Below are 113,417 nucleotides of genomic sequence, written 5' to 3'. Positions count from 1 at the left end.
ACACACCGGGCAGCCTCTTGCTGCTGGACCGTCCACTCTTTAAATATGGCGCGTTAGCGATGGGTGTAGGTGAACTCCTGGGCGACAAGATGAAGTCAGCGCCAGACCGCACCGTATTTTTGGGCATGTCAGCACGGGTGGCCAGTGCAGGGATTGCAGGCGCCGCGTTGGCACCCAGCGGAGAAGAAAAAACCGGGGCAGCGATTGCTATCTCTACCGCTGTGCCACTTGCATATGTCACGCTTGCTGCACGCAAAAAGGCCGTGGCACGGATGGGGCAGACCAGGAGCGGTTTGATTGAAGATACGCTCATTGTCGCTATCGGGGCTGCAGTAGTCTTCTTCGCAACACGGCCAAATCGTCATTAAACGCGCGCAGACTTCAAAGGAGGATCCTGTGATACTTCTAACCCCAGCCGTGTAAGCGGCCGGAGTATAGATTTACCCCCTCTCAGAATACTCTTTTAGCATGGCAAGGACCGCCCGATGTGCCGCATCGTCTGCAATATTTTCAGGCAGAGCATCAGCGCGCAGAGTGATATAAGCATCAACAGCCATTTTGAGGGCCATGCTGACGGAGTCACGATCGTGCGTTGCCATCGTGGAAGTCAGCAAGCCATCAGGATCAATGCCATGACACTCAATGCGGCGGACCCCACGTTGTGGAAGATTTGCTCGACGATACAGCATGGGCCCCAGCACTTGCTCGCGGAAAAATGACAGCATGCCAATCGCTTCAAAGAGTTCGCCTCTTCCCAGTTTCACCACTGCATAATGAAGCCAGATCCAGGCTCGGGACTCAAACCATTCCGGCGTCATGTCAGGCCAGTGAGCACCAAATTTCGCCAGTTGTCGCTCCAGAGCACTGTTATCACGGGTAAACAACACTGCTGGCTCCTCGACGCGTTGAGTGAGCATGTCCAGTGTGACAAATTTCAGATCGACATGAAGGAGTTCAGGGCCATACAGGCATATAAGCAGGCGAGGCTCTCCGACATGTTCCCCGGTAAAAGCATGCAGCAGATGGCCCAGTGTTTCGGCGAACTCCCTACGCTGCGCCATGATTTCGTCATAGTAGAGAGGGTCGACGACAACGACAAAATCGAGATCGGAGTATTTATCAAATCCGCCATGAATAATCGAGCCACCAGCAAGAAGGGAGTGAATCCGCGAATCAGACTGGAATTTAAGCTTGAGTTGCTCTGCAAAACTTCTGTGTAAATCGGGTAATGTACTAAGCATACTTATTCCTGTTCACAAAAATACACAGAATTTCAGAATATCGAGTAGCTAATATTCAGGCAAGGGTAGTGGCGAAATACAGGCCTGCGAGGTGTAGGATACACACTTTAACGCTCTTTCTGTCAAAGCGGCCAGCGGGGTAATTTGCGTGAAGGATAAGAGTAATACGTTCGTATTCATCTCCTATGCATGGGGTGGCAGCGTAGAGAAAAAAGAGTGGATACGCGATCGCATCGTCAGCAGCCTTAGCTGGGAATATAGCCTGTTCTGGGACCGCGACAGTATTGCCTTTGGGGACTCGATAGACGGTTCTATACAGAGCGCGCTGGCCAACCGTCCTCTGAAAGTATTTTGCCTGTGTGATGAAGACTACACGGCCTCGGCGAAAATAGTGGGTTCCGGTCTGTACCGGGAATTGCAGATGCTCTCCACACTCTGCGCAGAACCTGATGTCAAAATAATACCTGTTATCCTTGAGCGGAGCTGTATTGCGGATCTTCCGGCACCGCTGACAGGCAGAGCCTGGCTGGATCTCAGTGAGATTCATGGCCGGGGATTATTTCTCGGCAACGCCATGCGGTATCTGGCGGGGGACGTTACGCAATCAGAGTTGCTCGCATGGATAAACGAAACGCTGCGCCAAGACGATTTGTATAAATCAGCCCGGCACTATTTTCACCGCACGCCGCTGCGTTTTACTGGCAACGCCTTTACTCACCAGGTCAGCATTAATGATTCTCAGCCGCTACGAGCCCCGCAATGGATGTGGGAAAGCACAGAGTGGGGTTATATGCTTGACGATGAGCATGAAACATACTGCCCGAAAAAAGGGCGCTGGCACTGGGATCACTTCTCGCCGGGTCGTTCCATGCAGGCACTGGGGATAGCAATGATGGCGCAGTTTTTTCCCGATAATGCCCGGGAAGGTGTCCGATGGGCGATAGAAGAAGCGGGTAAAATCCTTGCGCTGGATTTTATCTCTATGATCCGTCAGGACGAGCCCTTTATCCTCGACGTCGATGAAATTATTAGCTACCTGATACGTAAAGATACCGGTCGTCACGCGCTGGAACATCTGCTTAAGGAACAGGCATAAACGTCCCCTGTGTCCTGATAAAGTGCGTTACCGTTCGTTTGCTTTATCGCAGTAAAACGAACCTTACATAGCAGTACCATGAGCGGCGATAACAATACGTTTAAGCAATCATTAGACACGTGAAATTCATTACTCGTACCTCTGCTTATTGACTGTGTTTAATTTAGGGAGCAACGAATGGATTTAAAACTACAAGATAAAGTGGCCGTGGTCACCGGCGCCCGCACCGGCATCGGCTATAGCATTTGTGAAGAGCTGGCGATGAACGGCGTGCATTTAGTGATGGTGTCCCGACAGGAAGCGGATCTGAAACAGGCCGCCAGAACCCTCGCTGATAAGTATGGTGTTTCAACGCTGCCGGTTGCCGGGGACGTCACGGATATCGCCCTGCCTGCACGGGTCGTCAGGGAGGCGGAGAAGGTTTTTCACGGTATCGATTTACTGGTGAATAATGCCGGCAGAGCGCATGCGGGCACGTTGTTAACCACCTCGGAAGAGGACTGGCAGTCAATGACCGAAACGAAACTGTCCGCCATGCGCCGCTTCTGCAAGGCCGTGATCCCCGGTATGCAGCAGCGAAACTGGGGCCGCATCGTCAATATTTCTTCCATCGGCGGTATCTACCCTAACCCGCAACTGACCGTTTCTCACGCCCTGAGCGCGGCGATCAACAACCTGACCCGCAGTCTGGCCCTGAGCGTGGCGCCGGAGGGGATCCTGGTCAATGCTATTGGCGTGGGCGCTGTCGCAACCGATAACTGGGCGCAAAATATGCTGCCTAATGTGCGTAATCGTCGCCCGGAGCTGGCGGACAAAACGGACGAAGATGTGATGGCTTTGCTGGGGAAAGAGAAAACGCCGGTGGGGCGCTTCGGTCTGCCAGAGGATATTGCTGCCATTGCGGCTTTCCTGCTTTCCGACCGAAATCAGTTTGTTACCGGCCAGACCATTGAGGCATCTGGCGGAGCAGACAGGTTTATGTAATTTTCGGCCCGCTTATACCAGAGCGGGCCCATCCGGCGCACCATTCAGGAGGATCATGGAGACCCGTAAACTCACCCAGCAGTATGGCCCTCTGGTTGCGGGTAAACGCTATCGCGTGGCGCAAACCTTCACCGACTATGATGGTATCGAACGGCGCGAAGGCGAGGTGTGGACATTCCTCGGCTCAAGCTTTCTCCCTTACGAAAGCGGCCTGTCCCTGTTTTTCACCATTGGCGGCAAAACAGAACAGGTGCGTCTCCAGGCCATTGAGGAGGAGCAGCTTTATATCACCAACAACTTACCGGCCTGGTTTGTTGAGCATAAAAGCCGCTGGCGTCTGTGGTGAGCAGCCAGGGCACGCAAAGCGTGGCGGTTAGCCCGATGTAACCCGCGTTTTCTCAGCCCTGAGCCTGGCGCTGACCTGTTTTGCCGTGCGAACAAAATGCTTCACCAGTATGTTATTACACGGGTTATGCCAGCCGACATTAAGTATCGCGTCGGGCGTATCGGTTCCCACCACTGGCCGGTACACGACGCCGTGGTTATTGTTTTTGGCGACGGACAATGGCAGTAACGCCAGCCCCATCCCTGCCCCCACCAGGCTTAGCATCGCGTGCAGCTGATTCACCTCCTGCACAACCCGCGGTGAGGTGCCGTGGCGGGAAAATATCTCCAGCCAGTTGCTGAATATGTATTTCGCCTTCTCCCTGGAGGTGAAGAGGAATTTTTCCGTGATAAGCGCCCGGATATGCACCGCCTCCTGCCCCGCCAGGTCGTGCTCCGCATGCATCGCCACCACATAAGGCTCGCGGAGCAGGGTCGCGCTTGCCATCCACTCTGTCTCATACAGCGGTCGCAACAGACCGATATCAATCTCATGGTTTTGCAGGGCGGCAAACTGTTCCGCAGAGGTCATCTCATGCAGCACCATTTCAACGTCGGGGTAGTCCTTGCGAAACTGCATAATCACCGGTGATAACAGGCTAAAAGGCGCCGCATCGACATAGGCAATGGCAATTTTCCCCAGCAGCCCTTTTGCCGCGCGCCGTGCGGTGTCCGTCGCCGTGGTGATATCGGTAATCACTTTCTGCGCGTCCGGCAAAAAGACGTGCCCGCACTGGGACAAACGGACCGTGCGTTTGGTCCGTTCAAAGAGTTCCACCTCCAGCTCTTTTTCAAGGCGGGCGATTTGCTGACTTAATGCCGACTGCGTTACCCCCAGCCTTTTCGCTGCCCGATTGAATTGCAGCTCTTCTGCCAGAACGACAAAGGCCACCAGACTCTTTTGGTCCATAAATGTGATCCACCTGCTATTACGGCGCGATTAATAAGCAAAGTTAATTTGTAGCACATTTTTAATTACATATCTTTTACAAGAGCGACATCTCACCCGCTCCGCTACAGCGCCGGGTGACCCATTTTTATCCGTAAGCAGGCAGGTGAAACATGACACACGGCAAACAGGATGCACCAGGGGATTTCCCGCGTCGTCCCAACGTATTGTTTATCTCGGTGGATCAATGGCCCGGGCATCTGTTCGGCTTTGCGGGAAACCGCACCATTGAGACGCCCACGATTGACACTCTGGCAAGAGCCGGGGTGCATTTTCCGAACGCCTGGTCCGAGTGCCCGGTCTGCATTCCGGCGCGCCGCACCATCATGACCGGCGCGACGTCCCGCTCGCACGGCGATCGGATTTTTCAGCCTTCGCTCCCCATGCCAGACATGCCGACGCTTGCCGGCACCTTCACCCGGGCGGGTTACCAGACCTCGGCGACCGGCAAACTGCACGTTTATCCGACGCGGGATCGCATCGGCTTTGAAGAGACATTCATTGCCGAAGAGGGAAGAAGCCATCTCGGCGGCGTGGATGACTATGAAATTTTTCTTGCGGAAAATGGGCATGCCGGACAGCAATTTATGCACGGCATGAGCAACAACGAATACAGCTGGCGTACCTGGCATCTTGATGAACGGATGCATGTGACTAACTGGGTCACTCAGACGGCGGCGAAGAATATCCGTCGCCGCGATCCCACCCGCCCGGCATTCTGGTACGTCTCTTATACCCACCCGCATCCGCCCGTGGTTCCCCTTGCCGCCTACCTGGAGCGCTACCGGCTCAGGAGCATGGATAAGCCAAAGCAGAGCGCATGGTCGCAGGCGGCGGATTTGCCCTACGCCCTTGCCATTAATCAGCAGCTAAAACCCGCCCTTCCCCCGGAGCAATATGATGATATGCGCCGCGCCTTCTACGCCCAGTGCACGCATATCGACCACCAGATCCGCCTGTTGATCGGCTCTCTGCGCGAAGAAGGCATTCTGAATGACACCATCATTGTCTTCACCAGCGATCATGGCGATATGCTTGGCGACCACGGCATGTACGCCAAACGTTACTTTTACCAGGGCTCCGCGCAGATCCCGATGATTGTGGTGGATCGCGCCCGCTCCAGCCGCGTCAGCCCCGGCAGCGTGGATCAACGGCTCACCGGCCTGCAGGACATCATGCCCACCCTGCTCACGCTGTGCGATATCCCCGTACCGGAGAGCTGCGACGGCATCTCAATGGTGGGTGACCAGCGGCGTGAAACGCTGTATGGCGAATGTCTCGAAGGGGCGCTGGCCTCCCGTATGCTAACGGACGGGCGTTATAAGCTCATCTGGTATCCGGCAGGTAACCATTTCCAGCTCTTTGATTTACAGCAGGATCCTGATGAACAGCATAACCTGTACGCCAACGAGGCTTTACAGGATGTTGTCGCCCGTCTGAAAAAGCACCTTCTGAATGCGCTCTACGGCAGCGACATGGCGTGGGTCAAAGACGGAACGTTTGTTGGCTGCGAGCCTCCTGAATTCGTTGTCCCGGTTGACCGGGGGCTTTCAGGGCAGCGCGGCATTCACTTCCCACCGCTGGCTACGGCATCCGATCCAGGCCAGGTCGTGGGTTTCGGCTAAGAGAAAAAAGGCAGAACATCATGTCACAGAATATCTCTGTTACCTCTACAAACGCGTCCGGGGCTTCGGCAGAAAATAATGATGCATTGACGCAAAAAACATTCAGTAAAATTGCCCTGCGCTTACTGCCCTTCCTGGTGCTGTGTTATTTCGCCGCCTTTCTGGACAGGGTAAACGTCGGCTTTGCGGCGCTAACGATGCGTGAAGATATTGGTCTGTCGGCCACCGCTTTCGGTATGGGCAGCGGTATTTTCTTTATCAGCTACTTCATTTTTGAAGTGCCCAGCAACCTGATGCTGGCGCGCGTCGGCGCCAGGCGCTGGATTGCCCGCATCATGATCACCTGGGGGCTGCTATCCGCCTGCACGGCGTTTGTCTGGGATGCGAACTCTTTCCTCGTGCTGCGTTTCCTTTTAGGCGCCGCCGAGGCCGGGTTTTATCCGGGCATCCTTTACTATTTAACGCAGTGGTTCCCCAATAAACGACGCGGGCAGATTGTCGGCTTTTTACTGCTGTCAAATCCGCTGGCGACCATTATTGGCGGGCCGGTATCCGGGCTGATTCTGGCCGGCGGCGCGCATAACGGTCTGGAAGGATGGCAGTGGCTGTTTATCATCGAAGCCATTCCGGCCGTAATCCTCGGCATCATCGTGTTAATGCGCCTGCCGGAAAAAGTCGAGGACGTAAAATGGCTGACGCAGCAGGAAAAACAGGCCGCGCGCAGCGCGCTGAATAACGATCTGAACGAGCGGCAGAATAAGACCACAATTCAGGTTTCGCGTATCTTTTTCCATCCGCTGGTGCTGAGCCTGGCGTTGATTTTTCTCGGTATCTCAATGACCAACGCCACGGTCAACTTCTGGCTGCCGCAGCTGATTAAAAACGCGGGCTTTTCGTTTGTCGCAACCGGTTTTCTCTCGGTTATTCCCTACGTTGCGGCGGTCATCGCGCTGCTGTGGTGGGGCAAACGTTCGGATCGCAAAAATGAACGTGTATTCCATATTGTCGCGCCGCTGGCGCTGGCCATCGTCGGTGTCGCGCTAACGGCGTTCAGTAAAGGCGCGCTGCTCAACGTCATCGGTTTAACCATGGCATCCGCCGGTCTGTTTGCGGTGCTCCCCGTCTTCTGGACGCTGCCACCGCTGTTTATGGTTGGCCCGGCGGCGGCAGGGGGTATTGCGGTTATCAACTCAATAGGCAACCTTGGGGGCTTTTTTGGCCCAACGGCGATGGGCTACGTGAAGGATTTAACCGGCGATTTTGGCAGCGGGCTGGTGGTGAATATCGTGATGCTTTCCGTAAGCCTGATTACCATTATTCTTTTCGCCGCGAAAACCGGCCTGAAGAATAAGCGTCATACCCCGTGACCACGCAATAAAAAGCCGCCCGTCAGGGCGGCCAAAAGCGTTATCGGACCAGGTGGAGGAAATGGAGGTGTTTCTCATACTGATCGAGAATGTCGTTAATGAGCTGCTCCTGATTCCAGCCCATCACGTCATAGTTCTGCCCGCCCTCTTTCAGATAGATTTCAGCGCGATAGTATTTATGCTGCTCTGCCTGCTGTTCGTCATTATCCAGCGCCGAAAGCGCAAAGGTGGGCGAGTTATAACCCCGCAGCCTCACTTCATAAATAAAGTTAAGCTCATTACCCAAATCCACTTCGAAGCGAATACGGTCATCGTCCTCATCGCTGATGTGGCTGAGCGTCCCCTGTTTGTTCAGCTCCTCCTGAACCAGCACCATCGCGGGCTGGATCACCTCATCCATAAAACGTTTCACCAGCGAACGCTTCGGCAGGTAAGCGATGTTGCGCAATCTGCGCTGCCAGGGGATGGGGTTACGGGCGGCAGTTGGCGCAATGGTCGCCATACTCTGGCTCTGCCGTTTGGTGAGATCGCGGCGCAGCGCCTTAAGCAACCCGTAGATAGACACCAGCAGGATCGCGGAGAAAGGCAGCGCGCTGGCGATGGTCACCGTTTGCAGAGCGCTGAGTCCGCCGGCAATCAGCAGCGCGATGGCCACCACGCCCATCATCGCGGCCCAGAAAATGCGCTGCCATACAGGCGTGGCGCTTGACCCGCCGGACGCCAGGGTATCGACAACCATCGCCCCCGAGTCCGCAGAGGTGACGAAGAAGACAATAACCATCGCCATGGCGATAAACGACAGCACGCTGGAGAACGGGAAATGCTCAAGGAAGTTAAACAGGGCCAGCGCCACATCCTGCTGGACGGTAGCAGCCAGATCGGTCGCCCCCTCGGTCATGATGAGATTGATAGCGCTGTTGCCAAACACGGTCATCCACATCAGCGTGAAGCCTGCGGGCACAAACAGCACACCCGTCACGAACTCTCTGATGGTTCTGCCGCGCGAAACGCGGGCGATAAACATGCCGACAAACGGCGACCACGACAGCCACCAGCCCCAGTACAGCAGGGTCCAGCCCCCCAGCCAGTTGCTGGATTTGGGTTCATAGGCATACAGATTGAACGTCTTACTCACCAGTTCAGACAGGTAGCCCCCGGTGTTTTCGACGAAAGATTTAAGCAGCAGTACGGTAGGGCCTAACAGCAGCACCAGCGTCAGCAGCAACACCGCCAGCCCAAGGTTTAACTCCGAGAGAATACGGATGCCTTTATCCAGCCCGGAGACCACAGAAATGGTGGCAAGCCCGGTGATAACAACGATCAGGATAACCTGAACGGTTTCATTGATGGGCACGCCAAAGAGATGGTTTAGCCCGGCGTTCACCTGCAACACGCCGTAGCCTAACGACGTGGCCACCCCAAATACGGTGCCGATAACGGCGAAAATGTCTACCGCGTGGCCAATCGGGCCATAGATCCGATCGCCAATAATGGGATACAGCGCCGAACGAAGCGTCAAAGGCAGGCCGTGACGATAGCTAAAGAAGGCGAGGATCAGCGCGACAATCGCATAGATAGCCCATGCATGAAGACCCCAGTGGAAAAAGGTCAGCCGCATCGCCTCTTTAGCGGCGGTGACGGTTTCCGGGGTTCCCACCGGCGGAGAGAGGTAGTGCATCACCGGCTCGGCCACGCCGAAGAACATCAGCCCTATCCCCATTCCCGCAGAGAAGAGCATGGCGAACCAGGAGTGATAGCTGAAATCAGGCTGGGAATGATCCGGCCCGAGCTTGATATCGCCGTAACGCGACAGGCCAAGAAAGGTTACGCTGAGAAGAATCAGCGCGACAGCCAGAATGTAAAACCAGCTGGCATTAGTAAATATCTGTTGCTGGAGGAGTTTGAAATTTCGGTCAGCAATTTCAGGGAAAATGGCGGCAAACATCACCAGAAGGAAAATTAACAAAGCAGACGTAAAAAATACCGCTTTGTTAATGTGGCTTTCTGGCTTTTTTGGAACGGATTCACTCATATTAGATTTCCATTTTTTTAAATATAAATAGCGCCTTAAATAAAGGATAAATCTCGCTAATCGTAGCAAAATTTCGTTACAAATGCAGTAAGCCCGGCGGGTTAGGGCTCTGCCCTTTTGTCAGCCATTGTTGACGCTGGCGTACAGATAATAAAAAGGCGTTGGGGCAATACGCTGAACAGGCAGATGAGAAGGGTCTTAAGCAGGGAATTATCCCGGCGCTACCCGATCTTTTACGTCGGTTGTCGGAGAGCGCCGGAGGAAATAGAGACTCAGACTTTGAGCATTTTTACCGTGGCATCAATGTCAATTTCATCTTCCGAGAAGATTAAAGTCGTGCCGTGAAAGGTGGTGATCGCCAGCTTTTTCACTGCGATGGTCTCCCCCGCTTTAGCGCTGGATTTGGGTTTGATGCTGTTCATCAATAACCCGACAGAGAGCACGGCGTTCTCTTTATCAATGCGGCTGTCGGCAGGCACTTCTTCGCTGTAAACCAGATAAGATTTGATCGAGGAGAGCTTAATACGCTCACCGGCAATATAGATGTATTTGCTTTCCGGCGCGACTTTAACCGCATAAGCCGACAGGCCCTTACTGTTGGTGCCCGGTTCGAAAGTGACCGCCGCATCTTTTTTTATCAGTTCAGGATTGGCAACTTTAATCACATGAAAATAGCGGTTATCGCCATTTTCATCTTTGATAAATCCAAAGCCTTTATCTTTAAACCATGTTGTGATTGTTCCGTTCATCGCCGTTACCGCCTGATTGTTTATCTACTCATTTTGCAGCGCGCAGTGTAATGCACAACGCCTGCTCAGACTATGCTTTTGCGTCAATCTGAGCAGGGTTTTCGCAGGCTGTTACCACATTAAATCATCGGGCACTTTAAAATCAGCGTACGGATCGTCTTCATCCTGCTCTTCCTGACTGAGCGCACTGTTCAGCACAATGCTGCTGGCGTCTCGCTGGGCGATTTTATCGGCGACGCTGGCAGGAATAATGGCGTAGTCGTTCTCGCCATTATTCACCAGACGCGCAATGGCGAGACGGCCATTAATAAGCTGGGTCTGGGTTGGCTTATCCACCATGATTTTCTTAATCAGGTTATCATCGGTGAAGTTAAAACCAATATCGCCCCGAGCGATGACGATCCTGTTCATTTCAATAAGCTGCTTGACCTGCGCTTTATACTCTTTGGAGAGCACGGCCTGTTTTTGCTGTTCGCTTAACTGCTTATCACGTTCAAGCTGGGCCTTTTTATTCTCTTCAACCGCTTCTCTGGCCTCACGCGCCTGAACCCGCGATTTCTTCGCGGTGCGCTGCACTTTGGCCATTTTCTTGCTGGTCACTAACCCGGCTTTGAGCATCTGCTCCTGTAAAGTGAGTTTTGTCATCTTTATTTCGAAACCTTTTGAATATTTGGCGGGATTATACCTGTAATTTTTCAGGCCATACCAGCCCCAAAGCAACCCCGCCCGCGCAGGCCGGGCTTAACCCGGCCCTTCGCTTCCCGCCGCCAGCAGCGGCACAATGACATCGCTGACAGGCATGGGTATTCCCCGCGCGCGGCCATAGCGCTGTATGACGCCGTTACGGATGTCCCACTCCAGCGGCCGGTCAGCCTGGCGATCGGCAAGGTTACTCGTTGCCCCACTGATTGAGGAACTCCGCGATATCATCAATGCGTTTTTCATTGATGCCCGCCTCTCTGGCCATCTCGCTTTGCGCCTCTTCGCTGATCTCTTCGTTGTTAGAGAGGCGATTAATCAGCAGCTGAAAATAGCGCGCCAGCGCACCGCGCTCTGACTCCTGCACCGGTTCGGCGCACTCGGTCGCGTACTCGTCCACGATGTCATAAAATTTAAGCGGTATGTCGTTATTCATCATTGTTCCCGGCAGTTAGGGTGAGTGTCAGTAAAGAATAATAACACTCCTGCCCGCACATGTGCTGCTCCCGCCGGAAAACCCGCAGGCAGCCCCGCCGTTTACGCCGCAGGGCTGCTTTGCTACGCGTCGCGCCAGCCCATCGCCGGGGCGACATGCTTGAGGATGGACTCGATAACGTGCACGTTATACTCCACCCCCAGCTGATTGGGCACCGTCAGCAGAAGCGTATCGGCTTCGGCAATCGCCTCATCCTGTTTTAGCTGCTCGACCAGCTTATCCGGTTCGGCGGCATAGCTGCGCCCGAAGATAGCGCGGGTTTTCTCATCCAGAAAACCGACCTTATCGCTGTCGTCGCGTCCCGCGCCGAAATACATCCGGTCGCGGTCGTCCATCAGAGCAAAAATACTGCGGCTGACGGAGACGCGCGGCGTGCGCGTATGGCCAGCTTCTGCCCAGGCGTCACGGTACGCGCGGATCTGCTTTGCCTGCTGAATATGGAACGGCTCGCCGGTTTCATCGTCTTTCAGGGTCGAACTTTGCAAATTCATGCCGAGCTTCGCCGCCCAGACCGCCGTCGCATTTGAACCGGCCCCCCACCAGATACGCTCCCGCAGCCCTTCTGAATAAGGCTCCGGGCGCAGTAAGCCTGGCGGATTAGGGAACATCGGCTGCGGATTCGGCTTCGCGAAACCTTCGCCGCGCAGCACATCCAGCAGCACTTCGGTATGGCGGCGCGCCATATCTGATTCGTTTTCCCCTTCGGAAGGGGCATAGCCAAAATAGCGCCAGCCGTCGATAACCTGTTCCGGGGAACCACGGCTGATGCCCAGCTGCAAACGCCCGCCGGCGATCAAATCCGCCGCGCCGGCATCCTCAGCCATGTAGAGCGGGTTTTCGTAGCGCATATCGATGACGCCGGTGCCGATTTCAATGCCGTGGGTTTTCGCCCCGATAGCCGCCAGCAGCGGAAACGGCGAGCTGAGCTGGCGGGCAAAATGGTGTACCCGAAAATAAGCGCCATCCGCCCCCAGTTCCTCGGCGGCCACGGCAAGGTCGATGGATTGCAGCAGCGCATCAGCGGCAGAACGGGTGGCGGATTGCGGCGACGGCGTCCAGTGACCAAATGACAAAAAGCCGATCTTTTTCATAGTGCGTGTCCTTATGGGAGCAGAATGTCAGCAGGCGCAACGCGTCGGAAAAACGCGGCGGCCCTTTTATCCGCTCTACTCTACGCAACACCGTCAGATAAGAAATGCCATTTATTTAACCTGGAGGTTCAAATTAATTGATAAAACACTATGCTTTTTCGGCCTGACGCGGCAACGCCGCATCCTGAAATGTCCCCGATGCGCTTTGCTTATCGGGGCTACCTGTATGTAGCCCGGGTAAGGCGTAGCCGCACCCGGGACAAAAGCACTTAATCTGGCAGGACGATCTGGCTGCCAGCCAGCGTCCCCATTCTGCTGTACATCGCGCAGGCGGCGTCCACCAGCTGCATCGCCAGCGCCGCGCCACTACCCTCCCCCAGCCGCATGCCCATATTGAGATAGGGCTCAAGCTCAAGATGCTGGAGGGCAATCCGCGCCCCTTTTTCCGCGGACAGGTGCGACGGGATCAGATAGGGCTTCACCGCTGGCGCTATCCGGCACGCCGCAAGCGCCGAGGCGTAGGAGAGAAAACCATCCAGCACCACCGGCAGCCCGCATGACGCCGCCCCGAGCATCACCCCCGTCATGCCCAGCAGATCGAAACCGCCCACTTTCGCCAGCACATCAAGCCCGTCGCGCGCATCCGGCCGGTTACGCTCGATGGCGCGCTGCACCACCTGCGCCTTATGGCCCAGCTGCGATTCGGGCAGGTTCGCGCCGATCCCCACGACCGACGCGGGCGCTTCCCCCGTCAGCACGCTGACGATCGCCGCCGCGGGCGTGGTGTTAGCCATGCCCAGTTCGCCGACGCCAAACAGCTGCACGCCCTCTGCCGCCAGTTCGCGGGTATAGCGAATAACCTCCAGCAGCAGCTCGTGCGCCTGTTCCGCGCTCATCGCCGGGCCAGCGGCGATATTGCCGCAGCCGCGCGCCACCTTCATATTGACCACGCCAGGAATCGGGTCGCTATCGATACCGACATCCACAACGTGCACTTTAGCCCCGGCCTGTGCCGCCAGCACGCAGACGCCGGTGGTGCCGCGCGTCATGTTCGCGGCCTGAATGGCGGTCACCGCCTGGGGTGAAATCGCCACCCCTTCATGCCAGACGCCATGATCGGCGCACATCACCACCAGCGCTTTTTTGGCCGCCTGCGGCCTGCCTGCCAGGCCCGGCATCCCGGCAAGCTGCACCGCCAGCGCCTCCAGACGGCCAAGGCTGCCTGGCGGCTTGAGTAAACCGTCGATATGCTGTTGCGCCTGCGCCATGGCGCGCGGGTCCGGCGCGGGAATCGATGCCAGTAATGTTGTTAGTGTTTGCATACGTTTTCACTCGTTTTGACGCGCCGCTCAGAGCAGCGCCAGAAGGAATACCAGTTCACCCAGTTCAATGGCGGCGCCAAGGGTGTCGCCCGTCTGCCCGCCCAGCGTGCGTTTAAGCGACAGGCCAAGCAGGTAAACCACCAGCCCGGTTATCACCAGCGCCGCAATGCCTTTCCCCCCCTCAAGGAGTACCGCAACCAGAAGCGTCAGACCAAGGGTGACAAGCGTCTGGGGCAAGGTCACCTTGCCGATAAACAGATTGCCCAGCCCCTCCTCCCGAGCGTAGCGGTGGCGATACATCATCAGCACCGCGCAGCCCCGTCCGGCGGCACAGGCCGCAGCCAGCGCGGCGGGCATTGAAAAACCGCGCAGCCCAAGCTCGCTGATAACCAGAATCTTCGCCACCAGCACGAACACCAGCGCCACCCCGCCGTGGGTCCCCAGACGGCTGTCGCGCATGATCTCCAGCATCCGCTCACGGGTGCGCGCCGAAAACACCCCGTCGCAGGTGTCCGCCAGCCCGTCGAGATGAAAGCCACCGGTCAGTAACGCCAGCGCCAGCACGGTAAATAATGCCGCCAGCGGCGCGCCGCACCAGGGTTCTACCACCAGCCACACTACGCTTGCGAGCGCGCCAAGGGTCAGCCCCACCAGCGGGAAATTGACGATACAGCGCACGTAATCCCGGGTTTCCAGCCCCTCGGTCCAGCGCGCTGGCACCGGTAACCGGGTAATAAAAGCGAAGGTTGCCCACAGCAGCTTGATCATTTGATTTTGACTCCAATCCCCGACACCACCAGCCAGACCTCATCTGCCGCCTGCGCCAGCCGCTGGTTCACCCGCCCGGCGATATCACGGAAATGGCGCGCCAGCCGGTTTTCCGGCACGATGCCCATCCCCACTTCGTTGGTCACCAGCACCACCGGCGAGGGGCAGCTTGCACAGGCGGCAAGCAGCCGCCCTGTTTCCTTCTGCACCTGATCTTCCAGCGCCGCGTAATCCCAGCTATCCGGGTCGCCCTCGCCGCCGTGGGCAAACAGCAGATTGGTGACCATGGTGGTAATGCACTCCAGCAAAATGGCCTCATCCGGCGAATTGTGCGGGGTGATGATCTCCGCCAGGTCCTGCCAGCGCTCTTCGGTCCGCCAGTGGGCCGGGCGGCCATCACGATGGTGCTGAATGCGCGCCGCCATCTCTTCATCAAAAATTTGCGAGGTGGCGATATAGAGAACGCCCCCGGCGTTTGCGACCAGCGACTCCGAGTGGCGGCTCTTACCGCTGCGCGCGCCGCCGGTAACCAGCGTTAACATGGCTGCTCCTGATGCTGTTGCATAATCTGGTAGATTTTGTCGATGTCGATATTCTCGCGCATCGCCGCCGCCAGCAGATCGAACTGCTGCGCTTTGTAGCGGGCATAGTCGATGGCGATATCCAGCGCCGCCAGTCCCTTGCGCTGGCGCAGGCCGTTAATCAGGGCGCGGGTAAAGGCGTCGCTGTCAAAAAGGCCGTGAAGATAGGTGCCAAACGCCAGCCCGTCCCCGCTGACCGCGCCGTCAGCCACCCGCGCGCCGTCTTTATTGAGCCACAGCATCGGGCGGCAGCCGTCGTGCCGCGTCGTTTCGCCCATGTGGATTTCATACCCCGCGAGGTCGCAGCTCGCGCAGCCGGAAAGCAGGCCCGGCAGCGCGTTTTCCACCGTTGCGCCGACAAGCGTCGTGGTTTTGTTGTGGGCAAACCGGGTGACGGTGGGCAGCAGCCCCAGGCCTGGCAGCGTCCCCAGACCGGACTCCACCTCGTCAATGATGGTTTCCCCCAGCATCTGGTAGCCGCCGCAGACGCCAAGCACCGCGACGCCCCGGCGATGGGCCTGCAATATCGCCTGCGCCAGCCCGCTCTCCTGCAACCAGCGCAGATCGCCAAGGGTATTTTTACTGCCCGGCAGGATAATCAGATCGCTTTCCCGCAGGTCGTCCGGGCAGCGGACATAGTGCACCCGCACATCCGGCTGGGCGGCCAGCGCGTTAAAATCGGTGAAGTTAGAGATGTGCGGCAGCTGCACGACGGCAATATCCACCGCCCGCTCACCGGTGCGCAGGTATTTGCCGCGTTGCAGCGCCACGCCGTCTTCGTCTTCTAAATCCACTTCCAGCCAGGGCATAACCCCCAGCACCGGCACCCCCGTGAGGGCTTCAATCTGTTTAATGCCGGGGGTCAGCAGCGCCACGTCGCCGCGAAACTTATTGATGATGACCCCTTTTACCCGCCAGCGTTCGTGCTCCTGCAACAGCGCCAGCGTGCCGTATATCGAAGCGAAGACGCCGCCCCGGTCGATGTCCGCCACCAGCACAACCGGGCAACCGGCCATCTCCGCCATGCCCATATTGACGATATCCCGGTCGCGCAGGTTGATCTCCGCCGGGCTGCCCGCCCCTTCCAGCACCAGCGCGTCATACTCCTGCGCCAGGCTCTGGTAGACCGAAGTGATTTGCTGACGCAGGCGCGGCTTATAGTCGTGATAGCTTACCGCGTCCATATCGGTCGCCACTTTGCCCATCAGCACCACCTGGGCCTTGCGGTCGCTGGTGGGTTTTAACAGTACCGGGTTCATCCGCACGTCCGGCACGATACCGGCCGCTTCCGCCTGGAAAATCTGCGCCCGCCCCATCTCCTGGCCGTCAGGGGTGATACCGGAGTTGAGCGCCATATTCTGCGATTTAAACGGCGCGGTTTTCAGCCCGTCCTGATGAAGAATACGGCACAGCCCCGCCACCAGGACACTTTTGCCCACGTCGGATGCCGTTCCCTGCAACATAATCGCCAGCGTCATGACGCCTCCTTAACCTGTTGCGCCCGCATACGGGCGTAGAATTCCGCTTCGCTTTTGCACAGCGGCATACCCAGCTCCGTGTGCAGTTTTACCAGCCACGGCTGCGTCAGCCCGGCCTCTTCAATTTGCGCTTTGCGGGTAAAAACGTCCCCCGGCGTGCCCTGCGCCAGCAGTTCGCCGCGCCGCAGAACGTACACGGCATCGCAAATTTCATAAATCAGGTCAATATCGTGGCTTGAAATCACCACATGGTTTCCCTGCGCTGCAATGCGGCCAATGATGGCCGCCATCTGGGCGCGCCCGGCAGGATCAAGCCCGGCGGTGGGCTCATCCAGCAGCAGATAACGGGCCTGCAGCACCAGCGCCCCGGCGATAGCGACCCGTTTTTTCTGCCCGTGGCTCAGGCTCTGGATCGGCTGATGACGAAAGGCCTGGGCATCGACCAGCGTTAACGCGTCGTCGACGCGACGGGCGATTTCCGCCTCCGGCACGCCGATATTGCGCAGGGCGAAGGCGATGTCGCTGTCGATATCGGTGTAAAAAATTTGCTGGTCCGGGTCCTGGAACACCGTTGTCACCTGCTGGCGCAGGGCAAGCAGGCCGCGCTTGCTGTAATCGAGCGGTTTACCCTGCCACATTACCGCCCCCTGCTGCGGGCGAAGAATGCCGCTCAGGTTCATAAACAGCGTTGATTTGCCGCAGCCGTTCGCCCCCACCAGCCCCGTCACCGGATAGCGGGAAAAATCGAGCGTCAGCCCTTTTAAGGTGGGAGCGTCCTGGTAGCTAAACCACAGCCCTTCGGTTGCCAGCATGGCGGTCCTTACAGGTGAAAATCACCCTGATACAATTTAATTTCCAGCGTGGTCGCCATCTCTTTATAACGTAACAACACACGGGTAAACAGCAGCCCGACCAGCATCGCCAGCGAGCGATAGCTCAGCGGCAACGTGCGGTAGCCAAAACGCAACGTCTGCGCCCGGTGGATCGCCATCGCCTCTTCGAGCAGAATAAAAATAAAGCGCCACGTCAGCAGAATTTGCTCGGTCAACAGCCGCGGCACCCGCCCCTTGCGCAGCAGGATAATCAGCTGGGGAAACGGCAGATTAAGCACCAGCCAGAAGGTGGCCGCCAGCGCCGCCAGGCTGCGCCAGACGGTATCGTTGGCCATACTTAACCCCTGCGCGGTTACGCCCAGCCAGTAGCCGCCCAGCGGAATACCGGCCAGCAGCAGCTGCGGCTCGCGGGTAACGCTAAACACGATCGTCACCACCCCCACCAGCAGGAAAGCCAGCGGAATAGCCATCCAGCGCAGCCAGCGCCAGAAGGACATACGCAGCAGCCAGCAGGTAAAGAGGGCAAGCACCACCAGCAAAGCTCCCTGCCCGAGCGGCGGCAGGGAGAATGCCAGCGCCATCATCGCCAGCCAGAAAAGGAATTTACGCTCCGGGGCGACGTTGTACCAGCGGCTCTGGTAACTGAGCCGATCAAGTCCGATCGCCTGCACGCTGCCTGCCCTTCATATAGCCAAGAATGTAGAAAATCACCGCTGCCCCGATCGACCCCTGCAGGGTAAAGAGCAGGCTTTCAATTTCACCGCTGGCCGGTTCATAAAGCGGCTGGAACCAGGGCTCATAATGCGGCGCCACTACCTGAATCTGGCTTTCCGCTTCGCCATCGGAGCCGCCGTACTCTCCGCCGTGGTTGACAAAAAACGGCAGCACCACCAGCGCCACCACCATGGCCAGTAATATCAGTGTCTTTTTCATCTTAATGTCCTTGCGCGGTAATCAGCTGACGTTTGGTAAGCTGGTCGTAAATCATCACCGTAAGCAGCCCTTCGGCAATGGCGATGGGGATCTGCGTCAGGCAGAAGATACCCATAAATTTCACCACTGAACCCGTCGCGCCGCTCTGCGGGTCAGGGAACGCCACGCCAAGCTGAACAGAGGTGACAAAGTAGGTCACCAGGTCGGCAAGCATGGCGCAGAGGAAGACGCCGACATCACGGCGCAGCCCGGCGCGGCAGGCCATTTGCCACATCAGATAGCCGACAACCGGCCCAATCACCGCCATCGACATGCCGTTAGCGCCAAGGGTCGTCAGGCCGCCATGCGCCAGCAACAAGGCCTGGAACAGCAGCACGATAGCGCCGAGAATCGCCACGACGCCCGGCCCGAAGAGGATCACCGCCAGCCCAACGCCTGTCGGATGAGAGCAGCTCCCGGTAACCGACGGGATTTTCAGTGCCGAAAGCACGAAGATAAATGCCCCGCACAGCGCCAGCAGCACCTTCTGGTTGCTGTCTTCCGCCACGATGCGGCGCAGGCGCACCAGCCCGTACCACAGGCATGGCAGGAAGAGCGCCCACCAGGCCAGCGCCCACATCGGCGGCAAAAACCCTTCCATAATGTGCATGGCGAAAGCCTGCTCAGGTACGATGATCAGCAGCAGCGCCGCCGCCAGTCCGCTTAACGATAGCCGTTTAAGCTGTTGTTCCCGTTTCATACCCTTACCCCTTTATTCACCAGAATGGTTGAAAAATACGGTAGCGGCTGGTCATCAGCCAGCTCGCCCAGCTGCCGCCAGCACTGCTCCCCCGGCAGGGTCGCTTCCGACATCATCAGCGCGCACTCCAGCAGCCCGGCCTCGGCCAGCAGCGCTTTGATGCGGGCGAAGCGGCCATAAACTTTCATCAGCACCAGGCTTTGATGGTTTGCCAGCGCCCGGCAGATTTCTTCCTCCGGCGCGGTACAGGAGACGACCGCCAGAGACTGCTGCTCCATCGCCAGCGGCATCTGGCTGCGCGCGGCGATGGCGGCGAAGGAGGTCACGCCCGGCACGATCTCCAGCCAGTCGGGACGGCCAATGCGCTGCAATAAAAAGACCCAGGTGCTGAACAGCATCGCGTCGCCGAGGGTGATAAAGCCCACCTGTTTACCCGCTTCTGTTTCCGCCACCAGCGCGGCGGCCACCTCATCCCAGACCGCCGACTTTTCATCGTTGTCGGCGCTCATGGGGAAGTGGGTGCAGCGGATCTCCGTCTGCGCCCCCAGATACTCCCGCACGATAGAGAGCGCCAGGCTGTCGCCTCCTTTGCGCCCGGCAGGGGCATAGAGCACATCCAGACTGCCGAGAATGCGCGCGGCGCGCACGGTCAGCAGGTCGCTGGCCCCGGGTCCGATACCTAACGCGTAAAGTCTGCCGCTCATGCCGCCACCTCCAGCGCCTGACTCAGCGCCTGCTGCAGATGGTCAACGAACATGCCGCGGATTGCCGGGTTCTCCCCCAGCCCCTGGAGCCACGGCGTGGCAGCAATGCCGACGCGCTCAAACTGGGTTTTCCAGGAATCCTCTTCATCGGAGGCCATATCGTTAATGGCGTGGTCACCCGCCACCAGCATCAGCGGCATCAGATGCACCGCGCTGACCCCCTCGTGGCGCAGGCTGTCGATCAGCACGTCGATTTCCGGGTAGCTCTCCACCGCCCCGACGCGGGCCGGGAAGCGGTGCGCCGCCATCATATGGTCGAGGCAGGCATAGGCGGCGAAGGCGTGATGGCTGGCGCCGTGCCCCATAAACACCACCTTTTCGCCGTCGGCGAGCGGCGGCATCTGGCGCGCCAGCGCCTGCATCAGGCGCATATAATCGTCGTGGCTGCTGAGCAGCGGCGCGCCGATGACCATGCGCTGAAAGAGGTGGCGCAGGCTCTGCACTTCACGGACGATTTTTTCATATTCATCGCCGTTAATAATGTGCAGGGACTGAATGGCGACATCCTGATATCCCTGCTCCGCCAGCTTTTGCAGCGCCTGCAACGGCGTATCGATATGCAGGTTGTCACGCTGTTTCAGCTTGCGGATGATCATCCCGGAGGTAAATGCCCGAAACAGCGTGCGGTCCGGGCAGCTTGCTGCCAGGTCGCGCTCGCAGGCGGCGATATTCTTCTCACGGGTTTCCTGATAGCTGGTGCCAAAGCTAATGACCAGTAACGCTTTTTTCATGCTGTTATCCTCGCTCTGTCGCCAGCCAGCGCTGCAAGCGCTGCGCAAAAGCCTGCTGGCTTTCCAGTAACTCTTCGCCCGTAACCGCTGAGGGCGGGCGCGTAATGACGATGCAGGGGATCCCCGCCGCCAGGCAGGGCTGCACTTTTTCCTGATAACCGCCCTCAGCGCCGGAGGCTTTGGTCACCACCACATCGGCGCGGCACTGGCGGTAAAACGCGGCGTTGAATTCAGCGCTGAACGGGCCGCACAGGGCAAAAATCTCCCCCACGCCGAAGCCGTGTTCCGCGCACTGCGCAATTACCTCCGCCACCGGCAACACCCGCGCCAGCAACGTTTTTTGCGCCAGCCCCTGCCGCCAGCGGGCCAGATCTTTACTGCCTGTGGTCAGCAGCACGCGCTCGCCAAGCCCCTGCGCCACCGCGCAGGCCTCATCGATGGATGCCACCTTAAACAGCAGCGGATGGCTAAGCTCTGTGAGCTGATCCGGGCGCTGGTAGCGGCTAAGCAGAACGCGGGCCTGGCGGCAGGCGTGATAGATGTTGTCGCTCACCGCCTCGGCATAAGGGTGGGAGGCGTCAATGACCCAGCGGGTATCGTGCTGCGCCAGCCAGTTCACCATCTCTGTCCTGTCGAGCCGGCCACAGCGCACCGCGCCGCGAATGTCGCCCGCCAGATGCTGGCCGGTTGCCGTCGCGACCGACAGGGTGTACGCCACCCCGGCGGCGTCCAGCTGCTGGCAAAGCTGCCGGGCGTCGCTGGTGCCGCCGAAAACCAGCACCCTGCCGCTGTTCACAGTTCGTAGCCTCTTGGGGTGATCATCAGCCCGTCGGCAACGTAGGTGGCTTTGTTGCCGACAATCACCAGGCTTGTCATATCGACCGGCTCAAAGTCCATCCCGCCAAGCGTGGTGAGCCATTTCTCCTGCTTTTTGCGCCCGGCGGATTTAACAACGCCCACCGGCGTATCGGGGCGTTTACTGGCGGCCAGCAGTTCAAACGCCCGCGCCAGATGGCCTTCCCGGCCCCGGCTGCGCGGGTTATAGAAGCAGATGACGAAATCCGCCTCTCCTGCCGCGACAATCCGTTTCTCAATCACCGGCCACGGCGTCAGCAGATCGCTCAGGCTGATATGGCAAAAGTCGTGCATCAGCGGCGCGCCCAGCAGCGAGGCGGCGGCGATACTGGCCGTCATGCCGGGGATCAGACGCACCTCGACATCCAGCTTCTGTTTGCTGACCAGCTCCAGCACCAGCCCCGCCATGCCGTAAATTCCGGCGTCGCCGCTGCTGACCAGCGCGACGTTATGCCCGGCCATCGCCAGTTCGAGCGCCGCCTGGCAGCGCTCAATCTCTTTACACATGCCGGTTTTGATCACTTGCTTGTCGCCGGTGAACGCTTTTACCAGGTGGGTGTAGGTTTTGTAACCCACGACGATCTCTGCCGCCTGTAGGGCTTCAATCGCCTCACTGGTCATCATTGCCTGCGAGCCGGGGCCAATCCCGATTACGGTTAACATCAGTGTGAAACTCCCAAAGTAATAGTGACGCCCTGCTCGCGCAGGGTTTCGCCAACCAGTTGCCCCTGACTCATCAGCCAGGCCGCGGGGCCGGATACGCTTCCCACCCCGGTGGTCTGACGGACAAACTCAGAGGCCGGGAAGCGGTGTTCATGCTGGCGAAGGTCGTCAGCGGTGAAGATCTCAAACGGAATGCGCAGGCTTTGCGCCAGCTGCGTCAGGGCTTGTTCATCCTCTTTTAAGCTGATGCTGCCAATGGCCCGTAGCGCCAGCGGATCAAGCGCCTGCTCGCCAAGCTGGCGGCGCAGCAGCCCGGCCACCAGCGGCAAGGGCGTACCGCGACGGCAGCCAATGCCCGCCACCACCCGCCGGGGCACCAGCTTAAACACTGGCAGCGGTAGCGCGGGCAGCGTTGCGCGAAGCGTGACGCAGACCAGCGCCGTCAACTCAGGCACCTCTTCCAGCGAATCGACCGGGACAAAGCCGCGCGTGTCGCAGCGGGCGAGCTCATCGCGCAGGCTGTCCTCGCACCACAGGCCAATACGTTTGCCGCTGACCAGCCAGTGGTTAATGGTCTTTACCGCCGTGCGCATCTCCTCCATCCCGGCGTTGAGCTGACAGGCCAGCGTATCCAGCGCCGCCAGTTCGTTAACATCGGTAGCGGTGGTGATCACCGGATCGGCCCCCAGCACCCCGGCAAGATAGCGCGCCAGCTGGTTCGCGCCGCCAAAATGGCCGGAAAGCAGGCTAATCACATGCTGCCCCCGCTCGTCGATCACGATGACCGCCGGATCAATAAATTTGTCGTTAACCAGCGGTGCGAGCACCCGCACCGCAATGCCGGTCGCGCCGATAAACACCAGCGCGGAGTGCTGACGGAAGGCGTCGCGCAGCGCCTGCGCGAAACCACCGTCGAATGCCGTAAACCCCTCCTCCAGCAGCTTTTCGCTGGTGTAGCAGGTCATCGGCAGCGCCAGTTTCAGCCGGTTTGCCAGCGCCACGCCGCCAGGCGTCAGGCAAAACAGCGCAATGGATTCAGGCTTTACGGTATTCATGACTAAAATCCGCCGCATAGAGACGCGAGTAGTGGTACTCCTCGCCAAGAAACGCGCCGACAAGAATGAGCGCGGTTTTGCGGATCCCGGCATCCCGGACCCTGTCGCCAATGTTTTCCAGCGTGCCGCGTACCGTGCGGCTCTCCGGCCAGGTCGCCTTATAGATAACCGCAACCGGCGTGCTGGCGGGGTAGCCCCCCTCAATCAGCCGTTCGGCCACCCGATGAATGCGCTGCACGGAAAGATAGATAGCCATCGAGGTCTGATGGCTGGCGAAGGACTCCAGCTGTTCCAGCGGCGGCACCGGCGTACGCCCTTCCAGGCGGGTGATAATGAGGCTCTGCGACACCTCCGGCACGGTGTACTCCACCCCCAGCTCCGCCGCCGCGCCAAGGAAAGCGCTGACGCCCGGCACCACCTGCCAGTGAATGCCGCGCTCGCTCAACACCTCGCCCTGCTCGCGCACCGAGCCATACAGCGAGACATCGCCCGTTTGCAGCCGCACCACCAGCTTTCCTGCTTTCACGCCTGTCTCCATCAGTTCGATGATCTGCTCAAGGTGCAGACCGGCGCTGTCGTGGCACTCCGCGCCTGGCGGGCAGTAGTCGAGCAGTTCAGTGTTAATCAGTGAACCGGCGTAGATAACCACCTGCGCCTGTTGCAGCAGGCGATAGCCTTTAAGGGTAATCAGTTCGCGGTCGCCCGGACCTGCGCCGACAAACCAGACGGTTTGCGTATCAAATTGTTCAGCCATGAGCCTGTTCCTTTTCGCAGGAGATCACAAAAACGGGGTTATTCGGTTTGAAGTAGTGGCCGCTGCCCAGCGCGTTTAAGAGCGAGACCTGGATCTGCTGGCACTCCAGCGCCGCGACGTTGATGGCGGCAAGATGGCTCAGCGCGCAGGCGAGGTTCTCCTGCAGGATAAAGGTCATCACCAGACGCCCGCCGGGGTTGAGCTGCATAAGCGACCAGTCGATAAGCTGGATAAGATTGCCGCCGCTGCCGCCCATAAACACCGCGTCGGCAGGCTGCTCAATGAACAGCGGCGCGACGCCCGGGACGATGGTGATATTCCGGCAGCCAAAGCGCTGACAGTTCTCTTCCAGCAGCCCCAGCGCCGCCGGGTTGCGCTCGATGGCGGTTACCGCCAACTGCGGGTAGCCTAGCGCCGCCTCTATCGAGACGCTGCCGGTGCCCGCGCCGATATCAATGAAGTGCCGGGCCTGGGATAAATTCAGCCGGGAAAGAGAGAGCGCGCGCACCGCCTCTTTGGTCATCGGCACGCTCTCGCCGCGCAAAAACAGTTCATCTTTCATCGAGAATCACCACCACATTCATGTCGTACTGCGCCGTCACTTCGCAAGCCGGTAGCCAGTGAATGCGCTCGTTGTCCATCGCCAGGTTTTCGCCAATCACCAGCAGGCGCTTTCCCTGCCCTCGCGCCGCCAGTTCGACCGCTATCTCACGCGGGCCGCAGCGGGCATCGGTCACCAGCGCGCTTTTCGGCGAACGCGCCAGCGCGTCGAAATCCACCGCGCGGCCATGAGCGCTGGTCAGCCAGATGTCATTCATATCGATACCGGTCTTCGCGCAGAGGTACTGCACCGCGCTGATGCCGGGGATAATCCGCACCTGCGCAATGCCGAAATGGGCCACCACCGTTTTGCCGATGCCATAAAACAGCGGGTCGCCAGAGGCCAGCACCACCACGTTGCGCTCCTGCTGCTCGCCGAGCCAGCGCAGCAGGCCGGGAATGTCGGCGTCCAGCGCCCGCCGTTCGCCTGCGAAATCGCTAAACTGCGCCAGGTGACGCCTGCCGCCCACCAGCACGTCAGCCTGCTCAATCGCCTCCCGCGCCATCGGGGTCATCAGCGCCAGCGAGGCTGGCCCCATTCCCGCCACTGTCAGCATCGCAAATCCTCCACAATGTCCTGCAACGGGCGGTTCGCCCCTAACAGCTGATTGTCAAAAGAGAACATGATGGCGTCGCACTGCGGCGGGTTTTTGGTAAAGCGCAGGTTTTGCATGACCCGCTGGCAGATACGCTGCGCCAGGTGGTCATACAGATGGTTAAACCCGGCGGCGTCGATATGCTCCATGGCGGCTTCGGTGGTGTCGCAGTCGCTGACCGAGCGCAACAGCGCCAGCGGCGCGCCCAGCAGCGCCAGGTGAGCCACCAGCGTCTCCATACGCGCGTCAGCAATATGGCTGTGGGTGTGGAAAATCCCGGCGGCGATTTTGACCAGTTTTCCCGGATGGCCGATCAGCACAATCTGCCGGTAGCCCAGCCGCACCGCCTCTTCAATCATAAAGCCGACGAAGTTGCTCATGGTGACGACAATCTCGCCCGACAGCCCCATCTGCTCACGCACGAAGCGTTCGCCGTGGTTGCCCGGCACCAGCACCACCCGCTCCAGCCCCGCCTCGCGCTTGATCTCCAGCTCCAGGGAGAGTGAGCGCTTCCAGCTCTCCTCTGACATGGGCGTGACGATACCGGTGGTGCCGATAATAGAAATGCCGCCCAGAATACCGAGCCGGCTGTTGTAGGTTTTCTGCGCCCGGGCTTCTCCTTCCGGGGCGAAAATTTCTACCTGCGCGCCGCGGGAGGGGCCAATCACTTCCCGCACGGCGGCTTCAATGGTCTGGCGCGGCGTGCGGTTGATGGCGGCGCTGCCAACGGGCAGGCCGATCCCTTTGCGGGTAACGGTCCCCACCCCTTCGCCGCCCCAGAGATGAATGTCGCCGCTATCGTTGAGGGTGACGCGGGCAAAAATCAGCATGCCGTGGGTGGCATCGACATCATCGCCGCCATCTTTGCGAATAGCGGCCAGCGCCTGCTGGCCTTCGATATGCGGCGACTCCACGTTGAGACGCAGCGTGACGCCGGAGGGCGTCACAATCGACACCTGGTGAATGATGTGCTGGCGCAGCACCATCAGCGCCGCCACCTTTGCCGCCGCCGTGGCGCAGGAGCCGGTGGTGTAGCCTTTGCGCAATGGCTTACCGTTGTGCCATACCGGGGCGTCGAAAGCCTCTTCGCTCATTGCCCCCTCCGCATCTCATACAGGAAGGCGTTGATGATGGCGGCGGCGACGTTACTGCCGCCTTTGCGCCCGAGGGCGGCAATCGCGGGCAGGCTGCTTTGCGTCAGCGCCTCTTTCGACTCCGCCGCGCCGACAAAGCCCACCGGGACACCCACCACGCCGCTGACCTGCGCGTTTCGCTCCAACAGGCGAAACAGCGCGGTGGGGGCATTACCGAAGACAAAGACCTTTTCGCCCGCCTCGCCAAGCGCCAGATCCACCGCCGCCATAGAGCGGGTAATCCCCTCCTCTTTGGCTTTTCGCACCACGCGCGGGTCGCTGATGTAGCATTTCACCTCGCCGCCGAACTGCGCCAGCAGGGTTTTATTGATCCCGGACAGCGCCATGGTGGTATCGGTATAAAGCGTGCAGCCGCTTCGCAGCGCGGCGGTTAAACGCGCCAGCGCCTCCGGGGAAAACCACAGGATATCCAGCCAGTCGAAATCCGCTGTGGTATGGATAACCCGCTTGATAATGGCCTCATGCAGCGGGCTGGCGAAACGGTAGTCAGGGCGCATGTCGCGAATGATGTCGCCAATGATGACAAAGCTCTTGTCCTCAATAGCCTGTGGCTGCTGTAAATAGTCCATGGTTTTCATCAGATTGCTGCTCCTGCCAGCGAAACGTGCACGATTGCAAACAGCGCCAGCGCGAGGGTGGACGCCGTCCACATCAGCCGGATTGTCTGCGTAATGTCATCAACGTGAATGGCGCGCTTGTCGTCACCAATCCAGGGCTTTTCGACGCGCTGGCCGAAGTAATCATTAGGCCCGCCGAGACGCACGCCCAGCGCCCCGGCGACGGTGGCCTCCGGCCAGGCGCAGTTTGGGCTGCTGTGGTTATAACGATCCCGCCAGCCGATGCGCAGCGCGGCGGCGGCGTCGAGGCGGCACAGCCACGCCGCAACGGTCAGCAGCAGCCAGCTAAGCCGGGCGGGAATAAAGTTGGCGACATCGTCCAGCCGGGCGCTGACCATACCCATAGCGCGATACTTTTCGTTCTTATAGCCAACCATCGAGTCGAGGGTGTTTACCGCTTTGTAGGCCATTGCCAGCGGCGCGCCGCCGAGCAACAAAAAGAAGAGCGGCGCGATAACGCCATCGACGCTGTTTTCCGCCACCGTCTCTACCACCGCGCGGGTGATTTGCGGCGGCTGCAGGTCCCAGGTGTCGCGCCCGACAATCCACGACAGCTTTTCCCGGCTTTCCGCCAGCGTGCCGTGTCGCAATGCCCGCTCAACCTCGCGGGCGGCGTCCGCCAGGCTACGGGCCGCCAGCAGGGTGTAGATCATCCACACCTCAATGCACCAGCCGAGCCAGGGGTGAATCGCGTTTGCCAGCGCCAGCACGCCCCATGCCGCGCCCCAGGTCGCGCCGACCACCACCAGCCACATCACGCCGCCGCCGATGCGCAGCGCGGTATCGGTGCGGCAGACGCGGCGAACAGCACGCTGGGTAAGGGTAATCAGCGCGCCGATCCAGCGTATCGGATGCGGCCAGTGCGGCGGGTCGCCCAGCAGGCGGTCAAGAAACCCTGCGACAAACCAGGCAAGCAGCGTCATAGCGCACTCCTGGCCGCAGTAAACCAACGCTCAAGCATCAGCGGGCGCTGGGCAAAATGGAGATGCAGGTAGCTGGCGTAGGCACTGCCCACCTGCCAGCCGCCTGCCCAGCGGGCCAGCTCTTTACCGTCGCGGGTTTTGCGGCACGCCATTACGGCGTCGCAGCGGGGGGTAAAATCGGAATAGTGAAACTCGTGACCGCGCAGCGTTTCCCCGCGTTCGGCCAGCAGCGTGGACTGCTGCGCCGTGGCCTCACAGTAGCCAAAACGGGTAAGCCGTTTACCCATCTCGCTATGGCCGGGAATGATATCCGCCATGGGCCAGGTTTCGCCGTCGGCGGTGCGTAATGTCGAGCCGAGGTACATCAGGCCGCCGCACTCGGCATAGATAGCCACGCCGCGCCGGTGTGCCTGACGTATGGCGTCGAGCATCGCTGTATTACTGCTTAAAGCGCGGGCGTGCAGTTCCGGATAGCCGCCGCCAAGCCACAGCATCTGGCAGTCGGGCAGCGCGGCGTCATGCAGGGGGCTGAAACGCACGATGCGCACGCCTGCCTCTTCCAGCAACTGTAGGTTATCGGGGTAGTAAAAATTAAACGCTTCGTCGTCCGCCAGCGCGAGAGTAAGCCCCTTCCCGGCATCAGGCGCGGGCATGGCGGGGCATTCCCCCACAGGAAGTTCGTTCAGGGCCGTGAGGGAAAGCAGCAGGTCGATATTCAGCGTCTGCTCGATACGGTCGGCAAACGTGTGCCAGCAGGGGGTGTCTATCTGTGATTCGCGGGCGGTAACCAGCCCAAGGTGGCGCTCGGGCAGCGCCACGTCTGAGACTGCCGGGATATACCCCAGCGCGGGAATGCCGCAGTAGCGTTCAATGGCCTGCTTAAGAAGCTGGTAGTGGCTATCGCTGTTGACGCGGTTAACGATAACGCCAGCGATGCGCAGGGCGGGATCAAAATGCATAAACCCCATGACCGTGGCGGCAAGAGAGGTGGAGACCGCTTTGCCGTCTACCAGCAGAATGACCGGAACGCCGAGCTGTTTTGCCAGCGCGGCGCTGCTGCAATAGTCAGGGTTGATGCCGTAGCCATCGTAGAGGCCCATCACCCCTTCAATCACGCCGACATCAGCGGCTTGCATCTGGCGGTTGAATAGCATGTTCAGGGTGGAGGCGGGCAGCATAAAGCTGTCCAGATTGCGCGAGGCAACGCCGGTCAGCGCGGTGTGCCAGGCGGTATCAAGGTAATCCGGGCCGACTTTAAAAGGCTGTACCCGCTTGCCGCGCCGCTGCAATGCGCTGAGTAACCCAAGCGTGACGGTGGTTTTCCCACAGCCGCTTCCGGTTCCGGCAAGAATAAAGGCGCTGCGCCCGTCAGACATACCCTGTAGCCCCGTTCAGGGTGGAAAGGTTGTGCCAGGCTGTGCGTAGTCCCAGTGCTATCACTGTACGCTTCTGAGCAACCCACTTCCCACCGAAGTTGTTGAGAGTTGCCATCAGGCCGGTCTTCTGGCTTAGCGTCATCCTCGCCCGCCCTTCCCAATCTTGCGATCAGTGGTATCACGGGGTCGTCAGCATCACAGCAGCGGGGGCTGCGGGGGATTCACACCCCCTTCCCAGCCGCAAGAGTTTGCGGCAAAACCTGATAGCTAAATTTTTTCGTTTCGCGCCGCAATAGTGCCTGCGGTGCCTTTTTCCCTGAAAGCAATCTAACGCATCAGGGAAATAAAAACTGGTTCAGTTTATTCCTGGACTGGCAATAATTTGTTGCGCTATAACAATTTATTGTCTGGCATCCTGGCTTAGTGCTTGTTATCCGGGCATTCACACCTGTTTTTTAATATCCGCGGATAACAAATTATTGTCATCGGAAATTTAATCGCCGTCATACTTTTCATTATTCTGCAGGCGAAATGCCTGCGGCGTGACCTGATAAGTCTGGCGAAATACCTTGCAAAAATAGCTGGTCTGCGAAAAACCCAAATTACGCGCAATGCTGGCAATACTCCAGTCGCTATGGCAAAGCATCTCTTTCGCGCTTGCCATGCGCTGGCGATTAACCCAGGCGTTAAAACCAATGCCCTGATATTTTTTGAACAGTTTACTGAAGTAGTAAGGGCTGAGATAGACATGCGCCGCAACGTCTTCAAGGCGCAGCTCATCGGACAGATGGGCGTCAATGTAGCGCAGCGCCTTTTTCATTTTGCTGTCGTGCGGCCCCTGACTGCGGCTGACGCGCCCTGCCTCCTGCGCCTGCTGCTGGTCTTTAATCACCACAAAATTGAGCTGTTTTTTAAGGCAATTTTCGACAATCAGTTTGAGCAGATCCGCTGAGGCGATGACCCGCGAGTAGTCCATTTCCGGGACGTTCATGTAATCGTCCATCAGCTTCGGGTCGGCCTGCCAGCGATCGTCGGTGCTTAAAATATTCACCAGTTCGACATCATCGCCGTTACGCAGACGCACCTGCCCACACAATACAAAGCCGACCAGGTGCCCTGCGATAACCAGCGGAATGGAAAAGTCCGTCAGCCCGGCGTGGCAGCGATAGACGCAGGGCTGGTTTGATTTTGAGGCTTCAAAACCGCCGCAGCGGTCGCTCATTCGGCAGCGGGCGCTCAGCTGCGGGTGTTGCCGCATACGCTGGCAAAAAGGGGTAAAATTGAAAAGCTCGGAAATTTCTTCGCCGTGGATATTAACGACAACAACGGCCAGACCGGTGGCTTGTGCAAAATCCTGGGCGATTTTATTTATGAGTTCCGAGTTCAGGGCACTCGCTGAAATCATGATAAAACCTCTCAGTTAATTTTAATTTATTGTTATAAACAAACCGACTTTGTTTACATGTCATTCATATTTCCTGGCAATGATCGGCGCGGAATGACTGGAAATCGAAATTAAGATAACAAAAGTCTCCCATCGCTGGGAGACGATTTAACGCTTTCGTGAAAGCAGATCACGAAATAATTTTCACACAGGCATTTATTGCAACAGACTATTTTGAACAGGCCTTAGTTTTCAGTTTCCTCAAGTTTGCACGCGTTGCACGGCAGATTTTTACCGATCAGATAACGATAGCAGGCCGCCCCCGCGCATCCCCCGATAACGGTGGCAAACATCGGCACCAGGAAATAAGGAATTTCGCGTCCGCCCGTAAAGGCGATGTCGCCCCAGCCAGCAAAGTAGAGGAAAATTTTCGGACCGAAGTCACGGGCCGGATTCATGGCGAACCCGGTTAGCGGCCCAAGAGACGCGCCAATAACCGCCACCAGAATACCGATCAACAGCGGCGCCAGAGGGCCACGCGGCACCCCGTTGCCATCGTCAGTTAACGCCATGATCATGCACATGAAGATGGAGGTGATCACCATTTCCACCAGCGCCGCCTGCCAGATACTTAACGCCGGAGCCGCGTACGTGGTAAACAGACCCGCCAGCTGCAGGCTCTCCGCGCTTCCCCGCACCAGGTTGTGGGCGGTTTCATAGTCGATAAACACGCTATAGTAGAGCAGATAAACTATCGTCGCACCGCCGCACGCGCCGGCTATTTGCGAAATGATGTACGGCACGACTTTACGCACGGGAAAACAGGCGAAAAGCCATAACGCGATGGTCACCACCGGGTTCAGGTGCGCCCCGGACACCCCTGCGGTGAGATAGACCGCCAGTGAAATGCCCAACCCCCAGATGATGCAAATTTCCCACCATCCAAGCGTCACTCCGGCAACTTTCATGGCGCACAGGCATCCGATCCCAAAAAACATAAACAGGCCTGTGCCTAAAAACTCGGCAATACATTGCGCCTTAAGTGAATCATTCATATGTCATCTTCCAGGTTGAGTCACATTCACACCAGCACGCCTGAAGCTGGCAGTAGGGTAAGGGTACAGCGCGCCCACTATAGAAATGACCCGGCGAAAAGTGTTGGCATCCTCGCGATAAAAACGCCAAAAAAGTCGCTTCTCGATAACACTATTTTGTCATTGAAAAGGGCTGCACCTGGTGGCTGGCGGTAATAAATAAAGAAATGGGGAGCGGCGGCAAATAACAAATTATTGCGATTTTTGTTGTGCTGTTTTATAGCCTTGCTCACAGAATGAACCTCGCCCGCGCAAATATCACAGAGAAAAAATAAAGTCACCCTCAAAAATGTAAATATGAAATTGACATAGCAAGAATTTACCATTCACTAAATATTAATAAACTCATTAAAATCAAACAAATACATTTAATTTAAGCAATTTTTTACCTTTATTACACCAGGATGTTTTGAATGCAAATTCAAGACAGCCATTCTTTTTCCTCGCTTATTTGTATAGTCCAAAAATCAGCGCAACCTTATCGAGGTCATTATGCAACAAGAAGCATTAGGAATGGTGGAAACCAAAGGCTTAACCGCAGCAATTGAAGCGGCAGATGCAATGGTGAAATCCGCCAACGTCATGTTGGTCGGCTACGAAAAAATAGGTTCTGGCCTGGTGACGGTAATTGTTCGCGGCGATGTTGGCGCCGTGAAGGCAGCAACCGACGCGGGCGCGGCGGCAGCCGCTCAGGTGGGTGAAGTGAAAGCCGTACACGTTATCCCACGCCCGCACACCGACGTAGAAAAAATCTTACCCAAGGGAATTAGCCAATGAGTAGCAATGACCTGGTGGAACAGATCATGGCTCAGGTGATCGCAAAAGTGTCCTCACCGGCACCTGCGGCCTCCCCCACTGTAACCCATCCACAACGAGAGACGGCTATGGCAGAAAAAAGCTGCAGTTTAACGGAATTTGTCGGCACAGCAATCGGCGACACGGTAGGTCTGGTGATTGCCAACGTGGACAGCGCCCTTCTTGACGCAATGAAGCTTGAGAAGCGCTATCGCTCCATCGGCATCCTCGGCGCCCGCACCGGCGCAGGCCCGCACATCATGGCGGCGGACGAAGCGGTCAAAGCGACCAACACCGAAGTGATCAGCATTGAGCTTCCCCGCGATACCAAAGGCGGCGCGGGCCACGGCTCGCTGATCCTGTTTGGCGGTAATGACGTTTCCGACGTCAAACGCGCCATCGAAGTGGCACTGAAAGAGCTGGATCGCACCTTCGGCGATGTCTACGGCAACGAAGCGGGCCACATCGAATTGCAATATACCGCTCGCGCCAGCTACGCGCTGGAAAAAGCCTTCGGCGCGCCGGTTGGCCGCTCCTGCGGGGTGATTGTCGGCGCACCGGCCTCTATCGGGGTACTGATGGCCGATACCGCACTGAAATCGGCCAACGTGGAAGTGGTGGCCTACAGCTCACCGGCTAAAGGCACCAGCTTTAGTAACGAAGTCATTTTAGTGATTTCAGGGGACTCCGGCGCGGTACGCCAGGCGGTCATTTCCGCGCGTGAAATCGGCAAAACCGTACTGGGCACGATGGGTGCGGAACCGAAAAACGACCGTCCGTCCTACATCTGATAACAGAGAGGCTGTTTCATGAGATCGAAACGATTTGAAGCCCTGGCGAAACGCCCCGTTAACCAGGACGGCTTTGTAAAAGAATGGATTGAAGAAGGCTTTATCGCGATGGAAAGCCCCAACGATCCGAAACCCTCTATTCGCATTGTTGACGGCGTTGTTACCGAACTGGACGGCAAGCCCGCCAGTCAGTTTGACCTGATTGACCACTTTATCGCTCGCTACGGCATCAACCTGGCCCGCGCTGAAGAGGTAATGGCGATGGACTCGGTGAAGCTGGCCAATATGCTTTGCGATCCTAACGTTAAGCGCAGCGATATCGTGCCGCTGACCACCGCGATGACCCCGGCGAAAATCGTCGAAGTGGTATCGCACATGAACGTGGTTGAGATGATGATGTCGATGCAGAAAATGCGCGCGCGTCGGACGCCATCACAGCAGGCGCACGTGACTAACGTTAAAGATAACCCGGTGCAGATTGCGGCCGACGCCGCCGAAGGCGCATTCCGTGGTTTTGACGAACAGGAAACCACCGTCGCCGTCGCCCGCTACGCGCCGTTCAACGCTATCGCGCTGCTGGTTGGCTCCCAGGTCGGGCGTCCGGGCGTGCTGACCCAATGTTCGCTGGAAGAAGCCACCGAGCTGAAGCTGGGGATGCTGGGCCACACCTGCTACGCGGAAACCATCTCCGTGTACGGTACTGAGCCCGTCTTCACCGACGGTGATGACACCCCCTGGTCAAAAGGTTTCCTTGCCTCTTCTTACGCCTCTCGCGGCCTGAAAATGCGCTTCACCTCCGGCTCCGGCTCCGAGGTGCAGATGGGCTACGCCGAGGGCAAATCCATGCTCTATCTGGAAGCGCGCTGCATCTACATCACCAAAGCGGCGGGCGTTCAGGGGCTGCAAAACGGTTCTGTAAGCTGCGTCGGCGTACCTTCTGCTGTGCCGTCGGGTATTCGTGCGATTCTGGCAGAAAACCTGATCTGCGCCGCGCTGGATCTTGAGTGCGCCTCCAGTAACGACCAGACCTTTACCCACTCGGATATGCGCCGTACCGCGCGCCTGCTGATGCAGTTCCTGCCGGGCACCGACTTCATCTCCTCCGGTTATTCCGCCGTGCCGAACTACGACAACATGTTCGCGGGCTCGAACGAAGACGCCGAAGACTTCGATGACTACAACGTCATTCAGCGCGACCTGAAAGTTGACGGCGGCCTGCGTCCAGTACGCGAAGAAGACGTCATTGCCATCCGTAACAAAGCCGCACGCGCCCTGCAGGCCGTCTTCGCCGGTATGGGCCTGCCGCCTATCACCGATGAAGAAGTGGAGGCCGCGACCTACGCGCACGGCTCCAAAGACATGCCGGAACGCAACATCGTTGAAGATATCAAGTTCGCGCAGGAGATCATCAACAAAAACCGTAACGGTCTGGAAGTGGTAAAAGCGCTGGCGCAGGGCGGCTTCAAAGATGTCGCTCAGGACATGCTCAACATTCAGAAAGCCAAGCTGACCGGCGACTATCTGCATACCTCCGCCATTATCGTCGGCGACGGGCTGGTGCTTTCCGCGGTTAACGATGTGAACGACTATGCCGGTCCGGCAACGGGTTATCGCCTGCAGGGTGAACGCTGGGAAGAGATCAAAAATATCCCTGGCGCACTTGATCCGAATGAAATGGGCTAAGGGGTGAATGATGGAAATCAACGAAAAATTGCTGCGTCAGATTATCGAAGACGTGCTGGTAGAGATGCAGTCCAGCGATAAGAAAGTGTCATTTAACGCCCAGCCTGCCAGCGCCCCCCAGCCTGCGGCAACGGCCGATGGCGGCTTTCTGACTGAAATCGGCGAGGCGAAGCCCGGTACGCAACAGGACGAAGTGATCGTTGCTGTCGGCCCCGCTTTCGGCCTGTCGCAAACGGTCAACATCGTCGGCCTGCCGCATAAGAGCATCCTGCGCGAAGTGATTGCGGGCATTGAGGAAGAAGGCGTCAAGGCGCGCGTTATCCGCTGCTTTAAATCGTCCGACGTGGCGTTTGTCGCGGTTGAAGGCAACCGTCTGAGCGGCTCCGGTATCTCCATTGGCATTCAGTCCAAAGGCACCACCGTTATCCACCAGCAGGGATTGCCGCCGCTCTCTAACCTGGAGCTGTTCCCGCAGGCGCCCCTGCTGACGCTGGAGACCTACCGGCAGATTGGTAAAAACGCCGCGCGGTACGCCAAACGCGAATCGCCGCAGCCGGTGCCGACGCTGAACGATCAGATGGCGCGGCCAAAATATCAGGCCAAGTCCGCGATTCTGCACATTAAAGAAACCAAATATGTCGTGACGGGTAAAAACCCGCAAGAGCTGCGCGTTGCGCTTTAAAAGGACACCACCATGAATGCTGATGCAATTGAATCAATGGTTCGTGATGTGCTTAGCCGCATGAATAGCCTGCAGGGCGAAACGTCCCCGGCGACCTCCCCGGCTCCGGCTGGCGGCACGACGCACCAGGCCAAAGTCAGCGACTACCCGCTGGCGAACAAGCACCCGGAGTGGGTGAAAACCTCCACCAACAAAACGCTGGATGAGCTAACGCTTGAGAGCGTTCTGAGCGGCAAAATCACCGCTCAGGATATGCGCATCACCCCGGAAACCCTGCGTATCCAGGCGTCTATCGCCAAAGATGCCGGGCGCGACCGGCTGGCGATGAACTTCGAGCGTGCCGCAGAGCTGACCGCCGTACCGGATGACCGCATCCTTGAAATCTATAACGCGCTGCGCCCGTACCGCTCCACCAAACAGGAGCTGCTGGACATCGCCGAGGATCTGGAAAGCCGCTACAAAGCCAAAATCTGCGCGGCGTTTGTTCGTGAGGCGGCAGCGCTTTACGTGGAACGTAAAAAACTCAAAGGCGACGATTAATACAGGGATGACCTATGCGTTATATAGCTGGCATTGACATTGGTAACTCGTCAACCGAAGTGGCTCTGGCGAGAGTGGAGGCAACGGGCGCGCTCAACATCGTGAGCAGCGCGCTTGCGGAAACGACGGGCATTAAAGGCACGCTGCGCAATGTGTTTGGCATTGAGGAAGCGCTGAATAAAGTCGTGGCGGGTGCCGGTATCTCTGTCAGCGATATTTCGCTTATCCGTATTAACGAAGCGACGCCGGTCATCGGCGATGTGGCGATGGAGACCATTACGGAAACCATCATTACCGAATCGACAATGATTGGTCACAACCCCAAAACGCCGGGCGGCGCTGGCCTCGGCGTTGGGGTCACTATTACGCCCGATGAGCTGCTGACCTGCTCATCGGACAAACCCTACATCCTGGTAGTCTCGGCAAATTATGATTTTGCCGATGTGGCAAAGATGGTGAACGCCGCCACCCAGGCCGGCTACCAGATCAACGGCATCATCCTGCAGCGGGACGATGGCGTGCTGGTCAATAACCGGCTGGAAAGGCCGGTTCCTATTGTTGATGAAGTGCTCTATATCGAGCGTATTCCGATGGGCATGCTGGCGGCCGTCGAGGTTGCCGTACCTGGCAAAGTTATCGAAAGCCTCTCCAACCCTTACGGTATCGCCACCGTTTTCTCCCTGAGCGCGGAAGAGACTCGCAACATCGTACCGGTGGCCAGAGCGCTTATCGGCAACCGCTCCGCCGTGGTTGTGAAGACGCCATCCGGTGATGTGAAAGCACGCTCTATTCCGGCGGGCAATATAGAACTGCTCGCCAACGGCCGGACGGTGCGCGTCGATGTGGCCGCAGGCGCGGACGCCATCATGAAGGCGGTCAACGCCTGCCCGGCGCTGGATAACGTCACCGGCGAGGCGGGAACCAATATCGGCGGCATGCTGGAACACGTTCGCCAGACGATGGCGGAACTGACCAACAAGCCGAGCAGCGAAGTTTATATTCAGGATCTGCTGGCGGTGGATACCGCCGTGCCGGTCAACGTAACGGGCGGCCTGGCGGGCGAGTTCTCGCTGGAACAGGCGGTAGGCATCGCCTCGATGGTGAAATCTGACCGCCTGCAAATGGCGATGATCGCCCGTGAAATCGAACAAAAATTACATGTCGAAGTGCAGGTAGGCGGCGCGGAAGCCGAAGCCGCTATTTTCGGCGCGCTCACGACGCCGGGCACCTCCCGGCCGCTGGCTATTCTCGACCTTGGCGCGGGCTCGACCGACGCCTCCATTATCAACCCGCAGGGAGAGATCACCGCCACCCATCTGGCAGGGGCAGGCGACATGGTCACGATGATCATCGCCCGCGAGCTGGGGCTGGACGACCGGTATCTGGCCGAGGAGATCAAAAAATACCCTCTCGCTAAAGTCGAAAGCCTTTTCCACCTGCGTCATGAGGACGGCAGCGTGCAGTTTTTCCCGACGCCCCTGCCCCCCAGCGTCTTCGCCCGCGTCTGCGTGGTGAAGCCTGACGAACTGGTCCCCCTGCCCGGCGATCTGGCGCTGGAAAAAGTACGGCTGGTTCGCCGTAGCGCCAAAGAGCGCGTGTTCGTGACCAACGCCCTGCGCGCGCTGCGTCAGGTAAGCCCTACCGGAAATATCCGCGACATCCCCTTTGTGGTGCTTGTCGGCGGCTCCTCGCTGGATTTTGAAGTGCCGCAGCTGGTCACCGACGCCCTTGCCCATTTCCGGCTGGTTGCCGGGCGGGGAAATATTCGCGGCGTTGAAGGGCCGCGTAACGCAGTGGCGACCGGGCTGATTCTCTCCTGGCAGAAGGAGTTCGCTAATGGACATTAACCAGGAGAGCCCGGTCATCGTCATTACCGCCCTCGCCGACTGCCAGGCGCAGTGGCAGGAAGTGCTGTGGGGAATCGAAGAGGAAGGCATTCCCTGGCGCTGGCAGCAGGCCGCCGGGGCGGACGTTGTCGCCCACGCATGGCAGGCGGCAAACCAGTCAGCGCTGCTGGTGGGCCTTGCCTGCGACAGCCAGAAACTGGTGATTCACTACCGAAATTTACCGGCATCAGCGCCGCTTTTTACGCTGATGCTCAATGAAGACCTCCAGTCCCGGCGCGCCGCGGGTAACAACGCCGCCAGACTGGTGAAGGGGATACCGTTCCGGTAACCACTTTTATCCATAAACAGGAGATACGCAGTATGAACAACGCATTGGGACTGGTTGAAACAAAAGGTCTGGTGGGTGCAATCGAAGCCGCCGATGCCATGGTGAAGTCCGCCAATGTGCAGCTGGTGGGTTACGAAAAAATTGGCTCTGGTCTGGTTACCGTGATGGTTCGCGGCGATGTCGGCGCGGTTAAAGCGGCCGTGGATGCAGGCTCTGCGGCGGCAAGCGCGGTAGGCGAAGTGAAATCCTGCCACGTGATCCCGCGCCCGCACAGCGACGTCGAAGCCATTTTACCGAAATCAGCCTGATCGGCGGATAAAGGAGCACAGCGTGAAGCAATCACTGGGATTACTCGAAGTTAGCGGTCTGGCGCTGGCCATTAGTTGCGCGGATGTTATGGCGAAAGCCGCTTCCATCACGCTGCTGGGCATGGAAAAAACCAATGGCTCAGGCTGGACCGTTATCAAAATCGCTGGTGATGTGGCCTCCGTTCAGTCGGCCATTCTCACCGGCGCCAGTTTTGCGCAAACGCGCAAGGGTCTGGTGGCGCAAAAAGTTATTGCCCGTCCCGGCGAGGGCATTATGCCCCCTGCGCCGCAGGCGGAAATAACCCACAGCGCGCCCTTACCCGTCAGCGAACCGATCGTGGAACATGTGGTGGAGCATGTGGAAGAAGAGGCACTGGCTGAAAAGACGGCAATTGCAGAAGCGACGGCTGCGCCACACGCCATGCAGCTCGTCACCTGCAATCTGTGTCTCGACCCGGCATGCCCGCGTTTAAAAGGGGAACCGCGCTCGCTATGCATTCATAGCGGTCAGCGAGGGGAATAATTATGGATAAGCAGTTAGTCGAAAATGTTGTCACTCAGGTGCTGGACGAGATGCGCGCTCGTCCTATCCCGCTGGGTATATCGAACCGACATATCCATCTGTCACAGCAGGATTTCAACCGGTTATTTCCGGGGCAATCCGTTAGCGTAAAAAAAGCACTCTTGCAGCCTGGCTTCTTCGCGGCGGAGCAAACCGTCACCCTGGTCGGGCCAAAAGGGCAGCTTAAAAATGTGCGTCTGCTTGGCCCGCTGCGTGGCGCAAGCCAGGTCGAGATTTCTCGTACCGATGCGCGCACCCTTGGGGTTGCCGCCCCGCTGCGAATGTCCGGCAACCTGGCGGGAACACCGGGGATTAAGCTGGTCAGTCCCTATGCCGAAATCGAGCTGGAAGCAGGGGTGATCGTTGCGCAGCGGCATATTCACATGTCGCCGCTGGACGCGCTGGTGCTGCGCGTCGCCCACGGCGACAACGTCTGCGTCGCCATCGAGAGCAGCGGCCGACGGCTGATTTTCGATGATGTCGCCATCCGCGTTGCCCCCGGCATGCTGCTGGAGATGCATATCGATACCGACGAGGCCAACGCCGCCGGCGCGGACGCGCCCGACGCAGTGGCCAGACTGGTGGCGCGCCCATGAATAACGAACAGATGCAGCGCATTGTGGAACTCATCGTCGCCCGCCTGCTGGCACGGCAGGGGAATCTCCTCAAGCTGAGCCAGGAGGAGCTGCGCCATGCCAGCGCGATGCGTTTATTCCTTACTCACGACCAGCTTCGCGTAACGCAGACGGATCTCTGTTTCCTGCGCGATCTGGCCGAAGGGGATCGGGATAACACTGCGGTGGCGCATCTGTTCGAGGCGCTGGCGCTGGGAATGAAGGTGGAGATCGCCCTCCACCATCGCCTGCTTGGCAGCCTGCCTCTCAAAGCGCTGGCAAAACTGCCCCTGACCTTCAGCGATGAAACAGGAACGCCGGTCATTGCCCTTACATCCAGGCTTCTGAGCTACCGGGATATTGTCGGCCTGAGCGGGTGCTGGTTAGTCACCTCGCGTAAGACCCTTATCACCGCGCTGGCGCGGGAAGCCGTGGTTTCGCAACACATACGACTCGTGAAGCAGGAGTAGATCATGCATCTCGCAAGGGTTACTGGCTCAGTGGTGTCGACACAAAAATCATCCTCGCTGGTGGGCAAAAAATTATTGCTGGTGCGTCGCGTATCAGCAGATGGCGAACTGCCCGCCTCCCCGACCCAGGGCGATGAAGTCGCCGTCGACTCCGTGGGCGCTGGCGTCGGGGAGCTGGTGCTGCTCAGCAGCGGTTCCAGCGCGAGACATGTCTTTTCCGGCCCGAACGAAGCCATTGATCTGGCCGTTGTGGGCATCGTCGATACGCTGTCGCGTTAAGGAGTAAGAATGGCTATTTACACCCGGACCGGCGACGCGGGAACCACCGCGCTGTTTAGCGGACAGCGCGTCAGCAAGACCCACCCGCGGGTAGAGACTTACGGCACGCTGGATGAGCTGAACTCGGCGTTGAGCCTGTGCGCCTGCGCCGTTCGCGCGCCGCAAAGCCAGCCGATTCTCGAAGCGATCCAGCTGCGTATTTTCTGGTTTAGCGCGGAGCTGGCGACGGAAAGCGAAGCGCCATCGCCGAAACAGCGCTACGTCGGCAGCGAAGATATTGCCGCCCTTGAACAGGCAATCGACAACGCCATGGCCGTGGTGCCGGATGTGCACAGCTTTGTGCTGCCGGGGCGCAGTGAATCCGCCAGCAGGCTGCACTTTGCCCGCACCCTTGCGCGTAAAGCAGAGCGCCGGCTGGTGGAGCTTAACGAGCAGGTGAACGTGCGTCAGGTTCTGATGCGCTACATCAACCGCCTCTCTGACTGTCTCTATGCCCTGGCGCGCCTGGAAGATCATCTGGCGCATCAGGAAAAAGTGATTACGGAAGTGGCAGCCCGTTATCGCGCCGCGACGCAGCCCCTGACGGCGAAAGCGAACGCGGCCTCGCTCTCTTTTCATGAACTTCATCAGCTTGCCAAAGCGGCCCTGACTTACGCCGACGCCATCAATGTTCCGGTGGTCATCAGCGTGGTGGATGCCCAGGGCATTGGCATGCTGAACTGGCGGATGCCGGGCGCGCTGCTGGTGAGCAGTGAACTGGCCCCCAAAAAAGCCTGGACGGCGGTGGCGATGAAATCGGCCACGCATGAACTTTCTGACGCGGTGCAACCCGGACGCCCGCTGTATGGCCTTGATACGCACATGGAAGGCAAGGTCGTGACCTTTGGCGGCGGTTATCCCCTCTGGCGCGACGGCGAAATTATTGGTGGTCTTGGTATCAGCGGCGGCTCCGTTGAACAGGACATGGATATTGCTCAGACCGCAATCGCGGCGATCAACATGGGAAAAAAATAATGAATCCGACCGAACTCGAAACCCTTATTCGCACCATTCTGAGCGAACAGCTTTCCCCGACGGAAGAGAAACAGGCAGGCGGTGAGAAAGGCGTTTTCGCCACCCCGGCGGAAGCGATTGATGCGGCGCATCAGGCCTTTTTACGCTATCAGCAGTGCCCGCTGAAAACCCGCAGCGCCATTATCAGCGCCATTCGTGACGAACTGGCTCCTCACCTGGCCACGCTTGCCGAAGAGAGCGCCAGCGAAACCGGCATGGGTAATAAAGAAGATAAACTGCTTAAAAACAAGGCGGCGCTGGAAAACACGCCGGGCATTGAAGATCTCACCACCACTGCCCTGACGGGCGATGGCGGCATGGTGCTGTTCGAATACTCGCCGTTTGGCGTGATTGGCTCCGTCGCCCCCAGCACCAACCCGACAGAAACCATTATCAACAACAGCATCAGCATGCTGGCGGCTGGCAACACCGTCTATTTCAGCCCGCATCCTGGCGCGAAAAAAGTTTCGCTGAAACTGATCCGCATGATTGAAGACATCGCGTTTCGCAGCACGGGAATTCGCAATCTGGTGGTGACCGTTGCCGAGCCTACCTTTGAAGCCACTCAGCAGATGATGGCGCACCCGAAGATCGCCCTGCTGGCGATCACCGGCGGGCCAGGGATCGTGCTGATGGGGCTTAAGAGCGGTAAGAAGGTCGTCGGCGCAGGCGCGGGCAACCCGCCGTGCATCGTTGACGAAACCGCCGATCTGGTTAAAGCCGCAGAAGACATCATTAACGGCGCATCATTTGATTACAACCTGCCCTGTATCGCAGAAAAGAGCCTGATTGTGGTTGAGTGCGTGGCGGATCGTCTGGTGCAGCAGATGCAGGCCTTCGGCGCGCTGCGCATTACCGGCAGCGACATCGATAAGCTGCGCGCGGCCTGTATTCACGACGGCGTCGCCAATAAAAAACTGGTCGGCAAAAGCCCGGCGGTCATTCTGCAGGCTGCTGGCCTGAGCGTACCGCCCAAAGCGCCGCGCCTGCTTATTGCCGAAGTAGCGGGCGACGATCCGCTGGTCACGGCAGAGCAGCTTATGCCGGTGCTGCCGGTCGTGCGGGTGAAAGATTTCGACGCGGCCCTCGCCCTGGCGCTGGTTGTGGAAGAAGGGTTACACCACACCGCCGTGATGCACTCGCAAAACGTCTCCCGCCTGAACCTGGCGGCAAGACGGCTGCAAACCTCCATTTTCGTTAAGAACGGCCCCTCTTATGCCGGGATCGGCGTCGGCGGCGAAGGCTTTACCACCTTTACTATCGCCACGCCGACCGGCGAAGGGACAACATCCGCGAAGACCTTTGCCCGCTCGCGCCGCTGTGTATTGACCAATGGATTCTCTATCCGCTAAGCGAGGTGGCTATGAACAGATTTTCGCTGCAAACGCGGCTCTACAGCGGAGCGGGAAGCCTTGATGTTCTCAAGCGTTTTCGCAACAAGCATATCTGGGTGATCTGCGACGGGTTTCTCGCCCGTTCGCCGCTGATTGAGATGCTGCGCCAGGCCATTCCGGCAGACAACCAGGTCAGCGTGTTTAGCGATATCACCCCTGACCCGACGATTGCAACGGTGGTGGAAGGCATCAAACAGATGCATGCCATCAGGCCGCAGGTGGTGATTGGCTTCGGCGGCGGGTCCGCGCTGGATGCGGCAAAAGCGATAGTCTGGTTCAGCAAGCAGCAGGGAGTCAATATCGAAACCTGTGTGGCGATCCCCACCACCAGCGGCACCGGCTCGGAGGTGACCAGCGCCTGTGTCATCAGCGATCCGGACAAGGGCATCAAATACCCGTTATTTGACAATGCGCTCTATCCGGATATTGCCATTCTGGACCCGGCGCTGGTGGTGAGCGTACCGCCAGCCATCACCGCCAATACCGGCATGGACGTGCTGACGCATGCGCTGGAGGCCTATGTTTCGCCCCATGCCAGCGACTTCACCGACGCGCTGGCGGAAAAGGCTACACAGCTGGTATTCCAGTATCTGCCCGTTGCCGTGCGCAAGGGCGACTGTCTGGCGACCCGGGGCAAAATGCACAACGCGTCAACCCTCGCCGGGATGGCGTTTAGCCAGGCGGGCCTGGGCATTAACCACGCTATCGCCCACCAGCTTGGCGGCCAGTTTCACCTGCCGCACGGCCTGGCGAATGCGGTTCTGCTGCCCTCGGTGATCTGCTTTAACGCCGGAGACGCGCGGGCGGCGAAGCGCTATGCGCGGCTCGCCAAAGCCTGCCATTTTTGCCCGTCCGGGGCGAATGAGCAGATCGCCACCGGCTCGCTGATTCGTCAGGTTGAACAGCTGCGCCAGCAGTGCGACGTGCCGCCCTTTGCCGCAGCGCTGAAAGTCGATGCCCGTCAGTTCCGCGAACGTATTCCGGCAATGGTTGCCGCCGCGCTGGCGGATGTCACGCTGAAAACCACACCGCGCCCGGCAAGCGCTGAGGATATCCGTCATCTGCTGGAGGGCTTACTGTGAGTGAAGCTGCGGTTTTGTTAAATCCTCCGGGAGAGATCCACAGCGCCAGCGCCGAAGCGATACGCGAACGCGTACGCGCAGCGGGCGTGGTGGGCGCGGGCGGAGCCGGTTTCCCTACCCACGTCAAACTTCAGGCGCAGGTAGAGATCTTCTTAGTGAACGCCGCCGAATGCGAGCCGATGCTCAAGGTCGACCAGCAGCTGATGGCGCAGCAGGCGGCGCGGCTGGTACGCGGCGTGCTCTACGGTATGCGGGCGACCGGCGCTACTGAGGGCATTATCGCGCTCAAAGAGAAGTATCACGCGGCGATTGAGGCGCTCACCCCCCTTCTTCCCGGCCAGATCCGCTTACATATTCTGCCGGATGTCTATCCCGCCGGGGATGAAGTGATCACTATCTGGCTGGCGACCGGGCGTCGCGTGCCGCCTGCCGCGCTGCCGGTCAGCGTTGGCGTGGTTGTCAACAATGTGCAGACGGTGCTCAACATTGCCCGCGCCGTTGAGCAGCAGTACCCGGTGACGCGGCGCACCCTGACGGTTAACGGCGCGGTGCGTCACCCGCTCACGGTTACCGTGCCGCTGGGTATGCCGCTGCGCGAGGTGCTGGCCCTGGCGGGCGGCGCCACCGTGGATAAGCCAGGTTTTATTAACGGCGGCCCGATGATGGGCGGCCTTATTCCCTCTATTGACGCGCCGGTAACGAAAACCACCGGCGGGCTGCTGGTGCTGCCTGAGTCGCACCCGCTGATCCAGCGCCGCCTGCAGGATGACCGCACGGTGCTGACCATCGCCCGGACCGTCTGCGAACAGTGCCGGTTATGTACCGATCTCTGTCCGCGCCATCTGATTGGCCATGAGCTTTCACCGCATCTGCTGGTACGCGCCGTTAACTACCAGAATGTCGCCACGCCGCAAACCCTGCTCAGCGCACTGACCTGTTCCGAGTGCAACGTCTGCGAAAGCGTCGCCTGCCCGGTGGGCATCTCGCCTATGCGGGTCAACCGACTGTTGAAGCGCGAACTGCGCGCCAGCGGCGCGCGCTATACAGGGCCGCTTCGCGAGGCGGATGAGATGGCGCGCTACCGCCTGACGCCGGTGAAACGCCTTATCAGCAAACTCGGCCTGCGTGAGTGGTATCAGGACGCACCGATGATACAGAGCGACATCGCGCCTTCCCGCGTGGAGCTGCTGCTGCGTCAGCATATCGGCGCGCCCGCGGTGCCTTGCGTGAAAGCGGGCGATCGGGTGAGCCGGGGGCAGTGCATTGCCGACATTCCGCCAGAGGCGCTGGGCGCGCCGCTTCATGCCAGTATCGATGGCGTTGTCGCCTCGGTGACGGACCAGGCTATTACAGTTGTACGAGGATAACCATGTCACAGGCTATTGGAATACTAGAACTTACCAGCATCGCAAAGGGCATGGAGCTGGGCGACGCCATGCTTAAAAGCGCCAACGTTAAGCTGCTGGTCAGTAAAACGCTCTGCCCCGGCAAGTTTTTGGTGATGATCGGCGGCGATGTCGGCGCCGTACAGCAGGCGATTGCCACCGGCGACAGTCAGGCAGGAGAAATGCTGGTGGACAGCCTGGTGCTGCCGAACATCCACGCCAGCGTCCTCCCCGCCATTAGCGGGCTGAACCCCGTTGAGACGCGCCAGGCGGTCGGCATTGTTGAAACATGGAGCGTCGCCGCCTGCGTCAGCGCGGCTGACAAAGCGGTCAAAGCGGCCAACGTTACGCTGGTACGTGTGCATATGGCCTTCGGCATCGGCGGCAAGTGTTACATGGTGGTCACGGGCGATATCTCCGACGTTGAAAATGCCGTTACCGTCGCCAGCGAAAGCGCCGGAGAGAAAGGCCTGCTGGTTTATCGCTCGGTTATCCCGCGTCCGCACGAGGCGATGTGGCGACAGATGGTGGAGGGTTAATGGAGACGCAACGCAGTACGGAACGCATGATTCAGGAGTACGTGCCCGGTAAGCAGGTAACGCTGGCCCATCTCATCGCCAACCCCGGTAAAGATCTCTATAAGAAGCTGGGCCTGAGCGAAACGGCCTCCGCCATTGGTATTTTGACCATTACTCCCAGCGAAGCGTCGATTATCGCCTGCGATATCGCCACCAAATCCGGGGCGGTCGAGATCGGCTTTATCGACCGCTTTACCGGCGCGGTGGTGCTGACCGGCGATGTCTCGTCGGTGGAGTACGCGCTGCGCCAGGTGACCCGTTCGCTGGGTGAAATGCTGCACTTTACCACCTGCCAGGTGACGCGGACCTGATGATGAAACGAATGATGCTAATAGGCCCGAGCCAGTGCGGCAAAACCTCGCTCACGCAACGGCTGCGCGGCGAAGCGATGCGTTATCAGAAGACCCAAGCCATTGTCTGGGCGCCGGACGCCATCGACACGCCGGGGGAGTATATCGAAAACCGCTGCTTGTACAGCGCCCTGCTGACCAGCGCCTGCGAAGCGGACGTTGTGGCGCTGGTGCTGAATGCCGACACACAGTGGTGCCCCTTCTCGCCCGGCTTCACCCTGCCGATGAACCGTCCGACCATTGGCATCGTCACCAAAGCCGATCTGGCGAATGAACAACAGATAACCCAGGCCGGAGAGTGGCTGACACAGTCCGGCGCAGAACAACTTTTTATCACCAGCGCGCAAACCGGTCAGGGTATTGCCGAGGTGATGGCTTTTCTTCAACCCCAGGAGCATGCATGTCCCGCACAATAATGGCGATTAACGCCGGGAGTTCTTCGCTTAAATTCCAGCTTCTTACCATGCCTGAGGGCACCGTACTGTGCCAGGGCCTGATCGAGCGTATTGGTCTTACCGACGCTATTTTCACCCTCAAACAGGGCGACAATAAATGGCAGGAAACCCGGCCTATCGGCGATCATAAAGCGGCCGCCAACCTGCTGCTGGAGAAGCTGATTTCACATCGCATCATTCCCTCGCTGGCGGCCATTGACGGCGTCGGGCACCGGGTGGCGCACGGGGGCGAAACCTTCAAAGATTCTGCGCTGATTACCGATGAAGCGCTGGCGGAGATTGAACGGCTAGCCGAGCTGGCGCCGTTGCATAACCCGGTCAACGCGGCGGGCATTCGTATCTTTCGCCAGGCGCTGCCGCACGCGCCTGCGGTGGCGGTGTTCGATACCTCGTTCCACCAGACGCTGGAACCCAACGCCTATGTTTACCCGTTACCGTGGCGGTATTACGCGGAGCTGGGCATCCGCCGCTACGGTTTTCACGGCACCAGCCACAAATATGTCAGCCACCTGCTGGCGGAAAAGCTCGGCGTCCCCCTTAGCGCGCTGCGGGTCATCACCTGCCACCTGGGCAACGGCAGCAGCCTGTGTGCCATAAAAGGCGGCCATTCCGTCAACACCTCAATGGGCTTTACCCCCCAGTCCGGCGTGATGATGGGCACCCGCAGCGGCGATATCGATCCCTCTATTCTGCCCTGGCTGGCGCAGAAGGAGAGTCAAACGCCAGCGCAGCTTAATACCCTGCTTAACAACGAGTCAGGGCTGCTGGGCATATCTGGCGTATCCAATGACTATCGTGACGTTGAGAAGGCAGCTGACGAAGGCAATGACCGGGCAGCGCTGGCCCTGACCCTCTTTGCCGAGCGTATCCGCGCTACGATTGGCAGCTATGTGATGCAGCTTGGCGGGCTGGATGTTCTGCTGTTTACCGGCGGTATCGGTGAAAACTCCGCCCGGGCGCGGGCGGCCATCTGCCGCGATCTGCACTTCCTCGGGCTGGATATCGATAGTGACAAAAACAGCCGCAACGCGACCTTTATCCAGTCTGATTATTCGATGGTGAAAGTGGCGGTTATTAATACCAATGAAGAGTTGATGATCGCCCGCGATGTCATGCGCATCGGTATCGCCCAACCTGTGGAGGCAGAAGTATGACAGGCAAAGTCTGGCTGGTTGGCGCGGGTCCCGGCGATCCGGGCCTGATGACGGTAAAAGGGCTGAACTGTCTGCGCGAGGCGCAGGCGGTGGTGTTTGACCGTCTGGTCAACCCCGAGCTGCTGCGCGAAGCGCCTGCGGGCTGCGAGTTCCATGACGTGGGTAAAGAGGCCAACTGCCACCCAATCCCCCAGCCGCAAATCAATCAAATCCTGATTGACTGCGCCCGGCGCGGACTCAGGGTGGTGCGCCTGAAAGGGGGCGATCCGTTTGTCTTCGGGCGCGGCAGTGAAGAGGCGCAGGCGCTACGGGCGTGTGGGATCGCCTGTGAAGTTGTCCCCGGTATTACCTCCGCCATCGGCGGGCTGGCCGCCGCAGGTATTCCGGTCACCCATCGGGATTTCGCCTCCAGCTTTCACGTTGTTACCGGCCATTTGCAGGACGGTAAAGCGCCGCAGGACTGGAGCAAGCTGGCGGCGCTGCCCGGCACGCTGATTATTCTGATGGGCATGTCGCAAATCCGCGAGATTTGCGCGGCGCTGATGGAAGCAGGCAAACCTGCCGATACGCCAGCGGCGGTCGTGATGCGCGCCAGCACGCCTGCCCAGCAGGTGCTGACAGCCTCTCTTTCCCGACTGGCAGACGAGAGCGAGGCGGCTGGTTTTCGCGCGCCCGCGCTGATTGCCATCGGCGCGGTGGTTAGCCTGCGCGAAATCCTGGCGTTCAGCTAAGCCGCGTGACACTATCCGGGCAGGCATTTGATGAGAGGTTAATGTGGCGCTGGCGCGGTGTCCCGCATCCTGCGGTGAAATTATTCAGGGCTGGATCCTGGGCAGTGAGAAGCTGGTTTCCTGCCCGGTGGACTGGTTTAGTGAAGTAGAGGTCACGGCCGGTTCGCCGCTGCCTGATGAACGTCCTCTGACGCGGGCAATGGTTGATCGTGTGCTGGCGCACTGGCAGCTACCCGGCGAACTGAGCCGGGAGGTACGTATCGACTGCCGCTCTGATATTCCGGTGGCGAAAGGGATGGCAAGCAGCACGGCGGATATAGCCGCGACCGCCGTAGCCACCTCGCGCCATTTTGGTTTTAGCCTGGACGATGCCACCCTTGCCCGGCTCTGCGTGTCGCTGGAGCCTACCGACAGTACGCTGTTTCGCGCCTTAACGCTTTTCGATCATAATACCGCCCACACCGCCCTGCCCTGTCCGGGCCTGCCGGAGATGGATATCCTGCTGCTGGAAAGCCCGGTTACGCTTCGCACGGCGGATTATCACCGTCTTCCGCGCAGGCAGGCGCTGATAGCAAGTGCGCAGGCGCTGGAGTGCGCATGGCAAAAAGTGCAGCAGGCCTGCCGGCAAAATCAACCATCGTTATTAGGGGAGGCCGCGCTGCAGAGCGCGGTGGCAAGCCAGGCGCTGTTGCCCAAGCCCGGCTTCCACGCGCTGTTGGCGCTGGTGGAGCGGCATGGCTTGTACGGGCTGAATGTCGCCCACAGCGGCAGCGTGGTGGGGCTGTTTCTCGACCAGCAGCGTCATGATGTGGAGAAAATTCGTCACCAGTTGAACAGGTCATCCTTGCGCCAGCACTGGCCGGTACATCATCTGCTGCGGCTGGTAGAGGGAGGCGTAAGGGAATCCTGAGCCCCGCCAGGATAAGGCGGGAACCGCGGGTGCGCTGCGCTTACCCGAGCTACACGATACGCAACGACACGGGTTTCGTAGCCCGGATAAGGCAAAGCCGCATCCGGGAACCCCGGGTGCGCTGCGCTTACCCGGGCTACACGACACGCAACGACATGGGTTTCGTAGCCCGGATAAGGCAAAGCCGCATCCGGGAACCCCGGATGCGGCTTTAAAAAATGACGCAGAGCTGCGGCAATAAACGGACGCGGTTACTCGGCTTTCGGCTCGACGCTTTTCAGTTCGCCCATCGCTTTCAGCTTTTTAGAGATTTCACGACGCTCTTTGGAAATCTCGGCATTTTTGATGATGTAATCATCCACGCGGTCTTCATAGTCGCTTTTCATGCTGGCGATAATGCCCTGAATCGCTTCCACGCTCATACCCGGCTTAATGTAATCGCTCAGGTTGTCCAGCAGCAGAACACGCTTCTGGTTGTCACGGATCTTTTTCTCAACATCCTGGATTTCGCGCTGCAGTTTATTCTTACGACGGAACAGACGAACAAACTCCAGTACGTCCTGAAATGAAGGCTTGGTTGTTTCCATTTTGACACCCCTGATAATGTGAGATTCGGATTCGTTAAAGCAACCGCTAAAGGATAAACCTTACTTTTAGCCGCTGCTGATGACAATGATTTTTGCTTTTACCTATCATAACCTCAAATCGGGCTGAATCGAAACAACCCGCCCGCTTTTCCGGCTTATCTGAGGCTTATTTGCGCAGCGCCCGGCAAATCAAATGCGAGAGCAGTTCAAGCTGACGCGCCAGTTCCATACTTAGCCAGACGTAGCCATGGATGGAATTTTCGGCCAGCGCATCGCCTTTATGCTCGCTTATCAGCTCACGCAGTTCGGCCACAATCTCATTGAGCTTTTCCGTATTCGCCAGGATCGGCTGCGGATTACCTTCGTAAAGCGCATGGGCGATGGTCAACAGCGTCTGCTGCGTCATCTGTTGCGTCTCCTGCAACGTATGCGCGTTAAGCATAACAAAGTGGCTGGCGCGCGACGCCCAGTGCGCATTGATTTGCAGTTCCAGTACGCACACCATATTGCGGCTGACGGTCTGGATAGCTTCAAAAATCGCCTTCTGTATATGGGTCTCTTTACTGGCGGGCGTAATAAGCCCGCGCATTTTCACCACGTCGTTGAGCACCTTTTGCATGTGCTTTTCCAGCCGCGGGCGCTCTACCAGGTTGCGGGAGAAACCGGCCTGATAGATGCGGTTGAAGACGGTGACATAATTCGCCATCTGGATGCGCCAGTGCAGAAAGGCCCGCTGCGGCCAGATGCCGGTAAATAACATCGCCAGCAGCGAACCAAAAATCACATCGCCGCTTCGCCACAGCGCGGTGGTCATATCACCGGCGGGCGCCCCTACCACCACCGAAAGCGTAATGCCAATCAGCAGGGCCTGATAAGGCCGTTTACCCAGCGCCAGCCAGCCGCATAAAAACATCGCCCCTGCGCACCAGGTTAGCATCAGCGGCAGTGAAAAAAGTTCAAGCTTTAACGCCACCAGCCCCAGCGCCGAACCCAGAATGGTGCCGCCGATACGCTCGAAAGCGCGTGGCACAACATTCCCCCAAAAGGAGATAGGCCCCATGATCACCACCAGCGTGATCAGCGGCCATGTGCCTTCCGGCACGTCAAGCAAACGCACCAGCAGAAAAGTCAGAATAAACGCCAGCGCAATACGAACGCCATGCACCACGCGGTAATGGCGGTAAAGGCGGATCTCAAAGGGGCTGAGTGATTTGTCAGGACGCACACCCGCTCTCCAGCTAAACAAACGAAGGCGCAATTGTAGCGATTTTGTCAGGATAAATATGACTGTTTAAGGCAAAAAAGCGGAGAACCCGGTCAACTTTTACCCACTCGGACCGGCTTCCCCGCTGTCAGGCAAAATCAGCGCGCTTTAGGCTCGACCGGAATATACATATCAATTTCCCAGAAGCCGTCCTCTTCCGCGCAGTTCAGGTAAACTTCCAGACACGGGCGCGGGGCAATCTGATACTGCGCGTCCGCCAGCAATGCGGTAATGAACTGGCGCCAGGGCGCTTCGTAGTCGTCATTATAAACCCGTGCACGCGCTACAGCGTAAGCGCCGCCAGGGATCTCGGTCAGAATGACGCCCGGGCTGTTGTCGGGGATGACAAACCCCTCCGGTACGGTGACGACCGCATCAGCACGCAGCTTTTCAGGAGGCACCTCATCCGGATTATCGTAGTAGACGGCAATCCACTCCTGCGCCGGAACCTGCTGGCTTTGCACCCACAGCGAAAGCTGCTTAAAACCCTGTGGGACGGTGGAGCCCCACGGGCCAACCAGATGAAACCCTGCCACCTTTCGCTTCTCGAACGACCTGATATTGTATTCCATGCGATCTCCTTACTTTTACTGTGTGTTTATACAGTATAGAGAAATGAAGGCGCGCGTCACCCTTATCAGGTCAATTATGCGAGCAGGTTCGCAACCTTGCCCGCTTGTCGGTTTTATCAGGCTTTATGGTGGAAATAATCGCTTAGACGCGAAAAAATGCCGCCTTTATGAATCTCTTCCAGCGTCACCAGCGGCCAGTGTGCAACCACTTTGTCGCGGTCGTAGAGTTCAATTTCCCCTACTCGCTGATGGGCGGCCAGAGGCGCTTCAAGGCTTTTTTTATCCAGCACATAACGTGCTTTAATATGCGGCAGCTCGGCTTTCGGCAACGCCAGCCAGAAATCAACGTCGGTGCCCAGGCTGATTTTCTCTTTATCGCCGTACCAGATGCGCTCGCTACCCACTTTTTTGCCTTTTTGCAGCACCTGTACCGTGTCAAAGTTCTGCTGGCCCCAGTGGAGCAGTTTACGCGCCTGCTCCTCGCGCCCTTTTGAACTCTCCGCGCCCATAACCACCGCAATCAGCCTGCGCTGACCATCCACGCTGGAGGCAATCAGGTTAAAGCCCGCGCCCGATGTATGCCCGGTTTTCAGGCCGTCGACGTTAAGCGACTTGTCCCACAGCAGGCCGTTACGGTTCTGCTGAGTAATGCCGTTCCAGGTGAGGCTTTTCTCACTGTACATATGATAAAAATCTGGCTCACCATGGATGATGGCGCGGGAGAGTACCGCCAGGTCATAAGCGGAGCTGTGCTGGCCGGGCGCATCAAGACCGTGAACGGTTTCGAAGTGGGTGTCATGCAAATTAAGCTTCTGCGCATAATCATTCATCATGTTGACGAACTGCGGCTGACCGCCCGCCACATAGTCCGCCAGCGCGACACAGGCATCGTTACCGGAATCCACAATAAGGCCGCGGCTCAGATCGTGAACGGTGACCCGATCGCCGGCCTTGAGGAACATCAGAGAGGAGCCGTTAAAAACAGGGTTGCCGCGCGCCCATGCATCTTTGCCGACGGTGACCACGTCGCTGGGGCTGATACGGCGGCTATCGATGGCGCGATCCACCACATAACCGGTCATGAGCTTGGTCAGGCTCGCCGGATTACGCTGTTGATGTTCATTGCCTGCGGTTAAAATTTGTCCGGTGGTGTAATCCATCAGAACCCACGCGCCCGCCTGAATAGCTGGCGGCTGGGGAGCGTTGGGCATCTCATCTGCCAGCGCGCACTGGACGGACGCGGACAAAAGGGAAAAGGCAAAAAACAAACGGCGTTTCAATGAAAAATCCTCATATACGGCTGATTGGCCGTCCTTTTTACGCAACTTCCTATGTCGATACCCGGTCAAATTGCAAATAAATGTGACAGACATCGCGCTATTGCGCTTTTTTGCCGGGCCGCTGGCGCGTATTTGCCGTGTTTTTCTTCGGCAGAAACAGCGCGATGGTTTACCATAAACAGGTTATTGACCAACAGGATGAGCTCAGTGTCAGATTCCCCGGCAACGCCCACATTTCTTTTTCATGATTACGAAACCTTTGGCACCAGTCCGTCCCTCGACAGGCCTGCACAGTTTGCCGCTATTCGCACTGACGCCGATTTCAATATTATCGGCGAACCGGAAGTGTTCTATTGTAAGCCCGCCGATGACTATCTGCCGCAGCCGCAGGCGGTATTGATAACCGGCATTACCCCGCAGGAGGCGAAAGCGAAAGGCGTTAACGAGGTCGAGTTTGCCCGGCGCATTCATGACCTCTTCACCGTGCCGAAAACCTGCGTGGTCGGCTATAACAACGTCCGCTTTGACGATGAAGTCACGCGTAATATTTTTTATCGTAACTTTTATGATCCCTACGCATGGAGCTGGCAGCACGACAATTCGCGCTGGGATCTGCTGGATGTCATGCGCGCCTGTCACGCCCTGCGCCCGGAAGGTATAGTCTGGCCGGAAAATGAAGAGGGACTGCCGAGTTTTCGCCTGGAGCATCTGACTAAAGCCAATGGCATTGAACATGCTAACGCCCACGATGCGATGGCGGATGTTTACGCGACGATAGCGATGGCAAAGCTGGTTAAAAGCCGCCAGCCGAGACTGTTTGATTATCTTTTCAGCCACCGGGGTAAAAACAAGCTGGCGGCGCTGATTGATGTGCCGCAAATGACGCCGCTGGTGCATGTCTCCGGCATGTTTGGCGCCTGGCGCGGCAACACCAGCTGGGTTGCGCCGCTCGCGTGGCCCCCGGAAAACCGCAACGCGGTGATTATGGTGGATCTGGCAGGCGATATGTCGCCGTTGCTGACGCTGGATGCCGATGCCCTGCGCGAGCGCCTCTATACCAGCAAAGTGGAGTTGGGCGATGAGTCCGCCGTGCCGGTGAAGCTGGTCCATCTGAACAAGTGCCCGGTACTGGCGCAGGCAAAGACGCTGCGCCCGGAAGATGCCGAACGTCTGGGGATCGATCGTAAGCAGTGCCTGGACAACCTGGCGATTCTGCGCGCCAACCCGCAGGTGCGTGAAAAAGTGCTGGCCATTTTTGCCGAAGCCGAACCGTTTGTGCCTTCTGACAACGTGGATGCGCAGCTCTATAACGGCTTTTTCAGCGACGCCGATCGCGCGGCGATGAAAATTCTGCTGGAGACCGAGCCGCGTAACCTTCCGGCGCTGGACCTGACCTTCGCCGACAAGCGCATTGAGAAGCTGCTGTTTAACTATCGGGCGCGTAACTTCCCCGGCACGTTGGATGAAGCAGAGCAGCAGCGCTGGCTGGCGCATCGGCGGGAGGTGCTCACGCCGGAATTTTTGCAGCGCTATGCCGAAGAGCTGCAGTCGCTCTACCAGCAGTACGGGGAGGATGGTGAAAAGCAGGCGCTGCTGAAAGCGCTCTGGCAGTACGTGCAGGACATTGTCTGACGACGAGAGCAAAACAAGTGACGGTAGCCCGGATAAGGCATTTCGCCGCATCCTGGAATCCCGGGTGCGCACGCTTAGCCGGGCTACGCCGTTCCATGAATTCCTGTTGGCTTTGCCAATAAAAAACGGAGGCCGATGGCCTCCGTTTTTTTATACGACGCAATTACTGCGCGATATCTTCGTACTGCGGAACCGGGTTGCGGAAGCTTTTGGTCACGCAGGCCAGGTAGACCAGACCAATACCGCCCCAAATCAGGCCCAGAACCATTGAGCTCTCTTCCAGGTTAATCCACAGCGCGCCTACGGTAAGGGCACCGCACACCGGCAGAACCAGATAGTTAAAATGGTCTTTCAGCGTCTTATTGCGTTTTTCACGGATCCAGAACTGGGAGATCACCGACAGGTTAACGAAGGTGAACGCCACCAGCGCGCCGAAGTTAATCAGCGCCGTTGCCGTCACGAGGTCAAATTTAATCGCCAGCAGCGCAATCGCGCCAACCAGCAGGACGTTCCATGCCGGAGTACGCCATTTCGGATGTACATAACCGAAGAAACGGGTCGGGAAGACGCCGTCGCGGCCCATAACGTACATCAGACGGGAGACGCCCGCGTGCGCAGCCATACCCGACGCCAGCACGGTCACGCTGGAGAAAATCAGCACGCCCCACTGGAAGGTTTTGCCTGCCACATACAGCATGATTTCAGGTTGAGACGCGTCCGGATCTTTGAAGCGCGAGATATCCGGGAAGTAGAGCTGCAGGAAGTACGAGGCGCAAATAAACACCAGACCGCCAATCAGCGCCGTCAGGAAAATCGCCTTCGGAATCACACGCTCTGCGTCTTTGGTCTCTTCGGACAGTGAAGAGATGCCGTCAAAGCCGAGGAAGGAGAAGCACAGGATGGTCGCGCCGGTAATCATCGGCACCACGTGTGCGCCCTCAGACCAGAACGGACGGGTGCTGGTCAGCGTGCCCGCGCCTTCGCCGTGAGAAACGCCATAGATAATCAGGCCGACAATCACCGCAACAATCCCCATCTGCAGAATAACGATCAGGGTGTTGAAGTTCGCTACGGTCTTGATGCTGCGCAGGTTAGAGATGGTCATAAAGGCCACCAGCGCAACAACGAAGATCCATGACGGCATGGACGGCACCAGCGCTTCAAAGTAAATCTTCGCCAGCAGGATGTTGATCATCGGCATGAACAGGTAGTCCAGCAGCGAAGACCAGCCCACCATAAAGCCAACGGCCGGGCTAATAGATTTTTGCGCATAGGTGTACGCCGAGCCAGCAGACGGGAAACGACGCACCAGTTTGCCATAGCTCAACGCAGTAAACAGAATAGCGACCAGCGCAAAGGCGTATGCCGTTGCGACGTGGCCATCCGTGAGGCCCGAAACGATACCAAACGTATCGAACAGCGTCATTGGCTGCATATAGGCCAGGCCCATCATAACAACCGGAATCAGCGTAAGTGTTTTACGTAATTCCACGCGAGAGGTTTTTGGAGTAGCGTTATGCGACATAGTTATCCCCTTTTACGGTGAGCGCCAGCGCGTAAGCAAAAAATTGCCCCATTTCTTTGTATTCCTCAGCGACAACGACTGTCGGTTTTTAGTAAATATCTATCCGGTACGAAGCCCGGCCTCTTGGATTGAATGACGTTTCTAAATTGCAAAAAAATAACCGACGCTTATTTACGTCGGTTAACTCTGATTTTTTGCAGCGGCATATTCTGCACCAAATTAAGGCGCGATGACAAGAGAGTGAAAACGGACTCACCAAATATTGTTCACTAACCCTTTGATATGCCTAAGCTAGACTACAAAGCAGGCAACGATTTAGCACTAATTGCTAAAACAGAAGCCTGCATGATAACCCGCGCCGCCTGCTGTTTATTCGGCAACTGAATATGAGCGGCGCGTTATTCCATCGGCATGGTTAACGGATCGGGCCAGTTATATTCGAAACCCAGCTCATTACAGATACGGTTGCCGTCTACCAGTTTGCCTTTGGCGTCGGGTGCGGCATCAAGAAACTGCGGTTCCGGCAGGCCGAGCTGGCGCGCCATTGCCGGATAAAATACTGCCCGCGGCGGGTGCTGTGGAGCGCAGAGATTATAGATGTGTCCCCCTTTCGGCGCCTGCAACAGCAGCGTTATCGCCGCGATCACATCCTCCAGATGCACCAGATTAACCCCCTGCTGCCCGTCCGGCGCGGTTTTGCCGGCAAAGAAACGCCCCGGATGTCTGCCCGGCCCGACCAGCCCGGCAAGACGCAGGATGTCGACGGAGGTCCCCGGCAGATTATGCAGCCAGTCCTCCAGCTCTTTTAATGTCTGCCCGCTATCGGTAACAGGCTGGCGCGCCGAACTCTCTTTAACCGTCCCGCTGGCGTCGCCATAGACAGAAGTGGAGCTGGTGAAAATAATGCGCGGAATATGGTAGGCCAGCGCGCTGTCGACAATCTCCTGCACCGCCTGCAGATAAAAACCCTCGCCGGAGCCGCTTCGCCGCGCGGGCAGCGTAATGACCAGCGCGTCTACATTCATTAAGGCATCGAGATCGTCCGTTTCACAGACCAGCTCCGGCTCCAGCCGTAGTAAATAGCTGTCGATGCCGCACATCCGCGCCGCCTCAACGCCGTCCTGCGTGGTCTTACTGCCGGTAACCCGCCAGCCCCGCGCCGTCAGTGACAGCGCCAACGGCATGCCTAGCCACCCCAGGCCGACAATCGCAACCTTTTTCATGCACCTCTCCCGCCCTTTTTGCTTCTACGGTTTAAGGCTACGCCAGCCTGCGGGAACTGACAATTCATACAATCCAGATGAAATGATTTAATGTTGAAAAAAAGCCCTTGCCTTTCCCGGTGAAAGTGGTTTAGGTTAAACGACATCAAATGAATAAACATTCATCGAGAATTTTATGACAGGCGTTCAATTTAAACTTCACCATCATCACCATCATCCTGACTAGTCTTTCAGGCGATGAGTGCTGGAAGACATTTGGATCTTCCAGTGGTGCATGAACGCAGAGAAAGCCCCCGGAAGATCATCTTCCGGGGGCTTTTTTTTGAACCAAATTCAGCAGGATAATGAGGAAACAAGAATGTTAGACAACACGCGCTTACGCATAGCTATTCAGAAATCCGGCCGCCTTAGCGACGATTCACGCGAATTACTGGCCCGCTGCGGGATTAAAATTAACCTGCACACCCAGCGCCTGATAGCCCTGGCGGAAAATATGCCGATTGATATTCTGCGCGTACGCGATGACGACATTCCGGGGCTGGTGATGGATGGCGTGGTTGACCTGGGCATTATTGGCGAGAACGTGCTGGAAGAAGAGCTGCTGACCCGCCGCGCCCAGGGTGAAGACCCGCGCTATTTCACCCTGCGCCGTCTCGATTTCGGCGGTTGCCGCCTGTCGCTGGCGACCAACGCCGATGAAATATGGAATGGCCCGGCCGCGCTTGACGGCAAACGCATCGCCACCTCCTATCCGCACCTGCTGAAACGCTATCTCGACCAGAAAGGCGTCTCTTTTAAATCCTGTCTGCTGAACGGTTCTGTTGAAGTCGCCCCGCGCGCCGGGCTGGCGGACGCCATCTGCGACCTGGTCTCTACCGGCGCGACTCTTGAAGCCAACGGCCTGCGTGAAGTGGAAGTCATTTACCGCTCCAAAGCCTGCCTTATCCAGCGCGATGGCGAAATGGAAACCAGCAAGCAGCAGTTGATTGATAAGCTGCTCACCCGTATTCAGGGGGTTATCCAGGCGCGCGAATCAAAATACATCATGCTGCATGCGCCGAGCGAGCGGCTGGAAGAGGTTATCGCCCTGCTGCCTGGCGCGGAGCGCCCCACCATTCTGCCGCTGGCGGGCGATCAGCAGCGCGTGGCGATGCATATGGTGAGCAGCGAAACCCTGTTCTGGGAGACAATGGAAAAACTGAAAGCGCTGGGGGCAAGCTCCATTCTGGTGCTGCCGATTGAGAAAATGATGGAGTAAGGCAGATGAACTTCAATACGCTCATTGACTGGAATAGCTGTAGCCCGCAGCAGCAGCGTGAACTCCTGATGCGCCCGGCCATTTCCGCCTCTGACAGCATTACCCGCACCGTCGGGGAAATTCTGGATAACGTCAAATCCCGCGGCGATGACGCTCTGCGCGAGTACAGCGCAAAATTCGACAAAACCGAGGTTACGGCGTTACGGGTCAGCGCGCAGGAAATCGACGAGGCCTGCGCCCGTCTGGGTGACGATATTAAGCAGGCGATGGCGGTGGCGGTTAAAAATATCGACACCTTCCACAACGCGCAGAAGTTACAGACGGTGGATGTGGAAACCCTGCCGGGGGTGCGCTGCCAGCAGGTTACCCGCCCTGTCGCTTCCGTCGGGCTGTATATTCCCGGCGGCTCTGCCCCGCTCTTCTCCACCGTGCTGATGCTGGCGACGCCAGCGCGTATCGCCGGGTGTAAAAAAGTGGTGCTCTGCTCGCCGCCGCCCATTGCCGATGAAATTCTCTATGCGGCAAAGCTTTGCGGCGTGCAGGAAGTCTTTAAGGTGGGCGGTGCGCAGGCCATTGCCGCGCTGGCCTTCGGTACTCAATCCCTGCCGAAAGTGGACAAAATCTTCGGCCCCGGCAACGCTTTCGTTACCGAAGCCAAGCGCCAGGTAAGCCAGCGTCTCGACGGCGCGGCTATTGATATGCCTGCCGGTCCTTCTGAGGTGCTGGTGATTGCCGACAGCGGCGCGACGCCTGATTTCGTCGCCTCTGATCTGCTCTCTCAGGCCGAACACGGCCCTGACTCGCAGGTTATTTTATTAACCCCCGACGCCAGCATGGCAAGCGCGGTGGCCGATGCCGTAGCGCGTCAGCTCGCTACGCTGCCGCGCGCGGAAACCGCCCGCAAGGCGCTCGCCGCCAGCCGCCTGATTGTCGCCCGCGATCTCGCGCAGTGCGTCGCCATCTCTAACCAGTACGGCCCGGAGCACCTGATTATCCAGACCCGTAACGCCCGTGAACTGGTGGATGATATCACCAGCGCCGGATCGGTGTTTCTTGGCGACTGGTCGCCGGAGTCGGCGGGCGATTATGCCTCCGGCACCAACCACGTCCTGCCAACCTACGGTTATACCAACACCTGTTCGAGCCTGGGGCTGGCGGATTTCCAGAAACGCATGACGGTGCAGGAGCTTTCCCGCGAAGGTTTCGCCTCCCTTGCGTCAACCATTGAAACCCTGGCGGCAGCCGAGCTGCTCGACGCCCACAAGAACGCCGTGACCCTGCGTGTGAACGCCCTTAAGGAGCAAGCATGAGTATTGAGGAACTGGCTCGCGCCAACGTACGCGCCCTGACGCCCTACCAGTCTGCACGCCGCCTCGGCGGTAAAGGTGATGTCTGGCTGAACGCCAATGAGTTTCCCACTCCGGTGGCCTTTGAACTGACCCAGCAGACCCTGAACCGCTACCCGGAATGCCAGCCGAAAGCAGTAATTGAAAACTACGCGCGGTATGCCGGGCTGAAGCCTGAGCAGGTGCTGACCTCACGCGGCGCGGATGAAGGCATTGAACTGCTGATTCGCGCCTTCTGCGAGCCGGGCAAAGACGCGATTCTCTTCTGCCCGCCCACCTACGGTATGTACAGCGTTAGCGCAGAGACGTTTGGCGTGGAGTACCGCACTGCCCTGACACTGGATAACTGGCAGCTTGATCTGAAAAGCATTGGCGACCAGCTGGAGAACGTAAAAATCGTTTACGTTTGCAGCCCTAACAACCCCACCGGGCAGATTATTAACCCGGATGATATTCGCGCCCTGCTGGAGATGACCCGCGGTAAAGCGCTGGTGGTTGCCGACGAGGCCTATATTGAATTTTGCCCGCAGGCGACCCTGAGCGGCTGGCTTAACGACTACCCGCACCTCGTGATACTGCGCACGCTGTCGAAAGCGTTCGCGCTGGCGGGACTGCGCTGCGGCTTTACGCTGGCGAACGAAGAGGTGATTAACCTGCTGCTTAAGGTCATTGCCCCGTATCCGCTCTCCACGCCGGTTGCCGATATCGCCGCCCAGGCTCTCAGCCCGCAGGGGATTGCGGCAATGCGTGAACGCGTCGCGCAGATCAACGCGGAACGGCAGTATCTGACGGAAGAGTTGCGCACTATTTCCTGCGTTGAACAGGTTTTCGATTCAGAAACCAACTATATTCTTGTACGTTTCAAAGCGGCCAGCGCGGTCTTTAAATCTTTATGGGATCAGGGCATTATCCTGCGAGATCAAAATAAACAACCCACCCTGAGCGGCTGCCTGCGTATTACTATCGGTACCCGTCAGGAGAGTCAGCGCGTCATCGACGCTTTACGTGCGGAGTCTGTATGAGTCAGAAGTACCTTTTTATTGACCGGGATGGAACCCTGATTTCCGAGCCGCCATCCGACTATCAGGTAGACAGTTTCGCCAAGCTGGCTTTTGAGCCGGATGCCATCCCGGTGCTGCTTACGCTGCAAAAAGCCGGCTTTAAGCTGGTGATGATCACCAATCAGGACGGGCTTGGCACCAGCAGCTTCCCGCAGGAAGATTTTGACGGTCCGCACAACCTGATGATGCAGATTTTCACCTCTCAGGGGGTGGTGTTTGAAGAGGTGCTCATCTGCCCGCACCTGCCCGCCGACGCGTGCGACTGCCGGAAACCAAAAGTGAAACTGGTGGAGCGCTTCCTGGCCGACCAGGCGCTGGATAAAGCAAACAGCTATGTGATTGGCGACCGCGCCACCGACATTGAGCTGGCGGAAAATATGGGCATTAAGGGGCTGCGCTATCAGCGCGAAACCCTGAGCTGGGCGGCCATCGGCGAACTGCTGACTAAACGTGACCGCTACGCCCACGTAGAGCGCAACACCAAAGAGACGCAGATTGACGTTAAGGTGTGGCTGGACCGCGAAGGCGGCAGCAAAATTAATACCGGCGTCGGCTTCTTTGATCATATGCTCGACCAGATAGCCACCCACGGCGGCTTTCGCATGGAGATTGCCGTTAAGGGCGATCTCTATATTGATGACCACCACACCGTTGAAGATACCGGCCTGGCGCTGGGCGAAGCGCTCAAGCTGGCCCTGGGCGACAAGCGCGGCATCAACCGCTTTGGCTTTGTGCTGCCGATGGATGAGTGCCTGGCCCGCTGCGCGCTGGATATTTCCGGCCGTCCGCACCTGGAATATAAAGCGGAATACACTTATCAGCGCGTCGGCGACTTAAGCACGGAGATGATTGAGCACTTTTTCCGCTCCCTCTCTTACACCATGGCGGTCACCCTGCATCTGAAAACCAAAGGCCGCAACGATCACCACCGCGTGGAGAGCCTGTTCAAGGTCTTTGGCCGCACGCTGCGCCAGGCGATTCGCGTTGAGGGAGACACGCTGCCCTCTTCTAAAGGAGTGCTGTGATGAACGTCGTTATCCTCGATACCGGCTGCGCTAACCTCAATTCGGTGAAGTCGGCCATTGCCCGCCACGGCTATGAACCGCTGGTCAGCCGCGACCCGGATGTGGTGCTGCGCGCCGATAAGCTTTTTCTGCCGGGTGTCGGCACCGCGCAGGCGGCAATGGATCAGATCCGCGAGCGCGATCTGGTCGACCTGATCAAAGCCTGCACCCAGCCGGTGCTGGGGATCTGCCTGGGCATGCAGCTGCTCGGGCGCTCTAGCGAAGAGAATAACGGCGTCGACCTGCTGGGTATTATTGACGAAGCGGTGCCGAAAATGGTGGATGTCGGCCTGCCGTTGCCGCATATGGGCTGGAACCGGGTCTACCCGAAAGCGGGCAACCGCCTGTTCCAGGGCATTGATGACGGCGAATACTTCTATTTCGTGCACAGCTACGCCATGCCGGTTAACCCGGATACCATCGCCCAGTGCCACTACGGCGCGCCTTTTACCGCAGCAGTGCAGAAAGATAACTTTTACGGCGTGCAATTTCACCCGGAGCGCTCAGGGCGCGCCGGAGCGCAACTGCTGAAAAACTTCCTGGAGATGTGATGATTATTCCGGCTTTAGATTTAATCGACGGTACCGTCGTGCGTCTCCATCAGGGCGATTATCGCCAGCAGCGCGACTATGGCAACGACCCGCTGCCGCGCCTGCAGGATTACGCCGCCCAGGGCGCGCAGGTGCTGCACCTTGTGGATTTAACCGGGGCGAAAGACCCGGCTAAGCGCCAGATCCCGCTGCTGAAAACGCTGGTTGCCGGGGTGAACGTGCCCGTGCAGGTCGGCGGCGGCGTGCGCAGCGAAGCGGACGTGGCAGCATTGCTGGAGGCTGGCGTCGCGCGCGTGGTGGTGGGTTCCACGGCGGTCAAATCCCCTGAGACAGTAAAGGGCTGGTTCGAACGCTTTGGTGCCGACGCGCTGGTACTGGCGCTGGACGTGCGCATTGACGCCGACGGCAACAAACAGGTGGCGGTCAGCGGCTGGCAGGAAGATTCCGGCGTCTCGCTGGAGGCGCTGGTGGAAACCTATCTGCCGGTCGGCCTGAAACACGTGCTGTGTACGGATATCTCCCGGGACGGCACGCTGGCCGGTTCCAACGTCGCCCTGTATCAGGAGGTGTGCGCCCGTTACCCGCAGGTGGCGTTCCAGTCCTCCGGCGGCATTGGCGATATCAACGACGTAGCCGCGCTGCGCGGCACCGGCGTGCAGGGTGTGATTGTCGGTCGCGCGCTGCTGGAAGGTAAATTTAGCGTAACGGAGGCCATTCAATGCTGGCAAAACGGATAATTCCCTGTCTCGATGTGCGTGACGGCCAGGTGGTGAAAGGCGTCCAGTTCCGTAACCACGAAATCATCGGCGATATCGTGCCGCTGGCCAAACGCTATGCGGATGAAGGGGCGGACGAGCTGGTGTTTTACGATATCACCGCCTCCAGCGACGGCCGCGTGGTGGATAAAAGCTGGGTGGCGCGAGTGGCGGAAGTCATCGACATCCCCTTTTGCGTGGCGGGCGGCATTAAATCTGCCGATGACGCGCAGAAAATCCTGTCGTTCGGCGCGGATAAAATCTCCATCAACTCACCGGCGCTGGCGGAGCCTGAGCTGATTACCCGCCTGGCTGACCGTTTTGGCGTGCAGTGTATCGTGGTGGGGATTGATACCTGGTTTGATGCCGCGACCGGCAAATACCATGTTAACCAGTACACCGGCGATGAGAGCCGCACCCGCGTGACCCAGTGGGAAACGCTGGCATGGGTGGAAGAAGTACAAAAGCGCGGCGCGGGGGAAATCGTTCTCAATATGATGAACCAGGACGGCGTACGCAACGGTTACGATCTTGAGCAGCTTAAAAAAGTGCGCGAGGTTTGCCATGTTCCGCTGATCGCCTCCGGCGGCGCTGGCACGATGGAGCATTTTCTGGAAGCCTTCCGCGATGCCGATGTCGACGGCGCGCTGGCGGCCTCGGTGTTCCATAAGCAAATTATCAATATTGGCGAATTAAAACTGTTCCTGGCAGGCCAGGGCGTGGAGATAAGGGTATGTTAACAGAGCTTCAACTGGCCCAACTGGACTGGGAAAAAACCGACGGACTGCTGCCCGCCGTGGTGCAGCATGCGGTTTCCGGCGAAGTACTGATGCTGGGCTATATGAATAAAGAGGCGCTGGCGAAGACGCTGGAAAGCGGCAAGGTGACCTTCTTCTCCCGTAGCAAAGGGCGTCTGTGGACCAAAGGCGAAAGCTCAGGCCATTTTCTCAATCTGGTGAACATCGCCCCGGATTGCGACAACGACACCCTGCTGGTGCTGGCGAACCCGATTGGCCCCACCTGCCACACCGGCAGCTCAAGCTGTTTTGGCGAAACCAGCCACCAGTGGCTGTTCCTCTACCAGCTTGAAGCGCTGCTGGCCGGGCGTAAAACCGCCGACCCGCAAAGTTCTTACACGGCGAAGCTTTACGCCAGCGGCACGAAACGTATCGCCCAGAAGGTTGGCGAAGAAGGGGTGGAAACGGCCCTTGCCGCCACCGTTCACGATCGTGAGGAGCTGACCAACGAAGCCTCTGACCTGGTCTACCATCTGCTGGTGCTATTACAGGACCAGCAGCTCGACCTGAGCGCCGTTATCGAAAACCTGCGCAAACGCCACAAATAGCCCTGGTGGGGAGCCTGCGCGCTCCCCCTCTCGCGCCCAATTAACAGTTATCTTTCTTCGCCACAGCAGGTATGATCGCGCCAAAGGTTCAGCGCGGGCACTCTCGCGCTGCATGTTTCGCATCAAACATTGAGGTTGAAGATGAAATTTCTGGTCACGGGCGCGGCAGGCTTTATTGGTTTTCATGTCAGCGAGCGGCTTTTACAGGCGGGGCATCAGGTCGTCGGGATTGATAACCTTAATGACTATTACGATGTCAGCCTCAAGCAGGCGCGGCTGGATCTGCTGAATTCCACGCAGTTCCGCTTTCAAAAGCTGGATCTGGCGGATCGCGAAGGCATGGCGGCGCTGTTCGCCGCAGAGAAGTTCGACCGCGTTATCCACCTTGCCGCCCAGGCTGGGGTGCGCTATTCGCTTGAAAATCCCCACGCCTATGCGGATGCCAACCTTGTGGGTCATCTGAACGTGCTGGAAGGCTGCCGTCACAATAAGGTACAGCATCTGCTGTATGCCTCATCCAGTTCGGTGTATGGCCTTAACCGCAAGATGCCCTTCTCTACCGATGATTCCGTTGATCACCCGGTATCGCTCTATGCGGCGACCAAAAAAGCCAATGAGCTGATGTCGCACACCTACTCCCACCTGTACGGTCTGCCGACGACCGGGCTGCGTTTCTTCACCGTTTACGGCCCGTGGGGACGCCCGGATATGGCGCTGTTCAAGTTCACCAAAGCGATGATCGAAGGCAATAGCATTGACGTATACAACTACGGCAAGATGAAGCGTGACTTCACCTATATTGACGATATCGCCGAGGCGATTATTCGCCTGCAGGATGTGATTCCGCAAGCGGACAGCAACTGGACGGTGGAAACCGGCTCCCCCGCCACCAGCTCAGCGCCTTACCGCGTCTATAACATCGGCAATAGCTCGCCGGTGGAGCTGATGGATTACATCACCGCCCTTGAAGAGGCGCTGGGTATTGAAGCGCAGAAAAATATGCTGCCGATTCAGCCGGGCGACGTGCTGGAGACCAGCGCCGACACCCGCGCGCTGTATGACGTCATCGGCTTTAAGCCGCAAACGTCCGTCAAACAGGGCGTGAAGAACTTTGTAGACTGGTATAAAGCGTTTTACCGCGTATAACCTGCACGCTTAACCGGGCTACCACGCCGTTAGTAGCCCGGATAAGGCATCACGCCGCATCCGGGACGTTGCGTAGCAGCCGGGAACTCAGTCGCTGCCAAACAGGTCGCGGGTGTAGACTTTGTCCGCCACGTCGGAAAGCTCCGGGGCCATGCGGTTAGAGACGATGATATCCGCCTCCTGCTTGAAAGCCTCAAGATCGCGCACGACGCGAGAGTTAAAGAACGTCTCTTCTTTCATTACCGGCTCATAGACGATAACCGGCACCCCTTTCGCTTTGATACGCTTCATGATCCCCTGAATAGAGGAGGCGCGGAAGTTGTCGGACCCGCTCTTCATGATCAGACGGTAGACGCCCACTACCTTCGGTTTTTTAGCGAGAATCGAATCGGCGATAAAGTCTTTACGGGTGCGGTTAGCATCGACAATGGCCGAAATCAGATTGTTCGGCACCGACTGGTAGTTAGCCAGCAGCTGCTTGGTATCTTTCGGCAGGCAGTAGCCGCCGTAGCCAAACGACGGGTTGTTGTAGTGGCTGCCGATGCGTGGGTCGAGGCACACCCCCTCGATGATCTGACGGGTGTTGAGGCCCAGCGTTTCGGCGTAGCTGTCCAGTTCATTGAAGAAGGCCACGCGCATCGCCAGAAAGGTATTGGCGAACAGCTTGATGGCCTCCGCTTCGGTGGAGTCGGTAAAGAGCGTCGGAACGTCTTTTTTGATTGCCCCTTCCTGCAACAGCGCGGCGAAACGTTCAGCACGTTCAGAGCGCTCACCGATCACAATACGCGACGGGTGCAGGTTATCGTAGAGCGCCTTACCTTCACGCAGAAACTCCGGCGAGAAAATCACGTTATCAATACCCAACTCTTCTTTAATGGACTGGGTAAAGCCAACCGGGATTGTCGATTTGATAACCATCACCGCGTTCGGGTTGATTTCGTGTACGTCACGAATCACCGCCTCGACGCTTTTGGTATTGAAGTAGTTGGATTTCGGATCGTAATCGGTCGGCGTGGCGATGATGACATAATCGGCGTCGCGATAGGCATCCTGCTTGTCGATGGTAGCGCGGAAGTTGAGCGGCTTATGCTTTAAATACTCTTCGATCTCCTTATCAACAATTGGCGAGATCTTCTGGTTAAGCATATCGACCTTTTCCTGCACGATATCCAGCGCCACCACTTCGTGGTTTTGTGCAATCAGAATACCGTTTGATAACCCAACGTAGCCTGTTCCGGAGATGGTTATTTTCATTCGCTAAGCAACTTTTGTTAGTGTGTAAAACCCAAGGTGGCCATCGTGCCGCCACCGCTTAAAATCAATAACTGTTGGGGTTTTTACCCCTTTCGTTGAGCCTCTGTCAAGGTACGGGCTCGCTGGCGGAACGGCCAATTTGCAGCGAAATATTTCCCGGCAGCGGAAAAAAAGAGAAAATCGCCCTCATCCGCCCGCCATTTGGGTAAAAAAAGCCCGGTTGTCGCAACCGGGCTTTGTTGTCCGTAACGGGCAATATCAGATTAATCCAGCCATTCGGTATGGAATACGCCGTCTTTGTCCGTACGTTTGTACGTGTGCGCGCCGAAGTAGTCACGCTGAGCCTGAATCAGGTTAGCCGGCAGTACCGCCGCGCGGTAGCTGTCGTAGTAGGCCACGGCGGCAGAGAAGGTCGGAACCGGAATACCATTCTGCACGGCATAGGCCACAACATCACGCAGCGCCTGCTGATAGTCGTCGGCGATTTGCTTGAAGTACGGCGCAAGCAGCAGGTTAGCGATCGCCGGAGTTTCGGCATAGGCGTCGGTGATTTTCTGCAGGAACTGCGCGCGAATGATGCAGCCCGCGCGGAAGATCTTCGCGATTTCGCCGTAGTTCAGATCCCAGTTGTACTCGTCAGACGCCGCACGCAGCTGAGAGAAGCCCTGCGCGTAGGAGACGATTTTACCCAGGTAGAGCGCACGACGCACTTTCTCAATAAATTCAGCCTTGTCGCCAGCCGGCTGCGCCTGCGGGCCAGTCAGCACTTTAGAAGCGGCAACGCGCTGCGTTTTCAGAGAGGAGATATAGCGGGCAAAAACGGATTCAGTGATCAGCGAGAGCGGCTCACCCAGATCCAGCGAGCTCTGGCTGGTCCACTTACCGGTGCCTTTGTTCGCTGCTTCGTCGAGGATCACATCGACCAGGTATTTACCCTCTTCATCTTTTTTGGTGAAGATGTCTTTGGTGATATCGATAAGGTAGCTGCTCAGCTCGCCTTTGTTCCACTCGCTAAAGGTGGTCGCCAGCTCTTCGTTAGAGAGATTCAGGCCGCCTTTCAGCAGGGAGTAGGCCTCGGCGATAAGCTGCATGTCGCCGTATTCGATGCCGTTGTGTACCATTTTCACGTAATGACCTGCGCCATCAGCGCCAATGTAGGTCACGCACGGTTCGCCATCTTCGGCAACGGCGGCAATCTGTTTGAGGATCGGCGCCACCAGCTCATAGGCTTCTTTCTGACCGCCAGGCATGATTGACGGGCCTTTCAGCGCCCCTTCTTCACCGCCGGATACGCCGGTGCCGATGAAGTTAAAGCCCTCTTCCGACAGTTCACGGTTACGGCGAATGGTGTCCTGGAAGAAGGTGTTGCCGCCATCGATAATGATGTCGCCTTTATCAAGGTAAGGCTTAAGAGAGTCGATAGCGCTGTCTGTACCTGCGCCCGCTTTTACCATCAAGAGAATACGGCGAGGCGTTTCTAAGGATTCAACAAACTCTTGCACGGTGTAATAAGGGACCAGTTTCTTGCCGGGATTTTCAGCAATCACTTCTTCGGTCTTTTCGCGAGAGCGGTTGAAAACGGAAACGGTATAGCCGCGGCTTTCAATGTTGAGCGCCAGGTTGCGCCCCATCACGGCCATACCAACAACGCCGATTTGTTGCTTAGACATGCAAAACTCCTGTCAGGTGTGGTCGCCCGACCAGCAAAACGGCCAGCGGGCCTAAAAAGCAAGTAATCGTTATGTTAACTCAGGACAACAGGAAAGGTATAGCAGCAGATGCGCTATACATCCCGGCGTTCTTCGTGTTCATCCCCCAGCAGACGGGTCAGCGCAACGGTTGGCTGATTCTGAATGTCTGCCTGTATAAAGGATAACAGGAACTGCACGCCAAGGATGATCGGCAGCGCCGCCAGCATAACGGTGCCGCTGGTGGCAGGCGTATCGGTGGCGATTGAGTGGTACCAGGCGCCAGCGCCATAAACCACCCCGAAGATAAACAGCAGCGCGCCGAGCACCAGCTCAATGGAGGCAATGGAAAAACCGCGCAGGAAATAGTTGTAAAAAATCCGTTTGCCCAGATTTTTGATATTGCCCTTTAAGAACGGCATCAAAATCTTTTTGATATTGAGGTTCGATACCTCGTCGCCATAGACCGCGTCCATCGGGATGTCCTGCACTTTGGCCCCGACCACGTTCAGGCGAAACAGCAGATCCGACTCAAAAAAGTAGCGCTTGCTGACTTTATCCAGCGGCAGCTTACGCAGTGCGATAGCGGAAATTGCCGTGTAACCGTTAGTGGGATCAAAGGTTTTGTAATAGCCGGAAGAGAACTTGGTCATAAAAGAGAGCACGGCATTACCGAAGAGCCGAATTTTCGGCATGGGCTTTAAGCCTTCAATCTCGTGAAAGCGGTTGCCTTTGGTGTAATCCGCCTCGCCGCGGAGGATCGGGCGAACGAAAAGCTTAATCAGCGACGGGTCCATCTGGCCGTCGCCATCCACCTTAACGAACACGTCGGCCCCTTCCGCCAGCCCCACTTTATACCCGTGGATAACCGCGCCGCCGACGCCCTGGTTCTCTTCGTTAAACAGCACCCGCACCCGTTTATCGGTGCAGTTTTGCAGAATGAACTCGCCGGATTGATCCGGGCATTTATCGTCCACAGCATAGATAGCTGAAACTTCATCACCGATATCTTCAATGACTTTTAAAATATGGTCTTTGACCTTGTAGCAGGGAATTACGACCGCAATTTTGAAATCATTCGCCATGGTTGTCATTTTTTATAAACCCAAATTTTTGCGATTAAGAAGCTCAGGAAGAACAAAAGGATCTCTACAACGATTTTTGTCAGCGCCATCAGTTTCACAGACGAGTAGTCCGCTAAAAGATGCTCGAACAGATAAATCAGCGCCGTGCTTAACAGCGTCATCCCCCCCCAGTAGAGGACAAATTTCAGGAAGACGTGCCTGTCCATCTTCTTCTGGAAGGTGAACCTGCCGTTGATGTAATAGCCTACGCAGGCTGCCGAGCCGCGGGAAAGTATATTCGCCACGGCAACGCTGACGCCAAGCCACGTCAGGCCGGTAAAAATCGCCGTATCAAGACCGAACTGAATCACGCCACAGATAAAAAAGGAGATTAACTTATTCATTATTCTACTTCTTTATGGTGACGTTTTTACACGGCGCATCAACGCCGGACATAAAGCAGCGCTGAGGTACAGCTATGACATCCGCCCCGTTCAGCTCTATGATGTCGCTACCCGGAATCAAATGGATATGCGCATAACGATTAAATATCGCGTTCATCTCCGCCTTATCAATATCCGGGAATTTTTGATACCAGAAGGCCAGCTGCGGCGTAGTCAGAACATGGTTGCCAGCGGGGTAGCCCAGGCCATTAATAATGGAGCCGGACATGGCCGCCACCACCACGCCATACTCCTTAGCCTGCTGCTCATACGCCGCGGTTGCAGGGGTCTGGTAGTGTTTGTGGAAAATCGGCTTCGCATCCTGCAGCGGGTTGAAAGCGAAGAAAACGCCCAACGCGTAGATCGCGGTGACCGCAGAGAGTGCGAGCATCGCTTTCTGCTGCAGGCGCATCGCGCCAAGGCAGGCCAGCGCGCCGATAGCCAGAGTGATGATTTCAACCCGGGCATTTTTCACTCCCCCTTTAAGGGCGATAAACAGCGCGATATAGGCAACCGCAAAAATCGCCACCCGCAGCGGCGTCAGTTTCAGCGGGTTTCTGACTAATGCGATAACCGCCAGAATATTAAACACCAGCCCGAGACCCAGCATCAGGCGCACGGCGGGCACTTTATCGAGCAGCAGGTACTTGCCAACACTGGCAGGAATCGGAAGCAGAGTCCATGCCGCCATGACCGCCACGCACAGCGCTGGAATCAAAAACCTGTCCAGCGGTTTGAGCGACAGCGAAAAGCGCGCCTTTTTATAATCGGTGAAGAACAGCACCAGCACGGGCAGAATGGTCGCCCAGGTTGAGAACTGGCAAATGTTATTGTTCTCAGTCCAGGCCAGCAGGTCGTAATGCCGGTCAAACCACAGCGACGGGAAAAGCAGCGTTTCCAGCATCGGCCATGAAAGGACACTGCCGCCGTTTTCGCTCCTGACGCCGGGGTAAACAGTGTCTTTCATTAGCCCGATATAGTCGTGAAAATAGAGGTACACCACCACCACGGCGGCAATACCCGCCACGCCAGCCAGCGCGATATCCCGCAGTTTAAGCGTGCGCAGATCAATCACGTTCCAGATCCACACTACCGCCACCAGCAGCAGCGCGTATGTAAACGGCGGATAGAGATTCCCCACCTGCCAGCAAACTAAAAACCAGAACAGCGCGACGGCGTAAGCCGGCGAGAACTTTATTTTATACAGCGAGTACAGCACCCACGGGAAAAAGGCGAAGGTCGCAGCGTTTACCGTCCACCAGAACTGTACGCTGCCGGTAAAGTAGAAGGCCAGACTCAGTAAGAACGCCGAAGGCTCGTCCGCTCCCATAATCCTGATGATTTTTTGAAAACCAATCAGGAAAAAGGCAAACAGGGAAAAGTAGTAAAACGAGAAGCCATAAGCAGGCGGCAGAACCAGGTAGCCCCACTGGGTGGGTTTGAAAATTAGCCCCCAGTCAAAAATCGGCAGCCCGTAGTTAATCCGCAGATCTTCTTTATAGATGGAAGAGGTATTGACCCGTTCAAAGCCGTTGTTCACCAGCGCCTGGGTTAACGGCGTCTGCACTACCCACTCATCGGAGCGGATTGCGCGCGGTTTGCCAAAATCCGGCTGAACATCCACGCCGATGCCGTTCAGGGCAATACTGTAGGACGAAGGCGACCATGCGTTGCAAACATAAATAACACCCAGCACCAGACAAACCAGCAAATAAAATCGCGGGTTATTTATATTTAGAAATTTCATCAGCGCACCAGAATTGCTGTGTATAAATGAAACAGCAGGCCTGGCGGCCTGCTGTTATGTCCTTATTTATTTTTAAGCGCAAAGGAGCCGCAGCTCAGGTCCAGAGAGAGGTTGGGGTTATAAGCCGGATCGTTAAATAGGATATCGCCGTACAGCGTCTCCATGGATTTAATCTCCTGCTTAAAGCGCTCAATCTTCTCCGGCGCCAGGTCGCTGCCGCGGGTGGCCGATTCATGGTGATAGAGTTCGGCGAAAGGCGTCCACAGATTGTGGTAACCGGCCTGGTGTACACGAATACAGAAATCGATATCGTTAAAGGCCACGGCGAAATCCTTCTCGTTTAGCCCACCCACCTGCTCATAAATCTCTTTACGAATCACCAGACAGGCCGCCGTCACCGCCATGAAGTTCTGGACCAGACTGGCGCGACCAAAATAGCCCGGATCGTTACGGTGAATGCCCAGATGCGCGTGGCCGGCAATACCGCCCAGCCCCAGGATCACGCCCGCATGCTGCACGGTATCGTTCGGGTAGAGCAGTTTCGCCCCCACCGCGCCAATCTCCGGACGCATCGCCTGGCTGACCATCTCATCCAGCCAGTCCGGCGAAATGATTTCGATATCGTTGTTCATCAGGCACAGCAACTCGCCCTTCGCCGCTTTCGCCGCCACGTTGTTAAGACGCGAGAAGTTGAAGTTGCCGTCGTCGCGGATCACCTGAATATTGTCCCGCGTGTTAAGCTCGGCGAAATAATCCAGCGACGCCTGCTCATCGCTGCCGTTATCAACCAGCAGGATCTCGTACTGCTTATAGGTGGTCTTTTCAACGATGCTGTCGATGCACTGCTGCACCAGCGATTTGGCATTACGCGTCGGGATAATAATGCTGACCAGCGGACGGTGCGCCGGTAAGTCGTATTTCACCCGCAGCATCAGCATGCCGGGTTTCGCCTCTTCCACGTGCGCCGGAATGTTGTTACGCGCCAGATACTCTTCCACAGCGCGAATTCCTGCCAGGAAAGCATACGGTTTTTGATCGCCACCGGAGGCGGTGCTGCCCGGAATAATGCGCCAGTGATAGAGGATTTCCGGAATATGCACAATCTGGCCGTCGGTGACGTGATCCAGGCAGCGCAGCACCAGATCGTAATCCTGGCTTCCCTCCAGCCCCGGCCGGAAACCGCCAATCTTATCGATAATGGTTTTTCTGAACACGCCCAGGTGCGAGAACATATTTTGCGACAGGAACAGGTCGCGGTTCCAGTCCGCCTTGAAGTATGGATCGCAGCGGACGTTGCCCGCCGAAATTTTATCTTCATCGGAATAGATAAGCTGCACGCCAGGGTGGTTGTTAATGGCTTCGACTACTTTATAGAGCGCGTGCGGCGGCAGTAAATCATCCTGGTCCATCAGGGCGATAAACTCCCCTGTCGCCAGCTCAATAGCGGAGTTGCTGGCGTTCGAGATATGTCCGTTTTGCTCACGGAAGACCACTTTGATGCGCGCGTCGCGGGCCGCGTACTCTTTCAGCGCCTGTACCGTATCGGCATCGGTTGAGGCATCGTCGGCGATACACAGCTCCCAGCGGGCATAAATCTGGTTGCGCACGGAATCAATCGCTTCACGCAGGTACCCCACCGGCGCGTTATAGCACGGCATCACAATGCTGATGGTCGGCAGCTGCTCAAACGACGCCTGATGGGCGGTAAACTCAGCGAGCTTCGCGGCGTCGACGCTTTCACAGCGGGCAATCCACTGCTGGTAGTCAAACGGCAGCGGCGCATCCGGCGCGGCGACCACCGGGTTCATTTCACGTCTGAGTTTGCTGGTAAAGCCCGCGTAGCCATAGGTGCGATACCGCTGATACAGCCAGACGGCCAGCGGTTTATAGCCACCTAACTGATTCTTTTTATGGGTAACGAGATGGTTAACTTTCTGCGCATGGGTATTCAGCTGCGCGGTTTTTGCCCTGCCGCGACGATAAAGCGCCAGCGCCACGCGTTTTGAGAAACGCAGCGGTTTGGTCACCTTCCAGCTGATGGAGTTCTGCATCAGCGCCTTTTCCGCCAGGGTACGAACGTGTTCCGCCTGGCTATGGGCATGTTGCGCCTGAGCCTCAGCGCATTGCGCCTGAGCTTCGGCGATAGCGCCATTCAGGGTGGTGATATCGTTGCCCTGAGTGTCCAGCGTCGCCTGTAGTGTCTCGATATGTTTCTGCTGCGCCTCAATCTCGTTCTGCTGGGCTTCGATCTGGCTCTGCTGCGCGGCGAGTAAACCCTGCTGCGCTTTGGCGCTCTCCTGGTGAGCGTCGAAGTTGACACGCTGCGCATCAATTTGCGCGGTCAGGTTATCGGCATGTACCTTCGTGGCCTGCAGCTCATTGCTGAGGATAGTCACCTGCTGGCGCAGGGCGGTCACGCTGGCGCGGTAGTTCACCGTTGAACTCAGAGCGACATCGAGCAGCGCCTGGAAATCATCGCCCCCTCCGGCAGCGGAGGAGAAACGCGCCTCTTCCTCGGCCCAGCGTCTGAAGGTGTCTTCAGGCAGTTCAGGCCATACGGAGTGCAACACCTGCGACGCCAGGTCAAAAAATGTCGGCGCGTTTACCGCAGGGGATTGCTCGTAGGATTTAATACGGAACAGGGAGTGGAACACCCCGCGCCAGGCGATAAAGCCCAGCTCGCTGGTCTGGCCATCATCCCACTCCTGGTCAAAGACGGTATATTCGCCCTGCTCGTTTTTAATGATGTTGAAGGGCAGCGCGTCAAAATAGCTATTGCCGATCCGGCTGTCATGAGGCGCGATAGCGTCGTCATCGGTGGGCGAGACAATCCGCAGCCAGGTTTTGAAAACCTCCGCCAGGCCGTCCACCGTCCAGTCGCGGCGGTTAACAACGCGCACGATTTCACGCCACAGGCTTTCACCGTAGTGGAAGCTCTCGCGGGAGGCGGCTTCGCTCTCCGTAACCGAAAGAGTTCGGCCAATAACGTCAATGCGATCGCCGCCGTCCAGGCGGAACAGCGTCTCTTTGTTATTCTCCTGCGCACGGGCGTCGGAGTAGTGCCAGGCCAGAATCGCGGGATCGTATACCGCCGCCTGCTGCGTGCCGGCGACGATCAAAAACGAGTTGCACAGCTCAGGGGCGAGGCCGTTCTGCCACACCACCTGATTAAACTGTTCCAGCGAGAAATGGTAATCCGCTACGCCCTGCACGTCTGCGGCCACGGACTCTACCGCCAGCGAGGAGAGCGCCGAAGCGTAGCGCGTGATCCCCTGCGGCGAGACCACGGTGATCGGTAACTTATATTCCGGCAGCGGAATAAACTCGTCCTGCTGACTGAAACCGGCCTGGGTCAGTTTGTTCAACAGCTCCTGGCGCGTGTAGGTCCGAACAGAGTTTTCCGCGTAGGCGTCGTTCACCCCAACCATCGGCACCGCCAGATGATCTTCATTAGCGCCCGCAAGGTACTTCGCGCCGATTTTGTTTTCGATGGCGACAAACAGACGGCCTGTGTCGTTTAAGCGGCTACGGCACTGACGTAACAGCGCGTCGTCGCCGTCTGCGCCCAGGAACATACCGGCATATTCCAGCACGCCAATCAGCATGACGGCGTCAAACTCGCCTAAATCCGGCAGCGCGTCGCTGGGGGAACAGATAAACGTAACGTTCTCCAGATCGGCGCAACGCTTGCTGGCAATCCGCGCACGGCGAATGCTGCCCTCAACCGAGACCACCGTCGCGCCCGCTTCGCCGAGGAAGCGGCTAATCGCGCCGCAGCCGCAGCCTATCTCCAGTACTCTTTTCCCTTTAAACCACGCCTTGAACGGCTGCAATAAATTGGAGCGGCGGGAAGAGAGGTGGTAGAGCGACGGCCAGTCTTTGATCCAGGGTTTCAGTTCTTCGGAAAAGACGCTGTGATCCTCGGTCTTGTCGAGCGCGGCGAGCAGGTAGTTTTCGGCTTCGTCACCGTCGCTGTACATGAAAGGGGTAACTTCTTCTTTCGTCCAGACCTTGAGCTCCTCGTTCCAGATAAACGAGGACTCATTCAATGTTGTGGTTAAATCATTTTGCATCACAGCTAATCTTCGCCCCTAAATCGACCAGACCGATAAATTCGTTTGTTGTCTCGACAGTAATATGTATCGAATCATAACGACGATCGTGTGGAATAACTGTCCCGCTCGCATCGCAACTGGCAATGCCAACAGAGATAAAGTAATCACCCTGATAGAGCTGCACCGGCATCGCAACCTCGATATCCATCTCCTGCCCCGGCTGGGTGAAGTCGATAACGGCGACATCCTGCAATTCTGTATTGGTGTTATAAATCGTCACGCCATCTTTGGTTTTTACCGCAAAGCCGAAAATGGGCCGGACAATTTTCTGACTGAATTTTACCCTGAATTTTAAGCGAATATCCTGATTGCTTTTCAGGATCACCGGATAATTATCCGCCCCCTGCGAGAGCACAAAATCCAGAATTTCCGCGCATTTGTCGCCCCAGCGATATTCTGACGGATTATAGTTCAGGCGATTTTCGTAGCCTACGCCATCCTGCCACTCCACCCGCTCAGGGGTTTCATCACGAGAAACCTGCAAGCCTTTCACCGCGGCGGCTTTCTCTTCTTTATTGGCCTTGCTGTTTTTGCCAAACAGCAGATCCAGATACTGGTTCACCACGACTTTGGGTTTGTCCTGCGCTATTAACAGGCCATCGTTGAGTAAAATGGCGCGGTCGCAGTGGGTCACTATCTGTTCAGTGGCATGGGAGACAAACAGAATAGACGTGCCGTTCTCTTTGAGTTTTTTGAGACGGTTAAAGCATTTCGCCTGGAATTTGGCGTCGCCCACCGCCAGCGCTTCATCAACGATGAGGATTTCCGGGTCGAGCTGCGCCTGGATTGCAAACGCCAGGCGCACCAGCATGCCGCTGGAGTAGGAGCGCACCGCCGAGTCAATAAAGTGGCCGATATCGGCAAACGCCAGAATATCATCCAGCTTCGCGTCCACCTGCTCTTTACTCAGCCCCAGCAGAGAGGCGTTCAGGTAGACATTTTCCCGACCGGTGAACTCATTATTAAACCCGGCGCCCAGTTCGAGTAACGCCGCAACGCGACCGTTAATCGCCACCGACCCGGTAGTGGGGGTGAGCGTACCGGCAATAATTTGCAGCAGCGTGGATTTGCCGGAACCGTTTTTACCGACCACGCCCAGCGTTTCGCCGCGAGGCAGAACAAAATTAATATCCTGCAGCGCCCAGAATTCATCGCAATGGAGGCGCTCTACGCGCTCGCCGTGCTCTTTTTGTTTCGCGAAGAGGAGCTGTTTCAGCCGCTGAACCGGCTTGTTATACACCTGATAACATTTACTAATGTTATTGACTTCAATCGCATTATTATCAGATGACATCTGCGAATCCTTTTCTTGTTTTCTGGAACCAGATATAGCTCAGCCACAGGCACACAAGCGATGCCGCGGTGTAAATCATTAACCCTTTAAAGTCCGGTATGCCGCCCCAGATAATCACCTTACGTGACTCTTCAATAATAAAAGTCAGCGGGTTGAGCATCACAATATGCTGAAATTCCGGCGGCAGCGCGGAGAGCGGGTAAAATACCGGCGCGAGAAACAGCAACAGTGTGCTAACAATGCCGATAATCTGCCCGATATCACGCATATAAACGCCCAGCGCGGATAAAAACCACGAGGCGGAAACGGTGAATATTATCAACGGCAGGAAGATCAAAGGCGCCAGCACAATGGTCCAGTGCGGAATACCATTAAAAATGGTAAAGGCAAGAATCAGGACCAGGAAGCTGATGATGGTGTGAAAAAGCACAGAAAGCAGCATGACCACCGGAAGAATTTCCAGCGGGAAGATGACTTTTTTGACATAGTTGGCGTGCTGTAAAATCAGGCCCGGCGCGCGCATCAGGTTTTCTGCGAGAAAACCGTGAATAATCATACCGACGAACAGTATCAACGCGAACTGGGTTTTTGGCTCGTCTGCGGTGCCCTGCCCCCACCGTGCTTTAAACACCACGGAAAAGACGAAGGTGTACACCGTCAGCATAAAAATGGGGTTAATTAACGACCAGAATATCCCGATAAATGAGCCTTTATAACGGCTTACGATATCGCGTTTGCTCATTTCGAAAATGATATTCTTATTTCTGTAAAGACAGCGAATTAATGACCATAGTGATGAACTATGATGTTCATTTTGCAGCACTCTAATACCTCATTGCAATTTTTTTGCTGGTGGATCAGATCTTTTTAAAAAGAACAGCAATAATAAATGCCAGCGTACCGAAAACAGTTTGTCGATAAAGTTTAATTTTGTTAAATTTCATCACCCGGGTGACAAAACCTGCCGTGCGCGCTTCCATAAAATTATCAAGCACCCACCGACTCTCTTTAGACAAAGGTAACTGCATCGCGTTTAGCGCATCAAGATTACTCTGGATCCAGCCGCGAAAATGGCCATCAAACAACCCATTGATTCTACGCAGGCGCGCGCGCCAGCCGAGATTTGAACCGATGATATTGTTGGTATGCTGGCGATATTTAATCGTGGGGATCTCATCATAAATGATCGCGCCATTACAGCCGGAAATTAAAATATAGATCCACCAGTCATGGGAGATAATTTTATGCCCGCGCGGAGTCAGGTTGATGATATTACGGGCCGCGCGGTTAAACATCATGGTATTGCCACCGGCAATACTTTGGATCAGCGCATTGCGAAACGATGGCGCTTTCTGAAACAGCGGTGAATAGCCGATGCACTCGTCACAGTCATTGACCAGCATGGTCCTGCCGCAGTGCAGCGCCGGGCCATCGGGGTTCTCTTTTTCCAGGTCGGCAAGTTTCGCCATTGCCCGCGCCAGCTTATCCGGCAGCCACTCATCGTCCTGATCGCTAAACGCGTAATAGTCAAACCCATCGCCGCAGACATCGAGCAATGACAGAAAATTCCAGGCAAATCCTTTGCCTGGTCCTTTAACGATATGCAGTTTGTTCTGCCCTAACCGCGTCTGATACTCCTTGAGGATCGCCAGGGTATCATCGGTTGAGCCATCATCTGATGCAAAAATTTCCCAGTCCTGCCAGGACTGGGAAATGATGGAATCAAGTTGCTTACGAAGGAATTTGCTGCCATTAAAAGTACAAATTAGAACAGCTATCTTTTTATGAGATGTCATAGGATTAGCGATACAGATCGGCTTTAGTCAGCGGCAGCCCTTGCTCATCTTTGGCGGAAAGCACAATTGACTCAACCGCTGGCCATTCGATAGCGATATCCGCATCGTTCCAGATAATGCTGCGCTCTGATTGCGGCGCATAGAAATTGGTCGCTTTATAGAGGAACTGCGCCGTATCGCTGAGGGTTAAAAAGCCGTGCGCAAATCCTTCCGGGATCCACAGCTGACGTTTGTTTTCCGCGCTCAGCACCACGCCAACCCATTTGCCAAAGGTGGCTGAGTTCTCGCGGATGTCCACCGCCACGTCAAACACTTCCCCTTCAACGCAGCGCACCAGTTTGCCCTGGGCATGGGGATCGAGCTGATAGTGCAGACCACGCAGCACGCCTTTTTGCGACTGGGAATGGTTGTCCTGCACGAATTCGACTTTGCGACCTACCGCTTCATCAAAGATCTTCTGGTTAAAGCTTTCAAAGAAAAACCCACGTGCGTCACCAAAAACTCTCGGTTCAAAAATAAAGACTTCTGGAATAGCTGTATTAATTACATTCATTAGTCACATCTCTACATTACTTACCAAGCATTTCAGTAACGGCGCGTTTCACGCCGACTTGCCAGTCAGGCAGCACAACCGCAAATGCGGACTGGAATTTTTGATTGGACAGGCGCGAGTTATGCGGACGTTTGGCCGGCGTCGGGTAGGCGGAGGTATCCACCCCTTTTACCTCACGAATAGCCAGCGTCTCACCAAGCTCTTCGGCAACGGAAAACACGTACTGCGCATAGTCATACCAGGTGGTTTCGCCGCTGGCGACCAGATGGTAAGTGCCAAACAGCGAGGCGTTTTGTGCGGCAGTGCGAATGGCGATAGCCGTGCAGTCGGCCAGCAGTTCTGCGCCGGTCGGCGCGCCGTGCTGGTCGTTGATGATTGACAGCTGCTCTTTCTCTTTCGCCAGACGCAGCATGGTCTTCGCGAAGTTCGCGCCGCGGGTGGCATAGACCCAGCTGGTGCGGAAAATAAAGTGGCGCGGGTTATGGGCGGCAACCGCTTTTTCACCGGCAAGCTTAGTCTCGCCGTAAACGTTGAGCGGGCCGGTTTGTTCATCTTCCTGACGGAAATGGTCGCCTTCGCCGTTGAACACGTAATCGGTGGAGTAATGCACCAGCATAGCGCCGATTTGCGCCGTCTCTCTGGCAATGACCTCAACGCTATCGGCGTTAAGCAGCTGCGACAGTTCACGCTCGCTTTCCGCTTTGTCGACCGCCGTGTGCGCGGCGGCATTGACCACAACGTCAGGCTTAACGCTGCGGATCGTCTCGGCAATCCCTTCGGGCTTCGTCAGATCGCCGCACAGTGCTTCGTCGAAATAATCAACAGCCACCACGTCGCCAAGCGTGGAGAGCGAGCGCTGCAGTTCCCAGCCAACCTGACCGTTTTTACCAATTAATAAAATCTTCATACTTTTCCCGTTACGCCGCGTTACGCTTTTTCGCTAATCAGCATTTGCAAATAGCGGCCATAGTCGGTTTTCGACAGCTTTTTCACCTGTTCCGCCACCTGGTCATGATTCAGCCAGCCTTTACGGAAAGCGATCTCTTCCAGACAGGCCACCTTCATACCCTGGCGCTTTTCAATGGTGTGGATAAACTGCGACGCTTCAACGAGGCTGTCATGGGTACCGGTATCAAGCCAGGCAAACCCACGGCCCAGCAGTTCAACCTGCAGTTCGCCGCGATCCAGATACATCTGGTTAAGGGTAGTGATTTCCAGCTCGCCGCGGGCCGACGGTTTAACCTGTTTGGCCATTTCAACAACGTTGCTGTCGTAGAAATAGAGGCCGGTGACCGCCCAGTTGGACTTCGGCTTCAGCGGCTTCTCTTCAATAGAGAGCGCCGTGTAGTTTTCATCAAACTCCACCACGCCGAAACGTTCCGGGTCCTGAACCTGATAGCCAAAGACCATCGCCCCTTTCGTCAGCTGCGCGGCGGTTTCCAGTTTTTTACCAAAGCTCTGGCCGAAGTAGATGTTGTCGCCCAGCACCAGCGCGCACGGCTCATTATTAATGAACTCTTCGCCGATGATAAAAGCCTGTGCAAGGCCGTCCGGGGAGGGCTGAACTTCATAGCTCAGGCGAATACCGAACTGGGAACCGTTACCCAGCAGGCGTTGGAACGCAGCGAGATCTTCCGGCGTCGTGATAATTAAAATGTCACGAATGCCCGCTAGCATCAGTACAGAAATGGGATAAAAAATCATCGGCTTGTCATAAACAGGCAGAAGCTGTTTCGACACGCCTTGAGTAATAGGATAAAGACGGGTGCCGGAACCGCCCGCTAACACGATGCCTTTCATCATTATTTCCTTTATTTATTCTGCCAGACCCAGACGTTCGCCTGCATACGAGCCATCCATCACGCGCTGCCACCACGCCTGATTGTTGAGATACCACTCCACGGTTTTCTTGATGCCGGATTCGAACGTCTCCTGCGGCACCCAGCCTAGTTCGTCTTTGATCTTGCTGGCGTCAATGGCATAGCGCAGATCGTGGCCCGGACGGTCGGTGACATAGGTGATGAGCTGCGTAAAGCTGCTGATACCTGCTGGCTTGTCCGCGATCAGCTCGTCGAGAATGGCGCAGATGGTTTTCACCACCTCAATATTTTTACGCTCGTTATGGCCGCCGATGTTATAGGTTTCCCCCGCTACGCCTTCGGTGACCACTTTGTACAGCGCACGCGCGTGATCTTCGACGAAGAGCCAGTCACGAATCTGCTCGCCGTTGCCATACACCGGCAGCGGTTTACCGGCCAGCGCATTGAGGATCATCAGCGGAATCAGTTTTTCGGGGAAATGGTAAGGGCCGTAGTTGTTCGAACAGTTGGTGACAAGGGTCGGCAGACCGTATGTCCGACGCCATGCGCGCACCAGGTGATCGCTGGAGGCTTTCGAAGAGGAGTAAGGGCTGCTGGGAGAGTACGGCGTTGTTTCGGTGAACAGCGGCAGCGGCGAACCGGCGGGCACCTCATCAGGATGCGGCAGGTCGCCATAGACTTCATCGGTAGAGATATGGTGGAAGCGGAAGGCAGCTTTACGCGACTCATCCAGCTGCATCCAGTACTTACGCGCGGCTTCAAGCAGCACGTAAGTGCCGACAATATTGGTCTCAATAAAGGCAGCCGGACCAGTAATTGAACGATCGACATGGCTTTCAGCCGCAAGGTGCATCACGGCATCAGGCTGATGTTCAGCAAAAATGCGCGCCATGGCTTCACCGTCACAAATATCCGCCCGTTCGAAAACGTAACGCGCGCTGTTTTCAATTTCAGCCAGAGACTCAAGGTTGCCCGCGTAGGTCAATTTATCGACGTTAACGACGCTATCGGGGGTGTTATTAATAATGTGACGAACAACGGCAGATCCAATAAACCCTGCCCCACCTGTTACCAGTATTTTCACGTGATCTTCCATTTTTGCTTATGCAAGTTTTAACTACCGCACCGGCAGGCGAGAGAACGCCAGGGTATGCTACCGCCCCTGGCTCAAAAGCTACCAGTGTACTGTGTGCAACTACCGACAATTGAGAGAAATATATATCAGGCAGCGTCGTTAAACCGTCTCGCCTGGCACAAAATGCTAAAATTCTATTGTCCGCTTAAACGGCAATAGTGACAAGGAAAAAACTCATTGTAGTGAGGAAATTCCTAATCTGCTGTTTTTTATTATGCGTTGATTTAACAGCAAAAATATAAAAAAAGCAGTGAGAATGTTCTGAAGCACTATGTCTCCGGTCACCACTCTCAACTGCTTTATGAACAAAATCTAGTCGCGTTATTTCAGCCCCTTATTGGGTCAGCAACTTTTTGATGCTTTCGCGGAATTTTTGCCCTTCTTTCAGGTTACGCAGGCCGTAATTGACGAACGCCTGCATATAGCCCATTTTTTACCGCAGTCATAGCTGTCGCCGGTCATCAGCATGGCGTCCACGGACTCACGCGAGGCAAGCTGCGCGATGGCGTCGGTCAGCTGGATACGGCCCCAGGCGCCCGGCTCGGTTTTTTCCAGCTCGGCCCAGATTTCCGCAGAGAGCACATAGCGGCCAACGGCCATCAGGTCTGAATCGAGGGTCTGCGGCTGATCCGGTTTTTCAATGAACTGCACGATGCGGCTGACCTTGCCTTCGCTATCCAGCGGCTCTTTCGTCTGAATAACCGAGTACTCGGAGAGATCGCCTTTCATCCGTTTTGCCAGCACCTGGCTGCGGCCAGTCTCTTTGAAGCGGGCAACCATCGCCGCCAGATTGTAGCGCAGCGGGTCGGCAGAAGCGTTATCCAGAATGATATCCGGCAGCACAACCACAAATGGGTTATCGCCAACAACAGGACGGGCGCAAAGGATAGAGTGGCCCAGACCCAGCGGCTGTGCCTGACGCACGTTCATAATGGTGACGCCCGGCGGGCAGATAGACTGCACTTCCGCCAGCAGCTGACGTTTAACGCGCTGTTCCAGCAACGCTTCCAGCTCATAGGAAGTATCGAAGTGGTTTTCAACCGCGTTCTTGGAGGAGTGGGTGACGAGGACGATTTCTTTGATCCCTGCAGCAACGATCTCGTCGACGATGTATTGAATCATCGGTTTGTCGACGATAGGCAGCATCTCCTTAGGAATGGCCTTGGTGGCGGGGAGCATATGCATCCCTAAACCGGCTACCGGAATAACTGCTTTCAAATTAATCATTATCTATTCCACCTGTAAATGATTGATAAATTATAGACCTTCAACTTCTTTTCGCCAGTTTGTTTATGACAAGTCACAGGGAAAGATGTTACGCCGATCGTTGAAAAATTGCTGTAGATGTAATCCCAACCCCTAAATGAAGTCACCAGGATTTCTCGTAAAAACACCGTTACCGTTTCGCAGGAAGACGGAAGTTGAGATTCTCAGCGTTAACAATCTGATGATCGATGCGGTCGATGTCGATGGAACTTTGACCTTTTTCATTCACGGCTTTTATATTAGCCAGCGACAGCAGCGTATCGTTACGGGCCATAAAACGGCCGCGCACATCTTTACGCAGATCGAAATTAAGCTTTAAAGCCGGGCCGATCGCCGCTTCCTGCATCACGTTGATGTTACGCAGGAATAGGTGCTGGGGCTTATTATGCAGTTCAAGACTGGCGCGCTTGAGATCCAGCCGGGTGATGGCGACAAAGGAGGTGGCGTTGCCGGAGGAGATCTGAATACCGCGCAGCTTATATTGGCTCTGGCGATTATCCAGGCTGATATTGTTCAGCTTAAAGTTTTGCGGAATGGACAAATAATCGCCTTTAATAACGCCATAACCTATTAGCATCCCTGCACTATTGACCATGCTCACATTATCAATCACAAAATTGTCGCAGCCGTAAATTGCTACCGTCGCGTTATCAATTCCCGCTTTCTTGCTGTAGTCCGGGGTTATATTCTCCGCTTTGACGTTGCGAATAATAAAATGCTTCCCGTTCTCAACATGGACCAGTTGCCGACAATGGCTACCGGTGATATTGGCGACCACGAAATTCTTTACCGATTGCGCTTCGGGATAGCTGTTATCGTAGGTGCTCCCCGCCAGCCCAATGCCGATTCCCCAGTTGATCTTGCCGTTGGTACAGTCAATATGGTCGATCACGTGGTCGGAGATTAAGATATCCTGGTCATTGATGGCGACGTTCCACTCAATGGCGTCGCCCTGCAGATAGCTAAAGCGGCTGTTGGTAATGCGCGCGCCGATGATCTGGTTGTGAAACCCCTGGCGCAGAATGCCGTAGTTCGCTTTGCTGACGGTAATGTCATCGATGGTGAGATTGCGCATGACCCGCTTCTCTTTCCCGCCGATATAAATTTGCGTGACCGGCGCGTAGCCGCTCATGCTCACCCCTTTGATCACACAGTCGGAGCCGCGGACGTCCAGGGTCAGGTTATAGAGGCTGCCGCCCTTCTCGCCGATAACTTTGCAGCCGTCCTGCAACACCAGCCTGCCGCGACCGTTGCTTTTGATACTGCCGCGCACCAGCAGCGTTTTGCCCGGCGGGATAAAAATCCCGGTATTGACGTTGTCGCATACCACGTCCGCGGGGATCTCTACCGTCTGCGCCTCGCTAAAGGCCTGCTTTAGCGCCGCTGGCCAGTCGGTGGTTTTGTAGCGGCGGATGTCCACCGTCCCGGCGCGCGCGAGTTTGACGGGCCATAGCGGCAGGGTCGCCAGCGCGGCGCTGGCGGTCAGAAAACGGCGACGGTTAAGCGCGAGCGGCGTTGTTCTCTCGGTCATGGTTCCTCCGGATTAGAGCGCCTGGAGCAGCGTAGCGAGGTGCTGATTAATACGCTGCTGGTTAAATTCAGTTTCCACTTTCTGGCGCGCCTGGGCGATGACCGGCGTCAGCTCCTGTGGCTGCATGGCGCTAAAGGCGGCAAGCTGATCGGCCAGCGCGGCGGCGTCGTTTTCCGGCACCAGCCAGCCGGAATGCCCGGCATCCACCAGTTCAGGAATGCCGCTGTGAAGGGTAGAGATAACCGGAATGCCTACCGCCATCGCCTCCATTAACGCGACCGGAATTCCTTCCATATCGCCGTCCGCGCCGGTCACCGAGGGCAGCAAAAAGAGATCGGCCTCATCCAGCATCGCTTTCACCTCATGGCTCGGCTTAAAGCCCGGCATGTCGATAAAGGCTTCCAGCTGATACTGCTCGATAAGGGTGCGCAGACGCCGCTCCCAGGGGCCGATGCCGAGAATACGGTAGCGGAAGGGGACGCCGCGCGCTTTAAGCAGGCGGCAGGCTTCGATGGCGACATGCAGCCCCTTTTTCTCGGTCAGACGGGCCACCGAAATGATCTCCAGCGGCGAGCCGGGGGCGCGCACCGGGCGCAGGCTAAAGCGCGCCATATCGACCCCCATACGTGAGACGGCGATCTTTTCTGTCGGGCAACCCATGGTGCGCAACCGGCTGGCCCACAGTTCGCTAATGGGTAGCATCAGATCGCCGCGGCGAAAGAGCTGCTGATATTCGGGGGTATAGTGGTCCAGCACCGCCCGGCTCGATACATCGATGCCGTGAAACACGGTGGCGATTTTACCTTCCAGCATCCCCAGCTCGCGCAGCTTGGCCGCGGTTACGCCCGCCGGGCCGAAATGGGCGATAAAGACATCGGCGCGAAAAACCCGCGGCGCCAGGCCGCAAATAGCGGGCAGAATCAGGTTACGCGCCTCATCGCCGTAGCGCGCCAGGTTCATCGCTTTCCAGGTGGCGGCGCGGCCTGCGCCACGCAAAATCGCCCTGCCGCGATAGCCCAGTTTTGCCAGCTTGCCGTTCGGCTCATCCAGCAGCCAGTGGGTCTTTTCCGCCAGCCGGTACTCTGTCCAGGCGCTGTGGGTGTTGTTTAAATCGCCTTTTTGCAGCGCGACGATTTCGACCTCAAAGCCCATATTGATAAAGGCGACAATCTGGTTAAGCACAAACGTCTCGGAAGAGAGCGGAAATTTCAGCAGGAAAAAGCTGACTTTCATTTTCCCTCCCGTACGCGATCCAGTACCGATTTCACCATTACCTGCCCTTTCTCGCGCTCTGCGGCGACCGCTGTCGCCAGGCGGGCGTTAAGCGCAGGGAGCTGGCCCAGGGTATCCGCGGCCATTGCCGCCAGCGAGCCGTCCAGCAGGTGGCGAATATCCACCGCCATCTCCGGCATCCCGAGCTGCTGCATAATCCCGGCGGATTTGTGCTCATAGTTAATGGCGATGGCAGGCGTGCCGAAGTTCATCGAGATAATGGCCGAGTGCAGGCGGGTGCCGACGGTCAGGTCACAGGCGGCGAGGATTTTGCCCATCTCCAGATCGTTGAGTTCGTCCATCACCACATGGTAGCGGGACGGGTCGCTGATATGCTGGCGCAGGTTCAGCGCCACCATACGGTCGTCTTTGTTGTAGCTGTCGATACCGGTACAGGTGGAGAGGGCTATCACCTGCCAGCCCGCGTCAATAATGCGGTTGACCACCCCGGCGAAGGCTTTTTCATAGGCCTGCTGGGTGGTGTTCAACCGCTTATCGAACGGCGCAAGTTCGCGCAGGGTGATGGCGACGGTCTTCTGTTTCGCCGCCACATCCAGCCAGTGGCGTACGGCGTAGCTGGGGGTGAAGTGGCTGTCGTCTTCCACCAGCCAGGCGGTATCAATGCCCTGCTCTACTTTCGCAGTGGTGATGTCGCTCTGTTTCATCAGGTTAAGGCTGACGCTTTCGCGCAGGATCAGCGCATCGCAGTGGCCGAAGACGTAGTTCGCCAACTGGTTAAACTGCGGGTCCTGGAAGGGGCCGACGCTGTGTCCCACCATATAGAGCGGCTTTTTCGCCATAAAAGTGCACAGGGCATGTTCAAACTGCGGCACGCCGTAGAGGTCAACGAAAAACGAACCGCCAACCTGGATGATGGCGTCATAGCCCGACAGCAGGCGGACGAAATCGGTAAAGCCCTGCGCGATGGCGATATTGCGCAGTTTGCCGCTGTCGGTCACGCGTGAGAGCAGTACCTGATGCTGGTAGCGACGGCGCAGCACCTTTTTTACCCGCCCCATCAGCCCGGCGGCGTTGTTGTGGGCTTTCATCTGGCTGTAAAGGGGGTCGCCCATCACCGGACGGTTCAGCAGCCAGGAGGAGCTTACCGGGTAGCGGCTCATCACATCCACTTCCGCCTGGGGTTCGATGCGCGCAATAGCGTCAAGCAGACCACGCAGGATGGCGCTATCGCCACGGTTGCCGCAGGTGTGGTTGCCTAAAATTAATAATTTCATAACTGACCTCTTAAAAAAGTAAACTCACCCTGCCCGCATTAGCGTTTTCATTTTTTCACTGCGGCAAAACTGACGTTTCATCTCCACCACCAGCGCATTGCGCGACAGGATAATCATCACCGCGAAGGCCAGCGCGCCGGCCAGCACCTGCACGATAAGCAGCGTGGCGGTGGGCAGACGGCTATCCAGCGCCAGTCCAAGCCCGTAGCTGACCGCAAGCGTCGGCAATGAGAGATAAAACGGCAGCCACAGGCTCAGCATGTACTGACGGTAGCTGGAGCCGAGAACCGGCTTAATCATCACGAAGTAGCTCAGAACGGTGTTGATAATCTGCACCAGCAGGAAGCCCAGCGTGACGCCGATGGCCCCCGCCAGGTGGCCGCCGATAATGATGGCCGGAATAAAGAGAAAGGTTTTAAAGACGTTGAATTTGAAACTGATATCGACCCGTGCTTTCGCCATCAGCAGCGAACCGATAGGGTTGCCGACCGAACGCAGCAGGCCAACGATGCACAGCAGTTGCAGGATGGGCACGATGCTGTTCCACTTCTCGCCGAACACCAGCGGCACAAAATTGTTCGCCACCACCAGCAGCCCCAGCAGAATAGGAAAGTTAATAATTCCCACAATCGAAAGCAGCTTGTAGAAGTTCAGGCGCAGCTTCGCCGTGTCGTCCTGAATTTTGGCGAACGCCGGGAACAGCACGCGCGTGATAATCGGATTGAGCTTCATGGGCGGCACAACCGCCACGTTGTAGGCCAGGTTATAGCCCCCGGCGACGCTTGCGCCGAGAATGCGCGCCAGTACCAGCGTGGAGAGGTTGGTATTGATGTAGTTGATAATGCTGTCTGCCGTCAGCCATGCGCCGAACTTAAGGTTGGCGCTGACGGACGCCAGCGAGAAGTGCAGGCCGGGGCGATAGATTTTGCGGCCAAAGTAGCCGAACAGCAGCGTGCGGACGGTGCTGTTGACCAGATAACCGAGAATGGCGGTCATCGCCACCGGCCAGAAGTGGGCGCTGACCACCGTAAAGGTGAAGCCCGCCAGTACCGCGCTGGTCTCAATCATGCCTATTTTGTTGAACTCCAGCTCCTTTTGCATCAGCGCGCGGAACTGCTGGCCGTGCGGGATCACCACAAAAGCCAGCGACAGCGTTTTGATAAGCGGCGACAGGTCCGGGTTATGCAGCACCCCGGCAATCAGGTCGCTGGCGGCGAAAATCGCCGCGCAGACCACCAGCCCTAGCCCGACATTCAGCCAGTAGAGGGTGGTCAGCTCCAGATGGCTAATCTCTTTGCGCTGGATGATGGAGTTGGCGATGCCGAAGTCGGACAGGGTATCCGCCAGGGCGATAATCACCAGCGAAACGGTCAGCAGGCCGAACTGGTGGTTATCGATAATGCGCGCCAGCACCGTCATCTGCACCAGCCCAAGGCCGATGATGATGATGGTCGCCATCGCCGACCATTTGGCGCCGCTGATGGTTTTCTCACGTAAGCTCACGGCTCGCTCCCTAATACGCCGCTTTGTTAACAAAGCCTTTGAAGATGGTCAGAAAAACAATCTTGATATCGAACCAGAGGCTCCATTCGCGGATGTACTCCAGGTCAAACTCAATGCGTTTTTCCATTTTTTCCAGCGTATCTGTCTCGCCGCGCCAGCCGTTAATCTGCGCCCAGCCGGTGATGCCCGGTTTCACTTTGTGGCGCAGCATGTAGCCTTCAATCAGCTGACGGTACTGCTCATTGTGCGCCACCGCGTGCGGGCGTGGCCCGACAATGGACATCCCGCCAGTCAGCACATTAATGAACTGCGGCAGCTCATCAAGGGAGGTGCGGCGCAGGAAGCTGCCCACTTTGGTTACCCGGGGGTCGTTCTGCGTTGCCTGGGTCACCACCTTGTCGTTTTCCATGACCTTCATGGAGCGGAACTTCCACACCATAATCGGCTTCCCGTCCATTCCGTAGCGGGTCTGGCGGAAGATAACCGGGCCGGGAGAGGAGATTTTTACCGCCAGCGAGATAGCCACCAGCACCGGCGAGATCAGCATCAGGATCAGCGACGACAGCACGATATCTTCAAGCCGTTTCAGCACGCGGTTAATGCCCGACAGCGGCGTGTCGTACAGCGGCACCACCGGCACGCCGTTCACCTCTTCAATACGCGAGTGCAGAATATTAAAGGTGAAGACGTCAGGGATAAGGATCACCGAGCAGGTGGTATCCGCCAGCGCGCGCACCAGCGATTTGATGCGTTCGGCGTCGTTCATCGACATCGCGATATAGACGTTATGGATCTTGCCGCTGTGAGCGTCTGCCAGCAGCTGGTCAAAGTTGCCTACCCAGTCATTGCTGACGCCTTCAGGTTTCGCATCGTGGTAAACGCCGACCACTTCAAACCCGAGCCACGGCTCGTTGCGAAAACCGTTAAGCAGCGACTGGCCTGAGGGTAAATCCCCCGCCACCGCGACCCGACGGGTGTTGTAGCCGTGGTTGCGCAGCCAGCCTGCGCCAAAGCGGATAACGCCACGGCAGAGCACCAGCCCCAGGCTGCCCAGCAGATACCAGGCGAAATAGATGCCGAAGGGGTTGCTGATATCGCTACTGAACGCCAGCAGACCCGCGCTAAAGATTAGGCTCAGGGTCCAGTTTTGCAGCAGCAGCACCAGTTCGGTGATAAAGCGCACTCCGCGCCAGGAGCGGTAAAAATCGGTCATACCGCCGATCATCTGGAAAACCACCAGCGTAGTCAGCGCCATCAGCAGATGCTGGTAAAAGAAGGGCAACGCGTTGACCACACAGACGACCCAAAGCCCGCCAAACATAATGGTGATGTCGGAAAAACGCTGCACGATAGAGATCAACGATGCATTCGTTCTGGCCCGGTCGCGCTTTTTTAGATTTGTCATCGTTTTACCTGTTTATAAGTTTCTGGCGTGTTGTCTCCCCACTCCTGCCCTCTCCTTATGGGAGAGGGCCAGGATGAGGGGAAGAACAGCAGAAACGTCGGTTACTGATTCAACAGCGTCAGAATGTCCTGCGTTCGCGCCTCCATCAGCGCCGCGTCGCCGCGTGACTCTACGTTAAGGCGCACCACCGGCTCGGTGTTTGAGGAGCGCAAATTGAAACGCCAGTCGGGGAACGCAAGGCTGATACCGTCAGTGCGGTCCACGCTCAGGGCGTTGCGGGAAAACTGGGCTTCGACACGGGCGATTGCCGCCGCGGGTTCGGCAAGCTTGAGGTTGATCTCGCCGCTTGCCGGGAAGGCCGCCATCCGATCGCGCACCAGTTCCGCCAGCGTTTTGCCTTTCAGGCACAGCAGTTCAGCCACCAGCAGCCAGGGGATCATGCCGCTGTCGCAGTAGGCAAAATCACGGAAATAGTGGTGGGCGCTCATCTCGCCGCCGTAGATGGCGTCCTCTTCACGCATCCGCTCTTTGATAAAGGCATGGCCGGTTTTGGACATGACCGGTTCGCCGCCGGCGCGGGTGACGACATCCACCGTGTTCCAGGAGAGGCGCGGGTCGTGAATGATCTTCGCACCGGGGTGTTTTTCGAGGAACGCCTGCGCCAGCAGCCCGACAATGTAGTAACCCTCGATAAACTGCCCGTCGCCGTCAAACAGGAAGCAGCGGTCAAAATCGCCGTCAAAGGCAATGCCCATATCGGCGCGGTGTTCGATAACCGCGTTGCGGGTGTCGTCGCGGCACTCCGGCAGCAGCGGGTTAGGAATACCGTTAGGGAAGTTGCCGTCCGGGGTGTTGTGGACTTTGATAAACTCAACCGGCACGCCCTGCGCCTTAAAGCGCGCCTCGATGGCGTCCACCACCGGGCCTGCCGCGCCGTTACCGGAATTGACCACCAGCCTGAGAGGCGTAAGGTTTGCGGTATCGATATAGCTCAGCAGGTGGTCAATGTAAGCATCGCGCAGGTTGATCTGCTGGTAGCTGCCGCGCTTTTGCGCATTGACCGGCGGGAAGTCGTTAGCCTCCGCCAGGCGCTGTACATCGCGCAGGCCGGTGTCGCCGCTGATGGGGCGCGCGCCCTTGCGCACCAGCTTCATGCCGTTATAGTCCATCGGGTTGTGGCTGGCGGTCACTTCTATGCCGCCGTCTACGCCCAGATGAAAGGTGGCGAAGTAGATCTCTTCGGTGCCGGAAAGCCCGATATCCAGCACGTCCACCCCCGCATCCTGTAACCCTTTTGCCAGCGCCAGCTTTAACGCTTCGCTGGTCAGGCGGACATCGCCGCCCAGTACGATGGTTTTGGGTTTTAAATATTCGCCGTACGCGCGGCCAATTCTCCAGGCAATCTCTTCATTCAGCTCTTCGCCCAGCTTGCCGCGAATATCGTAGGCTTTAAAACAGGTTAATTTTGTCATCTTTTTACCCTTTTTCAGGCAACAGTTAGCCCTCTCCCGACAGGAGAAAATTCATGCTTAATTAATCAGGCGTTATACGCGGCCGTAGCGGTCCTCAAACCGCACCACATCATCTTCTTCCAGGTACGAACCGGAGCGCACCTCAATCAGGTCGAGCGGGATCTTGCCGGGGTTCTCCAGGCAGTGACGCGCGCCGAGCGGGATGTAGACCGACTCGTTTTCGCCCAGTAGCTTCACCTCGTCATTGATGGTGACTTTGGCGGTGCCCGCTACCACCACCCAGTGTTCAGCCCGGTGGTGGTGCATCTGCACCGACAGCCCTTCGCCGGGCTTAACGGTGATACGCTTAACCTGATAACGATCGCCCGCGTCGATGGAGTCATATTTGCCCCACGGGCGGTACACTTCGCGGTGAATATGGTGCTCATGGCGGCCATCGGCTTTGATCTGCTCCACCACCTTTTTGACATCCTGAACGTGGTTGCGATCGGCAATCAGCACCGCGTCTTTGGTCTGTACCACTACCAGGTCTTTCACCCCGACGGTCGTCACCAGCCCCGATTCGGCGTAAACAAAGCTGTTTTCCGTCTCATGGGTGATAACGTCGCCGTGATGGACGTTGCCTTCCGGGGTATGGGCGCTGATCTCCCACAGGGAAGACCAGGAGCCGACATCGCTCCAGCCCGCGTCCATCGGGACAACGACCGCGTCGGCGGTCTTTTCCATCACCGCGTAGTCGATAGATTCGTCGGGACAGGCAAGGAACGCCTCTTCATTAACGCGGATAAAGTCGAGATCCGGGTCGGTGGCGCTCATGGCCTGTTCGCAGGCGGCATAGATATCCGGGCGGAATTTTTGCAGCTCTTCCAGATAGCGGCCGGCGCGGAACAGAAACATGCCGCTGTTCCAGTAGTACTCGCCGCTTGCCACGTAGGCCTGCGCAGTCTCTACGTTGGGTTTCTCCACAAACTGGGCGACGTTAAAGGCGACCGCGTCTTCGCGGCCCTCGCACAACTCGCCGCGGCGGATGTAGCCATAGCCGGTTTCGGGCAGGTCCGGCACGATGCCAAAGGTCACCAGCTTGCCCTGCTCCGCCCAGGGCAGCGCCTGGCGTACCGAGGAGCGAAACGCCTCTTCATCCTGAATCACATGGTCCGCCGCCAGTACCAGCATCAGCGGGTCCGTTTGCGGGTTGTGGCGTTTTACCGCCATTGCCGCCAGCGCGATGGCGGGCGCGGTGTTACGCCCGGCAGGTTCCAGAATAATGTTCTCGGTCAGCTTATTAAGTTCACGCAGCTGCTCGGCAACGATAAAGCGGTGCTGTTCATTACAGATAACCACCGGGCTTTCGCACTCAACCCCTTCCAGGCGGCAAACGGTGGTCTGCAGCATGGAGAGATCCCCTTTCAGGCATAGAAATTGTTTTGGATAGAGCACGCGCGACAGCGGCCACAGGCGGCTGCCGGAGCCGCCAGCCATCACGACAGGATACAGTTGCGTTTGACTCATGATTTATCCCCATTCCCTTCGTAATTCAGACGTTCGGACGCAGACGTAACGGGCGCTGCGCCAGTCGGATCGCTCCGGGAAATATCAGCCATAAACTGGGTTAACACGCTCTCTTTATCGAGCATGCGTTCGGCATATTCGCGCGCCACCGCATTGTTTTTGGGCATCAGCAGCGCCTGCGCGATGCCTGACGTCAGCGCCGCAACGGACTCCGGCTCGACGCAAACGGCGATGCCCGGCGAGGCAAGGCACAGCTGGCCCAGCTCGGTTGTCGCTTCGGCGGTGATAACGGCATTGCCCCCCGCCGCCAGAATATTGGTCAGTTTCGAAGGCAGAACGGCATCTGCCGCGCCCCGTTTCTGAATAACCAGATGGCAGTCCGCCATCGAAAGCAGCGCTGGCAGGGCGTCATAGGGCTGCAGCGGGAAGAATTTCACATTCTCAAGCCCCAGTTGCCGGGCCTGTTTCTCCAGCCGCGCCTTGCCGCCGCCCTGACCGACAATCACAAACAGCCAGGGCTTATCGCGCAGCTCCGCCGCCGCCGCGATAACATTTTCCAGCCCCTGCTTTTCGCCAATGTTGCCGGAGTAGAGCACGATCTTTTTCTCTTCCGGCAGCCCAAGCTGCGCGCGCAGCGCGGCAACCTTCGCCGCATCGACTTCGCGGAAGCGGGCCACTTCTGACCAGTTAGGGAAGAAAATTAGCCGCTGTGCCGCCACCCCTTTCTCCCGGGCTTTATTGATCATTGAGCGAGAGATAGTGGAAACATTGTCGACGTTGAGCAGGTTGCGGCGCTCAAAGGCGGTAGCCAGTTTTCCTACCATGCCGCCTTTGCCTTTACCGGCCATGCCCAGACCGAGCATGGCGTCTACTTCATAATCCTGAATGTGCACCAGCGTGCGCGCGCCGGTCAGTTTTGCCAGCAGCCGCATACCCGGCGTACAAAACAGGGTTGGCACCACGCCAATGATGCGATCCGGCTTCCAGCGACGCTGGGCCATCAGCGGGAAAAAGCTGCTCACGGCGAAACTGGTGAGATGAATCAGTCGTTTTACCGTTGAGGGCTGCTTCGGCACGTACAGCGGGCAGCGCCAGACGGTAGCGGCGCCCGTTTCCCGACGCCAGCGCCAGGCCGAATAGCCCTCGCCGGTCTGCCATTCGGGGTAGTAAGGCGGCGCGGTGATAACCCGCACGTCGTGCCCCTGCTGCGCCATCCACTCGACCATTTCGCCGGTGTATTTACCGATACCGGTCAGCTCCGGCGAGTAGTTGATGCCGTACACAAGAATTTTCATAAGCCCGGTACTCCCGGCGCGTCGCGGAAGTAGGCGCGGCTGTTTTCGTGCACCAGCGGGTCGGTCAGCAGCGCCTCGGGCGTCACCCAGCGGTAGTCGTCATGCTGCTCCTGCGGCAGCGTCAGGGTCGGCGCGTCCACCCGCAGGCGAAAACCCAGCACAATGTAATGGGTGGTGAAGTCGCTACCGGAGAAGTTGTCGTCATAGAAGTGCTGCCAGACGCCGTAAAACTGGCCTGCCGACATCGGCAGGCGCACGCCCAGTTCAGCCAGCGTCAGGCGTTCAAACGCGGCGGTCAGCGGCTCATCTTTTTGCACCCGGCCGCCGGGTACAAACCAGTACCCCTGTGCCGGACGGTTAGTGCGCTTGCCGAGCAAATACTCGCCGCGGTCGTTCTCAACGATAAGATCGATCGAGACCAGCGGGGTTGAGCGCACTACGGTGGCAAAATCTTCTGGACGTAAAAACATCATTACCCCCGAAACCGTTGCTGGTTTTCGAGAAACCACTGGTAAGTGCTGGCAAGCCCCTGCTCCAGTGAAATTTCGTGATACCAGCCAAGGGCGTGCAGACGGGTGACGTCCAGCAGCTTGCGCGGCGTGCCGTCGGGCTTGGTGGCATCGAAGACCACCCGGCCTTTGTAGCCGACAACCTGAGCGATGGTCTGCGCCAGCTCGCGGATAGTGCAGTCGATACCGGTACCGACGTTAATGTGCGACAGCATCGGCTCGGTGTTCTCCTGCCAGACTTCGCGGTCCAGCTCCATCACATGAATGCTGGCCGCCGCCATATCGTCGACGTGCAGGAACTCGCGCATCGGCGTGCCGCTGCCCCACACCACCACATCCGGCGCGTTGCCCAGCGTCGCCTCATGGAAGCGTCTGAGCAGCGCCGGAATAACATGCGAATTGCTGGGGTGGAAGTTATCGTTCGGCCCGTACAGGTTGGTGGGCATCACCGAGCGATAATCGCGGTTGTACTGACGGTTGTACGATTCGCACAGCTTGATCCCGGCAATTTTGGCAATCGCGTAGGGCTCGTTAGTGGCTTCAAGCGTGCCCTGCAGCAGTTCGCTCTCGGCCATCGGCTGTTTCGCCAGCTTCGGGTAGATACAGGATGAACCAAGGAACAGCAGCTTATTCACGTCGTTGAGGTGCGCGGCGTGAATGATGTTGCTCTCGATCATCATGTTCTCGTAGATGAAATCCGCCGGGTAGGTATTATTGGCGACAATACCGCCCACTTTTGCCGCCGCCAGATAGACCTGATCGATACGTTCGCTGGCGAAGAACGCCTGCACCGCCTGGGCGTCAAGCAGGTTCAGCTCTTCACGGCTGCGCAGTACCAGCTCCACGTCGTCGCGCGACGCAAGCAGGCGGACGATGGCGGACCCCACCATGCCGCGGTGTCCCGCGACAAAGATACGTTTTTTCGTCATGCTCAGGACTCCAGCGCGATGGCCACCTCGTAACCGTGGGCCTTAAGCAACGAGTGTTTTTTCGCCGCTTCGAGATCTTTCGCGACCATTTCAGAGACCATCTCCTGCAGGGTGGTTTCTGGTTTCCAGCCCAGTTTTTCATGCGCTTTGGTCGGGTCGCCCAGCAGGGTTTCCACTTCCGCAGGACGGAAGTAGCGCGGGTCAACGGCAACAATCACATCGCCGGGTTTAACACCCGGGGCGTCATGACCGGTCACCGAGACCACAATGCCCTTCTCTTCCACGCCGGTGCCTTCAAAGCGCAGTTTGATACCCAGCTGCGCCGCCGCCATTTCGACAAACTGGCGAACGGAGTACTGCACGCCGGTGGCGATAACGAAATCTTCCGGTTTTTCCTGTTGCAGCATCATCCACTGCATTTTCACGTAATCTTTGGCGTGACCCCAGTCGCGCAGGGAGTCCATATTGCCGAGGTACAGGCAGGACTCCAGCCCCTGAGCAATGTTGGCAATCGCACGGGTGATTTTGCGGGTTACGAAAGTTTCGCCGCGGCGCGGGGATTCGTGGTTGAACAGAATGCCGTTGCAGGCGTACATGCCGTAAGATTCACGGTAGTTCACGGTGATCCAGTAGGCGTACAGCTTGGCGACCGCATACGGCGAGCGCGGGTAGAACGGGGTGGTCTCTTTCTGCGGGATCTCCTGCACCAGGCCGTACAGCTCGGAGGTAGACGCCTGGTAAAAACGGGTTTTCTTCTCAAGGCCTAAGAAGCGAATCGCCTCCAGCAGACGCAGCGTGCCCATGGCATCAACGTCGGCAGTATATTCCGGTGATTCAAAAGAGACCGCTACGTGACTCATCGCCCCCAGGTTGTAGACCTCATCCGGCTGCACTTCCTGCAGGATACGGGTCAGGTTGGAGGTGTCGGTCAGGTCGCCATAGTGCAGATGAAACTTCGGATTGCTGGTATGCGGATCCTGATAGATATGGTCCACACGCTCGGTATTGAACGAAGAGGCGCGACGTTTAATACCGTGCACTTCATAGCCTTTCTCCAGCAGGAGTTCCGCCAGATAAGAACCATCCTGCCCGGTTACGCCGGTAATGAGAGCGACTTTAGACATGTTTATTTTCTCCAGACTTATCAGAAGTTATGAGTTTCTACGCGTTGGCGTATCACCACTGCCGGATTGCCCCGGCAAATCATGTTTGCCGGAAGCGTTTTAAAAACGCTGCTGCGCGCGCCGACGACCGTTCCGTCGCCGATATGCACGCCGGGGGCGACAAAAACATCCGTCGCCAGCCAGCATTTCTCGCCAATCACGATTGGCGTCGCGTTAATATCAAAATGTTTACTGGCGTAATCATGGCTGCCGGTGCACAAATAACATTTCTGCGAAATCACCGAATTAGCGCCGACAGTAATATCACCAAGGGTGTATAAAACCGCGTCATCCCCTACCCAGCTATAATCGCCAAGGGTGAGTTTCCACGGGTACGTTATTTTTACTGAAGGGCGAATCACTACGTTTTTTCCGATTTTTGCGCCGAATAAACGCAGCAGAAAAGCGCGCCAGCGATACATTATTTGTGGCGACCACGCGAATAATGTTGCCTGCACCGCCCACCACAGTTGAACCTTAATAGCACTGCCGCCCCGAAAGCCTTTCGGCACGGAGAATCCGTTTAATTCCTGCATCGTTTTTCCTTATATTTATACTTTATGCTTTGTTATATAAGGCTTTAGCTTTGCCGGTGGTGCGTAAGCGCAGCAGATAAGATAATTGCGCCCAGAAGCCCGGCACATGTAATATTTTGCGCTGAACGTCACGAGCATCCCTGCATAATTCAAGGTTATTCGACGTTGACACGCCGCCCATCGAAAATTCAGAGACCAGGCCATGCAGGCGTTTAAAGGGATAGCCCGCTTTAAACATTCTGGCGGCCAGCGCGTAATCGGAAGAGACTTTATATTGCAAATCGTAGGGGTAGGTTTTAAGGCCGCTCACCGGGAAAAATATTGCCTGATGGCTGGCCGGCAGGCTGTGGTAAATATACCAGCCGCTTTTTGCGCTGCGGCGAATTTTGCTGCCGTCGCCGAAATCTAACAGCGCGTCGCCAATGTACATGGCATTATCTTTTTTCTGCGCCAGCTGGCGAATGACATCTACGCTTTCCGGATGCAGGATGTCACCGGAGTTAAGGAACAGCGCGAAGTGGCCGTCAGCCATCTTAATGCCCTTGTTCATCGCGTCGTAAATGCCGTTATCTTTTTCGCTTACAAAGCGTAAGTGGTACTGACCGTTAAGGTTTTCCAGAAATTCCGCAGTACCGTCGGCCGAACCGCCATCGATAACAATCCATTCGAAGGCGATGTCCTGCGCCTGGGCCAGATGGGCCAGCGACGCATAGGTTTTCTTCACGCCGTCAAAATTACGAAACGCGACGGTAATAATGCTTAGTAGCATGAGCCCCACCTCATCCTCATCTCGAAATATTAAGCGCCTTGCGCAAAATAAACGGACAAACAATTAAAAATGCGTATTCAGGACTAAAAATCGACCCCGTAAAAAACAACGATATCGGAGTAAACAGGTAAAGCTGAACACGAAAATTCTGATTATTACCAAACGCGTTGAGCATCATTTTTCCAACTTTGCACAGATACCACGCGGTCAGTAATACGGCAAACCATGAAAAATAGATAATTAACAGATACAAGCCATTGTCTATGGTTTTACCGACATCTGCACCGTTAAAGATTCCGAATGATGCAACATATTCGTAAAGTGAGCCAAATCTTACTACACCATCAATATTGGTCAGCGAGTATCCAACCATCGCCAGCGGGCCAATAATACGATAATATGATGACGACCCTTCCGTACCTAAATCACCAAGGCGTTCGGCAATATAGGGAAAGGCGAACACCACCCCCACCACAAATACTGCCAGTGAAATAATAGCCAGCGGAAGCTTTTTGCGTATCGCCTCTTTGTTCAAATACTGAAAAGCCCATTCCAGAAGATAAAACAGGATAAATGTCATTACCCCTGAAAACGATCCGGAAAGGACTATCCCTGCCAGAATCATAGCATCGGTTTTCGGCGTTTTGATACCAAACTGTTTGATGCTGAGCCAAATTGAGATTAATGCCAGAGCGAAGAAAGCCGGTTCGAAATAAAGGGCGGTAGTACGCCGTCCGCCAAATTTGATGAAATTCAGAACATAACTGTTACTGTAAATCAGATATTTCGAAATTGTCTCCATCAGGCTGCTGCCGCCGGAAAGAATAATTTGCGCCATCTCTGCCGCCGCCAGCATGACCACCAGCCCCACGACAATATAGAAGAAACGCAAAATTTTCCGGTAGTTATGCGGCGACACCGTTTTAAAGCGGATGCTCCACACCATGCCGATGATGATAACAATGTAGACAAACAGCATGGTGGAGGTGACATACTTTCCGGCATTCAGCGACTGGCCGAAGATATAGTTAAACAGCGTCAACCCTGCCCCGGTCCCTAAGGCGATCAGCAGCCGCTTGAGGTTGATGCGCTCAACGTAGAGCAGCAGCAGCACCGGCAGGAACGTCACAATGGTTATCGGGAAGCTTTCGCCAAGCTGGAGAAGTTTAACGTTCACCAGCAGGTAGATCAGCGGCAGCAACAGATAACTACAGACTCTGATAGAACGAGACATACTCCTCCAGCATCTGTTGGCCGCTATAGGCGCGACGGCTGCGGGCGCGGAAAGTCTCCAGGCTCGTCCCGAATACCGCTTCGGCAATCTCTGCCTTTTGCAGTTGTACCAGCGGTAGCACGTCGTGTTCGGCGAAGGTCTTACCGCCGGACTTTTCCAGCACTTCCCGCGCCGCGTCACTGTGGGTAGCTATCACCGGCACGCCGATGGAGAGCGCCTCGCACAGAATTAACGGGTAGTTATCGACCCGGGAGCTGAATACCAGCGCATCCATTTCGTTAAGGGCGCTCATCAGCTTGCGTTTATCCGTTTCAAAGCCGTGGTTCACCACGTTGGCCCCTTCAAACGGCGAAAATTTGCCAAAGGTGTGCAGCTCAATCTTCTCGCCCAGCGCCATCATGTCGCGCACCAGCTGCTGATTGGTCTTGCCGTCGTAGCGCAGGTCGTGAGCCACAATCGCAATTTTCGGTTTCCCCGGCGTGACGGCAACCGGCGTCAGCTCGGCGAGAATAGCCTCGGTCGCCACATCGATGCCGTTGTTAATGATGCGGCAGCGCCCTGCGCCGTACAGGCTGTTAAAGGCGTCGGCCACATGCTGGCTGGGGGAGATAAACTGGCAGCCCAGCGCCAGCATCTGCTGGAACAGCGCGCGTTTGCCGCTGACCAGCTGGTGCGCCCGGTCAACCTTAACCGGCGGATAGTTGTTCAGCGTCGGGCATTTCTGACAGTCGGTTTTCCACCCTTCACAGCCGTCGGTGAAGGCGCAGCGGCCGGTCACGCTCCAGTGGTCGTGCAGCGTCCAGATAAAACCGGTGTCCGGCTTATGCGCTTTCAGCTTCTGGCAGAACGCGACCACATCCGCAAGGTTAAGCCAGTAGCTGTGCATCACGTGGAAGTGCAGCACCACCGGCCCGCGGGTGCGGCTGATTTCACGGTACAGATTATTCAGATTGCCAAACAGGTCGCGGTTAAAGAGACGAAACAGTGCCAGGTTGGCAATGGAGGTCAGGCGCGGCGTCTGCTTAACCACTTCCGGGTAGCGGTCGTGGCTGACGCTTTTGCGCCCGCCTTTGCCGTAGCCATAGATAAAACGTGATTGCATTCCCTGTTGCAAAGCGCGCTGATGCAGGTCGAGCGCTACGCCGGCGGCGCCACCCTCAGCGAGGCGAACATTAAACTGTAGAATATTCATTTGATTGCTTTCACCTGCGCTTTCTCTCCCACCACCAGCGCGTTGTCAGGCACGCTGTCGAGCACGACGCAGCCCGCGCCGATAGTGACGTTATTGCCAATGGTGATATCACCGATCATCACCACGTTGGCCCCCAGCTCAACGCCGTCGCCAATCACCGGGCAGTCCAGGCTCTCTGCGCCGCGGTTACCGATGGTGACCCCGTGACGAATGGTAAAATCGTCTCCCGCCACCACATTTTTATTGATGACCACCGCGTAACCGTGGTGGATGGTAAAACGCCGCCCAATGGTTGCCGCCGCCTGGATCTCGTAACCGAACAGACATTCGGTGATAAAGCGGTACAGCACCAGCACCGGCGCGGCCCACAGGTTGTTCAGCACATTTTTCTTGCGCCATACGGAACAGAAGTGGGCAATGCGGTATGCCGCTACCATGCAGCAGGGGCGCAGGCTCCAGTGGTTAGCGCGAAAATCCTCCAGACGCATTATTTCCCTCGCAGACTGTAAGCAAGACGTTTGCCGTTACGCACGGAAAAGAGCGTCAGCAGGGTGCGCCAGTTCATCCGCTTGTTGCGGATCTGGTAGAGCGTGAACAGCTGGTATTTCTTGCTGGCGCGATCGAAACGGGATTTGTGCTTGCGGTAAAAGTGGAAATAGCCGGAGAACTTCTTCGGCGACGAGGTGATCTGCATCTCGCCGTGGTTGATGTGCAGAATTTGCGTCGCCTTGTCGATTTTCCAGGGCTCGCCGTACTGCTCTACCATCCGCAGGAAAATGTCGTAATCCTGCGCCGCTTTTAGCTGGGTATCGAACAGGCACTCTTTAAAGCGCCAGGACCAGCTAAAGACCTGGTTGCCGATGATATTGCGTTTGTAGAACAGCTTGCGGGAAAACGGCGATTTCGGGTACAGCGGCAGGCTGGCAGGCTGGGAATAGACCTCCCCTTCGCAGACGTAGTCGTTAGCGTAGAGAAACGCCCGCGTCGTCAGCTTATCTTTGTCTGCCAGAAAGACCGACAGGCGGTCTGGCGTCCATTCGTCGTCGTCATCAATACCGGTAATAAATTCGCCTTTGGCCTGCAAAATCGCCTGGTTGCGTACCGCGCAGGCGCCGGAGTTAAAATCGTTTCGGGTATAGCTGACGCGCGGATCGTTCAGTTCGCTCACATACTGCTGTAACTGTTCGAAGTTCTCCGAGCAGTCATCAACGATAATCATTTCCCAGTGGCGATAATCCTGACGCAGCACCGACTTAATGGCGCGAATGGCCAGCTGCTGCCGGTTCCACGTTGGCATGTAAATCGAAATTAATGGGCTTTCTGTGGTCATGGCTTCCCCGATGGTGTGGTTGTTGCTTTTTTCCCTCACCCTCTTTTAGAGAGTGAGGGTGAAGGACTATTTACTGTCCGACTTATATTCGTATTCGTAGTAGCCGTAATCCTGGTAACCGGTCGCGCGGCGGAAGATAGAGTTCAGAATCACCCCTTTCACCTGAATGCCGTTCTGCTCGAAGCGGCTGAGGCTGGTCTGCACTTCTTTCACCGTGTTGACCGCGTAGCGCGCCACCATCAGGGTGGTGCCCGCGTGGCGGCCAACGATGGCGGCATCGGTTACCGCGAGGATGGGCGGCGTATCGATAAGCACCAGGTCATACTGCTTGCTGGCCCACGCCAGCAGCTGCGCGAAGCGTTCGCTCATCAGCAGTTCGGAGGGGTTTGGCGGCACCTGGCCGCGCGGCACCAGGTCGAAGTTCGCAATGGAGGTAGGTTTGGCGCAGCTGGCGATGTCGCCTTTCCCTACCAGAATTTCCGACAGGCCGTTCACGTTGTCGGTGCCCAGCAGTTCGTGGGTGTAACCTTTACGCATATCGCAGTCGATCAGCAGCACGCGCTTGTTGGTCTGGCTTATCACCGCGGCGAGGTTGGCGCAGACAAAGGTTTTACCGATGGAGGGGCTGACCCCGGTCATCATCAGAATATTGTTGTTGGCCTGCATCATGGCGAAGTGCAGGCTGGTGCGCAGGCTGCGTACCGCCTCGATCGCCAGATCTGCCGGGTTACCCACCGCCAGCAGCTGGCTCTGCTTGTAACGCTTAACGCCCTTAACGGTTTTGACGCTGTCACGGGCTTTCTGCCATTCCGACAGGGGGATGCTGGCGTAGACGCTAATCCCCTGCTCTTCCAGCACCTGCGGGCTTTCAATACCGCGATTGAACAGCGAGCGCAGCAGTACCACCACAATCGACAGGATCAGGCCGAGAATAATGCTCCCCAGGACGATCAGCGCTTTCTTCGGCTTGAGCACGCCGGGCTGGGCGATAGCCGGGTCAACGATTCGGACGTCGCCCACGGTACTGGCTTCGGTGATGCGCAGTTCCTGCTGTTTATTCAGCAGTTGCATATAGACCTGCTGGCCGGATTCAACATCGCGGGTGAGGCGCACAATCTCCTGCTGCGTTTTCGGCATCGCCGTGACGCGTTTGTTCAGCTTCGCCTTTTCGTTCTCCAGCGCCTGACGCTTTTCCAGCAGCGTGCGGTAGGCCGGGTGCGCTTTGGTGTACAGCTTGGAGATTTCCGCCTCTTTAAAGGTCAGTTCGTTAAGCTGGGCATCGATGTTGACCATCGAATCGAGCACCGACTTCGCCTCCAGCGGCAGGTCCACGGAGTCCTGCTGCTGACGGTAGCTGTTGAGCTTGTTCTCGGCGACGTCCAGCTTGGCGCGCACTTCCGGCAGCTGTTTATTCAGGAACTCCAGGCTCTTAGCCGCCTCTGCCGATTTACGCTCGACGTTCTGCGCCAGATAGTTGCGGGTAATGCTATTGAGGATGTCGCGGATCTGGTCACGATCTTCGCCGGTAAAGGTCAGGCTGAGTACGCCGGTATCTTTGCCGTTTTCCGCCACGCTCAGGTTGCTTTGCAGATTGTTGATCATCCCCAGCGTCGAGTATTTCGTCACCGTGAATTCACTGTCATTGCTGGCCTGAATGGCGCTGACCGTGATGCTCAGGCCGTCTTTATTCAGCGGCTGCCCCACTTCGCCCCGGGCACTAAAGCCGCCGTCGCTGGTTAGCTGATACTGTTTCGGGCTGAGTACGGTCAGGGTGAAGACCTGCTCGTGCATCGCTTTCGGCACGTTAAAGGTGGTGACCTTAACCGTCTCGTTCTGCCTGCCCATCAGCCGGTCCCAGCCTGCGCCAAAAATGGGGAAGGTGTTTTTGGTCACCGAAATATCCAGGTCCAGGTCGTCAACGGTTTTCCCTAATACCAGACGCGACTGAATAAGCTGTATTTCCGCTTCTGAGGCGGGCGGCTTATTTGACAGCGCGCTGTTGATATCCTGAACCAGCGAATTGCCGGTGTTTTGTTCGATCTGCACCAGCGCATCGGCGCTGTAGATAGGCGTCGCGAACAGACAGTAGATGATGGCGGCCAGCGCAAACAGGGAGGTAATGCCCAGCACCCACCAGCGGGCCTCAATAATAGTGCCGATTAAACGCCCGAGGTCGATTTCATCATTACCTGTGCTTGCGGCGGACGAATGGTGTGTTTTCTCTGTCATTGTTATCCCTGCTGAGCTTTCAGTGCCTGCGCCCACAGGTGGGCAGACTGGTCAAGTAAGGTGTACACGGCTTCAAAAGCGTCGCGGCTTTTGCGATAAGGATCGGGAATTTCACGCTCGTTATCCCAGTGCCCGAACAGCATTACTTTGCCGCGCATCTCCGGCGCGATTTCGCACAGCGCGGCAATATGACGTTTTTCCATTACCAGAATCAGGTCATACTCCCGGCACATACTCGCTGAGATCTGCCGGGCGCAGTGGCCCTCCAGCGACAGCGCGTTTTTACCCGCCACGCTGACTGCCTGGGCGTCCGCCCCTTTGCCCACCAGCGCGCCAAGGCCCGCTGAGTCCACGGTCAGCTCAGGGAGATACTTCCTGAGCAGTCTCTCGGCCGTGGGGGAACGGCAAATGTTCCCCACGCAAACCACCAGAATTTTGTTAAACATCACAATCACCAGGTATGAACGTCACGTGCCGTGTCCGTCATATAACGAACGCCATTGATGGTCGGCAGCAACTGGTTGATGAGACGGTTCCAGCGGGCAACCGGAGCGGTTGTGACGTACACCACGTCATACGGCTGGAGGCGGAATTCCGTGGCCATCACAAGCGACGTGGCGTCGGACATATCAAGCTGATAAATGTTGGCGATCTTGCCTTTCGCACTGCCCTCGCCTTTCAGCGGACGGATAACAAAAATACCGCTGGCGTTGGAGGTGGTCAGGTCGATACCTTCCGCCTGGCCCAGCGCTTCGGTCAGCGTCATGCCGCTGAAGTCCATTTTGAGGGTGCTCTGTTTTTTCACTTCGCCCATGACGAACACTTTCAGGTCGTCATTGCGCGGCACAAACAGGATATCGCCAGGGTAGAGCAGACGGTTCTGGCTCAGGTCGCCGTTCTGCATCAGCGCCTGCAGGGAGATGCGTTGTTCTTTACCGTTGTGGGTCAGCACGACGTTGCGCCAGTCGGCGGCGTCGGTCAGGCCGCCTGCGGCGTTGATCGCGTCAAGCACCGTCAGCGGTACGTTAGTGATGGCCTGCTGGCCGGATTTATTGACCTGGCCTGAGACATAGGCCTTTTGCGAACGGAAGGCGGCGATATTCACGTCCACCTGCGGGTCAGCAATGTATGTCGCTAAGCGCCCGGTAATATCATTACGGATTTCACCCAGCGTCTTGCCAACCACGTGCACTTTGCCGATGTAGGGGTAGAACATGGTGCCGTCAGGCTGCACCCAGTTGCCGGTATCGCTGGAGCTACGGTACTGGCCTGCCGGGGTGGTCAGCTCAGGGTGATCCCAGACGGTGACGCTGAGCACATCGCCGGGGCCGACACGGTATTCATAGCTAGAAATTTCCTGGTCCAGCGACATATTTGGCTGGGCGACGTTGGGACGGGGACGTAATTGTTCAACCAGACGTGGCGTTAACGGATAGACATTCACCATGCGGTCTAAATCAAAATCGGCGTCTTGTTGTTTTATCACATCTTTACCCATCGTAGACATATTGCTACCCGGTAAAACTGTGCAGCCACTCATCAAGCTCATGGACACCAATAATGGTATCAATTTCGTTTTGGATTTCATCATTGATTAATTATCACTTTTGCAGAGTAATTACCCTGTGTATTTAAATAAGCGTTTAACCTCTACGGAAGCAGAATGCAGTTAATTGAAACTTAATATAACTGGTATCAGTCCTAAAAAGCGCTTATTCAACCACATGCTATTGACAGAATAATCCAGACGCCCCGACACATAGCCGGGCACGCTACCGCCCTTGGCTTTCAGTTACCAATCCACTGATTAAACAGTAAGTTATAGAAGGAGACCTCTCGTACATCATTTGTACCTGGGAATATTCCGGTACGTAGAAAATTCTTCAGGTATAAGCATTAGCGCTGTATGGCTATCGAAAATATAACTTTTCAGCGCCGTTGAATTCATGCTGGAAGAATTGTTGCAGCTAAGCGAAAGGCAGGCAAGACAACAAACCGGCAAGGGTCTCTTTTTAAGATTAATATTAAGAGCAAATATTTCACTTTTTAGGATTTTATTGATATTGACAAAATACTGACACATGTTTACCAATGCGAAATATCCGAAAATATTCTCTAATCCCTTCAAAAATTAATCACAATAAAACTACGGTTAACGGCAGAATATATTCTGGCGATGAGGCAGAAATAAGATAAATCGCAGCCTGGCATTGCATTTCCGGCCGAGCTTATCCATGATCGTAGTACGATTATTCCAACATGACAGAAGGTGCTACGTTTACGATGGAATGGATTGCCGATCCCTCAATCTGGGCTGGCCTCGTCACGCTTATCGTGATTGAACTGGTGCTCGGTATTGATAACCTGGTGTTTATCGCGATTCTTGCTGAAAAACTTCCCCCCGCGCAGCGGGACCGTGCCCGGGTAACCGGTCTGATGCTGGCGATGCTGATGCGGCTGTTGCTGCTGGCCTCTATCTCCTGGCTGGTGACCCTGACGAAACCCATCTTCACCGTGCGCGATTTAAGTTTCAGCGCCCGGGACCTGATCATGCTGCTGGGCGGCCTGTTTTTACTCTTCAAAGCCACGGTTGAACTTAACGAACGGCTGGAGGGGAAAGACAGCGATAACCCTACCCAGCGACGTGGGGCGAAATTCTGGGCCGTGGTAGCGCAGATTGTGGTGCTGGATGCGGTCTTCTCTCTCGACTCGGTGATTACCGCCGTCGGCATGGTCGATCATCTGGCGGTAATGATGGCGGCGGTCATTATTGCGATCTCGTTAATGCTGCTCGCCAGCAAAGCCCTGACGCGCTTCGTCAACAGCCACCCGACGATTGTTATCCTCTGTCTGAGCTTCCTGCTGATGATTGGCTTTAGCCTTATCGCGGAAGGCTTCGGCTTTCATATACCGAAAGGTTACCTCTACGCCGCAATCGGCTTCTCGGTGATGATTGAGGCACTGAACCAGCTGGCTATCTTTAACCGCCGTCGCTTCCTGTCAGCCAACCATACGCTGCGTCAGCGCACCACCGAAGCGGTAATGCGCCTGCTGAGCGGCAGGAAAGAGGACGCGGAGCTGGACGCGCAGACCGCCTCTATGCTCGCCGATCATGACGACAGCCAGATCTTCAATCCGCAGGAGCGGCGGATGATTGAGCGGGTGCTCAACCTGAATCAGCGTTCGGTCAGCAGCATTATGACCTCGCGTCATGATATCGAGCATATTGACTTAAACGCGCCGGAAGCGGAGATCCGCGCGCTGCTGGATAAGAACCAGCACACCCGCGTGGTGGTGACCAGTGAAGAGGAAGAGGATTATCTGCTGGGCGTAGTGCACGTGATTGACCTGCTCCAGCAGTCGCTGCGCGGCGGGCCGCTGGATTTAAAAGCGCTGGTGCGCCAGCCGCTGGTCTTCCCGGAAGGGCTACCGCTGCTGCAGGCGCTGGAGCAGTTCCGCAATGCCCGCACCCATTTCGCCTTTGTGGTGGATGAATTCGGCTCGGTGGAAGGTATCGTCACCCTGAGCGACGTGATGGAAACCATCGCCGGTAATCTGCCAAACGAAGTGGAAGAGATCGATGCCCGCCACGATATTCAAAAGAACAGCGACGGCAGCTGGACCGCCAACGGCCATATGCCGCTGGAAGACCTGGTGCAGTTTGTGCCGCTGCCGCTGGATGAAAAACGGGAATTTCACACCATCGCCGGGCTACTGATGGAGTATCTGCAGCGTATCCCCCAGCCGGGTGAAGAGGTCCAGGTAGGGAATTACCTGCTTAAAACGTTGGAGGTGGAGAGCCACCGGGTGCAGAAAGTGCAGATAATAGCGTTGAAAGCGGCTGACGAACTGGATTACGAGGTATAAGGCCGGTAACTGCCCCGGATGCGCTGCGCTTATCCGGGCTACGGATGGTGCCGCGCTGTGGTTTCGTAGCCCGGATAAGGCGTTTTAGCGCCGCATCCGGGCTGCCCTCTTCCCTGTGGGAGAGGGGGACTTATAGCTTATTGAGCAGCTTTTTCAGGTCTTTGCCGTTCTGGCTATCTTTATTGCGATCCGCCCAGTCATTAAGGCGGCGTTTCGCCTCTTCCTGCAGATGCTTACGCAGAATCTGGTCAACCTGCAAGCTGTAGTTCAGCGACTGCCACTGGCCGTAAACGCTTAACGGGATAGCGGTCTCTTTCAGGTAGTCCACCAGCTTGCCGTCGCCCTTCCAGCCTTCGAGCACCCGCACATTGAAGTGGGTGTCGCACAGCTCGCGCACCAGGTCCAGCGTCCCCTCGCCGCTGATGGTCAGCAGCGGCGAACGGCCCTGCATATCCGCAAGCGTCATGGTGCCCTCATCAAGCGTGAGCGCGGCGCTCAGGCTATCAAGGCGGGTCGCATTGTCGTAATTCTGCTGGGCCTGAACGTTACTGCTGCGGGCCACCGCCTGCTGAACAAGCTGCTGGAAATTAAGCCCTTCCATGCGGCTCTCTTTCAATTCCAGCCGGGCGTCGCCCTGCCAGGCGCGGCGGAAATCATCCGCATCAATCCGATTGCCGCTGAAATCCCCCGCCAGCGACAGCTTGCCGGTGAGCGATATCGGGTAATTAAAGGCCTTGAGAATGGTGCCAATCTCCACGTTATCCAGCTTCGGCTGGAAAGCGGCGTGGGATTTTTCGTGTCGCACATCCAGCGTGCCGGGCAGCGAGATCTCCCCCTCCCCCATTTTGCCCTGCAGCGTTGGGATGGAAAGCAGACCGGCGGCGTTAACAAACTGGCCGTTAACATTTTCGAAGCGCATACCGCGCCACAGAATCGCCTTCGCGCGCAGCGCCACCTGGGCGCTAAAGTCGCGCAGGCTGGTGAACTCCGGCTGCATTTCGCCGTTGGCGATCACAGGACGCGGCCGCCGCGGCTGCGCCTGCTGCCCCTGCTGGGCGGTGGCGGCGTTGCTGGAAGCGCTGCCCTTCGCGGTAAGCAGGTTATCCAGATTCAGGGTGTCGAAAGCAAGATCGAGGGACCACTGCGGTTTCTCACTGAGGATAACGCTGCCTTTGCCGCTAAAGGCGCTGTCGTTGGCGCTCAGCTTAAGGTCGCTAAAGCTGAGCTGCTGGCTATCGTGATGCCACTGAGCAGCCAGACTGCCCTGGCCGGAAATGCCCTGCGGCGGCGCATCGCCCCCGTGCAGCTGCCACTGGACGTCACTGATAGCGGCGCTAAGCCGCTGGGGATATTCGCTGGCGTCCACGTTCGCTTTGACCGACAGCGTCAGATCGCGCTGATTACGGTTAACGCGCCCGGAGAAATCGACGCTCGCCTGATGGGTAGCGTTCTGCTCCATCTGCAGGCGGATATTGCGCACCGTCACCTGCTCGTCATCTTCCTGCTGGAACACCAGCACGCTGTCGGCAACCTGCAGGCGGGCAATATCCCATGACCAGCCGCGATCGTCTTCCACCTCCGGCAGGGTGTTCTCTTTCGGCGCCACCGGCGCGCCCTGCTGCGGCATTTTACGGGTTTGGGGAGTCAGCTGAATTACCGCGCCTCTCAGCATCACCTGCTTAACCTTAAGCTGGTGCGAAAGCAGCGGCAGCAGACTCACATCCAGACGCATGTTGTCTGCCCTGACGACGGGCTCGGTCGCACCGGGCGCGGTCAGGGTGATGCGCCCGGAAAGGATGCTAAGCTGCGGCCAGACGTGCCAGCGCAGCGGCCCCTCCAGGTTAAGCTGGTAGCCGCTGCGGGCTTCAACCTGGCGCACCATGTAGGCGCGAAAGTCGTTTGGATTGACCATTACGACCAACGCCGAAAGGCCGGCGACAAGCACGACCAGTAAAATCATCAGCGTTGTTAACACTCTTCTCATGGCAGCCTCAGTGGGGTTGAATCACTCAGTCTTTATCGATACGGCTGGCAACCGCGCCCTGCTGGTCACGATACTTCGCGTCCTGACGGCGGTTGTACGGACGATCGGCGGGGCCGGAGAGCGGCTCAAAACTCAGTGCGCCAATCAGCATGCCGGGACGCAGCGCCAGCGGCAGTTTGCCCGAGTTGTAGAACTCCAGCACGATGCAGCCCGACCAGCCCGGATCGATACGGTGCGCCGTAACGTGCACCATCAACCCCAGCCTTGCCAGCGAGGAGCGGCCGTCAAGCCAGCCGACCAGATCCGCGGGCAGGGTGACGGACTCAAACGTCACCGCCAGCGCCAGTTCGCCGGGATGCAGATAAAACGCCTCGCCGTCGGCAAGAACGATCTCATCGCTCATTACCCGGTCAAGCGCGGCGCTGACTTCATCTTTCGGGCCGCTGAGATCGATAAACGCGGCGGTGTGACCACTAAAAGTACGGAATTTATTGCCCAGACGCACATCCACCGTCGCGCCATTGATGCGCTCCACCGGCGGACGCGGGGTTATCGACAGACGGCCCTGATCCAGCCAGGCTTCAATATCTCGGTCACAAAGACGCATGGCACTTTCTCCTTTCGTGCATCACGCCCCTGAAGGCCAGGGGCAAAGCAAAGTAACTACAAGGGTACACCCTAACACGTATCACTCAAAAAACTGGCTGATTTTGGCTTTCAGAATGTCGATAGCAATACGGTTCTTCCCGCCGCGCGGCACGATGATATCGGCATATTGCTTAGAGGGGTCAATAAACTGCAGGAACATCGGGCGTACCGTTTTCTGATATTGCGCCATGACGGAATCCATGGAGCGGCCACGTTCGTTCACATCACGCTTGATGCGGCGCATCAGGCAAATATCCAGCGGAGTATCGACGAAAATCGAGAAGTTCATTTCGTCACGCAGCCGCGCGTCGGTCAGCAGCAGGATCCCTTCCAGAATAATGACTTTTTTCGGCTCGACGTGGATGGTTTCTTGAGTGCGGGTATGTTCAACATAGCTGTAGACCGGCAGCTCAATGGCTTCGCCGCGCTTGAGCGCCTGCAGATGTTGTAACAACAGGCTGTGATCCATCGCGCTCGGATGGTCATAGTTTGTCTTTACGCGCTCTTCCATCGACAGATGGCCTTGATCTTTGTAGTAGCTGTCTTCGGGAATAACGCCGATGTGCTCATCACCTACCTGTTCACGCAATTCGCGGTATAACGTACTGGCAATAAGACTTTTACCTGATGCCGATGCGCCTGCGATGCCGATGATGACGCACTGGTGTGACTGATCAGTCATAAATTTAGCGACCTGATTAACCTGGATGTAAAGGAAGGACGACGCCTGAGCGCCAAACGCGGCAATTATAGGGATTTCGCCGTCATGATACCAGCCCGGCGCAGCGCGTCGGATAAAGGCTCGCGTAATTTGCGCTAAGAAAACTTTTCGCAAATTTTTACGCTCATTTTCCCGCCGTCTTTCGCCGTTTTTATGCAAACTAAGTAATTAATAACATTATGATGTCAAATTCTGAGCAGACAGCATAGGAATTGTAAATTGTTTGTACTAGCATAATCCGAACTCATAATTCTCTCGTCCGGACGCCGTTCCTGACACCCCAGGGTTTGCGGATTAAGCGGTAATGATGAAACGAAACCAGCGCGTCTTAAAGACCACTCCCCACCCTTTCTGCGCCTTGCCAGTCTGGGGCTGC

112 protein-coding genes, 2 pseudogenes, 1 riboswitch and 1 other annotated feature (1 of these 116 only partly in view) are annotated in these 113,417 nt (G+C 57.0%); of the genes and pseudogenes, 40 read left to right on the top strand and 74 right to left on the bottom strand.

Annotated features, from left to right (window positions below):
* Positions 1-368, top strand: the 3' portion of a protein-coding gene (locus tag ENTHG_RS03030; RefSeq protein WP_044173322.1) for a hypothetical protein. 106 nt of this gene lie to the left of the window's left edge; the window shows 368 of its 474 coding nt (coding positions 107-474); its start codon lies off the left edge, out of view; it ends in the stop codon at positions 366-368.
* 72 nt (positions 369-440) lie between these two features.
* Here the strand turns inward: ENTHG_RS03030 and ENTHG_RS03025 are convergent, their stop codons facing one another.
* Complete coding sequence (locus ENTHG_RS03025) at positions 441-1,241, bottom strand: hypothetical protein (RefSeq protein ID WP_044173320.1); 801 nt, start codon at positions 1,239-1,241, stop codon at positions 441-443.
* 148 nt (positions 1,242-1,389) lie between these two features.
* Here ENTHG_RS03025 and ENTHG_RS25275 point away from each other — a divergent pair, with 148 nt between their 5' ends.
* The 3 genes from ENTHG_RS25275 (at position 1,390) to ENTHG_RS03005 (ending at position 3,667) form a co-directional block, all read left to right on the top strand.
* Positions 1,390-2,337 carry a toll/interleukin-1 receptor domain-containing protein gene (locus ENTHG_RS25275; protein ID WP_071825793.1) on the top strand — a complete coding sequence of 316 codons (948 nt, stop codon included), beginning with the start codon at positions 1,390-1,392 and terminating at the stop codon, positions 2,335-2,337.
* A 177-nt stretch (positions 2,338-2,514) separates the two neighbouring features.
* Positions 2,515-3,321: an SDR family NAD(P)-dependent oxidoreductase gene (locus tag ENTHG_RS03010; RefSeq protein ID WP_044173314.1), complete on the top strand. Its 807-nt coding sequence runs from the start codon at positions 2,515-2,517 to the stop codon at positions 3,319-3,321.
* A gap of 55 nt (positions 3,322-3,376) precedes the next feature.
* The gene (locus ENTHG_RS03005) at positions 3,377-3,667 is read left to right on the top strand and encodes a DUF3601 domain-containing protein (RefSeq protein WP_044173313.1); all 291 of its coding nucleotides are present in this window, start codon (positions 3,377-3,379) and stop codon (positions 3,665-3,667) included.
* A gap of 27 nt (positions 3,668-3,694) precedes the next feature.
* Here the strand turns inward: ENTHG_RS03005 and ENTHG_RS03000 are convergent, their stop codons facing one another.
* Positions 3,695-4,615, bottom strand: a complete 921-nt coding sequence (locus tag ENTHG_RS03000) for a LysR family transcriptional regulator (RefSeq protein WP_052332661.1) — start codon at positions 4,613-4,615, stop codon at positions 3,695-3,697.
* A gap of 152 nt (positions 4,616-4,767) precedes the next feature.
* Here ENTHG_RS03000 and ENTHG_RS02995 point away from each other — a divergent pair, with 152 nt between their 5' ends.
* Positions 4,768-6,279, top strand: a complete 1,512-nt coding sequence (locus tag ENTHG_RS02995; RefSeq protein WP_044173311.1) for a sulfatase-like hydrolase/transferase — start codon at positions 4,768-4,770, stop codon at positions 6,277-6,279.
* A 20-nt stretch (positions 6,280-6,299) separates the two neighbouring features.
* Positions 6,300-7,646, top strand: a complete 1,347-nt coding sequence (locus tag ENTHG_RS02990) for an MFS transporter (RefSeq protein ID WP_044173309.1) — start codon at positions 6,300-6,302, stop codon at positions 7,644-7,646.
* 40 nt (positions 7,647-7,686) lie between these two features.
* Here the strand turns inward: ENTHG_RS02990 and ENTHG_RS02985 are convergent, their stop codons facing one another.
* From ENTHG_RS02985 to ENTHG_RS02855, 28 genes and pseudogenes are all read right to left on the bottom strand, one after another.
* Complete coding sequence (locus ENTHG_RS02985; RefSeq protein ID WP_044173307.1) at positions 7,687-9,678, bottom strand: BCCT family transporter; 1,992 nt, start codon at positions 9,676-9,678, stop codon at positions 7,687-7,689.
* Positions 9,679-9,950: 272 nt separating this feature from the next.
* A complete protein-coding gene (locus ENTHG_RS02980) occupies positions 9,951-10,427 on the bottom strand; it encodes a cold-shock protein (RefSeq protein ID WP_044173305.1) in 477 nt (158 codons plus the stop codon).
* 111 nt (positions 10,428-10,538) lie between these two features.
* Positions 10,539-11,072, bottom strand: coding sequence for a DUF2058 domain-containing protein (locus tag ENTHG_RS02975; RefSeq protein WP_044173303.1), 534 nt, complete (start codon positions 11,070-11,072; stop codon positions 10,539-10,541).
* 96 nt (positions 11,073-11,168) lie between these two features.
* A pseudogene (locus tag ENTHG_RS23940) lies at positions 11,169-11,324 on the bottom strand (ketopantoate reductase C-terminal domain-containing protein); the annotation flags it as partial.
* Positions 11,317-11,562 (bottom strand): YmjA family protein, encoded by a 246-nt coding sequence (locus ENTHG_RS02970; protein WP_044173301.1) that lies wholly within the window; start codon positions 11,560-11,562, stop codon positions 11,317-11,319. The pseudogene ENTHG_RS23940 and the gene ENTHG_RS02970, both read right to left, overlap by 8 nt.
* A gap of 122 nt (positions 11,563-11,684) precedes the next feature.
* On the bottom strand, positions 11,685-12,713 hold the full coding sequence (locus tag ENTHG_RS02965; RefSeq protein ID WP_044173299.1) for an LLM class flavin-dependent oxidoreductase: 1,029 nt from the start codon (positions 12,711-12,713) through the stop codon (positions 11,685-11,687).
* A 269-nt stretch (positions 12,714-12,982) separates the two neighbouring features.
* Positions 12,983-14,035: a nicotinate-nucleotide--dimethylbenzimidazole phosphoribosyltransferase gene (gene cobT / locus ENTHG_RS02960; protein ID WP_044173297.1), complete on the bottom strand. Its 1,053-nt coding sequence runs from the start codon at positions 14,033-14,035 to the stop codon at positions 12,983-12,985.
* Between the two features lie 27 nt (positions 14,036-14,062).
* Positions 14,063-14,803 (bottom strand): adenosylcobinamide-GDP ribazoletransferase, encoded by a 741-nt coding sequence (gene cobS, locus ENTHG_RS02955; protein ID WP_044173295.1) that lies wholly within the window; start codon positions 14,801-14,803, stop codon positions 14,063-14,065.
* Entirely contained in the window at positions 14,800-15,345 is a 546-nt protein-coding gene (gene cobU, locus ENTHG_RS02950) for a bifunctional adenosylcobinamide kinase/adenosylcobinamide-phosphate guanylyltransferase (protein WP_044173293.1), read from the bottom strand. Before cobU ends, cobS begins: the two co-directional genes overlap by 4 nt.
* The gene (locus tag ENTHG_RS02945; protein WP_044173291.1) at positions 15,339-16,862 is read right to left on the bottom strand and encodes a cobyric acid synthase; all 1,524 of its coding nucleotides are present in this window, start codon (positions 16,860-16,862) and stop codon (positions 15,339-15,341) included. Before ENTHG_RS02945 ends, cobU begins: the two co-directional genes overlap by 7 nt.
* Positions 16,859-17,674 carry an energy-coupling factor ABC transporter ATP-binding protein gene (locus ENTHG_RS02940; protein WP_044173289.1) on the bottom strand — a complete coding sequence of 272 codons (816 nt, stop codon included), beginning with the start codon at positions 17,672-17,674 and terminating at the stop codon, positions 16,859-16,861. Before ENTHG_RS02940 ends, ENTHG_RS02945 begins: the two co-directional genes overlap by 4 nt.
* Positions 17,675-17,682: 8 nt before the next feature.
* The gene (locus ENTHG_RS02935) at positions 17,683-18,366 is read right to left on the bottom strand and encodes an energy-coupling factor ABC transporter transmembrane protein (protein WP_081653577.1); all 684 of its coding nucleotides are present in this window, start codon (positions 18,364-18,366) and stop codon (positions 17,683-17,685) included.
* Complete coding sequence (locus ENTHG_RS02930; RefSeq protein WP_044173287.1) at positions 18,347-18,628, bottom strand: energy-coupling factor ABC transporter substrate-binding protein; 282 nt, start codon at positions 18,626-18,628, stop codon at positions 18,347-18,349. Before ENTHG_RS02930 ends, ENTHG_RS02935 begins: the two co-directional genes overlap by 20 nt.
* Before the next feature lies 1 nt (position 18,629).
* Entirely contained in the window at positions 18,630-19,367 is a 738-nt protein-coding gene (cbiM, locus tag ENTHG_RS02925) for a cobalt ECF transporter S component CbiM (protein WP_044173286.1), read from the bottom strand.
* Positions 19,364-20,071, bottom strand: a complete 708-nt coding sequence (locus tag ENTHG_RS02920) for a cobalt-factor II C(20)-methyltransferase (protein WP_044173285.1) — start codon at positions 20,069-20,071, stop codon at positions 19,364-19,366. The genes cbiM and ENTHG_RS02920 overlap by 4 nt, the downstream gene beginning before the upstream one ends.
* The gene (gene cbiK, locus ENTHG_RS02915; protein WP_044173283.1) at positions 20,068-20,862 is read right to left on the bottom strand and encodes a sirohydrochlorin cobaltochelatase; all 795 of its coding nucleotides are present in this window, start codon (positions 20,860-20,862) and stop codon (positions 20,068-20,070) included. Before cbiK ends, ENTHG_RS02920 begins: the two co-directional genes overlap by 4 nt.
* 4 nt (positions 20,863-20,866) lie before the next feature.
* On the bottom strand, positions 20,867-21,658 hold the full coding sequence (locus tag ENTHG_RS02910) for a cobalt-precorrin-6A reductase (protein ID WP_044173281.1): 792 nt from the start codon (positions 21,656-21,658) through the stop codon (positions 20,867-20,869).
* Positions 21,655-22,380 (bottom strand): precorrin-3B C(17)-methyltransferase, encoded by a 726-nt coding sequence (locus ENTHG_RS02905; protein WP_044173279.1) that lies wholly within the window; start codon positions 22,378-22,380, stop codon positions 21,655-21,657. The genes ENTHG_RS02910 and ENTHG_RS02905 overlap by 4 nt, the downstream gene beginning before the upstream one ends.
* Positions 22,380-23,435, bottom strand: a complete 1,056-nt coding sequence (cbiG, locus tag ENTHG_RS02900) for a cobalt-precorrin 5A hydrolase (RefSeq protein ID WP_044173277.1) — start codon at positions 23,433-23,435, stop codon at positions 22,380-22,382. Before cbiG ends, ENTHG_RS02905 begins: the two co-directional genes overlap by 1 nt.
* A complete protein-coding gene (locus tag ENTHG_RS02895) occupies positions 23,416-24,189 on the bottom strand; it encodes a cobalt-precorrin-4 methyltransferase (protein WP_044173275.1) in 774 nt (257 codons plus the stop codon). The genes cbiG and ENTHG_RS02895 overlap by 20 nt, the downstream gene beginning before the upstream one ends.
* Positions 24,182-24,751: a decarboxylating cobalt-precorrin-6B (C(15))-methyltransferase gene (locus ENTHG_RS02890; RefSeq protein WP_044173272.1), complete on the bottom strand. Its 570-nt coding sequence runs from the start codon at positions 24,749-24,751 to the stop codon at positions 24,182-24,184. The genes ENTHG_RS02895 and ENTHG_RS02890 overlap by 8 nt, the downstream gene beginning before the upstream one ends.
* A complete protein-coding gene (gene cbiE / locus ENTHG_RS02885; protein WP_044173270.1) occupies positions 24,741-25,346 on the bottom strand; it encodes a precorrin-6y C5,15-methyltransferase (decarboxylating) subunit CbiE in 606 nt (201 codons plus the stop codon). The genes ENTHG_RS02890 and cbiE overlap by 11 nt, the downstream gene beginning before the upstream one ends.
* Complete coding sequence (cbiD, locus tag ENTHG_RS02880) at positions 25,340-26,479, bottom strand: cobalt-precorrin-5B (C(1))-methyltransferase CbiD (protein WP_044173268.1); 1,140 nt, start codon at positions 26,477-26,479, stop codon at positions 25,340-25,342. Before cbiD ends, cbiE begins: the two co-directional genes overlap by 7 nt.
* Positions 26,476-27,108: a cobalt-precorrin-8 methylmutase gene (locus ENTHG_RS02875; RefSeq protein ID WP_044178910.1), complete on the bottom strand. Its 633-nt coding sequence runs from the start codon at positions 27,106-27,108 to the stop codon at positions 26,476-26,478. The genes cbiD and ENTHG_RS02875 overlap by 4 nt, the downstream gene beginning before the upstream one ends.
* Positions 27,109-27,116: 8 nt before the next feature.
* Complete coding sequence (gene cbiB / locus ENTHG_RS02870) at positions 27,117-28,079, bottom strand: adenosylcobinamide-phosphate synthase CbiB (protein ID WP_044173266.1); 963 nt, start codon at positions 28,077-28,079, stop codon at positions 27,117-27,119.
* Complete coding sequence (locus tag ENTHG_RS02865) at positions 28,076-29,455, bottom strand: cobyrinic acid a,c-diamide synthase CobB (protein WP_044173263.1); 1,380 nt, start codon at positions 29,453-29,455, stop codon at positions 28,076-28,078. The genes cbiB and ENTHG_RS02865 overlap by 4 nt, the downstream gene beginning before the upstream one ends.
* 100 nt (positions 29,456-29,555) lie before the next feature.
* Positions 29,556-29,734, bottom strand: a riboswitch (cobalamin riboswitch).
* A gap of 214 nt (positions 29,735-29,948) precedes the next feature.
* Positions 29,949-30,860 (bottom strand): transcriptional regulator PocR, encoded by a 912-nt coding sequence (gene pocR, locus ENTHG_RS02860; RefSeq protein ID WP_044173261.1) that lies wholly within the window; start codon positions 30,858-30,860, stop codon positions 29,949-29,951.
* A gap of 224 nt (positions 30,861-31,084) precedes the next feature.
* Positions 31,085-31,894 (bottom strand): MIP/aquaporin family protein, encoded by an 810-nt coding sequence (locus ENTHG_RS02855; RefSeq protein WP_044173258.1) that lies wholly within the window; start codon positions 31,892-31,894, stop codon positions 31,085-31,087.
* Between the two features lie 531 nt (positions 31,895-32,425).
* Here ENTHG_RS02855 and pduA point away from each other — a divergent pair.
* From pduA to ENTHG_RS02745, 22 genes are read left to right on the top strand one after another with little or no spacing between them, the layout of a single operon-like run.
* A complete protein-coding gene (gene pduA / locus ENTHG_RS02850) occupies positions 32,426-32,710 on the top strand; it encodes a propanediol utilization microcompartment protein PduA (protein WP_041851904.1) in 285 nt (94 codons plus the stop codon).
* Entirely contained in the window at positions 32,707-33,519 is an 813-nt protein-coding gene (gene pduB, locus ENTHG_RS02845) for a propanediol utilization microcompartment protein PduB (protein WP_044173255.1), read from the top strand. Before pduA ends, pduB begins: the two co-directional genes overlap by 4 nt.
* A gap of 18 nt (positions 33,520-33,537) precedes the next feature.
* The gene (gene pduC / locus ENTHG_RS02840; protein WP_044173253.1) at positions 33,538-35,202 is read left to right on the top strand and encodes a propanediol dehydratase large subunit PduC; all 1,665 of its coding nucleotides are present in this window, start codon (positions 33,538-33,540) and stop codon (positions 35,200-35,202) included.
* Between the two features lie 10 nt (positions 35,203-35,212).
* Positions 35,213-35,884 (top strand): propanediol dehydratase medium subunit PduD, encoded by a 672-nt coding sequence (pduD, locus tag ENTHG_RS02835; RefSeq protein ID WP_044173251.1) that lies wholly within the window; start codon positions 35,213-35,215, stop codon positions 35,882-35,884.
* A gap of 12 nt (positions 35,885-35,896) precedes the next feature.
* A complete protein-coding gene (gene pduE, locus ENTHG_RS02830; protein WP_044173249.1) occupies positions 35,897-36,424 on the top strand; it encodes a propanediol dehydratase small subunit PduE in 528 nt (175 codons plus the stop codon).
* Between the two features lie 14 nt (positions 36,425-36,438).
* Positions 36,439-38,271 (top strand): diol dehydratase reactivase subunit alpha, encoded by a 1,833-nt coding sequence (locus tag ENTHG_RS02825; protein WP_044173247.1) that lies wholly within the window; start codon positions 36,439-36,441, stop codon positions 38,269-38,271.
* A complete protein-coding gene (locus ENTHG_RS02820; RefSeq protein ID WP_044173245.1) occupies positions 38,261-38,599 on the top strand; it encodes a glycerol dehydratase reactivase beta/small subunit family protein in 339 nt (112 codons plus the stop codon). The genes ENTHG_RS02825 and ENTHG_RS02820 overlap by 11 nt, the downstream gene beginning before the upstream one ends.
* 32 nt (positions 38,600-38,631) lie before the next feature.
* Positions 38,632-38,907 carry a propanediol utilization microcompartment protein PduJ gene (pduJ, locus tag ENTHG_RS02815; RefSeq protein WP_004853788.1) on the top strand — a complete coding sequence of 92 codons (276 nt, stop codon included), beginning with the start codon at positions 38,632-38,634 and terminating at the stop codon, positions 38,905-38,907.
* A gap of 22 nt (positions 38,908-38,929) precedes the next feature.
* Positions 38,930-39,430: a BMC domain-containing protein gene (locus ENTHG_RS02810; RefSeq protein WP_044173241.1), complete on the top strand. Its 501-nt coding sequence runs from the start codon at positions 38,930-38,932 to the stop codon at positions 39,428-39,430.
* Between the two features lie 2 nt (positions 39,431-39,432).
* Positions 39,433-40,065, top strand: a complete 633-nt coding sequence (locus ENTHG_RS02805; protein WP_044173239.1) for a phosphate propanoyltransferase — start codon at positions 39,433-39,435, stop codon at positions 40,063-40,065.
* A complete protein-coding gene (gene pduM / locus ENTHG_RS02800; protein ID WP_044173237.1) occupies positions 40,062-40,553 on the top strand; it encodes a microcompartment protein PduM in 492 nt (163 codons plus the stop codon). The genes ENTHG_RS02805 and pduM overlap by 4 nt, the downstream gene beginning before the upstream one ends.
* A 3-nt stretch (positions 40,554-40,556) precedes the next feature.
* Positions 40,557-40,832 carry a propanediol utilization microcompartment protein PduN gene (pduN, locus tag ENTHG_RS02795; RefSeq protein ID WP_044173235.1) on the top strand — a complete coding sequence of 92 codons (276 nt, stop codon included), beginning with the start codon at positions 40,557-40,559 and terminating at the stop codon, positions 40,830-40,832.
* A gap of 9 nt (positions 40,833-40,841) precedes the next feature.
* Entirely contained in the window at positions 40,842-41,846 is a 1,005-nt protein-coding gene (gene pduO, locus ENTHG_RS02790) for a two-domain cob(I)yrinic acid a,c-diamide adenosyltransferase PduO (RefSeq protein WP_044173233.1), read from the top strand.
* Complete coding sequence (gene pduP, locus ENTHG_RS02785; protein WP_044173232.1) at positions 41,846-43,237, top strand: CoA-acylating propionaldehyde dehydrogenase PduP; 1,392 nt, start codon at positions 41,846-41,848, stop codon at positions 43,235-43,237. Before pduO ends, pduP begins: the two co-directional genes overlap by 1 nt.
* 11 nt (positions 43,238-43,248) lie before the next feature.
* Positions 43,249-44,361, top strand: a complete 1,113-nt coding sequence (locus ENTHG_RS02780; RefSeq protein ID WP_044173230.1) for a 1-propanol dehydrogenase PduQ — start codon at positions 43,249-43,251, stop codon at positions 44,359-44,361.
* A 14-nt stretch (positions 44,362-44,375) separates the two neighbouring features.
* Complete coding sequence (locus tag ENTHG_RS02775) at positions 44,376-45,728, top strand: 4Fe-4S dicluster domain-containing protein (protein ID WP_052332688.1); 1,353 nt, start codon at positions 44,376-44,378, stop codon at positions 45,726-45,728.
* Positions 45,729-45,730: 2 nt separating this feature from the next.
* Positions 45,731-46,285 carry a propanediol utilization microcompartment protein PduT gene (gene pduT, locus ENTHG_RS02770; RefSeq protein ID WP_044173225.1) on the top strand — a complete coding sequence of 185 codons (555 nt, stop codon included), beginning with the start codon at positions 45,731-45,733 and terminating at the stop codon, positions 46,283-46,285.
* A complete protein-coding gene (gene pduU / locus ENTHG_RS02765) occupies positions 46,285-46,635 on the top strand; it encodes a propanediol utilization microcompartment protein PduU (RefSeq protein ID WP_041851920.1) in 351 nt (116 codons plus the stop codon). Before pduT ends, pduU begins: the two co-directional genes overlap by 1 nt.
* Positions 46,636-46,637: 2 nt before the next feature.
* On the top strand, positions 46,638-47,090 hold the full coding sequence (pduV, locus tag ENTHG_RS02760) for a EutP/PduV family microcompartment system protein (protein WP_044178907.1): 453 nt from the start codon (positions 46,638-46,640) through the stop codon (positions 47,088-47,090).
* Positions 47,075-48,283, top strand: coding sequence for an acetate/propionate family kinase (locus ENTHG_RS02755; protein WP_044173222.1), 1,209 nt, complete (start codon positions 47,075-47,077; stop codon positions 48,281-48,283). Before pduV ends, ENTHG_RS02755 begins: the two co-directional genes overlap by 16 nt.
* Positions 48,280-49,014: a uroporphyrinogen-III C-methyltransferase gene (gene cobA / locus ENTHG_RS02750; protein WP_044173220.1), complete on the top strand. Its 735-nt coding sequence runs from the start codon at positions 48,280-48,282 to the stop codon at positions 49,012-49,014. Before ENTHG_RS02755 ends, cobA begins: the two co-directional genes overlap by 4 nt.
* A gap of 43 nt (positions 49,015-49,057) precedes the next feature.
* The gene (locus ENTHG_RS02745) at positions 49,058-49,924 is read left to right on the top strand and encodes a GHMP family kinase ATP-binding protein (protein ID WP_044173218.1); all 867 of its coding nucleotides are present in this window, start codon (positions 49,058-49,060) and stop codon (positions 49,922-49,924) included.
* Positions 49,925-50,175: 251 nt separating this feature from the next.
* Here ENTHG_RS02745 and ENTHG_RS02740 read toward each other — a convergent pair whose 3' ends face one another.
* The 4 genes from ENTHG_RS02740 to dacD all read right to left on the bottom strand — a co-directional run bounded on the left by ENTHG_RS02740 (position 50,176) and on the right by dacD (position 53,627).
* Positions 50,176-50,511 (bottom strand): DUF496 family protein, encoded by a 336-nt coding sequence (locus ENTHG_RS02740; RefSeq protein WP_044173216.1) that lies wholly within the window; start codon positions 50,509-50,511, stop codon positions 50,176-50,178.
* Between the two features lie 166 nt (positions 50,512-50,677).
* Positions 50,678-51,736 carry an FUSC family protein gene (locus tag ENTHG_RS02735; protein WP_044173214.1) on the bottom strand — a complete coding sequence of 353 codons (1,059 nt, stop codon included), beginning with the start codon at positions 51,734-51,736 and terminating at the stop codon, positions 50,678-50,680.
* A 137-nt stretch (positions 51,737-51,873) separates the two neighbouring features.
* Positions 51,874-52,347, bottom strand: a complete 474-nt coding sequence (gene sbmC, locus ENTHG_RS02730) for a DNA gyrase inhibitor SbmC (RefSeq protein ID WP_044173212.1) — start codon at positions 52,345-52,347, stop codon at positions 51,874-51,876.
* A 116-nt stretch (positions 52,348-52,463) separates the two neighbouring features.
* Complete coding sequence (gene dacD, locus ENTHG_RS02725) at positions 52,464-53,627, bottom strand: serine-type D-Ala-D-Ala carboxypeptidase DacD (protein ID WP_044173210.1); 1,164 nt, start codon at positions 53,625-53,627, stop codon at positions 52,464-52,466.
* A gap of 207 nt (positions 53,628-53,834) precedes the next feature.
* On the opposite strand from dacD, the gene sbcB reads away from it, so the two are divergent.
* Complete coding sequence (sbcB, locus tag ENTHG_RS02720) at positions 53,835-55,259, top strand: exodeoxyribonuclease I (RefSeq protein WP_044173208.1); 1,425 nt, start codon at positions 53,835-53,837, stop codon at positions 55,257-55,259.
* A 163-nt stretch (positions 55,260-55,422) separates the two neighbouring features.
* Here sbcB and ENTHG_RS02715 read toward each other — a convergent pair whose 3' ends face one another.
* From ENTHG_RS02715 to ENTHG_RS02710, 3 genes are all read right to left on the bottom strand, one after another.
* Positions 55,423-56,784: an APC family permease gene (locus ENTHG_RS02715; RefSeq protein ID WP_044173204.1), complete on the bottom strand. Its 1,362-nt coding sequence runs from the start codon at positions 56,782-56,784 to the stop codon at positions 55,423-55,425.
* Complete coding sequence (gene yoeI, locus ENTHG_RS26375; protein ID WP_106403225.1) at positions 56,774-56,836, bottom strand: membrane protein YoeI; 63 nt, start codon at positions 56,834-56,836, stop codon at positions 56,774-56,776. Before yoeI ends, ENTHG_RS02715 begins: the two co-directional genes overlap by 11 nt.
* 346 nt (positions 56,837-57,182) lie before the next feature.
* Positions 57,183-58,007 (bottom strand): SDR family oxidoreductase, encoded by an 825-nt coding sequence (locus ENTHG_RS02710; RefSeq protein WP_044173202.1) that lies wholly within the window; start codon positions 58,005-58,007, stop codon positions 57,183-57,185.
* 175 nt (positions 58,008-58,182) lie between these two features.
* On the opposite strand from ENTHG_RS02710, the gene hisL reads away from it, so the two are divergent.
* From hisL to ENTHG_RS02665, 10 genes are all read left to right on the top strand, one after another.
* The gene (gene hisL / locus ENTHG_RS24960) at positions 58,183-58,233 is read left to right on the top strand and encodes a his operon leader peptide (RefSeq protein ID WP_103245916.1); all 51 of its coding nucleotides are present in this window, start codon (positions 58,183-58,185) and stop codon (positions 58,231-58,233) included.
* Positions 58,209-58,331: a sequence feature (His leader region), on the top strand. Its footprint overlaps the gene before it by 25 nt.
* A gap of 34 nt (positions 58,332-58,365) precedes the next feature.
* A complete protein-coding gene (gene hisG, locus ENTHG_RS02705; protein WP_044173200.1) occupies positions 58,366-59,265 on the top strand; it encodes an ATP phosphoribosyltransferase in 900 nt (299 codons plus the stop codon).
* Between the two features lie 5 nt (positions 59,266-59,270).
* The gene (gene hisD, locus ENTHG_RS02700) at positions 59,271-60,575 is read left to right on the top strand and encodes a histidinol dehydrogenase (protein ID WP_044173198.1); all 1,305 of its coding nucleotides are present in this window, start codon (positions 59,271-59,273) and stop codon (positions 60,573-60,575) included.
* Complete coding sequence (hisC, locus tag ENTHG_RS02695; RefSeq protein WP_044173196.1) at positions 60,572-61,633, top strand: histidinol-phosphate transaminase; 1,062 nt, start codon at positions 60,572-60,574, stop codon at positions 61,631-61,633. The genes hisD and hisC overlap by 4 nt, the downstream gene beginning before the upstream one ends.
* Positions 61,630-62,697 carry a bifunctional histidinol-phosphatase/imidazoleglycerol-phosphate dehydratase HisB gene (gene hisB / locus ENTHG_RS02690; RefSeq protein WP_044173194.1) on the top strand — a complete coding sequence of 356 codons (1,068 nt, stop codon included), beginning with the start codon at positions 61,630-61,632 and terminating at the stop codon, positions 62,695-62,697. Before hisC ends, hisB begins: the two co-directional genes overlap by 4 nt.
* Positions 62,697-63,287 (top strand): imidazole glycerol phosphate synthase subunit HisH, encoded by a 591-nt coding sequence (hisH, locus tag ENTHG_RS02685; RefSeq protein WP_044173193.1) that lies wholly within the window; start codon positions 62,697-62,699, stop codon positions 63,285-63,287. Before hisB ends, hisH begins: the two co-directional genes overlap by 1 nt.
* Positions 63,287-64,024, top strand: a complete 738-nt coding sequence (hisA, locus tag ENTHG_RS02680) for a 1-(5-phosphoribosyl)-5-[(5-phosphoribosylamino)methylideneamino]imidazole-4-carboxamide isomerase (protein ID WP_044173191.1) — start codon at positions 63,287-63,289, stop codon at positions 64,022-64,024. The genes hisH and hisA overlap by 1 nt, the downstream gene beginning before the upstream one ends.
* The gene (gene hisF / locus ENTHG_RS02675) at positions 64,006-64,782 is read left to right on the top strand and encodes an imidazole glycerol phosphate synthase subunit HisF (RefSeq protein WP_044173190.1); all 777 of its coding nucleotides are present in this window, start codon (positions 64,006-64,008) and stop codon (positions 64,780-64,782) included. Before hisA ends, hisF begins: the two co-directional genes overlap by 19 nt.
* Positions 64,776-65,387, top strand: a complete 612-nt coding sequence (hisIE, locus tag ENTHG_RS02670) for a bifunctional phosphoribosyl-AMP cyclohydrolase/phosphoribosyl-ATP diphosphatase HisIE (RefSeq protein ID WP_044173188.1) — start codon at positions 64,776-64,778, stop codon at positions 65,385-65,387. Before hisF ends, hisIE begins: the two co-directional genes overlap by 7 nt.
* A gap of 141 nt (positions 65,388-65,528) precedes the next feature.
* Positions 65,529-66,533, top strand: a complete 1,005-nt coding sequence (locus tag ENTHG_RS02665; protein WP_044173186.1) for an NAD-dependent epimerase — start codon at positions 65,529-65,531, stop codon at positions 66,531-66,533.
* Between the two features lie 87 nt (positions 66,534-66,620).
* Here the strand turns inward: ENTHG_RS02665 and ugd are convergent, their stop codons facing one another.
* The 34 genes and pseudogenes from ugd to ENTHG_RS02495 all read right to left on the bottom strand — a co-directional run bounded on the left by ugd (position 66,621) and on the right by ENTHG_RS02495 (position 107,412).
* A complete protein-coding gene (ugd, locus tag ENTHG_RS02660; RefSeq protein WP_044173184.1) occupies positions 66,621-67,787 on the bottom strand; it encodes a UDP-glucose 6-dehydrogenase in 1,167 nt (388 codons plus the stop codon).
* A 263-nt stretch (positions 67,788-68,050) separates the two neighbouring features.
* Entirely contained in the window at positions 68,051-69,457 is a 1,407-nt protein-coding gene (gene gndA, locus ENTHG_RS02655; RefSeq protein ID WP_044173182.1) for an NADP-dependent phosphogluconate dehydrogenase, read from the bottom strand.
* A 113-nt stretch (positions 69,458-69,570) separates the two neighbouring features.
* Complete coding sequence (locus ENTHG_RS02650) at positions 69,571-70,560, bottom strand: glycosyltransferase family 2 protein (RefSeq protein WP_052332687.1); 990 nt, start codon at positions 70,558-70,560, stop codon at positions 69,571-69,573.
* A gap of 5 nt (positions 70,561-70,565) precedes the next feature.
* Positions 70,566-70,943, bottom strand: coding sequence for a GtrA family protein (locus tag ENTHG_RS02645; protein ID WP_044173178.1), 378 nt, complete (start codon positions 70,941-70,943; stop codon positions 70,566-70,568).
* Positions 70,944-70,947: 4 nt separating this feature from the next.
* Positions 70,948-72,729: a DUF7657 domain-containing protein gene (locus tag ENTHG_RS02640; RefSeq protein WP_044173176.1), complete on the bottom strand. Its 1,782-nt coding sequence runs from the start codon at positions 72,727-72,729 to the stop codon at positions 70,948-70,950.
* Positions 72,730-72,791: 62 nt separating this feature from the next.
* Positions 72,792-76,802, bottom strand: a complete 4,011-nt coding sequence (locus ENTHG_RS24685; RefSeq protein WP_081653576.1) for a glycosyltransferase — start codon at positions 76,800-76,802, stop codon at positions 72,792-72,794.
* Complete coding sequence (locus ENTHG_RS02630) at positions 76,792-78,138, bottom strand: ABC transporter ATP-binding protein (protein ID WP_044173174.1); 1,347 nt, start codon at positions 78,136-78,138, stop codon at positions 76,792-76,794. Before ENTHG_RS02630 ends, ENTHG_RS24685 begins: the two co-directional genes overlap by 11 nt.
* On the bottom strand, positions 78,128-78,880 hold the full coding sequence (locus ENTHG_RS02625; protein ID WP_081653575.1) for an ABC transporter permease: 753 nt from the start codon (positions 78,878-78,880) through the stop codon (positions 78,128-78,130). The genes ENTHG_RS02630 and ENTHG_RS02625 overlap by 11 nt, the downstream gene beginning before the upstream one ends.
* A gap of 115 nt (positions 78,881-78,995) precedes the next feature.
* Positions 78,996-79,934 carry a glycosyltransferase family 2 protein gene (locus ENTHG_RS02620; protein ID WP_044173169.1) on the bottom strand — a complete coding sequence of 313 codons (939 nt, stop codon included), beginning with the start codon at positions 79,932-79,934 and terminating at the stop codon, positions 78,996-78,998.
* A gap of 4 nt (positions 79,935-79,938) precedes the next feature.
* Positions 79,939-80,487, bottom strand: coding sequence for a dTDP-4-dehydrorhamnose 3,5-epimerase (gene rfbC, locus ENTHG_RS02615; RefSeq protein WP_044173167.1), 549 nt, complete (start codon positions 80,485-80,487; stop codon positions 79,939-79,941).
* Positions 80,488-80,503: 16 nt separating this feature from the next.
* Positions 80,504-81,394 (bottom strand): dTDP-4-dehydrorhamnose reductase, encoded by an 891-nt coding sequence (rfbD, locus tag ENTHG_RS02610; RefSeq protein WP_044173165.1) that lies wholly within the window; start codon positions 81,392-81,394, stop codon positions 80,504-80,506.
* 20 nt (positions 81,395-81,414) lie between these two features.
* Positions 81,415-82,287, bottom strand: a complete 873-nt coding sequence (gene rfbA, locus ENTHG_RS02605) for a glucose-1-phosphate thymidylyltransferase RfbA (RefSeq protein ID WP_044173164.1) — start codon at positions 82,285-82,287, stop codon at positions 81,415-81,417.
* A gap of 15 nt (positions 82,288-82,302) precedes the next feature.
* Positions 82,303-83,403 carry a dTDP-glucose 4,6-dehydratase gene (gene rfbB, locus ENTHG_RS02600; protein ID WP_202595291.1) on the bottom strand — a complete coding sequence of 367 codons (1,101 nt, stop codon included), beginning with the start codon at positions 83,401-83,403 and terminating at the stop codon, positions 82,303-82,305.
* Positions 83,404-83,776: 373 nt separating this feature from the next.
* Positions 83,777-84,669: pseudogene (gene galF, locus ENTHG_RS02595) on the bottom strand (UTP--glucose-1-phosphate uridylyltransferase GalF).
* 169 nt (positions 84,670-84,838) lie between these two features.
* Positions 84,839-86,239, bottom strand: a complete 1,401-nt coding sequence (gene wcaM / locus ENTHG_RS02590; protein WP_044173162.1) for a colanic acid biosynthesis protein WcaM — start codon at positions 86,237-86,239, stop codon at positions 84,839-84,841.
* A gap of 12 nt (positions 86,240-86,251) precedes the next feature.
* Positions 86,252-87,472, bottom strand: coding sequence for a colanic acid biosynthesis glycosyltransferase WcaL (gene wcaL, locus ENTHG_RS02585; RefSeq protein WP_044173161.1), 1,221 nt, complete (start codon positions 87,470-87,472; stop codon positions 86,252-86,254).
* Complete coding sequence (gene wcaK / locus ENTHG_RS02580; RefSeq protein WP_044173159.1) at positions 87,469-88,746, bottom strand: colanic acid biosynthesis pyruvyl transferase WcaK; 1,278 nt, start codon at positions 88,744-88,746, stop codon at positions 87,469-87,471. Before wcaK ends, wcaL begins: the two co-directional genes overlap by 4 nt.
* Positions 88,747-88,770: 24 nt before the next feature.
* On the bottom strand, positions 88,771-90,249 hold the full coding sequence (gene wzxC, locus ENTHG_RS02575; RefSeq protein ID WP_044173157.1) for a colanic acid undecaprenyl disphosphate flippase WzxC: 1,479 nt from the start codon (positions 90,247-90,249) through the stop codon (positions 88,771-88,773).
* A 10-nt stretch (positions 90,250-90,259) separates the two neighbouring features.
* Complete coding sequence (gene wcaJ / locus ENTHG_RS02570; protein WP_044173155.1) at positions 90,260-91,654, bottom strand: undecaprenyl-phosphate glucose phosphotransferase; 1,395 nt, start codon at positions 91,652-91,654, stop codon at positions 90,260-90,262.
* 101 nt (positions 91,655-91,755) lie between these two features.
* Positions 91,756-93,126, bottom strand: coding sequence for a colanic acid biosynthesis phosphomannomutase CpsG (cpsG, locus tag ENTHG_RS02565; protein ID WP_044173153.1), 1,371 nt, complete (start codon positions 93,124-93,126; stop codon positions 91,756-91,758).
* A gap of 72 nt (positions 93,127-93,198) precedes the next feature.
* Positions 93,199-94,635: a mannose-1-phosphate guanyltransferase gene (gene cpsB / locus ENTHG_RS02560; protein ID WP_044173150.1), complete on the bottom strand. Its 1,437-nt coding sequence runs from the start codon at positions 94,633-94,635 to the stop codon at positions 93,199-93,201.
* Positions 94,632-95,930, bottom strand: a complete 1,299-nt coding sequence (gene wcaI, locus ENTHG_RS02555) for a colanic acid biosynthesis fucosyltransferase WcaI (RefSeq protein ID WP_044173148.1) — start codon at positions 95,928-95,930, stop codon at positions 94,632-94,634. Before wcaI ends, cpsB begins: the two co-directional genes overlap by 4 nt.
* Complete coding sequence (locus ENTHG_RS02550; protein WP_044173146.1) at positions 95,927-96,400, bottom strand: GDP-mannose mannosyl hydrolase; 474 nt, start codon at positions 96,398-96,400, stop codon at positions 95,927-95,929. The genes wcaI and ENTHG_RS02550 overlap by 4 nt, the downstream gene beginning before the upstream one ends.
* Before the next feature lie 2 nt (positions 96,401-96,402).
* A complete protein-coding gene (fcl, locus tag ENTHG_RS02545; protein WP_044173144.1) occupies positions 96,403-97,368 on the bottom strand; it encodes a GDP-L-fucose synthase in 966 nt (321 codons plus the stop codon).
* A 2-nt stretch (positions 97,369-97,370) separates the two neighbouring features.
* Positions 97,371-98,492, bottom strand: a complete 1,122-nt coding sequence (gene gmd / locus ENTHG_RS02540) for a GDP-mannose 4,6-dehydratase (RefSeq protein ID WP_044173143.1) — start codon at positions 98,490-98,492, stop codon at positions 97,371-97,373.
* Positions 98,493-98,512: 20 nt separating this feature from the next.
* Entirely contained in the window at positions 98,513-99,067 is a 555-nt protein-coding gene (gene wcaF, locus ENTHG_RS02535; RefSeq protein ID WP_044173141.1) for a colanic acid biosynthesis acetyltransferase WcaF, read from the bottom strand.
* A 22-nt stretch (positions 99,068-99,089) separates the two neighbouring features.
* Positions 99,090-99,836 (bottom strand): colanic acid biosynthesis glycosyltransferase WcaE, encoded by a 747-nt coding sequence (gene wcaE, locus ENTHG_RS02530; RefSeq protein ID WP_044173139.1) that lies wholly within the window; start codon positions 99,834-99,836, stop codon positions 99,090-99,092.
* A 16-nt stretch (positions 99,837-99,852) separates the two neighbouring features.
* Complete coding sequence (gene wcaD, locus ENTHG_RS02525) at positions 99,853-101,070, bottom strand: colanic acid polymerase WcaD (protein WP_044173137.1); 1,218 nt, start codon at positions 101,068-101,070, stop codon at positions 99,853-99,855.
* On the bottom strand, positions 101,045-102,262 hold the full coding sequence (wcaC, locus tag ENTHG_RS02520) for a colanic acid biosynthesis glycosyltransferase WcaC (protein WP_044173135.1): 1,218 nt from the start codon (positions 102,260-102,262) through the stop codon (positions 101,045-101,047). The genes wcaD and wcaC overlap by 26 nt, the downstream gene beginning before the upstream one ends.
* Positions 102,259-102,750 (bottom strand): colanic acid biosynthesis acetyltransferase WcaB, encoded by a 492-nt coding sequence (gene wcaB, locus ENTHG_RS02515; RefSeq protein WP_044173133.1) that lies wholly within the window; start codon positions 102,748-102,750, stop codon positions 102,259-102,261. The genes wcaC and wcaB overlap by 4 nt, the downstream gene beginning before the upstream one ends.
* The gene (wcaA, locus tag ENTHG_RS02510) at positions 102,750-103,592 is read right to left on the bottom strand and encodes a colanic acid biosynthesis glycosyltransferase WcaA (RefSeq protein ID WP_044173131.1); all 843 of its coding nucleotides are present in this window, start codon (positions 103,590-103,592) and stop codon (positions 102,750-102,752) included. Before wcaA ends, wcaB begins: the two co-directional genes overlap by 1 nt.
* Positions 103,593-103,658: 66 nt before the next feature.
* Positions 103,659-105,821 carry a tyrosine-protein kinase Wzc gene (gene wzc / locus ENTHG_RS02505; protein WP_044173129.1) on the bottom strand — a complete coding sequence of 721 codons (2,163 nt, stop codon included), beginning with the start codon at positions 105,819-105,821 and terminating at the stop codon, positions 103,659-103,661.
* 2 nt (positions 105,822-105,823) lie between these two features.
* On the bottom strand, positions 105,824-106,267 hold the full coding sequence (gene wzb, locus ENTHG_RS02500) for a low molecular weight protein-tyrosine-phosphatase Wzb (RefSeq protein ID WP_044173127.1): 444 nt from the start codon (positions 106,265-106,267) through the stop codon (positions 105,824-105,826).
* Positions 106,268-106,272: 5 nt separating this feature from the next.
* Positions 106,273-107,412: a polysaccharide export protein gene (locus tag ENTHG_RS02495; RefSeq protein WP_044173125.1), complete on the bottom strand. Its 1,140-nt coding sequence runs from the start codon at positions 107,410-107,412 to the stop codon at positions 106,273-106,275.
* Between the two features lie 692 nt (positions 107,413-108,104).
* Between ENTHG_RS02495 and ENTHG_RS02490 the strand changes: the two genes are divergently transcribed.
* Entirely contained in the window at positions 108,105-109,688 is a 1,584-nt protein-coding gene (locus ENTHG_RS02490) for a TerC family protein (protein WP_044173123.1), read from the top strand.
* Positions 109,689-109,818: 130 nt separating this feature from the next.
* Here ENTHG_RS02490 and asmA read toward each other — a convergent pair whose 3' ends face one another.
* The 3 genes from asmA to udk all read right to left on the bottom strand — a co-directional run bounded on the left by asmA (position 109,819) and on the right by udk (position 113,002).
* Entirely contained in the window at positions 109,819-111,672 is a 1,854-nt protein-coding gene (gene asmA / locus ENTHG_RS02485) for an outer membrane assembly protein AsmA (RefSeq protein ID WP_044173121.1), read from the bottom strand.
* Between the two features lie 25 nt (positions 111,673-111,697).
* Entirely contained in the window at positions 111,698-112,279 is a 582-nt protein-coding gene (gene dcd / locus ENTHG_RS02480) for a dCTP deaminase (protein WP_044173119.1), read from the bottom strand.
* 81 nt (positions 112,280-112,360) lie between these two features.
* Positions 112,361-113,002: a uridine kinase gene (gene udk / locus ENTHG_RS02475; RefSeq protein WP_044178899.1), complete on the bottom strand. Its 642-nt coding sequence runs from the start codon at positions 113,000-113,002 to the stop codon at positions 112,361-112,363.
* Positions 113,003-113,417: the final 415 nt, after the last annotated feature.

This window comes from Phytobacter massiliensis JC163, assembly GCF_000321045.1.
Lineage (GTDB): Bacteria > Pseudomonadota > Gammaproteobacteria > Enterobacterales > Enterobacteriaceae > Phytobacter_A > Phytobacter_A massiliensis.
The sequence above is the reverse complement of the archived record's forward strand: the minus strand, read 5'-3'. Positions and strand labels throughout refer to the sequence as shown.

Excerpts from the sequence above, each read along its gene's own strand:
- rfbD (WP_044173165.1), bottom strand. The coding sequence starts at position 81,394 with ATGAAGATTTTATTAATTGGTAAAAACGGTCAGGTTGGCTGGGAACTG.
- hisIE (WP_044173188.1), top strand. The coding sequence starts at position 64,776 with ATGTTAACAGAGCTTCAACTGGCCCAACTGGACTGGGAAAAAACCGAC.
- ENTHG_RS02665 (WP_044173186.1), top strand. The coding sequence starts at position 65,529 with ATGAAATTTCTGGTCACGGGCGCGGCAGGCTTTATTGGTTTTCATGTC.
- wcaK (WP_044173159.1), bottom strand. The coding sequence starts at position 88,746 with ATGAAATTATTAATTTTAGGCAACCACACCTGCGGCAACCGTGGCGAT.
- ENTHG_RS02820 (WP_044173245.1), top strand. The coding sequence starts at position 38,261 with ATGGACATTAACCAGGAGAGCCCGGTCATCGTCATTACCGCCCTCGCC.
- pocR (WP_044173261.1), bottom strand. The coding sequence starts at position 30,860 with ATGATTTCAGCGAGTGCCCTGAACTCGGAACTCATAAATAAAATCGCC.
- ugd (WP_044173184.1), bottom strand. The coding sequence starts at position 67,787 with ATGAAAATAACCATCTCCGGAACAGGCTACGTTGGGTTATCAAACGGT.
- pduC (WP_044173253.1), top strand. The coding sequence starts at position 33,538 with ATGAGATCGAAACGATTTGAAGCCCTGGCGAAACGCCCCGTTAACCAG.
- pduU (WP_041851920.1), top strand. The coding sequence starts at position 46,285 with ATGGAGACGCAACGCAGTACGGAACGCATGATTCAGGAGTACGTGCCC.
- hisD (WP_044173198.1), top strand. The coding sequence starts at position 59,271 with ATGAACTTCAATACGCTCATTGACTGGAATAGCTGTAGCCCGCAGCAG.
- gmd (WP_044173143.1), bottom strand. The coding sequence starts at position 98,492 with ATGTCTAAAGTCGCTCTCATTACCGGCGTAACCGGGCAGGATGGTTCT.
- cbiK (WP_044173283.1), bottom strand. The coding sequence starts at position 20,862 with ATGAAAAAAGCGTTACTGGTCATTAGCTTTGGCACCAGCTATCAGGAA.
- ENTHG_RS02620 (WP_044173169.1), bottom strand. The coding sequence starts at position 79,934 with ATGACATCTCATAAAAAGATAGCTGTTCTAATTTGTACTTTTAATGGC.
- ENTHG_RS02895 (WP_044173275.1), bottom strand. The coding sequence starts at position 24,189 with ATGGCTGAACAATTTGATACGCAAACCGTCTGGTTTGTCGGCGCAGGT.
- dcd (WP_044173119.1), bottom strand. The coding sequence starts at position 112,279 with ATGCGTCTTTGTGACCGAGATATTGAAGCCTGGCTGGATCAGGGCCGT.
- hisB (WP_044173194.1), top strand. The coding sequence starts at position 61,630 with ATGAGTCAGAAGTACCTTTTTATTGACCGGGATGGAACCCTGATTTCC.
- pduN (WP_044173235.1), top strand. The coding sequence starts at position 40,557 with ATGCATCTCGCAAGGGTTACTGGCTCAGTGGTGTCGACACAAAAATCA.
- ENTHG_RS02640 (WP_044173176.1), bottom strand. The coding sequence starts at position 72,729 with ATGAAATTTCTAAATATAAATAACCCGCGATTTTATTTGCTGGTTTGT.
- pduJ (WP_004853788.1), top strand. The coding sequence starts at position 38,632 with ATGAACAACGCATTGGGACTGGTTGAAACAAAAGGTCTGGTGGGTGCA.
- ENTHG_RS02755 (WP_044173222.1), top strand. The coding sequence starts at position 47,075 with ATGTCCCGCACAATAATGGCGATTAACGCCGGGAGTTCTTCGCTTAAA.
- cobS (WP_044173295.1), bottom strand. The coding sequence starts at position 14,803 with ATGATCAAGCTGCTGTGGGCAACCTTCGCTTTTATTACCCGGTTACCG.
- ENTHG_RS24685 (WP_081653576.1), bottom strand. The coding sequence starts at position 76,802 with ATGCAAAATGATTTAACCACAACATTGAATGAGTCCTCGTTTATCTGG.
- ENTHG_RS03010 (WP_044173314.1), top strand. The coding sequence starts at position 2,515 with ATGGATTTAAAACTACAAGATAAAGTGGCCGTGGTCACCGGCGCCCGC.
- pduM (WP_044173237.1), top strand. The coding sequence starts at position 40,062 with ATGAATAACGAACAGATGCAGCGCATTGTGGAACTCATCGTCGCCCGC.
- ENTHG_RS02630 (WP_044173174.1), bottom strand. The coding sequence starts at position 78,138 with ATGTCATCTGATAATAATGCGATTGAAGTCAATAACATTAGTAAATGT.
- rfbA (WP_044173164.1), bottom strand. The coding sequence starts at position 82,287 with ATGAAAGGCATCGTGTTAGCGGGCGGTTCCGGCACCCGTCTTTATCCT.
- ENTHG_RS02650 (WP_052332687.1), bottom strand. The coding sequence starts at position 70,560 with ATGGCGAATGATTTCAAAATTGCGGTCGTAATTCCCTGCTACAAGGTC.
- pduT (WP_044173225.1), top strand. The coding sequence starts at position 45,731 with ATGTCACAGGCTATTGGAATACTAGAACTTACCAGCATCGCAAAGGGC.
- hisG (WP_044173200.1), top strand. The coding sequence starts at position 58,366 with ATGTTAGACAACACGCGCTTACGCATAGCTATTCAGAAATCCGGCCGC.
- cpsG (WP_044173153.1), bottom strand. The coding sequence starts at position 93,126 with ATGACAAAATTAACCTGTTTTAAAGCCTACGATATTCGCGGCAAGCTG.
- wcaJ (WP_044173155.1), bottom strand. The coding sequence starts at position 91,654 with ATGACAAATCTAAAAAAGCGCGACCGGGCCAGAACGAATGCATCGTTG.
- ENTHG_RS02990 (WP_044173309.1), top strand. The coding sequence starts at position 6,300 with ATGTCACAGAATATCTCTGTTACCTCTACAAACGCGTCCGGGGCTTCG.
- ENTHG_RS02645 (WP_044173178.1), bottom strand. The coding sequence starts at position 70,943 with ATGAATAAGTTAATCTCCTTTTTTATCTGTGGCGTGATTCAGTTCGGT.
- hisC (WP_044173196.1), top strand. The coding sequence starts at position 60,572 with ATGAGTATTGAGGAACTGGCTCGCGCCAACGTACGCGCCCTGACGCCC.
- pduO (WP_044173233.1), top strand. The coding sequence starts at position 40,842 with ATGGCTATTTACACCCGGACCGGCGACGCGGGAACCACCGCGCTGTTT.
- ENTHG_RS02825 (WP_044173247.1), top strand. The coding sequence starts at position 36,439 with ATGCGTTATATAGCTGGCATTGACATTGGTAACTCGTCAACCGAAGTG.
- pduV (WP_044178907.1), top strand. The coding sequence starts at position 46,638 with ATGAAACGAATGATGCTAATAGGCCCGAGCCAGTGCGGCAAAACCTCG.
- ENTHG_RS03025 (WP_044173320.1), bottom strand. The coding sequence starts at position 1,241 with ATGCTTAGTACATTACCCGATTTACACAGAAGTTTTGCAGAGCAACTC.
- cobT (WP_044173297.1), bottom strand. The coding sequence starts at position 14,035 with ATGCAAACACTAACAACATTACTGGCATCGATTCCCGCGCCGGACCCG.
- cbiG (WP_044173277.1), bottom strand. The coding sequence starts at position 23,435 with ATGAATACCGTAAAGCCTGAATCCATTGCGCTGTTTTGCCTGACGCCT.
- cbiM (WP_044173286.1), bottom strand. The coding sequence starts at position 19,367 with ATGAAACGGGAACAACAGCTTAAACGGCTATCGTTAAGCGGACTGGCG.
- cobU (WP_044173293.1), bottom strand. The coding sequence starts at position 15,345 with ATGTTAACGCTGGTTACCGGCGGCGCGCGCAGCGGTAAGAGCCGCCAC.
- ENTHG_RS02985 (WP_044173307.1), bottom strand. The coding sequence starts at position 9,678 with ATGAGTGAATCCGTTCCAAAAAAGCCAGAAAGCCACATTAACAAAGCG.
- gndA (WP_044173182.1), bottom strand. The coding sequence starts at position 69,457 with ATGTCTAAGCAACAAATCGGCGTTGTTGGTATGGCCGTGATGGGGCGC.
- ENTHG_RS02715 (WP_044173204.1), bottom strand. The coding sequence starts at position 56,784 with ATGTCGCATAACGCTACTCCAAAAACCTCTCGCGTGGAATTACGTAAA.
- ENTHG_RS02780 (WP_044173230.1), top strand. The coding sequence starts at position 43,249 with ATGAACAGATTTTCGCTGCAAACGCGGCTCTACAGCGGAGCGGGAAGC.
- ENTHG_RS02495 (WP_044173125.1), bottom strand. The coding sequence starts at position 107,412 with ATGATGAAATCCAAAACGAAATTGATACCATTATTGGTGTCCATGAGC.
- wcaD (WP_044173137.1), bottom strand. The coding sequence starts at position 101,070 with ATGTCTCGTTCTATCAGAGTCTGTAGTTATCTGTTGCTGCCGCTGATC.
- udk (WP_044178899.1), bottom strand. The coding sequence starts at position 113,002 with ATGACTGATCAGTCACACCAGTGCGTCATCATCGGCATCGCAGGCGCA.
- ENTHG_RS03005 (WP_044173313.1), top strand. The coding sequence starts at position 3,377 with ATGGAGACCCGTAAACTCACCCAGCAGTATGGCCCTCTGGTTGCGGGT.
- rfbB (WP_202595291.1), bottom strand. The coding sequence starts at position 83,403 with ATGGAAGATCACGTGAAAATACTGGTAACAGGTGGGGCAGGGTTTATT.
- pduE (WP_044173249.1), top strand. The coding sequence starts at position 35,897 with ATGAATGCTGATGCAATTGAATCAATGGTTCGTGATGTGCTTAGCCGC.
- hisF (WP_044173190.1), top strand. The coding sequence starts at position 64,006 with ATGCTGGCAAAACGGATAATTCCCTGTCTCGATGTGCGTGACGGCCAG.
- ENTHG_RS02980 (WP_044173305.1), bottom strand. The coding sequence starts at position 10,427 with ATGAACGGAACAATCACAACATGGTTTAAAGATAAAGGCTTTGGATTT.
- ENTHG_RS02965 (WP_044173299.1), bottom strand. The coding sequence starts at position 12,713 with ATGAAAAAGATCGGCTTTTTGTCATTTGGTCACTGGACGCCGTCGCCG.
- wcaF (WP_044173141.1), bottom strand. The coding sequence starts at position 99,067 with ATGCAGGAATTAAACGGATTCTCCGTGCCGAAAGGCTTTCGGGGCGGC.
- hisA (WP_044173191.1), top strand. The coding sequence starts at position 63,287 with ATGATTATTCCGGCTTTAGATTTAATCGACGGTACCGTCGTGCGTCTC.
- wzb (WP_044173127.1), bottom strand. The coding sequence starts at position 106,267 with ATGTTTAACAAAATTCTGGTGGTTTGCGTGGGGAACATTTGCCGTTCC.
- wcaB (WP_044173133.1), bottom strand. The coding sequence starts at position 102,750 with ATGCGTCTGGAGGATTTTCGCGCTAACCACTGGAGCCTGCGCCCCTGC.
- wcaE (WP_044173139.1), bottom strand. The coding sequence starts at position 99,836 with ATGCTACTAAGCATTATTACCGTCGCGTTTCGTAATTTTGACGGCGTG.
- wcaL (WP_044173161.1), bottom strand. The coding sequence starts at position 87,472 with ATGAAAGTCAGCTTTTTCCTGCTGAAATTTCCGCTCTCTTCCGAGACG.
- wzc (WP_044173129.1), bottom strand. The coding sequence starts at position 105,821 with ATGACAGAGAAAACACACCATTCGTCCGCCGCAAGCACAGGTAATGAT.
- pduB (WP_044173255.1), top strand. The coding sequence starts at position 32,707 with ATGAGTAGCAATGACCTGGTGGAACAGATCATGGCTCAGGTGATCGCA.
- pduD (WP_044173251.1), top strand. The coding sequence starts at position 35,213 with ATGGAAATCAACGAAAAATTGCTGCGTCAGATTATCGAAGACGTGCTG.
- cobA (WP_044173220.1), top strand. The coding sequence starts at position 48,280 with ATGACAGGCAAAGTCTGGCTGGTTGGCGCGGGTCCCGGCGATCCGGGC.
- ENTHG_RS02805 (WP_044173239.1), top strand. The coding sequence starts at position 39,433 with ATGGATAAGCAGTTAGTCGAAAATGTTGTCACTCAGGTGCTGGACGAG.
- ENTHG_RS02710 (WP_044173202.1), bottom strand. The coding sequence starts at position 58,007 with ATGAAAAAGGTTGCGATTGTCGGCCTGGGGTGGCTAGGCATGCCGTTG.
- ENTHG_RS02865 (WP_044173263.1), bottom strand. The coding sequence starts at position 29,455 with ATGTCTGACGGGCGCAGCGCCTTTATTCTTGCCGGAACCGGAAGCGGC.
- cbiE (WP_044173270.1), bottom strand. The coding sequence starts at position 25,346 with ATGCTGACAGTGGCGGGAATGGGGCCAGCCTCGCTGGCGCTGATGACC.
- ENTHG_RS02970 (WP_044173301.1), bottom strand. The coding sequence starts at position 11,562 with ATGAATAACGACATACCGCTTAAATTTTATGACATCGTGGACGAGTAC.
- cbiB (WP_044173266.1), bottom strand. The coding sequence starts at position 28,079 with ATGACGCTGCTTGCCTGGTTTGTCGCAGGGTTTCTTGACCGCCTGCTG.
- pduP (WP_044173232.1), top strand. The coding sequence starts at position 41,846 with ATGAATCCGACCGAACTCGAAACCCTTATTCGCACCATTCTGAGCGAA.
- ENTHG_RS02890 (WP_044173272.1), bottom strand. The coding sequence starts at position 24,751 with ATGAAAGATGAACTGTTTTTGCGCGGCGAGAGCGTGCCGATGACCAAA.
- ENTHG_RS02855 (WP_044173258.1), bottom strand. The coding sequence starts at position 31,894 with ATGAATGATTCACTTAAGGCGCAATGTATTGCCGAGTTTTTAGGCACA.
- wcaC (WP_044173135.1), bottom strand. The coding sequence starts at position 102,262 with ATGAATATTCTACAGTTTAATGTTCGCCTCGCTGAGGGTGGCGCCGCC.
- ENTHG_RS02940 (WP_044173289.1), bottom strand. The coding sequence starts at position 17,674 with ATGCTGGCAACCGAAGGGCTGTGGTTTAGCTACCAGGACGCTCCCACC.
- ENTHG_RS02920 (WP_044173285.1), bottom strand. The coding sequence starts at position 20,071 with ATGAGCGGCAGACTTTACGCGTTAGGTATCGGACCCGGGGCCAGCGAC.
- ENTHG_RS02550 (WP_044173146.1), bottom strand. The coding sequence starts at position 96,400 with ATGTTTTTACGTCCAGAAGATTTTGCCACCGTAGTGCGCTCAACCCCG.
- fcl (WP_044173144.1), bottom strand. The coding sequence starts at position 97,368 with ATGACGAAAAAACGTATCTTTGTCGCGGGACACCGCGGCATGGTGGGG.
- wcaI (WP_044173148.1), bottom strand. The coding sequence starts at position 95,930 with ATGAAAATTCTTGTGTACGGCATCAACTACTCGCCGGAGCTGACCGGT.
- ENTHG_RS02875 (WP_044178910.1), bottom strand. The coding sequence starts at position 27,108 with ATGGACTATTTACAGCAGCCACAGGCTATTGAGGACAAGAGCTTTGTC.
- ENTHG_RS02930 (WP_044173287.1), bottom strand. The coding sequence starts at position 18,628 with ATGAAAAAGACACTGATATTACTGGCCATGGTGGTGGCGCTGGTGGTG.
- hisH (WP_044173193.1), top strand. The coding sequence starts at position 62,697 with ATGAACGTCGTTATCCTCGATACCGGCTGCGCTAACCTCAATTCGGTG.
- ENTHG_RS02995 (WP_044173311.1), top strand. The coding sequence starts at position 4,768 with ATGACACACGGCAAACAGGATGCACCAGGGGATTTCCCGCGTCGTCCC.
- wcaM (WP_044173162.1), bottom strand. The coding sequence starts at position 86,239 with ATGACCGAGAGAACAACGCCGCTCGCGCTTAACCGTCGCCGTTTTCTG.
- ENTHG_RS02490 (WP_044173123.1), top strand. The coding sequence starts at position 108,105 with ATGGAATGGATTGCCGATCCCTCAATCTGGGCTGGCCTCGTCACGCTT.
- cbiD (WP_044173268.1), bottom strand. The coding sequence starts at position 26,479 with ATGAGCGAAGAGGCTTTCGACGCCCCGGTATGGCACAACGGTAAGCCA.
- cpsB (WP_044173150.1), bottom strand. The coding sequence starts at position 94,635 with ATGAGTCAAACGCAACTGTATCCTGTCGTGATGGCTGGCGGCTCCGGC.
- wcaA (WP_044173131.1), bottom strand. The coding sequence starts at position 103,592 with ATGACCACAGAAAGCCCATTAATTTCGATTTACATGCCAACGTGGAAC.
- ENTHG_RS02625 (WP_081653575.1), bottom strand. The coding sequence starts at position 78,880 with ATGAGCAAACGCGATATCGTAAGCCGTTATAAAGGCTCATTTATCGGG.
- rfbC (WP_044173167.1), bottom strand. The coding sequence starts at position 80,487 with ATGAATGTAATTAATACAGCTATTCCAGAAGTCTTTATTTTTGAACCG.
- pduA (WP_041851904.1), top strand. The coding sequence starts at position 32,426 with ATGCAACAAGAAGCATTAGGAATGGTGGAAACCAAAGGCTTAACCGCA.
- ENTHG_RS03000 (WP_052332661.1), bottom strand. The coding sequence starts at position 4,615 with ATGGACCAAAAGAGTCTGGTGGCCTTTGTCGTTCTGGCAGAAGAGCTG.
- ENTHG_RS02740 (WP_044173216.1), bottom strand. The coding sequence starts at position 50,511 with ATGGAAACAACCAAGCCTTCATTTCAGGACGTACTGGAGTTTGTTCGT.
- ENTHG_RS02975 (WP_044173303.1), bottom strand. The coding sequence starts at position 11,072 with ATGACAAAACTCACTTTACAGGAGCAGATGCTCAAAGCCGGGTTAGTG.
- asmA (WP_044173121.1), bottom strand. The coding sequence starts at position 111,672 with ATGAGAAGAGTGTTAACAACGCTGATGATTTTACTGGTCGTGCTTGTC.
- sbmC (WP_044173212.1), bottom strand. The coding sequence starts at position 52,347 with ATGGAATACAATATCAGGTCGTTCGAGAAGCGAAAGGTGGCAGGGTTT.
- ENTHG_RS02905 (WP_044173279.1), bottom strand. The coding sequence starts at position 22,380 with ATGTTAACCGTAATCGGGATTGGCCCCGGCTCGCAGGCAATGATGACC.
- ENTHG_RS02945 (WP_044173291.1), bottom strand. The coding sequence starts at position 16,862 with ATGACGCTGGCGATTATGTTGCAGGGAACGGCATCCGACGTGGGCAAA.